This window comes from Stenotrophomonas sp. STEN014 (genome assembly GCF_056760315.1).
This window is the reverse complement of record NZ_JBRREN010000010.1, coordinates 56,182-148,596: the sequence shown is the minus strand read 5'-3', so window position 1 is coordinate 148,596 and position 92,415 is coordinate 56,182. Positions and strand designations below refer to the sequence as shown.

82 protein-coding genes, 3 tRNA genes and 2 pseudogenes (1 of these 87 only partly in view) are annotated in these 92,415 nt (G+C 65.7%); 36 read left to right on the top strand and 51 right to left on the bottom strand.

The window, feature by feature from the left end:
• The first annotated feature begins 93 nt into the window (after positions 1 to 93).
• Together ACVOMC_RS13910 and ACVOMC_RS13905 are read left to right on the top strand one after the other, a co-directional pair.
• Positions 94 to 297 carry a hypothetical protein gene (locus ACVOMC_RS13910; RefSeq protein ID WP_481524412.1) on the top strand — a complete coding sequence of 68 codons (204 nt, stop codon included), beginning with the start codon at positions 94 to 96 and terminating at the stop codon, positions 295 to 297.
• 54 nt (positions 298 to 351) lie between these two features.
• The gene (locus ACVOMC_RS13905; protein ID WP_145974275.1) at positions 352 to 786 is read left to right on the top strand and encodes a hypothetical protein; all 435 of its coding nucleotides are present in this window, start codon (positions 352 to 354) and stop codon (positions 784 to 786) included.
• Between the two features lie 15 nt (positions 787 to 801).
• Here the strand turns inward: ACVOMC_RS13905 and ACVOMC_RS13900 are convergent, their stop codons facing one another.
• From ACVOMC_RS13900 to rpsB, 15 genes are all read right to left on the bottom strand, one after another.
• Positions 802 to 1,425 (bottom strand): ribonuclease HII, encoded by a 624-nt coding sequence (locus tag ACVOMC_RS13900; RefSeq protein ID WP_481524420.1) that lies wholly within the window; start codon positions 1,423 to 1,425, stop codon positions 802 to 804.
• A gap of 32 nt (positions 1,426 to 1,457) precedes the next feature.
• A complete protein-coding gene (gene lpxB, locus ACVOMC_RS13895) occupies positions 1,458 to 2,663 on the bottom strand; it encodes a lipid-A-disaccharide synthase (protein ID WP_481524411.1) in 1,206 nt (401 codons plus the stop codon).
• On the bottom strand, positions 2,660 to 3,451 hold the full coding sequence (gene lpxA / locus ACVOMC_RS13890; protein WP_481524410.1) for an acyl-ACP--UDP-N-acetylglucosamine O-acyltransferase: 792 nt from the start codon (positions 3,449 to 3,451) through the stop codon (positions 2,660 to 2,662). The genes lpxB and lpxA overlap by 4 nt, the downstream gene beginning before the upstream one ends.
• A 16-nt stretch (positions 3,452 to 3,467) precedes the next feature.
• Complete coding sequence (gene fabZ / locus ACVOMC_RS13885; protein ID WP_054658737.1) at positions 3,468 to 3,926, bottom strand: 3-hydroxyacyl-ACP dehydratase FabZ; 459 nt, start codon at positions 3,924 to 3,926, stop codon at positions 3,468 to 3,470.
• A complete protein-coding gene (gene lpxD / locus ACVOMC_RS13880) occupies positions 3,923 to 4,939 on the bottom strand; it encodes a UDP-3-O-(3-hydroxymyristoyl)glucosamine N-acyltransferase (RefSeq protein WP_481524409.1) in 1,017 nt (338 codons plus the stop codon). The genes fabZ and lpxD overlap by 4 nt, the downstream gene beginning before the upstream one ends.
• A 104-nt stretch (positions 4,940 to 5,043) precedes the next feature.
• Positions 5,044 to 7,509: an outer membrane protein assembly factor BamA gene (gene bamA, locus ACVOMC_RS13875; RefSeq protein WP_481524408.1), complete on the bottom strand. Its 2,466-nt coding sequence runs from the start codon at positions 7,507 to 7,509 to the stop codon at positions 5,044 to 5,046.
• A gap of 71 nt (positions 7,510 to 7,580) precedes the next feature.
• Positions 7,581 to 8,939 carry an RIP metalloprotease RseP gene (rseP, locus tag ACVOMC_RS13870; RefSeq protein ID WP_481524407.1) on the bottom strand — a complete coding sequence of 453 codons (1,359 nt, stop codon included), beginning with the start codon at positions 8,937 to 8,939 and terminating at the stop codon, positions 7,581 to 7,583.
• A 26-nt stretch (positions 8,940 to 8,965) separates the two neighbouring features.
• Positions 8,966 to 10,162: a 1-deoxy-D-xylulose-5-phosphate reductoisomerase gene (locus ACVOMC_RS13865; protein WP_481524406.1), complete on the bottom strand. Its 1,197-nt coding sequence runs from the start codon at positions 10,160 to 10,162 to the stop codon at positions 8,966 to 8,968.
• Between the two features lies 1 nt (position 10,163).
• On the bottom strand, positions 10,164 to 10,985 hold the full coding sequence (locus tag ACVOMC_RS13860) for a phosphatidate cytidylyltransferase (RefSeq protein ID WP_481524405.1): 822 nt from the start codon (positions 10,983 to 10,985) through the stop codon (positions 10,164 to 10,166).
• The gene (gene uppS / locus ACVOMC_RS13855) at positions 10,982 to 11,755 is read right to left on the bottom strand and encodes a polyprenyl diphosphate synthase (RefSeq protein ID WP_481524404.1); all 774 of its coding nucleotides are present in this window, start codon (positions 11,753 to 11,755) and stop codon (positions 10,982 to 10,984) included. The genes ACVOMC_RS13860 and uppS overlap by 4 nt, the downstream gene beginning before the upstream one ends.
• Before the next feature lie 3 nt (positions 11,756 to 11,758).
• Positions 11,759 to 12,316: a ribosome recycling factor gene (gene frr / locus ACVOMC_RS13850; RefSeq protein WP_054657163.1), complete on the bottom strand. Its 558-nt coding sequence runs from the start codon at positions 12,314 to 12,316 to the stop codon at positions 11,759 to 11,761.
• 82 nt (positions 12,317 to 12,398) lie between these two features.
• Positions 12,399 to 13,127 carry a UMP kinase gene (gene pyrH / locus ACVOMC_RS13845; RefSeq protein WP_057505795.1) on the bottom strand — a complete coding sequence of 243 codons (729 nt, stop codon included), beginning with the start codon at positions 13,125 to 13,127 and terminating at the stop codon, positions 12,399 to 12,401.
• Positions 13,128 to 13,236: 109 nt separating this feature from the next.
• Positions 13,237 to 14,742 carry an HDOD domain-containing protein gene (locus ACVOMC_RS13840; RefSeq protein ID WP_481524403.1) on the bottom strand — a complete coding sequence of 502 codons (1,506 nt, stop codon included), beginning with the start codon at positions 14,740 to 14,742 and terminating at the stop codon, positions 13,237 to 13,239.
• A 175-nt stretch (positions 14,743 to 14,917) separates the two neighbouring features.
• Positions 14,918 to 15,796 carry a translation elongation factor Ts gene (tsf, locus tag ACVOMC_RS13835; protein ID WP_054657167.1) on the bottom strand — a complete coding sequence of 293 codons (879 nt, stop codon included), beginning with the start codon at positions 15,794 to 15,796 and terminating at the stop codon, positions 14,918 to 14,920.
• 133 nt (positions 15,797 to 15,929) lie between these two features.
• Positions 15,930 to 16,733, bottom strand: coding sequence for a 30S ribosomal protein S2 (gene rpsB / locus ACVOMC_RS13830; protein WP_054657169.1), 804 nt, complete (start codon positions 16,731 to 16,733; stop codon positions 15,930 to 15,932).
• A gap of 480 nt (positions 16,734 to 17,213) precedes the next feature.
• On the opposite strand from rpsB, the gene map reads away from it, so the two are divergent.
• The 5 genes from map to dapE all read left to right on the top strand — a co-directional run bounded on the left by map (position 17,214) and on the right by dapE (position 23,326).
• Entirely contained in the window at positions 17,214 to 18,005 is a 792-nt protein-coding gene (gene map / locus ACVOMC_RS13825; protein ID WP_481524402.1) for a type I methionyl aminopeptidase, read from the top strand.
• A complete protein-coding gene (locus tag ACVOMC_RS13820) occupies positions 18,002 to 20,641 on the top strand; it encodes a [protein-PII] uridylyltransferase (protein WP_481524401.1) in 2,640 nt (879 codons plus the stop codon). The genes map and ACVOMC_RS13820 overlap by 4 nt, the downstream gene beginning before the upstream one ends.
• Positions 20,641 to 21,681: a 2,3,4,5-tetrahydropyridine-2,6-dicarboxylate N-succinyltransferase gene (gene dapD, locus ACVOMC_RS13815; RefSeq protein ID WP_481524400.1), complete on the top strand. Its 1,041-nt coding sequence runs from the start codon at positions 20,641 to 20,643 to the stop codon at positions 21,679 to 21,681. Before ACVOMC_RS13820 ends, dapD begins: the two co-directional genes overlap by 1 nt.
• A gap of 72 nt (positions 21,682 to 21,753) precedes the next feature.
• Positions 21,754 to 22,110 (top strand): arsenate reductase, encoded by a 357-nt coding sequence (locus ACVOMC_RS13810; protein WP_481524399.1) that lies wholly within the window; start codon positions 21,754 to 21,756, stop codon positions 22,108 to 22,110.
• Between the two features lie 88 nt (positions 22,111 to 22,198).
• Positions 22,199 to 23,326, top strand: a complete 1,128-nt coding sequence (gene dapE / locus ACVOMC_RS13805; RefSeq protein ID WP_481524398.1) for a succinyl-diaminopimelate desuccinylase — start codon at positions 22,199 to 22,201, stop codon at positions 23,324 to 23,326.
• Here the strand turns inward: dapE and ACVOMC_RS13800 are convergent.
• Entirely contained in the window at positions 23,323 to 24,009 is a 687-nt protein-coding gene (locus ACVOMC_RS13800) for a pentapeptide repeat-containing protein (protein ID WP_481524397.1), read from the bottom strand. The genes dapE and ACVOMC_RS13800 overlap by 4 nt on opposite strands.
• A gap of 95 nt (positions 24,010 to 24,104) precedes the next feature.
• Positions 24,105 to 24,998, bottom strand: coding sequence for a tetratricopeptide repeat protein (locus tag ACVOMC_RS13795; RefSeq protein WP_481524396.1), 894 nt, complete (start codon positions 24,996 to 24,998; stop codon positions 24,105 to 24,107).
• A 357-nt stretch (positions 24,999 to 25,355) separates the two neighbouring features.
• Between ACVOMC_RS13795 and asnB the strand changes: the two genes are divergently transcribed.
• The gene (gene asnB / locus ACVOMC_RS13790; RefSeq protein ID WP_481524395.1) at positions 25,356 to 27,041 is read left to right on the top strand and encodes an asparagine synthase B; all 1,686 of its coding nucleotides are present in this window, start codon (positions 25,356 to 25,358) and stop codon (positions 27,039 to 27,041) included.
• A 101-nt stretch (positions 27,042 to 27,142) separates the two neighbouring features.
• Entirely contained in the window at positions 27,143 to 27,568 is a 426-nt protein-coding gene (locus tag ACVOMC_RS13785) for a RidA family protein (RefSeq protein WP_481524394.1), read from the top strand.
• A 43-nt stretch (positions 27,569 to 27,611) separates the two neighbouring features.
• Here ACVOMC_RS13785 and ACVOMC_RS13780 read toward each other — a convergent pair whose 3' ends face one another.
• The gene (locus tag ACVOMC_RS13780) at positions 27,612 to 29,906 is read right to left on the bottom strand and encodes a penicillin acylase family protein (protein ID WP_481524419.1); all 2,295 of its coding nucleotides are present in this window, start codon (positions 29,904 to 29,906) and stop codon (positions 27,612 to 27,614) included.
• Positions 29,907 to 30,085: 179 nt separating this feature from the next.
• Here ACVOMC_RS13780 and bfr point away from each other — a divergent pair, with 179 nt between their 5' ends.
• Positions 30,086 to 30,574, top strand: coding sequence for a bacterioferritin (gene bfr / locus ACVOMC_RS13775; protein ID WP_481524393.1), 489 nt, complete (start codon positions 30,086 to 30,088; stop codon positions 30,572 to 30,574).
• A 50-nt stretch (positions 30,575 to 30,624) separates the two neighbouring features.
• Here bfr and ACVOMC_RS13770 read toward each other — a convergent pair whose 3' ends face one another.
• The 3 genes from ACVOMC_RS13770 to parC form a co-directional block, all read right to left on the bottom strand.
• A complete protein-coding gene (locus tag ACVOMC_RS13770; protein ID WP_481524392.1) occupies positions 30,625 to 31,281 on the bottom strand; it encodes a thiopurine S-methyltransferase in 657 nt (218 codons plus the stop codon).
• 14 nt (positions 31,282 to 31,295) lie between these two features.
• Positions 31,296 to 31,547 carry a hypothetical protein gene (locus ACVOMC_RS13765; RefSeq protein ID WP_054659247.1) on the bottom strand — a complete coding sequence of 84 codons (252 nt, stop codon included), beginning with the start codon at positions 31,545 to 31,547 and terminating at the stop codon, positions 31,296 to 31,298.
• 85 nt (positions 31,548 to 31,632) lie between these two features.
• Positions 31,633 to 33,876: a DNA topoisomerase IV subunit A gene (gene parC / locus ACVOMC_RS13760; RefSeq protein ID WP_481524391.1), complete on the bottom strand. Its 2,244-nt coding sequence runs from the start codon at positions 33,874 to 33,876 to the stop codon at positions 31,633 to 31,635.
• Positions 33,877 to 34,087: 211 nt separating this feature from the next.
• On the opposite strand from parC, the gene ACVOMC_RS13755 reads away from it, so the two are divergent.
• Genes ACVOMC_RS13755 through ACVOMC_RS13740 form a run of 4 tightly spaced genes read left to right on the top strand, consistent with a single transcriptional unit; the run spans position 34,088 to position 38,781 of the window.
• The gene (locus ACVOMC_RS13755; RefSeq protein WP_481524390.1) at positions 34,088 to 34,531 is read left to right on the top strand and encodes a MarR family winged helix-turn-helix transcriptional regulator; all 444 of its coding nucleotides are present in this window, start codon (positions 34,088 to 34,090) and stop codon (positions 34,529 to 34,531) included.
• Positions 34,528 to 36,024 carry an efflux transporter outer membrane subunit gene (locus ACVOMC_RS13750; RefSeq protein ID WP_481524389.1) on the top strand — a complete coding sequence of 499 codons (1,497 nt, stop codon included), beginning with the start codon at positions 34,528 to 34,530 and terminating at the stop codon, positions 36,022 to 36,024. The genes ACVOMC_RS13755 and ACVOMC_RS13750 overlap by 4 nt, the downstream gene beginning before the upstream one ends.
• 11 nt (positions 36,025 to 36,035) lie before the next feature.
• Positions 36,036 to 37,214, top strand: a complete 1,179-nt coding sequence (locus ACVOMC_RS13745; RefSeq protein WP_481524388.1) for a multidrug transporter — start codon at positions 36,036 to 36,038, stop codon at positions 37,212 to 37,214.
• Between the two features lie 7 nt (positions 37,215 to 37,221).
• A complete protein-coding gene (locus tag ACVOMC_RS13740) occupies positions 37,222 to 38,781 on the top strand; it encodes a DHA2 family efflux MFS transporter permease subunit (protein ID WP_481524387.1) in 1,560 nt (519 codons plus the stop codon).
• Between the two features lie 136 nt (positions 38,782 to 38,917).
• On the opposite strand, the gene ACVOMC_RS13735 is transcribed toward ACVOMC_RS13740, so the two are convergent.
• From ACVOMC_RS13735 to ACVOMC_RS13725, 3 genes are all read right to left on the bottom strand, one after another.
• A tRNA-Leu gene (locus ACVOMC_RS13735) sits at positions 38,918 to 39,004 on the bottom strand.
• Between the two features lie 131 nt (positions 39,005 to 39,135).
• Positions 39,136 to 39,222, bottom strand: a tRNA-Leu gene (locus ACVOMC_RS13730).
• A gap of 164 nt (positions 39,223 to 39,386) precedes the next feature.
• Positions 39,387 to 39,473 (bottom strand) — tRNA-Leu (locus tag ACVOMC_RS13725).
• A 117-nt stretch (positions 39,474 to 39,590) separates the two neighbouring features.
• On the opposite strand from ACVOMC_RS13725, the gene rnr reads away from it, so the two are divergent.
• The 3 genes from rnr (at position 39,591) to ACVOMC_RS13710 (ending at position 46,564) form a co-directional block, all read left to right on the top strand.
• On the top strand, positions 39,591 to 42,080 hold the full coding sequence (rnr, locus tag ACVOMC_RS13720) for a ribonuclease R (RefSeq protein WP_481524386.1): 2,490 nt from the start codon (positions 39,591 to 39,593) through the stop codon (positions 42,078 to 42,080).
• A 120-nt stretch (positions 42,081 to 42,200) separates the two neighbouring features.
• On the top strand, positions 42,201 to 42,947 hold the full coding sequence (rlmB, locus tag ACVOMC_RS13715; protein WP_481524385.1) for a 23S rRNA (guanosine(2251)-2'-O)-methyltransferase RlmB: 747 nt from the start codon (positions 42,201 to 42,203) through the stop codon (positions 42,945 to 42,947).
• A 695-nt stretch (positions 42,948 to 43,642) separates the two neighbouring features.
• The gene (locus tag ACVOMC_RS13710) at positions 43,643 to 46,564 is read left to right on the top strand and encodes a diguanylate cyclase (RefSeq protein WP_481524384.1); all 2,922 of its coding nucleotides are present in this window, start codon (positions 43,643 to 43,645) and stop codon (positions 46,562 to 46,564) included.
• On the opposite strand, the gene rnt is transcribed toward ACVOMC_RS13710, so the two are convergent.
• The 11 genes from rnt to pstS (ACVOMC_RS13655) all read right to left on the bottom strand — a co-directional run bounded on the left by rnt (position 46,561) and on the right by pstS (ACVOMC_RS13655) (position 55,968).
• On the bottom strand, positions 46,561 to 47,217 hold the full coding sequence (gene rnt / locus ACVOMC_RS13705; RefSeq protein WP_481524383.1) for a ribonuclease T: 657 nt from the start codon (positions 47,215 to 47,217) through the stop codon (positions 46,561 to 46,563). The two genes, ACVOMC_RS13710 and rnt, sit on opposite strands and share 4 nt — an antisense overlap.
• A gap of 60 nt (positions 47,218 to 47,277) precedes the next feature.
• Positions 47,278 to 48,030: an HvfC family RiPP maturation protein gene (locus ACVOMC_RS13700; protein WP_481524382.1), complete on the bottom strand. Its 753-nt coding sequence runs from the start codon at positions 48,028 to 48,030 to the stop codon at positions 47,278 to 47,280.
• Positions 48,023 to 48,901, bottom strand: coding sequence for an HvfB family MNIO-type RiPP peptide maturase (locus ACVOMC_RS13695; RefSeq protein WP_481524381.1), 879 nt, complete (start codon positions 48,899 to 48,901; stop codon positions 48,023 to 48,025). Before ACVOMC_RS13695 ends, ACVOMC_RS13700 begins: the two co-directional genes overlap by 8 nt.
• Positions 48,885 to 49,235, bottom strand: a complete 351-nt coding sequence (locus ACVOMC_RS13690; RefSeq protein WP_057505788.1) for an HvfA family oxazolone/thioamide-modified RiPP metallophore — start codon at positions 49,233 to 49,235, stop codon at positions 48,885 to 48,887. The genes ACVOMC_RS13695 and ACVOMC_RS13690 overlap by 17 nt, the downstream gene beginning before the upstream one ends.
• Before the next feature lie 107 nt (positions 49,236 to 49,342).
• Positions 49,343 to 50,050, bottom strand: a complete 708-nt coding sequence (phoU, locus tag ACVOMC_RS13685) for a phosphate signaling complex protein PhoU (protein WP_057505787.1) — start codon at positions 50,048 to 50,050, stop codon at positions 49,343 to 49,345.
• 121 nt (positions 50,051 to 50,171) lie between these two features.
• Positions 50,172 to 51,002, bottom strand: a complete 831-nt coding sequence (gene pstB, locus ACVOMC_RS13680; RefSeq protein WP_481524380.1) for a phosphate ABC transporter ATP-binding protein PstB — start codon at positions 51,000 to 51,002, stop codon at positions 50,172 to 50,174.
• A gap of 16 nt (positions 51,003 to 51,018) precedes the next feature.
• Complete coding sequence (gene pstA / locus ACVOMC_RS13675; protein ID WP_481524379.1) at positions 51,019 to 51,885, bottom strand: phosphate ABC transporter permease PstA; 867 nt, start codon at positions 51,883 to 51,885, stop codon at positions 51,019 to 51,021.
• Positions 51,885 to 52,853 (bottom strand): phosphate ABC transporter permease subunit PstC, encoded by a 969-nt coding sequence (pstC, locus tag ACVOMC_RS13670; RefSeq protein WP_054657474.1) that lies wholly within the window; start codon positions 52,851 to 52,853, stop codon positions 51,885 to 51,887. The genes pstA and pstC overlap by 1 nt, the downstream gene beginning before the upstream one ends.
• 146 nt (positions 52,854 to 52,999) lie before the next feature.
• Positions 53,000 to 54,088, bottom strand: a complete 1,089-nt coding sequence (pstS, locus tag ACVOMC_RS13665) for a phosphate ABC transporter substrate-binding protein PstS (RefSeq protein ID WP_481524378.1) — start codon at positions 54,086 to 54,088, stop codon at positions 53,000 to 53,002.
• 77 nt (positions 54,089 to 54,165) lie between these two features.
• Positions 54,166 to 54,588 (bottom strand): hypothetical protein, encoded by a 423-nt coding sequence (locus ACVOMC_RS13660; RefSeq protein WP_481524377.1) that lies wholly within the window; start codon positions 54,586 to 54,588, stop codon positions 54,166 to 54,168.
• A 360-nt stretch (positions 54,589 to 54,948) separates the two neighbouring features.
• Entirely contained in the window at positions 54,949 to 55,968 is a 1,020-nt protein-coding gene (gene pstS, locus ACVOMC_RS13655; protein WP_481524376.1) for a phosphate ABC transporter substrate-binding protein PstS, read from the bottom strand.
• A 245-nt stretch (positions 55,969 to 56,213) separates the two neighbouring features.
• On the opposite strand from pstS (ACVOMC_RS13655), the gene ACVOMC_RS13650 reads away from it, so the two are divergent.
• Both ACVOMC_RS13650 and ACVOMC_RS13645 read left to right on the top strand, forming a co-directional pair.
• Entirely contained in the window at positions 56,214 to 57,524 is a 1,311-nt protein-coding gene (locus ACVOMC_RS13650) for an O-antigen ligase family protein (RefSeq protein WP_481524375.1), read from the top strand.
• The gene (locus ACVOMC_RS13645) at positions 57,502 to 58,422 is read left to right on the top strand and encodes a glycosyltransferase family 2 protein (RefSeq protein WP_481524374.1); all 921 of its coding nucleotides are present in this window, start codon (positions 57,502 to 57,504) and stop codon (positions 58,420 to 58,422) included. Before ACVOMC_RS13650 ends, ACVOMC_RS13645 begins: the two co-directional genes overlap by 23 nt.
• Before the next feature lie 234 nt (positions 58,423 to 58,656).
• Here the strand turns inward: ACVOMC_RS13645 and ACVOMC_RS13640 are convergent.
• Positions 58,657 to 58,971, bottom strand: a pseudogene (locus tag ACVOMC_RS13640) (porin); the annotation flags it as partial.
• 384 nt (positions 58,972 to 59,355) lie between these two features.
• Between ACVOMC_RS13640 and ACVOMC_RS13635 the strand changes: the two are divergent.
• A complete protein-coding gene (locus tag ACVOMC_RS13635) occupies positions 59,356 to 60,117 on the top strand; it encodes a hypothetical protein (RefSeq protein ID WP_481524373.1) in 762 nt (253 codons plus the stop codon).
• A gap of 388 nt (positions 60,118 to 60,505) precedes the next feature.
• On the opposite strand, the gene ACVOMC_RS13630 is transcribed toward ACVOMC_RS13635, so the two are convergent.
• The gene (locus tag ACVOMC_RS13630; RefSeq protein WP_481524372.1) at positions 60,506 to 61,717 is read right to left on the bottom strand and encodes an OprO/OprP family phosphate-selective porin; all 1,212 of its coding nucleotides are present in this window, start codon (positions 61,715 to 61,717) and stop codon (positions 60,506 to 60,508) included.
• 591 nt (positions 61,718 to 62,308) lie between these two features.
• Between ACVOMC_RS13630 and cls the strand changes: the two genes are divergently transcribed.
• Positions 62,309 to 63,574, top strand: a complete 1,266-nt coding sequence (gene cls / locus ACVOMC_RS13625; protein WP_481524371.1) for a cardiolipin synthase — start codon at positions 62,309 to 62,311, stop codon at positions 63,572 to 63,574.
• 501 nt (positions 63,575 to 64,075) lie between these two features.
• Positions 64,076 to 66,619 (top strand): cation-translocating P-type ATPase, encoded by a 2,544-nt coding sequence (locus tag ACVOMC_RS13620; protein ID WP_481524370.1) that lies wholly within the window; start codon positions 64,076 to 64,078, stop codon positions 66,617 to 66,619.
• Positions 66,620 to 66,807: 188 nt separating this feature from the next.
• On the opposite strand, the pseudogene ACVOMC_RS13615 reads toward ACVOMC_RS13620, so the two are convergent.
• From ACVOMC_RS13615 to ACVOMC_RS13600, 4 genes and pseudogenes are all read right to left on the bottom strand, one after another.
• Positions 66,808 to 66,909: pseudogene (locus ACVOMC_RS13615) on the bottom strand (endonuclease III); the annotation flags it as partial.
• 67 nt (positions 66,910 to 66,976) lie between these two features.
• Positions 66,977 to 67,612, bottom strand: coding sequence for an endonuclease III (nth, locus tag ACVOMC_RS13610; protein WP_481524418.1), 636 nt, complete (start codon positions 67,610 to 67,612; stop codon positions 66,977 to 66,979).
• A 113-nt stretch (positions 67,613 to 67,725) separates the two neighbouring features.
• The gene (locus ACVOMC_RS13605; protein ID WP_481524369.1) at positions 67,726 to 68,076 is read right to left on the bottom strand and encodes a hypothetical protein; all 351 of its coding nucleotides are present in this window, start codon (positions 68,074 to 68,076) and stop codon (positions 67,726 to 67,728) included.
• Positions 68,077 to 68,086: 10 nt separating this feature from the next.
• Positions 68,087 to 68,869, bottom strand: a complete 783-nt coding sequence (locus tag ACVOMC_RS13600; RefSeq protein WP_481524368.1) for an enoyl-CoA hydratase/isomerase family protein — start codon at positions 68,867 to 68,869, stop codon at positions 68,087 to 68,089.
• A 167-nt stretch (positions 68,870 to 69,036) separates the two neighbouring features.
• Between ACVOMC_RS13600 and ACVOMC_RS13595 the strand changes: the two genes are divergently transcribed.
• Complete coding sequence (locus ACVOMC_RS13595) at positions 69,037 to 69,738, top strand: FKBP-type peptidyl-prolyl cis-trans isomerase N-terminal domain-containing protein (RefSeq protein WP_054660063.1); 702 nt, start codon at positions 69,037 to 69,039, stop codon at positions 69,736 to 69,738.
• A 22-nt stretch (positions 69,739 to 69,760) separates the two neighbouring features.
• Here the strand turns inward: ACVOMC_RS13595 and ACVOMC_RS13590 are convergent, their stop codons facing one another.
• A complete protein-coding gene (locus ACVOMC_RS13590; protein ID WP_241772657.1) occupies positions 69,761 to 70,000 on the bottom strand; it encodes a hypothetical protein in 240 nt (79 codons plus the stop codon).
• On the opposite strand from ACVOMC_RS13590, the gene ACVOMC_RS13585 reads away from it, so the two are divergent.
• The 3 genes from ACVOMC_RS13585 (at position 69,896) to ACVOMC_RS13575 (ending at position 72,564) form a co-directional block, all read left to right on the top strand.
• On the top strand, positions 69,896 to 70,663 hold the full coding sequence (locus ACVOMC_RS13585; RefSeq protein ID WP_481524417.1) for a CoA pyrophosphatase: 768 nt from the start codon (positions 69,896 to 69,898) through the stop codon (positions 70,661 to 70,663). The two genes, ACVOMC_RS13590 and ACVOMC_RS13585, sit on opposite strands and share 105 nt — an antisense overlap.
• On the top strand, positions 70,660 to 71,562 hold the full coding sequence (locus ACVOMC_RS13580) for a sulfurtransferase (protein WP_481524367.1): 903 nt from the start codon (positions 70,660 to 70,662) through the stop codon (positions 71,560 to 71,562). The genes ACVOMC_RS13585 and ACVOMC_RS13580 overlap by 4 nt, the downstream gene beginning before the upstream one ends.
• Before the next feature lie 72 nt (positions 71,563 to 71,634).
• Complete coding sequence (locus ACVOMC_RS13575; protein ID WP_481524366.1) at positions 71,635 to 72,564, top strand: DUF1684 domain-containing protein; 930 nt, start codon at positions 71,635 to 71,637, stop codon at positions 72,562 to 72,564.
• Here the strand turns inward: ACVOMC_RS13575 and ACVOMC_RS13570 are convergent.
• A complete protein-coding gene (locus ACVOMC_RS13570) occupies positions 72,549 to 73,130 on the bottom strand; it encodes an N-acetylmuramoyl-L-alanine amidase (RefSeq protein WP_481524365.1) in 582 nt (193 codons plus the stop codon). The two genes, ACVOMC_RS13575 and ACVOMC_RS13570, sit on opposite strands and share 16 nt — an antisense overlap.
• Before the next feature lie 52 nt (positions 73,131 to 73,182).
• Between ACVOMC_RS13570 and ACVOMC_RS13565 the strand changes: the two genes are divergently transcribed.
• Both ACVOMC_RS13565 and rlmKL read left to right on the top strand, forming a co-directional pair.
• Positions 73,183 to 73,710 (top strand): alpha/beta hydrolase, encoded by a 528-nt coding sequence (locus tag ACVOMC_RS13565; protein ID WP_057505778.1) that lies wholly within the window; start codon positions 73,183 to 73,185, stop codon positions 73,708 to 73,710.
• A 135-nt stretch (positions 73,711 to 73,845) separates the two neighbouring features.
• Positions 73,846 to 75,990: a bifunctional 23S rRNA (guanine(2069)-N(7))-methyltransferase RlmK/23S rRNA (guanine(2445)-N(2))-methyltransferase RlmL gene (gene rlmKL, locus ACVOMC_RS13560; protein WP_481524364.1), complete on the top strand. Its 2,145-nt coding sequence runs from the start codon at positions 73,846 to 73,848 to the stop codon at positions 75,988 to 75,990.
• A 53-nt stretch (positions 75,991 to 76,043) separates the two neighbouring features.
• On the opposite strand, the gene ACVOMC_RS13555 is transcribed toward rlmKL, so the two are convergent.
• The 5 genes from ACVOMC_RS13555 to ACVOMC_RS13535 are packed head-to-tail and all read right to left on the bottom strand — an operon-like array spanning position 76,044 to position 79,804.
• The gene (locus ACVOMC_RS13555) at positions 76,044 to 76,442 is read right to left on the bottom strand and encodes a hypothetical protein (protein WP_057505777.1); all 399 of its coding nucleotides are present in this window, start codon (positions 76,440 to 76,442) and stop codon (positions 76,044 to 76,046) included.
• Between the two features lie 59 nt (positions 76,443 to 76,501).
• Positions 76,502 to 77,788 carry a DUF445 domain-containing protein gene (locus tag ACVOMC_RS13550; protein ID WP_481524363.1) on the bottom strand — a complete coding sequence of 429 codons (1,287 nt, stop codon included), beginning with the start codon at positions 77,786 to 77,788 and terminating at the stop codon, positions 76,502 to 76,504.
• A 6-nt stretch (positions 77,789 to 77,794) separates the two neighbouring features.
• Positions 77,795 to 78,220, bottom strand: coding sequence for a hypothetical protein (locus ACVOMC_RS13545; RefSeq protein ID WP_481524362.1), 426 nt, complete (start codon positions 78,218 to 78,220; stop codon positions 77,795 to 77,797).
• Positions 78,217 to 78,861: a DUF5671 domain-containing protein gene (locus ACVOMC_RS13540; protein ID WP_481524361.1), complete on the bottom strand. Its 645-nt coding sequence runs from the start codon at positions 78,859 to 78,861 to the stop codon at positions 78,217 to 78,219. The genes ACVOMC_RS13545 and ACVOMC_RS13540 overlap by 4 nt, the downstream gene beginning before the upstream one ends.
• Before the next feature lie 52 nt (positions 78,862 to 78,913).
• On the bottom strand, positions 78,914 to 79,804 hold the full coding sequence (locus ACVOMC_RS13535) for a ParB N-terminal domain-containing protein (RefSeq protein WP_481524360.1): 891 nt from the start codon (positions 79,802 to 79,804) through the stop codon (positions 78,914 to 78,916).
• A gap of 168 nt (positions 79,805 to 79,972) precedes the next feature.
• On the opposite strand from ACVOMC_RS13535, the gene ACVOMC_RS13530 reads away from it, so the two are divergent.
• From ACVOMC_RS13530 to ACVOMC_RS13520, 3 genes are all read left to right on the top strand, one after another.
• Positions 79,973 to 81,475: an aldehyde dehydrogenase gene (locus tag ACVOMC_RS13530; protein WP_481524359.1), complete on the top strand. Its 1,503-nt coding sequence runs from the start codon at positions 79,973 to 79,975 to the stop codon at positions 81,473 to 81,475.
• An 83-nt stretch (positions 81,476 to 81,558) separates the two neighbouring features.
• Positions 81,559 to 81,936, top strand: coding sequence for a YajD family HNH nuclease (locus ACVOMC_RS13525; RefSeq protein WP_481524358.1), 378 nt, complete (start codon positions 81,559 to 81,561; stop codon positions 81,934 to 81,936).
• Between the two features lie 87 nt (positions 81,937 to 82,023).
• Positions 82,024 to 83,325, top strand: a complete 1,302-nt coding sequence (locus ACVOMC_RS13520; RefSeq protein WP_481524357.1) for an MFS transporter — start codon at positions 82,024 to 82,026, stop codon at positions 83,323 to 83,325.
• A 116-nt stretch (positions 83,326 to 83,441) separates the two neighbouring features.
• Here the strand turns inward: ACVOMC_RS13520 and ACVOMC_RS13515 are convergent, their stop codons facing one another.
• From ACVOMC_RS13515 to ACVOMC_RS13505, 3 genes are all read right to left on the bottom strand, one after another.
• A complete protein-coding gene (locus ACVOMC_RS13515) occupies positions 83,442 to 83,903 on the bottom strand; it encodes a bacteriohemerythrin (RefSeq protein WP_054657113.1) in 462 nt (153 codons plus the stop codon).
• A 105-nt stretch (positions 83,904 to 84,008) separates the two neighbouring features.
• A complete protein-coding gene (locus ACVOMC_RS13510; protein WP_481524356.1) occupies positions 84,009 to 85,313 on the bottom strand; it encodes a diguanylate cyclase in 1,305 nt (434 codons plus the stop codon).
• Between the two features lie 66 nt (positions 85,314 to 85,379).
• Positions 85,380 to 86,672: an NAD(P)/FAD-dependent oxidoreductase gene (locus ACVOMC_RS13505; protein ID WP_481524355.1), complete on the bottom strand. Its 1,293-nt coding sequence runs from the start codon at positions 86,670 to 86,672 to the stop codon at positions 85,380 to 85,382.
• 181 nt (positions 86,673 to 86,853) lie between these two features.
• Here ACVOMC_RS13505 and ACVOMC_RS13500 point away from each other — a divergent pair, with 181 nt between their 5' ends.
• The 5 genes from ACVOMC_RS13500 to ACVOMC_RS13480 form a co-directional block, all read left to right on the top strand.
• Positions 86,854 to 87,624 carry a gamma-glutamyl-gamma-aminobutyrate hydrolase family protein gene (locus tag ACVOMC_RS13500; RefSeq protein WP_481524354.1) on the top strand — a complete coding sequence of 257 codons (771 nt, stop codon included), beginning with the start codon at positions 86,854 to 86,856 and terminating at the stop codon, positions 87,622 to 87,624.
• A gap of 6 nt (positions 87,625 to 87,630) precedes the next feature.
• Entirely contained in the window at positions 87,631 to 89,019 is a 1,389-nt protein-coding gene (locus tag ACVOMC_RS13495; protein ID WP_054657121.1) for a glutamine synthetase family protein, read from the top strand.
• Between the two features lie 138 nt (positions 89,020 to 89,157).
• Positions 89,158 to 90,282: a polyamine ABC transporter substrate-binding protein gene (locus ACVOMC_RS13490; RefSeq protein WP_481524353.1), complete on the top strand. Its 1,125-nt coding sequence runs from the start codon at positions 89,158 to 89,160 to the stop codon at positions 90,280 to 90,282.
• Positions 90,283 to 90,593: 311 nt separating this feature from the next.
• Complete coding sequence (locus ACVOMC_RS13485) at positions 90,594 to 91,724, top strand: ABC transporter ATP-binding protein (RefSeq protein ID WP_481524352.1); 1,131 nt, start codon at positions 90,594 to 90,596, stop codon at positions 91,722 to 91,724.
• Positions 91,721 to 92,415, top strand: partial view of an ABC transporter permease subunit gene (locus ACVOMC_RS13480; protein ID WP_481524351.1) — the 5' portion only. 232 nt of this gene lie beyond the right edge of the window; only the first 695 of its 927 coding nucleotides appear in the window; it begins with the start codon at positions 91,721 to 91,723; its stop codon lies off the right edge, out of view. Before ACVOMC_RS13485 ends, ACVOMC_RS13480 begins: the two co-directional genes overlap by 4 nt.

Below are 92,415 nucleotides of genomic sequence, written 5' to 3'. Positions count from 1 at the left end.
TTTGTCTCGGGGGGGGGGTCGTTGGGTTAGGGGGTGGCTTGTGTGTCTTGTTTTGGCGCATTTGGGGGGTTGGGGCCAGGGGGGCGGCTGCACGTGCTGGGGGCGCGCAAACTGGGCACCCAGCCGGCCGAGGTCGCGCTGTGGTGTGCGCAGACGCTGACCCTGCTCGATGATCGGCAAGGTGCCCGCAGTTGCGTCGCCAGCGCGCTGAAGGAGGGCGTTCCGCAACAGCGGATCGATGCACTGCTGTCGTTGCAGCGTTTCGCCGCGGCCGGCGGGGCCGCGCACCGGCAATAAGGGGGCTGCTTTTCCCCTGTCCGTGGCGGCGGACCCCATCCAGGAGTGGTCGTCATGCGTAGCAGAACGTGGGTGTACGGAGTGGTCATGGGCAGCGCCGCGGCCTGGGCCATGCAGCAGACATCGCCGGCGCAAACGCGCGAGCCGCCGCTGTGCACGGACCAGTTGCCGCCACGGGCGGTCAAGCTGGTCTATGTCGATGTGGCACCGGGCGTGGCCGGACCGGTCGTCACGCCGGAGCTGTGTGTGGTCCGCAGCGGCACCCAGGTGGTGTGGCGCAAATCGGCTGATGCGCAGGAGTCGTTCGAACTCACCTTCGCCGAAGCGCCAGGTGGTACCGCGGCGACGCAGTTCCTCTCCAGGCCCGTCGGCAACCGCCAGGAAGTGCTGATCACCGCCAAGCCGGTGACGAGCACCAGCGAGATCCCCTACGACGCGCGTATTGGCGTTTCCCGCATCGATCCGGGAATCAAGATCGTGCCGCGCTGAACGCTGCGGCCGGGTTCAGGCCGGCTGCAGGCAGGCGCGGACCGGGGCGAAACTGCGACGATGCTGCGGGCACGGGCCATGGGCCCGCAGTGCGGCCATGTGCGCGGGCGTGCCGTAGCCCTTGTGCTGCTCGAAGCCGTATTCGGGGAACTGCAGGTGCAGATCCCGCATGTAGCGGTCGCGGCTGACCTTGGCCAGGATCGAGGCGGCCATGATGCTGCGGTCGATGGCGTCGCCGCCGACCAGCGCCTCGGCCGGGCAGGGCAGGCCCTGGGGAATCTTGTTGCCGTCGATGCGCGCGAACTGGGCGACATGTGCCACGCCTTCCACCGCCTGGCGCATGCCCTGCATGGTGGCCTGGAAGATGTTCAGGCTGTCGATCTCGGCCACGTCGACCATGATGACGGCGTGGGCCAGGGCGCGTTCGATGATGCGATCAAACAGCTGCTCGCGGCGCAGCGCGGTCAGCGCCTTGGAATCATCCAGACCGTTGATGCGTGGCAGATCCGGATCGAACACCACCGCTGCCACGGCCACCGGTCCGGCCAGCGGACCGCGCCCGGCTTCATCCACCCCGGCGATCAGGCGCGGGGCCGGATGTGCGCCCACGGCGGCATCGTCGAACAGCGACAGTGACATCTCTGCGGCGCGGATGCGGGTGCGGCGGGCGGTCATGGCTGGGCGGCGGCCGGCTTCTGCAACAGGCCCACAACCGCATCGGCCGCGCGGGCCGAGGCGTCCTGGCGCAGTTCCTGGTGTAGGCGCAGGTAGTCGTCCTGCAGACCGCTCACGCCCTGCGGATGCTCGAACCACTGCGTCACCGCGGCAGCGAGCTTGTCCGGGGTGCAGTCGTGCTGCATCAGTTCCGGCGCCAGATCCTTGCCGGCCAGCACATTCGGCAGCGCATAACGGTTGACCTTGAGCAGCCCCAGTGCGCTGACGATGCGGTAGGTGAGCTCCGCCACGCGGTAGCCGACCACCATTGGCCGCTTGACCAGCATGGTTTCCAGCGTTGCGGTGCCCGACGCCAGCATCACCACATCGGCGGCGGTCATCGCCTCGCGGGCGCGACCATCAAGCAGATGCACACGCGCGCTGGGAAGGGCGGCGGCACGGATCTGCTCGACCAGCAGCGCCTTGCAGTGGGCGTTGGCGGCCGGCACCACGATGTGCAGGTCGCGCCTCTTCTCGCACAGCTGCCAGGCGGCCTCGAAGAACGGCGGACCGAGGCGACTGACTTCACCCAGCCGGCTGCCCGGCAGCACCGCCAGCACCGGCACCTGCGCGGGAATGGCCAGCGCCGCGCGGGCCTGCTCGCGGTCGCTTTCCAGCGGAATCTCGTCGGCCATGGGGTGGCCGACGAAGCGCGCGTCGATGCCATGGCGCGCGTAGATCGGTGGTTCCATCGGAAACAGGCACAACACCAGGTCGGCGCTGGCGCCGATCTTCTCGGCGCGTTTCTCACGCCAGGCCCAGACCGAGGGGCTGACGTAATGCACGGTAGGAATACCGCGCTGCTTGAGCCACTTTTCCACGCCCAGATTGAAATCCGGCGCATCAATGCCGATGAAGACATCCGGTTGCCAGTCGAGCACGCGCTGGCGGAACTGCCTGCGCAGCTTCAGCAGCCGCGGCAGATGGCGCAGGATCTCGGCCAGCCCCATCAGCGCCAGCTCACTGGCGTCAAACCAGGTCTGACAGCCGGCTTTGCGCATCGCATCGCCGCCGATGCCGGCAAATTCGGCATCGGGATAGCGCTGGCGCAGTTGATCGATCAAACCCGCACCGAGTCCGTCGCCGGACGCTTCACCGGCGACGAGCGCGATGCGAAGCGCGCGTCCGGCGGTGTCCGGCAAGCGATCCAGGCGTCCGGTCATCGCAGCAGCGGACGGTCGGTGTGTTCGATGAAGTCCAGCAGGTCCTTCACGTCGGCATTGTCACGGGCCTGCTCGGCCAGCTGCTGCTTGGCTTCGGCCAGCGGCAACCCCGCCACGTACAGGGTGCGGTAGGCACGCTTGATCGCGGCGATCCGCTCGGCATCGAAGCCGCGGCGCTTGAGGCCTTCGCTGTTGATGCCGCGGGGACGGCCGTGGGTGTCGGTGCCGACCATGGTGAATGGTGGTACGTCGCCGCCCACCAGGGCGCCCATGCCGAGAAACGCGTGATCGCCGATGCGGCAGAACTGGTGCGCGCCGGCGAAGCCGCTGATGATCACCCAGTTGCCGACGGTGACATGCCCGGCCAGCGTGGTGTTGTTGGAGAACACGCAGTGGTTGCCGACATGGCAGTCGTGGGCGACGTGCACATAGGCCAGCAGCCAGTTGTCGTTGCCGACGGTGGTGATGCCACCGCCGCCGCCGGTTCCGCGGTTGATGGTGACGAACTCGCGGATCACGTTGCGGTCACCGATCACCAGTTCGGTGCGTTCGCCGCCGAACTTCTTGTCCTGTGGCTCGCCGCCGATGGCGGCATGGCCGATGAAGTGGTTGTCGCGGCCGATCCGGGTCGGACCGTGGATGCTGCAATGCGGGCCCACCACCGTGCCGGCGCCGATTTCAACCTCGGCCCCGATCAGGGTGAAAGCGCCCACGCGGACATCGGCGGCAAGCACCGCCGCCGGGTCGATGACTGCGGTCGGGTGGATCAGCGGGGCGCTGTTGTTCATACGTCGGCTCCGGGAATCAGTCGCGGGTGCCGGCGCACAGCACTTCGGCATGGGCGACGACTTCGCCGTCCACCTTGGCTTCGCCGTAGTACACGGCCATGTTGCGGATCACCCGCTTGACCTGCACGTGCAGCTCCAGCACATCGCCCGGCACCACCTGCTTCATGAAGCGCACGTTGTCCACCTTGACCAGGTAGAACAGCTTGGACTGCGCATCACGGCCGAGGCTGAGCTGGGTCAGCACGCCGCCGGCCTGGGCCAGCGCCTCGATGATCAGCACGCCCGGCATGATCGGCTGGGTCGGGAAATGCCCCTGGAAGAACGGCTCGTTGATGGTGACGTTCTTGTGCGCGACGATGCGCTTGCCTTCGATATCGAGCTCGACGACTTTGTCGACCAGCAGGAATGGATAGCGGTGCGGGATCAACGTCTGGATCGTGGTGACGTCGATGGGCAGCTGCGGACTTGCGTTCATTCCTTCTCCTTGCTCACAGCCAGGATGCGCCTTGCCAGCGCATCGAGCTGCTTGAAGCGCGCGGCGTTTTTGCGCCACGTGCGGTTGTCGGTCAATGGGGTGCCGGATGAGTATTCACCCGGTTCGGTAATGGAGTTGCGCACCACCGATCGGCCGGTGATGGTGACGTGGTCGCAGATTTCCAGATGTCCGACCACGCCGACCGAGCCGCCCAGCAGGCAGTAGCGGCCGATCTTGGCGCTGCCGGCGATACCGGTGGAGCCGGCGATGGCGCTGTGCGCACCGATCTGCACGTTGTGGGCGATCTGCACCAGGTTGTCCACGCGCACGTCCTCGTCGAGCACGGTGTCTTCCAGCGCGCCACGGTCGATGCAGGTGTTGGCGCCGATCTCGCAGTCGTCGCCGATGCGCACGCCGCCCAGCTGCGGCACCTTGATCCAGTGGCCGCCGTCCATCGCCAGGCCGAAGCCTTCGGCACCGAGCACGGCACCCGGGTGGATACGCACGCGCTTGCCCAGCTTGACCCGGGCTACCAGGCTGACGCGGGCCAGCAGTTCGCAACCGGCCTCGAGCTGGCAGTCGTCACCGATCACGCTGCCGGGGCCGATGATGCAGCTTTCACCGATCACGCTGCGCGCGCCAATGTATACGTGCGGACCGATATGGGCGCTGGCCGCCACCTGGGCGCTGGGATCGATGACTGCACTGGGGTGGATGCCGGGCTCGCGCAGCGGCACGGTCTCGAACAACGCGCCGATCTTGGCGAAGGCGGTGTACGGATCTTTGGCGATCAGGGTGGTGCCGGGCGCGGCTGCGGCATCGTCGGCACGGAGCACGACGATCGAAGCCTGGCTGTCAGCCAGCTGCGGCCGGTAGCGCGGATTGGCCAGAAAGGTGAGCTGGCCGGCGCCGGCATGGGCGAGGGTGGCGACGCCGTGGATGCTGGCGGTCGCATCGCCCTGCACCTGCAGAGCAAAGCGTTCGGCAAGTTCCTGTGCGGTATAGGTAGGCATATTCACTGCGGCAGTTTAGCGCCAGAGGGGCCAGCGGTCATGACAAGGCCCGGTTGCCCGGGCCTTGTCTGATGCAGGTGGTGCATGGAATGGTCAGGCGGAAATCAGAACTGGCCACCGAAGGTGAACTGCAAACGCTCGATTTCGTCGCCTTCTTCCTTCTTCAGCGGGAACGCGTAGCTGATCGAGATCGGGCCGACCGGAGCGCGCCACAGCAGGGCGACACCGGCCGAGGCACGCAGCTCGTTGGCCTTGAAGTTGCTGGTGCCGGCATAGACGTTGCCCACGTCCAGGAACGCGGAAACGCGCGCCGACGGGCTGTCGAACAGCTTCGGGAAATAGGCTTCGATCGAGCCGACCGTCTTCACCGAGCCACCCAGCGGCTGGCCGTTGTAGTAGCCGCCAATGGGTTCCGAGCGCGGGCCCAGGGTGTTGTCCTCGAAGCCACGCACCGAGTTGGTGCCGCCCGCGTAGAAGTTCTCGAAGAACGGCAGGCCGGATGCCTTGATCTGGCGGTAGTTGGCGGTGGGGTTGGTGGCGCAGTCCACCACCTGCGAATAGCCCGGGGTACCCGGCACGGCCGGCGTGTCGCCATTGGCGGGGGTGCCGGGGACCGCCGGGATATCGTTCCAGCAGATGTCGCGGACCTTGTCGCTGCCGTAGGAATCGCCGTAGCCCAGCTCCAGACGCGTATTGATGACCAGCGACGGCATGATCGGCCAGTACTTGGAGAACTGGTAGCTGAGCTTGTAGTACTCCACGGTCGAGCCCGGCAGCGTGGCCTCCAGGCCCAGACGCTGGTAGGTGCCGCGGGTCGGCATGAAATAGTCGTTGCGGGTATCACGGGCCCAGCCCAGCTCGCTGCGCCAGGAGTGGAAGGTGCGCGTGCCGACCGCATCGATGTAGTCGATGATCACCTGCGGGGTGTAGCCCTGGTAGGTGGTGATCTGGTTGCTGTCGATGCCGAACATCAGCGAGAACGCGTCGTTCTCGGTGATCGGCACGCCGAACACCACCTGCGCGGCACCGTTGGTGCTGTTGTACTGGGCGGTGTTGAAGTCCGAATAGTCCAGCTCGCGCCAGGACAGGTTGTAGCCCAGCGAGACGCCGTCATCGGTGAAGTACGGGTTGGTGTAGGAGAAGCCGTAGCGCTGCAGGTAGCTGCTGCGCGAGGCGTCGACCGACACACGGTTGCCGCCGCCCAGGAAGTTGTTCTGCGACAGCTGGATCGAGGTGGTCATGCCATAGGACTGCGAATAGCCCAGGCCGAATACGAAGCTGCCGGAAGTGGTTTCCTTGACGTTGTAGACCACGTCCACCTGGTCGTTGCTGCCGGTGACCGGGCTGGATTCGACATCGACCGACTCGAAGTAGCCCAGACGCTGCAGACGGATCTTGGAGCGGTCGATTGCCGCCTGCGAGTACCAGCTGTTCTCGAACTGGCGCATTTCGCGGCGCAACACTTCATCGGCGGTACGCGAATTGCCCTTGAACACGATACGGCGCACGGCCACGCGCGGGCCCGGCACCACCTGCATGTTCACCGCGACGGTGCGGTCGGCACGGTTGCTGGTCGGGATCGGGTTCACCTTGGCGAAGGCGTAACCGATGTTGGACAGGCTGTTGGTGATTGCATCAGCGCTGATTTCCAGCAGGGCGCGCGAGAACGTGTCGCCGCTCTTCTGGATCACCATGCGTTCCACATCTTCCTGCGGAAGAATGGTGTCGCCGGTGACCTTGATTTCGGAAATCTTGTACTGCTCACCCTCGGTCACGCCGGCGGTGATGAACATGTCGCGCTTGTCGGGGCTGATCGAGACCTGGGTGGAATCGATGCTGAAATCGACATAGCCGCGGTCCAGATACCAGGAGTTGAGCTTCTCCAAGTCGCCGGACAGTTTTTCCTTGGAGTACTGGTCATCGCGGCGGTACCACGAGGCCCAGTTGTGCTCCTTCGATTCCCAGGTGTCGAGGATGTCCTCGGCGGGGAACTTCTCGGTGCCCACCAGGTTCACGTGCTGGATCTTGGCCGCCTTGCCTTCCTTGACGGCGATGGCGACATCGACGCGGTTGCGGTCCAGCGGGCTCACCGTCGGGGTGATCTCGACGTTGTATTTGCCACGGTCGTTGTACTGGCGGCGCAATTCCTGCGTCACCCGGTCCAGGCTCAAACGGTCAAAGGTGCCGCCTTCGCTCAGGCCGATGTCGCTCAGACCCTTGAGCAGCTGCTCGCTCTTGATGTCCTTGTTGCCGGTGACGGTCAACTTGTTGATCGCCGGGCGCTCCTTGACCGTGACCACCAGGATGTCGCCCTGGCGGTCCAGCTGCACATCCTCGAAGAAGCCGGTCTTGTACAGCGCGCGGATGGTGTCGCCGACCTTGGCGTCATCGACCGTGTCGCCACGCTCGATGGGCAGATAGGTGAATACCGTACCGGAGGAGATGCGCTGCAGGCCGTCCACGCGGATATCGCTGGCGGTGAAGGGCTCGGCCGCCAGCGCAAGCGCGGGCAGGGCCAGACCGGCAGCAAGGGCGAGGGCAAGCAGGCGGCGATTGGGAAGTCGCGTCATGTCACGTCCGGTTGGAGTCGATTTCAATGTTGCGTGGGTGCCGGCGTAAGACGACGACAGCAGGGAAAAGTTCATCGCGGGACCAGGCTGAGAATGTCGTTGTAGAACGCCAGACCCATCAGCCCGGCCAGCAGCGCCAGACCGATGTACTGGCCGGCGGCGATGGCGCGCTCGCTCAGCGGGCTGCCCTTGACCAACTCGATAAGGTAATACAGCAGGTGGCCGCCGTCCAAGATCGGGATTGGCAGCAGGTTGATGATGCACAGGCTCAGCGACAGCAGGGCCAGGAAATACAGGAACCAGTCCACGCCGCGCTCGGCCGAGGCATTGGCCACGCGGGCGATGGTGATCGGCCCGGAAATGTTCTTGACCGAGGCATGGCCGGTCAGCATCCGCCGCATCATCCCCAGCGAATCACTGGCGAGCTTGCCGGTTTCGCGCAGGGCCGCCGGGATTGCCGCCAACACGCCGTACTGCTGGCGGGCGTCGTAGGCGGGGGCCTGGCCGGTGACAAAGCCCACACCGATCAGCCAGCGCGGCTTGCCGTCCTGGCCCTGGCCCGCGATCGGCGTCAGCTCCAGGGCGAGGCGCTCGCCCGCGCGCTCGATGTCGAGCATGCCGGCGCCGCCGCGCTCGCCCAGTTGTTGCACCAGCGGGGCAACCTGGTCGGCGCTCTCCACCCGCTGGCCGTCGATGGCCAGGATCAGGTCGCCGGGTTGCAGCACGCCACTGGCAGCCGAATCGGCGACGATCGACTCCACCAGGGCCGGTTGCAGCCAGAATTGCCAGATGAAGCCTGCCTGCACCGGGACGTTGCGCTCATCGAAATCCGCCGGCAGCTGCGACAGCGGCAGTACCCGGGTGCGCTCGTTGTCCAGGGCATCGCGGACCCTGGTGCGGGCATCCTGGCGGTCCATCGCGGCGGTGGTGAAGGCCATGCTGGCTTCGGCCCAGGTGTCCACCGCGCGGCCATCCACTTCAACGATACGGTCGCCGGCGGTAAAGCCGGCCTGCTGGGCCATCCCGGTGCTGCGGCCGATGGTGGCCGAGTAGTCCTGCTTGCCGATCACGAACATCGCCCACAGCAGGGCGATGCACAGCAGCAGGTTGGCGGCCGGACCGGCAGCGACGATGGCGATGCGCTGCCACACACTCTTGTTGTTGAAGGCGACCGCGCGCTCGCCGGCAGGCACTTCGGCTTCGCGCTCGTCCAGCATCTTCACGTAGCCGCCCAGCGGGATGGCGGCGATGGCGAACTCGGTACCGTTGCGGTTGCGGCGGCTCCACAGCGGTTTGCCGAAGCCCACCGAGAAGCGCAGCACCTTCACCCCACAGCGGCGGGCTACCCAGTAATGACCGAACTCGTGGAACGTGACCAGCAGGCCCAGGCTGACGATCATCCACCACACGGAGCCGAGAAAATCACCCATGGGCAGAACTCGATTGGAAGGTGGGTTCAGACATGCGGCAGGCGGGCGATGGCGGCTTCGGTGATCTGGCGGGATTGCGCGTCCGCGGCCAGCAGGGCGTCCAGTGTATCGGCCGCCACGTATGGCAGGGTGGAGAGGGCGTGCTCCACCAGCGCGGGAATCGACAGGAAGCCTATACGGCCCTGAAGAAAGGCTGAAACCGCCACCTCGTTGGCCGCGTTCAGGATGGCCGGGGCGCTGCCGCCGGCATCCATGGCCTGCCAGGCCAGGCGCAGGCAGGGGAAGGCGTCCAGATCCGGTGCCTCGAAATCGAGCCGGCCCTGGCTGAGCAGGTCCAGCCCGGCGACGCCCGATTCGATGCGCTGCGGCCAACCCAGACCGACCGCCAGGGTGGTGCGCATATCCGGCAGTCCGAGCTGGGCAAGGGTGGAGCCGTCGATGAATTCCACCAGTGAATGCACCAGGCTTTGCGGGTGCACCAGCACATCGATGCGCGCGCCCGGGATGTTGAACAGGTGGTGCGCCTCGATAACTTCCAGGCCTTTGTTCATCAACGTCGCCGAATCGACCGAGATCTTCGGCCCCATCGACCACTTGGGATGGGCCACGGCCTGGGCCGGGGTGACGCCTTCCAGTTCGGCACGGCTGCGGCCACGGAACGGGCCACCGGAGGCGGTGAGGATGATCCGGCGCACACCGGCTTCCAGGCGTGCATCGCATGAGCGCAGGCACTGGAAGATCGCGTTGTGTTCGCTGTCGATCGGGATGATCTCGGCCCCGGCAGCGGCGGCTTCGCGGGTCAGCAGCTCGCCGGCCAGCACCAGCGACTCCTTGTTGGCCAGCAGCAGGCGCTTGCCGGCCCGGGCGGCGGCCAGGGTCGAGGACAGGCCGGCGGCGCCGACAATCGCCGCGACCACGGTGTCGCAGGTGTTGCCGGCCGCCAGTGCATCAATGGCGTCGTCGCCGGCGTGGGCCTCGGTGGTTAGGCCGGCGGCAGCCAGTCCGTCGCGCAGCCGCGCGTACAACGCCGGATCGGCGATGGCGGCGTGATCGGGGCGGTGCGTACGGCACAGCGCGATCAGGGCGTCGACATTGCTGCCGGCGGCCAGCACGCTGGCGCGTAGCTGCCTTGGATGCCGGGCGATGACGTCCAGCGCGGAGCTGCCGATCGAGCCGGTGGCGCCGAGGATCGCGATCTGGCGCGGAAAAGAGGTCGGGGACATATCAGAAACCGAAGATTTCCTTGCCCAGCGCGAACACCGGCAAGGCAGCGAGGACGCCATCGATGCGGTCCAGCACGCCGCCGTGGCCGGGGATCACGTTGCCCGAGTCCTTGGCGCCGGCATGACGCTTTAGCAGGCTTTCGAACAGATCACCCAGCACCGATGCCAGTACGGCGATGGCGGCGACGAGCATCAGTCCGCCCAGCTGCGAAGCCTGCACGCCGGCGATCCAGCCGAATACGCCGGCCACCAGCAGGCCTGCCAGCAGGCCGCCGAGCAGACCCTCGATGGTCTTGTTCGGGCTGATGCGTGGGGCGAGCTTGTGCTTGCCGAACGTGCGGCCGGCGAAATAGGCGCCGGAATCGGCGGCCCAGACGGTTGCCAGTGCGGTCAGCAGCCAGCGGTTGCCATTGGGCTCGCTGGCATGGATCAGCACCAGTGCAGTCCAGGCCGGAATGATGGCCAGCGTCGCGGCGGCCAGCTTGAGGGTGCGCGAGCCGCTTTCCTCATGCGCGCCGAAGTTGAAAAACCGCAGCCACAGCAGTGCCAGCAGCCAGAAGCCGACGCCGACCAGCGTGGCCAGCTGGAACAGGACCGTGCTGCCGGCCGAGGCCCACACCAGCAGCACCATCAGCAGCAGGTTCAGCACCAGCAGGACCGTGCGCGGCAGGCCGTCGACATGGGTGAGCTTGAGCCATTCCCACAGCCCGGTCAGAAACACCAGTGCCGCGGCAGCTGCCAGCCATTGGGTGGGAAGCAGCAGGATCGCGCAGATGGCCACCGGGGCCATGATCAGCGCGGCGATGACTCGGGTCTTGGTCATGGGATTGCGGTCTCCATTGCCGCGGCGGTGATCTGCGCGCTGGTCAGGCCAAAGCGCCGTTCACGGCGGCAATAGTCGTCCATCGCCTGCTGGAGTACGTCAGCATCGAAGTCCGGCCACAGCACGTCGGTAAACCACAGTTCGGTATAGGCCAGCTGCCAGAGCAGGAAATTGCTGATGCGGGTGTCGCCGCCCGTGCGGATGAACAGATCCGGCGGCGGCAGGTCGGCCAGTGCGACATGCCGCGAAAGCGCCTGCTCGTCGATCTGGTCCAGGGTGAGGGTGCCGGCGACAACCTGTTCGGCCAGTGCGCGTGCGGCGTGGGCGATATCCTGGCGTCCGCCATAGCTGGCGGCGATGGTCAGGGTCATCGCGGTGTTGTCGAGCGTGCGCTGTTCCGAACGCGCCATGCGTTCGAGGATGCCCTTGCCAAAGCGGGTCCGGTCCCCGATGAAGCGCACGCGGACACCGCGACGATGGAGTTCATCCACCTCGCGATCCAGTGCACCGAGGAACAGCTTCATCAGGGCATCGACCTCTTCCTTCGGCCGGCCCCAGTTCTCGCTGGAAAACGCGAACAGGGTCAGGGCGCCGATGCCGTTCTCAAGGCAGAAGTCGATGGTGCGGTTAACCGCGCGGGCGCCGGCGCGGTGACCGATCATGCGCGGTCGCCGGCGTTGCTGCGCCCAGCGCCCATTGCCATCCATGATGATGGCAATGTGCCCGGGCAGACGCGCTGCGGGTGTGCCGCTGGGCAGGACGGATGGCACGGGTCAGACCGCCATCAGTTCCTGTTCTTTGAGTTTGACCACCTCGTCGATGTCCTTGATCGCCTTGTCGGTCAGCTTCTGGATGTCTTCCTGTGCACGACGGTCGTCATCTTCGGTGATGGTCTTGTCCTTGAGCAGCTTGGCCACTTCCTGGTTGGCATCGCGGCGGATGTTGCGGATGGCGACCTTGGTCTCCTCGCCTTCCTTGCCCACCGATTTGGCCAGCTCCCGGCGGCGCTCTTCGGTGAGCGGCGGCAGGTTCAGGCGGATCACCGTGCCCATGGTGGTGGGGGTGATGCCGATGTCGGAGGCGTAGATGGCTTTCTCCACGTCCTTGATCATGTTCTTGTCGAACAGGGTGATCACCAGCGAACGGCCTTCGGACACACTGATGCTGGCCACCTGGTTCAGTGGCGTATCGGTGCCGTAGGCTTTGACCTTGATGCCTTCAAGCAGGGCCGGTGATGCGCGGCCGGTGCGGATGGTGGTGAGGGTGTGGCGCAGAGCATCGATGCTCTTGGCCATGCGCGCCTGCGCATCTTGCTTGATTTCGTTGATCATCGCCGAATCCTTGATGTTTCTTGAACCGGTCGATTATAGGCGAAACCCCGCACCCACCGGACCGGAACCGGTTGTGAGAAGGTCAGTGGGCGTCGCGGCCGTGGACCAGTGTGCCGATGTTCTCGCCGTGCAGGATCTTCAACAGTTCGCCCGGCTGGCTCATGTCGAACACCCGCATCGGCAGGTCGCTGTCGCGGGCCAGTGCGAACGCCGCCGTGTCCATCACTTCCAGGCCCTGGCTGATCACGCGGTCGTAGGTCAGGCTGTCGTAGCGCACGGCATCGGCGTGCTTGTTCGGGTCCTTGTCGTAGACGCCATCGACCTTGGTGGCTTTGAGCAGCAGGTCGGCACCGATCTCGATCGCGCGCAGTGCAGCGCCGGAGTCGGTGGTGAAGAACGGGTTGCCGGTGCCGGCGGCGAAGATCACCAGGCGGCCCTTTTCCAGGTGGCGGATCGCGCGGCGGCGGATGTAGTCCTCGCACACGTCGTTGATCTTGATCGCACTCATCACGCGCGCCTTGCCGCCGGCCTTTTCCAGCGCGTCCTGCATGGCCAGGGCGTTGATCACGGTGGCCAGCATGCCCATGTGATCGCCGGTGACGCGGTCCATGCCGCCAGCGGCAAGGCCGGCGCCGCGGAAGATGTTGCCGCCGCCGACCACCAGTGCGATCTCCGCGCCGGCCTGCTGGGCCTCGATCACCTCATGTGCCAGGCGATTGATGACCTTGGGGTCGATGCCGTAGTCCTCATCTCCCATCAGCGCCTCCCCGGAAAGTTTCAGAAGGATGCGGTGGTAGGCGAGCTTGGACATGGCGGTCTCACAGGGCTGGAAAACGCGTGAATTCTAACGGAAGCGGCGGTTCCAAGTCAGAGATGTTGTTGCAATGCGGCGTAAATTCCGGAGATGGCCCCCTGCCGGTTCAGCAGGCGGTGGGGGAGGGCGCCGGTGCCCGCGCGTTGACGCGGTTGCGGCCTTGGGTCTTGGAGCGGTACAGCACGTCGTCGGCGGCCTTGAGCAGCTCCTGCACATCGACGAACCGTTCGTAGTCGCCATGGGCGGCCACGCCGGCGGAGAAGGTGACATGCACGGGAGCACCTTCGACCTCGATCATCGGGATGTGCGCGATGTTGAGCAGCACCCGGCGGATCACTTCCACGGCCAGCTGCTCGCTGGTGCCGGGGAAGATGACCACAAACTCCTCGCCGCCGAAGCGGGCGATCGTGTCGCTGCTGCGCAGTTGTGCCTGCAGTTGTCCGGCAAACACCTGCAGGACCTGGTCGCCAATCAAATGGCCGTGCAGGTCATTGATTTTCTTGAAGTCATCCAGGTCGATGAAGGCGATGGAGAGGGGGCGGTCGAGCTGTGCGGCGCGGGCGAACTCCTGTTCCAGTACGGTTTCAAGCTGGCGCCGGTTCAGGACCCCGGTCAGCGCATCCAGGTGGACCTGTTCGCCCAGACGGCGTGCCTGCGCTTCGAAGTCGTCGGCGCGTCGGCGTGCGGAGGAGGCGTCCTGCAGCTCGCGCAGGTTGCGCAGTTCCTTCAGTTCGCTGGCATGTTCCAGCAGCTGGGTCACGCGGGCGGAAGTCGGGGGCGGGGTGTCGAACAGGGCGCTCAGGTCCGGCAGCATCTGGCTGACCTGCTGTAGTACCTGCTCGAAGCGCGGGCTGTCCATCTGCAGCTCGGCATACACCCGCTGCAGGGCATAGGTGCGCGCGGCATCGGCGTCATCACTCAGCCAGATCTCGGCGACGCATCCGGAAAGGGCGACGCAGCGTTCGAAAAGGTCGGTTGCGATGGCGGGCGGCTCGCTGTGGGCGATGGCCTCGACCAGGTAGCGTGGCAGGTGCCATTGCTCGCACAGCTGCGCGCCGATATCGGCGTGACTGCAGTCCAGTACCGCGCGCTCGCGGGCAAGTAGTTCGTCGTTGCTGCTGGCCGTGCCGAGCAGGTTGGGGTAGCTGTCGGGACGGGCCTGCAGCAGGGCAAGGATGCCGACGTCCTGCAGCAGGCCGGCCAGCATCAGTTCTTCGATCCGGCGCACGCCACAGCCCAGTCCGAGGAAGCGGGCGGCCAGGGCGCTGAGGATGCTGCGCCGCCAGGTTGCCTCCAGCAGTTGCGGTTCGCGGCTTTCCTCGCGCAATGCGCGGGACAGTGAAAAGCCCAGTGCAAGCTGCAAGGTGGCATTGAGTCCGAGCATGGTCAGTGCTTGGCCCAGATTCTCGATCCGGCGCCGGCTGGCATACAGCGGCGAGTTGGCGATGCGCATCATGCGCGCGCTCAGGGCAACGTCCAGGGCGATGACGTCTGCCGCCGTGGCGATATCGGTTTCCGGATCCTGCGCCAGCTCGATGATGCGCAGGGCAATGGCCGGCGGCGAGGGCAGGTTTCGGCAAAGAGATAGCGTGGTGGTCAGCTCGGGTGACATGTCATGAGGGCGGTCAGCAGATGCCCAAGAATACATGCGCCTCGCCAAGAAAGCAGATACATCACATTTTTGCCCGGTATTGCATGGATTTGCGGGCGTGGCGGCCGTTCGGGCCGGACAAAAAAGAAGCCGCGGAGGACCGCGGCTTCTTCTGGACATCAGGTGCGGGCCGGAATCAGACCTGCATCGCCTTGGCGACTTCGGCGGCGTAGTCTTCCACCACCTTCTCGATGCCTTCGCCGACCACCAGGCGCTGGAAGCCGATCACTTCGGCGCCAGCGGCCTTGAGCACCTGCTCGACGGACTGGTTGGTGTCCAGCACGTACGGCTGGCCGTACAGGGTCACTTCGTTGACGATCTTGTTGATCTTGCCGGAGATGATCTTTTCCAGGATGTCGGCCGGCTTGGCCTTTTCCTTGTCGGACATCTTGGCCAGCTCGATTTCCTTTTCCTTGGCAACGAACTCGGCCGGCACATCGCTAGCCTTGTTGTGCGGCGGATTCATGGCGGCCACGTGCATGGCCAGGCCACGGGCCAGCTCGTCGTTGCCGCCGGCCAGTTCGATCAGCACGCCGATGCGGCCGCCGTGGATGTAGGCGGCAACGGTGTTGCTGGTGTCGATGCGGGCCAGGCGACGGATCTGCATGTTCTCGCCGAGCTTGGCGATGGCGGCAGCGCGGGCTTCCTCGACGGTTTCGCCGGTGGCCATTTTGGCCGACTTCAGGGCTTCGGCGTCAGCAGCACCCGAGGTCAGGGCAGCCTGGGCAACGGCGTCGATGAAGGCGATGAAGTTGGCGTCCTTGGCGACGAAGTCGGTCTCGGAGTTGACTTCCACCAGCACGGCCTTGTTGCCGTCCTGTGCCGCCGCGATGCGGCCTTCGGCGGTGACGCGGTCAGCCTTCTTGTCGGCCTTGGCCAGGCCCGACTTGCGCAGCCATTCGGCGGCGGCGTCAATGTTGCCGTCGTTCTCGGTCAGAGCCTTCTTGCACTCCATCATGCCGGCGCCAGTGCGCTCGCGCAGTTCCTTGACCAGGGAGGCGGTGATTTCAGCCATGGGATTACCTCACGAATAGAAAGGGGAAGGCCGGCAATGATTGCCGGCCGTTGTTACGCGACCCTGTCAGTGCCGGGCGCAGCGGGTGCGCCGGTACAGGGAGGTGGGCGCGGCGGGCGCGCCCACGTGGGGATCAGGCCGAAGCCTCGTCGCCCTTGGTGGTCTTCTTGGCCGGAGCGCGGCGGGCCGGCTTGGCTTCTTCGGCAGCGGCGGCTTCGGCGAACTCTTCCTCGCGCACCGAGGCGGAGTTCGGAGCGGCGGCCTTGCCTTCCAGCACGGCGTCAGCGGCGGCGCGGGCGTACAGCTGCACGGCGCGGATGGCGTCGTCGTTGCCCGGGATGGCGTAATCGACCAGTTCCGGGTTGTAGTTGGTGTCAACCACGGCGATCACCGGGATGCCGAGCTTCTTGGCTTCCTTGATGGCGATGTCTTCGTGGCCGATGTCGATGACGAAGATGGCGTCGGGCAGACGGTTCATGTCCTTGATGCCGCCCAGCGAGGCTTCCAGCTTGTCGCGCTCGCGACGCAGGCCCAGCACTTCGTGCTTGACCAGCTTGTCGAAGGTGCCGTCGGTTTCGCCGGCTTCCAGTTCCTTCAGGCGGGCAACCGACTTCTTCACCGTGGCGAAGTTGGTCAGGGTGCCACCCAGCCAGCGCTGGTTCATGAACGGCATGCCGCAACGCTCGGCTTCTTCCTTGATCGAGTCGCGGGCGCTGCGCTTGGTGCCCAGGAACAGGATGGTGCCGCGCTTCTGGGCAACGGACGAGATGAAGTTCATCGCATCGTTGAACAGCGGAACGGTCTTTTCCAGGTTGATGATGTGGATCTTGCCGCGGGCGCCGAAGATGTACGGAGCCATCTTGGGGTTCCAGTAGCGGGTCTGGTGGCCGAAGTGGACGCCGGCTTCCAGCATCTGACGCATGGTGACCTGGGGCATTGCAAAACTCCTGGTAGGGAACCTGCCGCCAAGGAAAAGTGAGAAGGCGGCGCGCACTGCGCAATAGGTTCCGGGGTTGGGCTTCCCTGGCGCCTCCGTGGCCGAACCCTGACAGATCAGGGCACCCCGGCACGGATGGGGGCGACAGGTGTGGATTCACCGAATGGCGCTCGGTGTGGGCGTACTTTGCAGGCACCGGGCCTGACGCAGCTGCGGGAGTATAAGGGGCATGGCGGGCTTCCCGCAAATGACCGGGTCCGTGCCCGTGCGGTGCGCCGGGGGTTTGGGGCATTGCTGCACCGGCTGCGGTGCGGGGATGCTTTCCCCCCGTTCAGGGCGCCGGTATCGCCGTCGCGCGCCGGATTGCTGGCACGGCGGGGGTCGCGGTCAGTGTGCGACGGGGCAGCGTACCGCTGGTCCAGGCGCCGTTGCAGAAGTCAGGAATTCAGCGTTTGGCGTCAAATGGGCGATAATCGGCGGATGGCAATCCAACTGAAAACCCCCGAAGAAATCGAGAAGATGCGCATCGCCGGCCGTTTGGCGGCCGAGGTGCTGGACATCATCGGCCCCCACGTCAAGCCCGGTGTCACCACAGAGGAGCTGGACCGCATCTGCCACGAGCACATCGTGAACGTGCAGGGTGCGATTCCGGCCAATGTGGGTTACCGCGGGTTTCCCAAGACCGTGTGCACCTCGGTCAACAACGTCATCTGCCATGGCATTCCGAGCGAGGCCAAGGTCCTGAAGGACGGGGACATCATCAATATCGACGTGACCGTCATCAAGGATGGCTGGCACGGCGATACCAGCCGCATGTACTACGTCGGCACGCCGTCGGTGATGGCCAGGCGCCTGGTGGAAACCACCCGCGAAGCGATGTGGCGCGGTATCCGTGCGGTCAAGCCGGGCGCGACGCTGGGCGACGTGGGCCACGCGATCCAGGAATACGCCGAATCCGAGCGTTTCTCGGTGGTGCGCGAGTACTGCGGCCATGGCATCGGGCAGGTCTACCACGACGAGCCTCAGGTGCTGCATTACGGCCGGCCGGGCCAGGGGGTCGTGCTCAAGCCGGGCATGACCTTCACCATCGAGCCGATGATCAATGAAGGCGCGCGCCACACCAAGGTGCTGCCGGATGGCTGGACGGTGGTCACCAAGGACCGCAAGTTGTCGGCGCAGTGGGAACACACCATCGCGGTGACCGAGGACGGTGTCGAGGTGCTGACCTTGTCGCCGGCCGAGTCCGAACAAGCGCCAACCACGCAGGCATGAGCCAGCTGCCGACGGGCCCGAGTCTGGACGCGTCGGCAGAGACTGCCGGTGATGTGCAGTGGGCTGCCGATGCCCGGCAGTCGCTTGTCCACACCGATGCGCGTCTGTGCAAACGCTTCGAGCAGGCCGACAACGTCGAACGCCTGCTCGCGTTGCGCGCCCGCGCGGTTGACCAGCTGATCCGCGAGGCCTGGCTGCGCTGTGTTCCCGCCGGTGCCGGGCTGGCGCTGTTCGCGGTCGGCGGCTATGGCCGCGGCGAGCTGTTCCCGCGCTCGGATATCGATCTGCTGGTGCTGGGGGAAACCGCCGCGCAGCACGCCCACGAGGCCGATCTTGCCCGGCTGTTCGCCTTGCTGTGGGATGCCGGGCTGCCGGTCAGCCATGCGGTGCGCTCGGCTGCGCAGTGCGTGCAGGCCGCCGCTGACCAGACCGTCCTGACTGCGCTGATCGAGGCGCGGCCGCTGTGTGCCGACAGCGCGGCGCAACAGGCGCTGGCGCGGGCGATTTCGCCCAGCCTGATCTGGCCGGCACGGGAGTTCTTTCTTGCCAAGCGCGAGGAGCTGCTGCTGCGGCATCGCCGCTTTGGCGACACCGCCGACAACCTGGAGCCCGATCTCAAGGACGGCCCGGGCGGCCTGCGCGATCTCAATACGCTGGGCTGGATGGCGCTGCGCACGTTCGGTGTCAGCAATATCGATGCGCTGGTCGGGCTGGGGCATCTCGGTCTGGACGAGGCGGCCGCGCTCAAACGCGAGCGGCTGGTGCTGGCGCGGCTCCGGTTCGGCCTGCATCTGGTGGCGCAGCGTCCGGAAGAGCGCCTGCGCTTTGATTATCAGAAGACCCTGGCCGAGCGGATGGGCTATGCCGACGACGCGGAAAGCCTGGGGGTCGAGAAGATGATGCAGGGCTTCTACCGCAGCGCGGCGGTGGTACGCCGCATCAGCGACCGCCTGCTGCAGCGCTTCGAGGAGCAGTTCGATGGCGAGGCTGCGCCCGAGCCGGTCGGCGACGGCTTCTCGTTGCGCCGCGGTTATCTGTCGGCGGACGATCCGTTGTGGCCGCATGGCGATATCCGCTCCCTCTTCGCGCTGTTCGCCTGCTGGGCGCGTATCCCGGAAGTGCGGGGTCTGCATTCGATGACGGCGCGTGGGCTGGCCGAGATGCTGGATGAGATTCCGCCCTATACCCGGGTGGAGGCGGATGTCAGGGAGCGGTTCATGGCCCTGCTGCGTGGGCCGCGCGCGGTCGACACGCTTGCCAGGATGGCCCGGCTGGGTGTGCTCGGACAATGGATTCCCGCCTTTGCGCAGGTGTCCGGGCGCATGCAGTTTGACCTGTTCCACGTCTACACCGTCGATCAGCACACCTTGATGGTGCTGCGGAATATCGGTCTGTTCGCTTCGGCGCGGGCCGACGAGCGCTTTTCCATCGCCCATGAGGTGTGGCCGCGTCTGCGCAAGCCCGAGCTGCTGCTGCTGGCCGGCCTGTTCCATGACATCGCCAAGGGTCGTGGCGGTGACCATTCCGAACTGGGCGCGGCCGACGCCCGCCAGTTCTGCAGCGCGCACGGGCTGAGCAGCTCCGATACCGAACTGGTGGCCTGGCTGGTCGAACAGCACCTGCGCATGTCGGTGACAGCACAGAAACAGGACATCACCGACCCGGACGTGATCCATCGATTTGCCACTCTGGTGGGGACGCGCGACCGCCTGGATTACCTGTACCTGCTGACCTGCGCCGACATCGCCGGCACCAGCCCCAAGCTCTGGAACGCGTGGAAGGACCGGTTGCTGGCTGACCTGTACTTCGCCGCGCGCCGCGCACTGCTCGAAGGCCTCGAGCATCCGTTGCCCGAGGCCGAGCGGGTGCAGGAAGCGCGTGACAGCGTGCGTCAGCAGATGCGGCTGCTGGGGCACCCGGATACGCTGATCGACCGCCAGTTCGCGGCGATGCCCGATGAGAGTTTCGTGCGCTTCCGGCCCGAACAGCTGGTGTGGCAGGCGGCGTCGCTGATTGAAATCCGCAAGGGCGGCACGCTGGTGAAGGTGCGCCGGATCATGCCGGAAAGCGACGCGCTGGAAGTATTCGTGCATTCGCCCGATCGCGATGGTCTGTTTGCGGCGATCGTGATGACCCTGGACCGTGCCGGCTACGGTATCCACCGGGCGCGTGTGCTGGACGGCCCGGACAGCACCATTTTCGATACGTTTGAAGTGATTCCGGTCGGCAGCTTCGCCGATGGGGATACCGTGCGTCTGGAGGCGGCACTGCGCAAGGCGCTGGCCGGCAATATCCAGATCCTGCGGCCGTCACGGCGGGTGATGCCGCGACAGCTCAGACATTTCCGCTTCGCGCCGCGGATCGAGTTCCTGGAGTCGCGCGACCACAACCGCACCGTGCTGAATCTGGTGGCGCCGGATCGTCCGGGTCTGCTGGCCGATGTGGCGCATGTGCTGCGCGACCAGTGCCTGCGTGTCCAGGACGCGCGTATCGCCACTTTCGGTGAGCGCGCCGAGGACCAGTTCCAGCTCACCGATCGGCATGATCAACCTCTTACCGAATCTTCCAGACAGTCATTGCGGGATGCGTTGATGGCCTGTCTGGAGCCCGACAGAACGCCAGGAGACCCCCACTGATGGCTACCAGGAAACCCGCCGCCAAGAAGGCAGCATCCAAGCCCGCCGCCGCGGCCAGGACCGTGTCTGCCAAGCCGGCAGTCAAGAAGGCCGCGGCAAAGAAGGCGGTCAAGAAAGCCGCCGTGGCGGTGAAGAAAGTGATGCCGGCCAAACCCAAGGCGATCGAGTCGATGGGGCCGCGCAGCCTGCGCAAGCCGCCTGTACCGGGCGTGGCGGAAATGAAGTTCAGCATCGAGAGCGCTTTCGAGCGCCGCACCATGCTGACCGTCGATGAGATCGAAGGATCGACCCGTCCACTGGTCAACCGGGTGATCGACGGTCTGGAGTCGGGCGAGTTCCGCGTCGCCGAGCCCGATGGCCACGGTGGCTGGAAGGTCAACGAGTGGCTGAAGAAAGCGGTGCTGCTGTATTTCCGCGTCAATGAGATGGAAGTGATCGACGGCAGCCCGGCGCCGTTCTGGGACAAGGTGGAGTCGCGTTTCGAGGGCTATGGCGAGGCGGAGTTCCGCCAGGCCGGCGTACGTGTGGTGCCCGGCGCGATCGCCCGTCGCGGCACGTACTTCGGCAAGGACGTGGTGCTGATGCCGAGCTTCACCAACATCGGTGCGCACGTGGGCGAGGGCACCATGGTCGATACCTGGGCCACGGTGGGGTCGTGCGCGCAGATCGGCAAGCACTGCCACCTGTCCGGCGGTGCCGGCATCGGCGGCGTGCTGGAGCCGCTGCAGGCCAGCCCGACCATCATCGAGGACCACTGCTTCATCGGTGCACGTTCGGAAGTGGTGGAAGGCGTGGTGGTTGGCCATCACAGCGTGATCGGCATGGGCGTGTTCCTGAGCCAGAGCACCCGCATCTACAATCGTGCCACCGGTGAGATCAGCTACGGTTACGTCCCGCCCTACAGTGTGGTCGTGTCCGGCTCGTTGCCGAGCAAGGATGGCACCCATTCGCTGTATTGCGCGGTGATCGTCAAACAGGTCGATGCCAGGACCCGCAGCAAGACCAGCGTCAACGACCTGCTGCGCGGTCTGGCGGACTGAGACACTGCCGCCGTAGTGCCCGTACGTGGCGACGGGCGCTGTGTGCACCTGCCTGAATTTATGGAATCTGCAATGACCACGATCTACGGACTCAAGAACTGCGATACCTGCAAGAAGGCCACCAAATGGCTGGACCGCTTCGGTATCGCCTACACCTTCGTCGACTACCGCGACAACAAGCCCGCGCCGGAAACGCTGCTGGAATGGGCCGGCAAGGCCGGCGGCTTCGCGGCGTTGATCAACAAATCCTCGACCACCTGGCGGCAGCTGCCGGACAACCGCAAGTCCCCCGAGTCCGATGCCGAGTGGAAGCTGCTGCTGCGCGAGTATCCGCAGCTGATCAAGCGTCCGCTGGTCATCACCGGGGACGGCGTGCTGAGCCAGGGTTTCAGCGACAACGGCTTCAAGGCGCGCTTCAACATCGCCTGATTCCCCGTGGCCCTGGCGACGCATACCGTCGTGGCCACGGCAACCCAAACCACCGGGAAGCACCGCGCGTGCTTCCGCACGAGGTCCCATGAGCGACGTATTCGACCTGACCTGCGCGTTGATCGCGCGCCCTTCGGTAACGCCCGATGATGCCGGGTGCCAGCAACTGATCGCCGGGCGGCTGGGTGCTGCCGGTTTCACTTGCGAACACCTGCGGCTGGGCGAGGTCGACAACCTGTGGGCCATGCACGGCAGCGGCGCACCGGTGCTGGTGCTGCTGGGGCACACCGATGTGGTGCCCAGTGGCCCGGTCGAGACCTGGAGCAGCAATCCTTTCACGCCGGAAGTGCGCGACGGCGCGCTCTACGGGCGCGGTGCTGCGGACATGAAAGGCAGCGTCGCCGCCTTCGTGGTGGCGGCCGAACAGTTTGTCGCCGCATATCCGCAGCATCCGGGCACGCTGGCGGTGCTGCTGACCAGTGACGAGGAGGGGGACGCCATCGACGGCGTACGCCACGTCGCCAGGCTGTTTGTCGAACGCGGCCAGACCATCGACTGGTGCATCACCGGCGAGCCGTCCTCCACCGCGAAGCTCGGTGACCTGCTGCGTGTCGGCCGGCGCGGCAGCCTGTCGGCCAAGCTGCGTATCAAGGGCGTGCAGGGCCATGTGGCGTACCCGGACAAGGCGCGCAACCCGATCCATCTGGCTGCACCGGCGCTGGCTGAACTCACCGCGCGGCATTGGGACGATGGCTACGAAAGCTTCCCGCCGACCAGTCTGCAGCTGTCCAACATCAGTGCCGGCACGGGGGCCAGCAACGTGATTCCGGGCGAGCTGCAGGTGATGTTCAATCTGCGCTACAACCCGCACTGGAATGCCGACCGGTTGCAGGCGGAGATCACCGCGTTGCTGGATCGCCATGGGCTGGACTACGTGTTGGACTGGCATCGCAGCGGCGAGCCGTTCTATACCCCGGAAGGTACCCTGCGGCGGGCCGCGCGTGAGGTGCTGGCCGAATTCGCTGGCGCCGCGCCGGAAGAAAGCACCGGTGGTGGAACCTCGGACGCGCGCTTCATCGCACCGTTGGGCGCCCAGTGCATCGAAGTGGGGCCGGTCAATGCCAGCATCCACCAGGTGGATGAGAACGTGCAGGTGGCCGATCTGGAGGCGCTGCCGGAGCTGTATCGGCGGCTGATTGAGCGCCTGCTCGCCTAGGCGACGATCAGGCCGAACGCGGCAAGCGCCGCGGCGGCCTGACGCTGCGATATCACCGCTTTCTTGAAGTGCTTGGCGTCCATCACGTTGAGCCCGCTGATGTCGGTATCGCGCAGGTCGGCGCCTTCAAACCGGGTCAGGCGGGTCTGTGCATTGCGCAGGCTGCCGCCGCTGAACACGGCATCGCGGAAGTCGCAGCCGGACAGGTCGGCTTCGGAGAAATCCATGCCCTCCAGGCGTGCCTTGCGGAACGAAAGCCCGCGCAGATCGGCGCTCACCAGCAGGCAGTGGCGGAACTCCAATGCCCAGCCGGTCACTTCCTGCAGGTGGGCACCGGTCAACTTGCAGTCCTGGAACTGCACCGAGGACAGCGTTGCTCGCCGCCAGTGGCTGTTGTTGAGATCGCAATCGGCGAAGCGTGAATCGCTGAGCTGCGCCGAGCTGAAATCGCAGTGGCCGCCACGGCACTTCTGCCATTGGCTTTCTTCCAGCGATGCAGCCAGCCAGTGCGCACCGGCCAGCGAGCACTGGTTGAACTGGAAACCGTCCATGTCCAGTCGCGAGAAATCGCCTTCGTCCAATGTGCAGGATTCGAACACCGCTGCAAGCGGATGCGCGTGGATGATCTGCTGCATGCGCGCGCGGTCGATGGTTTCTTCACGGAAAACGGCGGTGTTCGTCATGTCCAGCTCTGCGGATGCCAGCGCGTCATTCTGCGCGATATCCGCCAGTTGATGCAGTCTTGTCGCACTGGTCCATGTGTGTACAGACCGCGGTTCTACTCGAAGATGAAGAACGGTGGAGCGATGGCTTTGCGCCAGTAGGATTCCTCGGCCAGGTAGAATTCCTGTGCATGGGCTCTGGCGAACCACACCGCCGCTGCAACTTCATCCTTCTGCAGCCCCCTGCCGCCGCGCCCCAATGCCAGCCCTGCGAAGTACTGGCCGTAGACATTGCCTTGTTCGCCGGCGCGCTGATACCAGCGCAGTGCTTCGCTCTTGTCCTCGGGCATGCCAATGCCGGCTTCGTGCAAGGTGCCCAGGTCGACCTGCGCTTCGGCATCGCCACGGGCAGCCCATCGCTTGATGCGGGCGATGGCGGCATTGGTTGATGGCTGCTTGCTGGCCAGATGTGCCGCTTCGGGTGAGGTGCGGGTTGCGTTGCGCAGTGCGTCCAGCTTGTACAGCTCGCGCATGTACACCGCGTGGCGCAGCCGCCAGCGCAATGCGCCAGCCATATCGCCGCGATCGGCATGCCAGCGCTCCAGATCGCGCATCGCGTAGGGTGAGCCGTGGTAGGCGGCGCTGCGGAACCAGTGCAATGCCTTGCGCGGGGAGGGCTTGAGCACCCTGGCTTCCGGTGTTTGCGGCGCATCGCTGCTGTCCAGACGGCCGCGTTGCAGGATCGTTCCCAGCTGCTCCTCCACCCCGGTGCTGCGGTGCGTTCGGGGCGGGATCGCCGCGGCGCGTGCGTACCAGTCCAGCGCCCGCGGGTCGTTGCGGGCCCGGTAGAGATTTGCCACACGCAGTACCGAGTCGAACTGGCCGTCGCTGGCGGCAGCCAACGCCTCGCGCTCGGTGGTGTCGACGGGACGGTGTGGTGCGGTGGCGGTGCAGGCGGCCAGTGTGAACAGGCACAGGGCGTGCAGCACGCGGAAGGCAAACGGTTTCATCCATGAAGTCCAGACAGCGGTGCGCGGATTATCCGGGAACATGGCGGCCCGAGCACTGAATCAGTTGCCGCAGCAACAGTTGCGCGCTCCGGAAAACCGGGATACGGTCTGTCCCATGTCCTTGTTCCCGGCCAACGCTGTCAATAACAACAACCGCAACAATCTGCGCGCGAATAATCGTGCGCGGCCACTGCGGGACTGCGACCAGAGCTAGGACAGGCAACACGCTCAGGCCACCAGAAAACCCGCATCGGTCGATGCGGGTTTTTTTGTGGCCGAGCGGGAACACCGAGCGGCTGCACCTCTGCCAGCCGTTGCTTCGAATGCTTGTCCCCACACAACCCCAGGAGCTTTCCCATGTGTTCCATCTTCGGCATTTTCGGCCTGCAATCCGGTGACGACCTGCAGGCGCTGCGTCGGCAGGCGCTTGAACAATCCCAGCGCCAACGCCATCGCGGCCCGGACTGGAGCGGCGTCTACGTGGACGAAGGCGCCATCCTGGTGCACGAGCGCCTGGCCATCGTCGACCCGGCCGGCGGCTCGCAGCCGTTGCTGTCCGACGACGGGGACCTGGCGCTGGCCGTCAACGGCGAGATCTACAACCACCAGGAGCTGAAGAAGGAGCTCACCCAGCCGTATGCGTTCCAGACCGGTTCGGACTGCGAGGTGATCAACGCGCTGTATCGGGATGATGAGCCGGCTTCGTATCTGAACCGACTCAACGGGATCTTCGCCTTCGCGCTGTGGGACAAGGCCAAGGGCCGTGTGATCATCGCCCGCGATCCGATCGGCGTGGTGCCGCTGTACTGGGGGCACGACAAGCAGGGCCGGCTGTGCGTGGCCTCGGAAATGAAGTCGCTGTCCGACACCTGCGCCGATGTCGCGCAGTTTCCACCCGGGCACTGGTATGACAGCAGTACCGATACCCTGAGCAAATACTATGAACGCCCGTGGCGCGATTATGACGCGGTGGCGGGCGTGGACGTCTCCCTGGCCGAGCTGCGTGAAGCCTTCGAGCGCGCCGTGCACCGCCAGCTGATGACCGATGTGCCCTACGGCGTGCTGTTGTCCGGAGGGCTGGATTCGTCGCTGGTGGCCGCGGTCGCCGCGCGTTATGCGCGTCATCGCATCGAGGATGGCGACCAGAGCGAGGCGTGGTGGCCGCGCCTGCACAGTTTCGCCATCGGCCTGAAGGGCTCGCCGGATCTGGCTGCCGCCGAGGTGGCAGCCCAGGCGCTGGGCACCGTGCACCACGGTTTCGAGTACACCTTCGAGGAAGGTCTGGATGCGCTGCCGGAAGTCATCCGGCATATCGAAACCTACGATGTCACCACCATCCGCGCCTCCACGCCGATGTTCCTGCTGGCACGGCGGATCAAGGCGATGGGGGTGAAGATGGTGCTGTCCGGCGAGGGCAGCGACGAGATCTTCGGTGGCTACCTGTACTTCCACAAGGCGCCCAACGCGCGCGAGTTCCATGAGGAGCTGGTGCGCAAGCTCGACGCATTGAACAACTACGATTGCCTGCGTGCCAACAAGTCGATGATGGCCTGGGGCGTGGAACCGCGCGTGCCGTTCCTGGACCGCGAGTTTCTGGACGTGGCGATGAAGATGGATGCCCGCCACAAGATGATCGACAAGGCCAGCGGCCGCATCGAAAAGGCGGTGCTGCGCGAGGCGTTCGAGGGCTACCTGCCGAAGGAAATCCTGTGGCGGCAGAAGGAGCAGTTCAGCGATGGTGTCGGCTACGGCTGGATCGACGGTTTGAAGGCGCACGCCGAGGCACAGGTCAGCGACCGCGTGCTGGCCGCGGCCGACAAGCGCTTCCCGTACAACCCGCCGCAGACCAAGGAGGCGTACTACTACCGTTATCTGTTCGAGCAGTTCTACCCGAGCCGCGCGGCGTCGGAGACCGTGCCCGGCGGCAAGTCGATCGCCTGTTCCTCGCCGGCGGCGATTGCCTGGGATGCCAGCTTCGCCACCATGGCCGATCCTTCCGGGCGTGCCGTCGCCGGTGTGCATGACCAAGCACTGGCTGGCTGAGTGTCGATGCCTGGCCCGCAGCGATGCGGGCCATTCTTTTTCCGGTTGTCGCGGGCAATTGTCCGTGACCGCTTCCGCGTCCAGTCAATCAAGGAAAACCAATGCGCGTGCTTCCCATGATGGTGTTCGGCTTGCTGTGCAGTCCGCTGCTCCATGCGGCGGAGGGGCCGCTGGAGCGGCACGTGCTGGGGAGCTGGGAAACCGATATCGGCTATACCGGCGTGATCCGCGACGGCGACATGCTGTATGTGTCGGGCGTGCCCTGCAAAGGTGAAACCATGCAGGCTGCGGTGCAGAGCTGCTACAGCCAGTTGACCGGAATCCTGCAGCGTTTTGGCGCCAACAGCAGCCAGGTGGTCAAGGAAACCGTCTACACCACGGATATGGAGGGGCTGATCACGGCCATTCCCGAGCGCAAGACCTTCTTCGTCGATGGCAAGTATCCGGCCGCCAGCTGGGTGCAGGTCAGCCGGCTGTTCGACGTCGAGGCCCGGCTCGAGGTGGAGTGGACGGTTCGCCTGAAGTGACGCCGCTATGCAGGGGTTGCCAGGGCAGGCGCCGCGCGGTCGCTCAGCGCGGACTCAAACGCAGGCTGTGCGCGGTGCGACCCGGCAGGAACGGGGATGAGCGGCCTTCCACCCAGTCGTCGTGACCGGCGCCCCAGAAAGGTGACAGTGGATGGCCGCTCTGGCCGCCGGGCATGTGTACGATGCCCTCGGCCTCATGGCCGGGTGATACCACCATCCGCTGCGAAGCGCCGAACTTCGGGCCAGCCACGCGCGGCATGTCGCCGTCCCCTGCCAAGGGCTCGGCCGGCATGCACAGCCAGGAGTTGAGAAGGCGTGGCAACGCTGCCGAGACCGGATGGCAGATGGCGGCGGTGTTGCGTTCGCCCCAATTGCGTTGCGCCAGATCGGGACCCTGTTGGGCCAGATCCTTTTCCAGTTGGCGGGCGCTGGTGGCCAGCAGCGCCTCCCAGCTTTCATAGGGCGGTGGCAGCAGATGCGGCGGGCGCTGGTCGAGCAAGGGCCACAGCACGCCCTCGAACTGGGCAAGTCTAGGGGCGAGGTAACGATCGCCCAGCTGCTCTTTGGCCGGAGCCAGCAGCGCGCCCTGGAGGTTGTCCATCAAGATGCTGCGGAAACCGCGTGCCATCCGATAGCTGACCGAGTCCGTGGAGGCTCGACCCTGCCATTGGCGGCTGGCCGCTTCCAGTCGCTGCAGCGCAGGGTCATCACTGTGCCCGACGGTCTGCCGCAGCAGCTTCCACCAGCGCTCCATCAGCACGGCACGGTCATCGAGCTGGATGGCCAGCAGGTCCTGTTCGGTGAAGTGCTCGCGGGCGAACAGGCCGTCGCGGATCTGCTTGGCACGCGCGCCGAGGTCATAGCCGCCGTCACCGGCGTCGGCCAGCGCGACGCCATCAAGCACCCGGCCGTTGGCGGTCCACAGGCGGTGATCGGGCGGATCGACAAGTGCCGGCGCCTGGTCGCTGCGGATGGGCCACGGCGGGCAGCTGGCCTGCGCAGTCGCCGTGGCATGACAGGCCGGATCACGCGCGGGGCGTGCACCGATCAGGCGCCAGGCGATACGGCCGCTGCGGTCGGCGACCAGCAGATTCTGTGCCGGAATGCCGGAGCGATTGGCGGTTGCGAACGCGGCGTCCAGATCCGCGGCTTTGGCCATGTCGGCGAATGCCAGCCGGACCGCGCCGGGCTGATGACCGACCCAGCGCAGGGCCAGAAGGTGTCCATCCGGTTCCTCATGCAGGATCGGTCCCCAATCGCTCTCGCGCACCCGCAGTACTTCGGTTTTGGCGTCGGCGACAGCAATGGCCTCGTCATGGATGCGCAGCGGTGCATTGGCGGACACGGCGGTGTAGTCGGCGGTGTCGACATAGCTGTTGGTGAAGCCCCACGCAATGCGGGTATTGCTGCCGACGATCACCGCCGGCAGGCCGGGCAGGGTGAAGCCGGTGACATCGACCTTGCGGTCTGGCGCGGTCGGATCGGCGTAACGCAGGCGTGCGCGGAACCAGATGTTGGGTGCCCGCAGGCCCAGGTGCATGTCGTCGGCGAGGATGGCGCGACCGTCGGCGGTCAGGGCGCCGGACACGGCGAAGTTGTTGCTGCCCAGGACCTCGGACGCCGCCGCGACCGGCGCAGGCGGCACGATGCTGGCTGGACGGCGCAGGTCCAGGGTTGCCGCATCCGGCAACCGCGCGTCCCCCCGGGCGGCGCCGAACAGCGGGGCGTCCCAGCTGCTGCCATCGTGCGTGAGCAGCGTATACAGGGCCGGCGGCACCACCTTCTTGAGCCGCGCCAGCGCCAGTTCGCGGGTGTTGGCCGGGTCCTGCAGGTCGGCATACATCGCCAGCCCGGCCAGTACCGAATCTTCCAGTTGCCAGGGACGTGGTGGTTGGCGCAGCAGCAGATAGGGCCATGGTCGCACCGGCAACGCAGCCAGTCCGGCGTTGACGCCGTCGCGATAGGCTTCAAGCACGGCACGTTTTCCGTCCAGCGCGACGGCGAGGTTGTCATGGGTGCGGGCGCGCAGGCGATGCACGCGCATCTTGCGGTCCAGGGGCAGGGCGTCGGTGCCGAACAGCTCGGCCAGCTCGCCTGCGGCCGAGCGCCGCATCAGGTCCATCTCGAAGAAACGCTCCTGTGCATGCACATAACCGAGCGCACGGGCCATATCGACCTCATTGGCCGCATTGACCGTCACCACGCCCAGCGCATCGCGCTCGATGCTGACCGCAGCGCTCAGGCCGGGCAAGGCCCGCTGGCCATCCAGCGTTGGCAGGCTGCCGCGCAACAGCAGCCAGAGAATCAGCAGCAACAGCACCAGCAAGCCCAACAGCATCCCCAGCGAACGCAGCAGCCAACGCAGCACAGGCCTATCCCCGGTAGCGGTTCTGCCGCGATTGTAGACAGCTTGTGCAGCCGGCGCGGGGCGAAGCGCAACTGAAAGTGATTCCGATTAGATCATCGCCGCGCCAGATGGGGCAGGCTATGCCCATTGCGAACCATCAGGAGCACCCCATGAAGGGCAACCCCGACGTCATCGAATGCCTGAAAGAGCTGCTGCGCGGCGAACTGGCGGCGCGTGACCAGTATTTCATCCATTCCCGCCGTTACGAGGATCAGGGCCTGATGGCGCTGTACGAGCGTATCGGCCACGAGATGCAAGAGGAAACCGAACACGCCGACGCGCTGCTGCGCCGCATCCTGTTCCTCGGTGGCGATCCGGACATGCGTCCGCACGGCTTCGAGCCGGGCGTGACCGTGATGGAAATGCTGGAGAAGGACCTGCAGGTCGAATACCAGGTGCGCGCCAACCTCGCTGCAGGCGTAAAACTGTGCGAAACCCACGGCGACTACGTCAGCCGCGACATCCTGATCGCACAGCTGCGCGACACCGAAGAAGACCACGCCTGGTGGCTGGAGCAGCAGCTGGGTCTGATCAAGCGCATCGGCCTGGAGCTGTATCAGACCAGCAAGATGGACGCCAAGGGCGCTCCGGCCCATTGAGGCCGGCCGGGTTTTGATGAAACAGGGCGGCGCAGGCCGCCCTGCGTGTTTCAACGGTACTGCAGCCGGTATGCCGCGGTGGAGAGGACGGCGACGCCCTGGTCCCGGAAGCCGGGTTGCTGCTCAAGGATGTCCTGCCGTTCCAGCAGCGCGGTCTGCCATGGCGCGCTGAACAGCTGCTCCACTTCAGACTGCGGCACGCTGAACGGCGGGCCCTGTTTCTGCTCCTGGGGATACTCCAGCGTGATCAGCAGCCCGCGGCAGCCGTCGGGCAAGTGCGCGTACAGCGTGTCGCGATAGTGGCGGCGCAGCTCCGGCGGCAGCGCGATCAGCGCGGCGCGGTCGTAGACGCCAGCGATATCGGCCAGCAGTGTGCTGTCCAGCGCGAAGGCGTCGCCGCAGATAATCTCGATCGGCCCGGCGCGATAGTGTTCACCGTACTTGCTTTGATGGCGCGCCGGCGTCAGGCCCGCTTCGGCGAAGAACTGCTCTACCGCCAGCGACGACAGCTCGACGCCCAGCACGCGATGTCCCTGGGCGGCCAGCCAGTGCATGTCCAGGCTCTTGCCGCACAGTGGCACCAGTACGCGGCTGCCGGGCGGCAGCTCCAGTGTGGGCCAGTGCCGCGTCAGCAGCGGCATGACATCCGTGCGATGGAAACCGATCTGGCCGTTGTGCCAGCGCTGCAGCCAGAAATCCGGTTGCATGGAGTCGCTCCTCTTCAGCGGGTTTTCCGCCAGCCGTTGTCTGGCGTGATCCGGGCGAGCGTTTCGCGGGTCGCATAGAAACGAATCAGGCCGCAGTCGCGACAGACGATGGTCTGCATCTTGGCGCTGCTGAAGACGCCACTGGTACCGGGCAGCAGGTCGGGGCCGTAGCCGCCACGGGCGTTGATGCCGCCATGGGCGTAGAGATTATCGCCCTGACATTCCGGACAGATCGTCTGTGGGGGTGTGTCTTCAGCCGATGTCATGGGCGGTTCCTTGAGGACAGGTTTGCCGTCGCTGTTTCAGTCGGCGCGCAGCATGGTGTGGCATGCCGCGCGCCAGCAAAGTGAATTACTGGACATCCAGCCCTTCGACCTTCTGCCAGCCCCTGGGCAACAGATGCCCACGCGTGGCCCGCGTGCCCATATAGGTCTCCAACTCCTTGAAGGACAGGCTCATGGTGCGCTGGCCGCTGCGGACCTGCAGGGTGTTGCCCGGTCCGACTGCGACCACCGCGACCACCCGTTCGGTGGAGAGCTTGGCCTTGGGGATCTCGATGATCTTGTTGCCCTTGCCCTTGTCCAGTTCGGGCAGGTCGCTGGCCGGAATGGCCAGCATGTTGCCGGCGCTGGTGACGGCAACAATACGGTCGGTTTCCGGGTTGGCGACCACCGCCGGCTGCAACACGCTGGATCCGGTGGACAGGTTGAGCATCGCCTTGCCGGCCTTGTTGCGGCCGGTGAGATTCTCGAAACGGGTGACGAAGCCGTAGCCGTGGGTGGAGGCCAGCACGAAGCGGGTGTTGTTCTCGCCGCTGGCCAGGGTCACGAACGCGCTGCCCGGTGCCGGCGAGAAGCGGCCGGTCAGCGGCTCGCCGTTGCCGCGCGCCGAGGGCAGGGTGTGTACCGGCGTGGAATAGGCCCGGCCCTCGCTGTCGATGAAGGCCACCTGCTGCGTGCTGCGGCTGCGGACGATGCCCAGCAGGCCGTCGCCTTCGCGGTAGGACAGGCTGCTGCCGTCGATGTCGTGGCCCTTGGCTGCGCGTACCCAGCCCTTTTCCGCCAGCACCACGGTCATCGGCTCGCTGGCGACCAGTTCGGTCTCGTCGATGGCCTGGGCAGCGCCCCGCTGCACCAGCGGCGAGCGGCGTTCGTCGCCGAACTTCTTGGCGTCGGCAATCAGCTCGTCCTTGACCAGCTTGCGCAGCTTGGCGGTGCTTTCCAGGATCGACTGGATGTAATCGCGCTCCTTGGCCAGCTCATCCTGCTCGCCGCGGATCTTCATTTCTTCCAGGCGCGCCAGCTGCTTGAGCTTGGTCTCCAGGATGTAGTCGGCCTGGTCCTCGCTCAGTTCGAAGCGGGCGATCAGTGCGGCCTTGGCCTCATCCTCGGTACGGATGATGTGGATCACCTCATCCAGGTTGAGGAACGCCACCAGCAGGCCGTCCAACAGGTGCAGGCGGCGCTCGACCTTCTGCAGGCGATGGTTGAGGCGACGGGTGACCGTGTCATAGCGGAACCGCAGCCATTCGGACAGCAGCATCTTCAGGTTCTTGACCTGCGGCCGCCCGTCCAGGCCGATCACGTTGAGGTTGACGCGGTAGCTGCGTTCCAGGTCGGTCGTGGCGAACAGGTGGCCCATCAGCTGTTCAGCATCGACGCGGTTGGAGCGCGGGATCAGCACCACCCGTACCGGGTTGGCGTGGTCGGATTCGTCGCGGATGTCCTCCAGCCACGGCAGCTTCTTGGCCCGCATCTGCGCGGCGATCTGCTCGATCACCTTGGACGGCGAGACTTGGTGTGGCAGCGCGGTGACGACGATGTTGCTGCCTTCCTTGAGGAAGGTGGCGCGGGCGCGCACGCTGCCGTTGCCGGTTTCATAGAGGTTCCGCAGATCCGCCGCCGGAGTGATGATCTCGGCGGTGGTCGGGTAGTCCGGGCCGCGCACGTGTTCGCACAGGTCGGCGACGGTGGCGTTGGGATCATCGATCAGGCGGATCACCGCACTGACGATCTCGTTGAGATTGTGCGGCGGCACGTCGGTGGCCATGCCCACGGCGATACCGGTGGTGCCGTTGAGCAGTAGGTGCGGCAGGCGTGCCGGCATCCACGAGGGCTCTTCCAGGGTGCCGTCGAAATTGGGCGTCCAGTCGGTGGTGCCTTGGGCCAGTTCGCCAAGCAGCACTTCGGCGATCGGGGTCAGCTTGGATTCGGTGTAGCGCATGGCCGCGAACGACTTGGGATCGTCGGTGGAGCCGAAGTTGCCCTGGCCCTCGATCAGCGGATAACGGTAGGAGAACGGCTGCGCCATCAGCACCAGCGCCTCGTAGCACGCGCTGTCGCCATGCGGGTGGTATTTGCCGATCACATCGCCCACGGTGCGCGCGGACTTCTTCGGCTTGGCCGAGGCGTTGAGCCCCAGTTCGCTCATCGAATAGATGATGCGCCGCTGCACCGGCTTGAGGCCGTCGCCGATGAACGGCAGGGCGCGGTCCAGCACCACGTACATGGAATAGTCGAGATAGGCGCGTTCGGCATATTCGCGCAGCGGCTGCTGTTCGTAGCCGTGGAAAACGGTGCGGGCAAGATCGGTCATTGCGGGTGGGAGCTACCTGTTGTGAGAAGCGCGGCGGGACCGCCGGTTTCCTGATCGGTCGATTATCCGGATGACGGCCGGGATGCCAAGCCGGTTGTCACGCCCGTGCCGCGGCGGGTGGCCGCGTCGGGGCCGCTGTGACGGTGTTCCATCCGGTTCCTGATGGAAATGTTCTAGACAGAATAATTCCATATGGAATAAAATTGCCGGCATGAACGATGACACCTCCCAACCGCCCAGCTTCGGATTGTTGCTGCGGCAGGTCTTTGACGAGCTTGTGCGCCGGCTGGATGCGTCGATGGCCGAAGAGAACCTCGGTATCGGGTTCACCCATTACTTGGGGCTGAAAAAGCTCTCGGTGATGGCGCCGTGCACCGCGGTGGAACTGGCCAACGCCATCGACCAGGTGCCCAGTGCGGTGACCCGGCTGCTGGACCGGCTTGAGGCGCTGGGCTGCGTGCGTCGCGAGCCCCATGCCCTGGACCGCCGTGCGCTGCAGATCGTCATGACCGACGAAGGCCATGCGCTGTGGCAGCGGCTCAAGCTGCGTGGCGATCAGACCATCGATATGGCCATGCGCGATCTGGATGCGGCCGAACGCGCCCAGCTGCTTTCCCTGTTGATCCGCGTACGCGACTCCCTCTGCCTGCCATGAACACATCCCGACTTTTCTCCCCTGGCCTGCACCGCTGTGCCCGGCCGGCGTTGTTGACCGGCTTGGCGCTGGCGCTGGCCGCCTGTGCCAGCAGTGGCGGGCTCAGTCCGCAAGGGCGGCTGCTGGATGCCGACAGCCTGCAAGCCGGCAGGACGCTGGCCGGCCACGAGTTGAGCGCCCCGGGGTTCCCGGCCGCGGACTGGTGGCGGGCACTGGGTGATCCCCAGCTGGATGCGCTCATTGCCGAAGGCCTGCGCAACAGTCCGACGCTGGAGGTGGCCGATGCCCGCCTGCGGCAGGCGCAGGCGCAGAGCGCCAGCACCAGCGCCGAACGCAAGCCAAGCCTGTCGCTGTCGCCGGGCTACACCGGCATCACCCTGCCCGAGTCGATGGTGGGCAATGAGCTGGGTGGCCATTACATGGGCAGCGTGCAGGCCGTGGCCAATTTCAGCTATGGCGTGGATCTGTGGGGCGGCAAACGCGCGGCGTGGGAGGCGGCGGTGGACCGCGCGCATGCGGCGACGGTGGATGCGCAGGCCGCGCGGCTGGACCTGTCGGCGGCCATCGTGCAGGCCTATGTCCAGCTGGATCATGCCTGGCAGCTACAGCAGGTGGCCGACGAGGAGCTGGCGCGTGCCGAAAAGATGCTGGCACTGACCCGGCAGCGACGCGGCGCCGGTATCGACAACGAGCTGCAGGTGCGCCAGGCGCAGGCACGCGTGCCGCTGGCACAGCAACAGCAGCAGGCGGCGCAGCAGCAGATCGATCTTGCCCGCAACGCGCTGGCCGCGCTGCTGGGCAGGGGCCCGGACCGCGGGCGTGAGATCGGCAGGCCCGCTGCTCTGAACCGGTTGGCGTTGCAATTGCCCGGGGTACTCCCCAGTGATCTGCTGGGGCGGCGCCCGGATGTGGTGGCCGCGCGCTGGCGGGTGGAGGCCTCCGGCCAGCAGATCCATGCGGCCAAGGCGCGCTTCTATCCGAGCTTGAATCTGACCGCGCTCGGCGGGGTGGTTTCCAGCGATCTGGGCACGCTGCTGCAAAGCGGCTCGGGTTTCGGCTTGCTCGCACCGGCGCTGAGTCTGCCGGTTTTCGATGGCGGCCGTCTGCGCGCCCAGCTGGCCAAAGCCGATGCCGACTACGATCTGGCGGTGGCCCACTACAACCAGACGCTGGTGGCGGCGCTGCGCGAGGTGACCGACCAGGTCAACGCGGTGCGTTCGCTGGCCGTGCAGGTGGAATCGCAGCAGCAGGCGGTGGATACGGCCGAGGCCGCATTCGCGCTGGCCGGGCAGCGCTACCGCGCCGGTATCGGCAATTACCTCGACGTGCTGGGCGCGCAGGACCTGCTGCTGCAGTCGCGGCTGCGGCTGAGCAGCCTGCAGTCGCAGCAGCTGGCGTCCTCCATCGGCCTGAGCGCGGCGCTGGGCGGCGGTTTTGCGCCCGCCGGTGCGGACCTGCCGGCGACCGCTGCGTCCAACAATTCGAATTCCTGAGAAACCTTTCTATGAGCCAGACTTCTTCCGACGCGGCTGCGGCCGCTCCCGGCCGTCGCCGCAAACTGCTGCGCGGCCTGCTGTTGATCGTGGTGCTGCTGATTGCGGCCTTTGCGCTGTGGTATTTCCTGTTCGGCCGTTGGGCCGAGGAGACCGATGACGCCTATGTGGTGGGCAACCAGGTGCAGATCACGCCGCTGGTCGGTGGTACGGTGGTCGCCATCGCCGCCGATGACGGCATGAAGGTGGAGCAGGGCCAGTTGCTGGTGCAGCTGGACCCGGCCGATACCGACGTGGCGATGCAGCAGGCGCAGGCCAATCTGGCGCGCACGGTGCGCCAGGTGCGCGGGCTGTACCGCAGCGTGGAAGGCGCGCAGGCCGAGCTCAATGCCCGCCAGATCAGCGTCAAGCGTGCCCGCGAGGACTTCGCGCGGCGCAAGGATCTGGCCGCCAGCGGTGCGATTTCCCATGAGGAACTGGCCCACGCCCGTGACGAACTCGCTGCCGCCGAGGCGGCCGTGGCCGGGTCACGCGAGACCGTGGAGCGCAGTCGCGCGCTGGTCGATGACACCGTCATCGCCACCCAGCCCGATGTGCAGGCCGCCGCGGCGCAGTTGCGCCAGGCGTATCTGAACCATGCCCGTGCCGGTATCGTCGCGCCGGTGACTGGCTATGTTGCCCGTCGCTCGGTGCAGGTTGGCCAGCGCGTGCAGCCCGGCGCGGTGCTGATGGCGGTGGTGCCGACCGAGCAGATGTGGGTCGAAGCCAATTTCAAGGAAACCCAGCTGCGCCACATGCGGCTAGGACAGCAGGTGGAGCTGCGCTCGGATCTGTACGGCGGCGATGTGCGCTATGCCGGCCGCATCACCAGCCTGGGCATGGGCACCGGCTCGGCCTTCTCGCTGCTGCCGGCGCAGAATGCCAGCGGCAACTGGATCAAGATCGTGCAGCGCGTGCCGGTGCGTATCGCCATCGATGAAAAGCAGCTGGCCGAACATCCGCTGCGGATCGGGCTGTCGATGAAAGCCGAGGTCAACCTGCACGACCAGCAGGGCGGTGTGCTGCCGGCCCAGGCCGCCACGGGCACGGTGTATGGCACGCAGGTCTACGGCCAGCAGCTGCAGGCGGCAGATGCGCTGATCCACCGCATCATCCAGGACAACCTGCCGCCGTCCGCGCGCGCCAGCTGAGGTCGCCATGTCCGCTCAAGCTCCCGCGGCGCCGGCCGCCCACGCAGGTGCGGGGCCGGCCAACCTGGCGCTGTGCACCGCCGGACTGGCGCTTGCATCGTTCATGCAGGTGCTCGATACGACGATCGCCAATGTCTCGCTGCCGACCATCGCCGGCAACCTGGGCGCCAGCTCGCAGCAGGCCACCTGGGTCATCACCTCCTTCGCGGTCAGCACCGCCATCGCATTGCCGCTGACCGGCTGGGCCAGCCGCCGCTTTGGCGAGGTCAAGCTGTTTGTATGGGCAACGGTGGCCTTCTCCCTGGCCTCGCTGTTGTGCGGTATCGCGCAGAGCATGGGCATGCTGGTGGCGTCGCGTGCGCTGCAAGGCTTTGTCGCCGGGCCGATGTACCCGATCACCCAGTCGCTGCTGGTCTCGATCTACCCGCGTGAGAAACGCGGGCAAGCGCTGGCGCTGCTGGCGATGATCACGGTGGTGGCGCCCGTCGCCGGACCGATCCTCGGTGGCTGGATCACCGACAACTACAGCTGGGAATGGATCTTCCTGATCAACGTGCCGCTGGGGGTGATCGCCGCGGTGATCGTCGGTGGCCAGTTGCGGCACCGGGTCGAGCAGATCGAGAAGCCGAAGATGGACTATGTCGGTCTGGTCACGCTGGTGATTGGCGTGGGCTGCCTGCAGCTGCTGCTGGATCTGGGCAACGAGGAGGACTGGTTCGCCTCGACCAAGATCGTGGTGCTGGCCTGTGTCGCGGTGGTGGCGCTGGCGGTGTTCCTGATCTGGGAGCTGACCGACAAGGATCCCATCGTCGATCTGCGCCTGCTGCGGCATCGCAATTTCCGCGCCGGCACGCTGGCGATGGTCGTCGGTTACGCCGCGTTCTTCAGCGTCGCGCTGATGATCCCGCTGTGGCTGCAGCGCGATCTGGGTTACACCTCAATCTGGGCCGGGCTGGCCACCGCGCCGTTGGGCATCCTGCCGATCATGCTGGCCCCGCTGCTGGGCAAGTACGGTGGCAAGCTCGATATGCGCATGCTCGCCTCCATGGCGTTTCTGGTGCTGTCGATCACCTGTTTCCTGCGCTCGGGCTTCAACCTGCAGGTGAACTTCGCGCACGTGGCCGGCATCCAGTTGCTGATGGGGGCAGGCGTGGCGCTGTTTTTCATGCCGGTGCTGCAGATCCTGCTGTCGGATCTGGACGGGCGTGAAGTGGCGGCCGGCTCAGGGCTGGCGACGTTCCTGCGCACGCTGGGCGGCAGCTTCGCCGCCTCGCTGACCACCTGGCTGTGGTCGCGGCGCACCCAGCAGCACCATGCCGATCTGACCGCGCACATTTCGGTCTACGAGCCCGGCATGCACGAGCGGATCACCGCGATGGGGCAGGGCGATCTGCAGCATGGCGCCGCGCTGCTGGACAACATGATCGGCCACCAGGCGTCGCAGATGGGCTTCAACGACATCTTCCTGCTGCTGGGCTGGGTGTTCCTGGCGATCATCGTGTTCGTGTGGCTGGCCAAGCCCCCCTTCGGTGCGGGGGCGGGAGCCGCTTCGGCCGGGGGCCATTGAGCGCGGCGGCATGCAGGAATTTGGGGCCATAAAAAAAGCGCGCGCTGGCGCGCTTTTTTTTGCGGATTGCCGGGGAAAGAATTTCAAACGGCAGAAACGAAAAAACCCGCTTTCGCGGGTTGTTTCATTTGAGTCATGGTGCCCAGGAGAGGACTCGAACCTCCACGGAGTTGCCCCCGCTAGCACCTGAAGCTAGTGCGTCTACCAATTCCGCCACCTGGGCGACTCAGGACCGGAATTGTGCCGGCCGCGACGCAGGCTGTCAACAAAAATGATGAAGATGTGACGCTGGAAGAACGGTCCGATCAGCGGACACAAAAAAACCCGCTTTCGCGGGTTGTTTCGTTTGAGTCATGGTGCCCAGGAGAGGACTCGAACCTCCACGGAGTTGCCCCCGCTAGCACCTGAAGCTAGTGCGTCTACCAATTCCGCCACCTGGGCGACTCAGGAGCGAGATTATGCAGGCCGTTTTTCAAGGCGTCAACAACTTTGCAGTGCGATTCGATGATCTCGTCCCTCGCGGTTCGTCGTGGCAATCTGCGCAACAGCATGATGGCAATCGCACATACGAAAAGACCCGCTTGCGCGGGTCTGATCGTTGAACGTGGTGCCCAGGAGAGGACTCGAACCTCCACGGAGTTGCCCCCGCTAGCACCTGAAGCTAGTGCGTCTACCAATTCCGCCACCTGGGCACTTCAGGCCGGCGATTTTGAATAGGGCGCAGGTGTTTGTCAACGCTTTATTTCGTAACGACGGCGTGTGGCACGGTCTGCACTGCATACAGCAATCAGCGGGTACCATGGAGGCCAATGAAAAACAAAAAGACCACTGGGACCGACAAGGTCCACAAGTCCGCCCCCGGCAGCAAGCCGGGCAAAGCACCGGGTAAAGCGCCGGGCAAATCCTCCAAATCAGGCAAGCTGCCGCCCTGGATGCCAGACAGCCTGGCCGCGCCGGCCAAGCCCGGTCGCAGCAAATCCAAAGACAACGGTGCACCGCAGAGTTTTGTGCGTGGCCGTCGCAAGCCGGCGCCGGTATCCACGATCGATGACCCCTATGCATCGCGCGAGGCCGAGCGTTACGAGCAGCCCATCGCCAGTCGCGAGGCGATCTTGCAGGTGCTCGAGCGCTGTGGCGGGCCGCAGAACGCCGAGGAGCTCGGGCGGCACCTGGGATTGACCGAGCCTGACCGGGCCGAGGCGCTGGGCAAACGCCTGGGCGCGATGGTGCGTGATGGCCAGCTGGTCCAGAACCGTCGCGGCGGCTTCGCCCCGGTGCAGCAGTTGAGCTTGATTCCGGGCGTGGTGATCGCCAACCCGGAAGGCTTCGGTTTCCTGCGCCCGGACGAGGGCGGCGATGACCTGTTCCTGCCGCCGTACGAGATGCGCAAGGTCATGCACGGTGATCGCGCGCTGGCCAATGTCACTGGCATCGATCGCCGAGGCCGCCGTGAAGGCACCATCGCGCGCGTGCTGGAGCGAGGCGTCAACCGTCTGATCGGGCGCTTTACCGTGGAAATGGGCATCAGCTATCTGGTGCCCGATGACAAGCGGATCCAGCGCAACGTGCAGATTCCGGCCGATGCCACCGGCGGCGCCAAAGACGGGCAGCTGGTGGTGTGCGAGCTGACGCAGGCGCCGGACACCCGGCGTCCGCCGATCGGTCGCATCATCGCCGTGCTGGGCGACAAGCTGACACCGTCGCTGGTGGTGGAGGCGACGATCCACGGCCATGAGCTGCCGCACGAATTCCCGCAGCAAGTGCTGGATGAAGCCGCCGCGGTGCCGCTGGTAGTGGAGCAGAAAATGATCGGCGGTCGTGTCGACCTCCGTGACATGCCGCTGGTCACCATCGACGGTGCTGACGCCAAGGATTTCGATGACGCGGTGTATTGCGAAAGCAATCGCCAGGGTTTCCGCATCCGCAACCGTCAGGGCTACCGCCTGGTGGTGGCGATCGCCGACGTGTCCAATTATGTGCGGCCCGGCACCCCGCTTGACGACGAGGCGCAGAAGCGCGCCACGTCGGTGTACTTCCCGGGCTTTGTTGTGCCGATGCTGCCGGAGACTCTCTCCAACGGCATCTGCTCGCTGAACCCCAATGTCGACCGCCTGTGTTTCGTCTGCGATATGCAGGTGGACAGTGACGGCGAGGTCACCCAGTCCAAGTTCTACGAGGCGGTGATGCGCTCGCATGCGCGTCTGACCTACGACCAGGTGTGGAAGGCCGTTGGCGAGAATGACGCCGATGCACGCGCTTCAATCGGTCCCCAGCTGGGGCACATCGAACATCTCTACAACTTGTACAAGCTGCTGGAAAAAGCGCGCGAGAAGCGCGGCGCGATCGAGTTTGAAACCTCGGAAGTCCGCTTCGAGCTGGACAATCGCGGCGAGGTCACCCAGGCCGGCATGCTGGTGCGCAATGCAGCGCACAAGCTGATCGAGGAGTGCATGATCGCGGCCAATGTGCAGGCGGCCAAGTTCCTGCTGGCGTCGCATGTGCCCGCGCCGTACCGGGTGCACGAGCGGCCACCGGAATCCAAATATGCGGACCTGCTTGAATTCCTCAAGGAGTTCAAACTGAGTCTGCCGCCGTGGAGCAAAGTACAGCCGGGCGATTACACCAAGCTGCTGAAGAAGGTGCGCGAGCGGCCGGATGCGGCGTTGCTGGAGTCGGTCTTGCTGCGCAGCCAGTCGCTGGCGGTGTATTCACCCGACAACAACGGTCACTTCGGTCTGGCGCTGGAGGCGTACGCGCATTTCACCTCGCCGATCCGCCGCTACGCGGATCTTCTGGTGCATCGGGCGATCAAGCATGCGCTGACTGGCGCCCGCCCGGAAAAATACCTTTACACCCCGCATCAGATGAGCGCGTTGTCGCTGCAGTGCTCCGAGCGTGCGCGTCGCGCCGACGAGGCCGAGCGTGAGGTGGATGAGCGTTATCGCGCCGCGTGGATGGAAAAACATGTCGGTGGCGAGTTTGAAGGCGTCATCAGTGGTGTCACCAGCTTCGGACTGTTCGTTGAACTGGACGACTCCAAGGTCAACGGTCTGGTCCACGTCACCCAGCTGCCGCACGACTATTACAAGTTCGATCCGATCCGCAAGATGCTCAGCGGCGAGCGCAACGGCAGCGAGTTCCGGCTCGGTGACCGGGTCCGCATTCTGGTGCTCAAGGCCAGCATGGAGGAGCGCAAGATCGACTTCCGCCTGGTCGAGCGCAAGGGCGGCCAGGCGGCGGACGTGCCGTCACTGCCTGAGCGTGGCAAACCTGCCAAACGCAGCAAAAAGAAGTACTGATGTCGATGGCGGCTGCCGGCAGGCGGCCGCCCGTTGCGCAGTCCGCAGGCCGGTGGCAGCTGCGGGCCGGACCGAATGGGCCTACCATTGCCACCCCCCGTTTTTCCCCATGTGACGCCCATGAGCAAGCAGAACCAGTGGATCGTCGGCGTCAATGCCGTGGCTTCCTCGATTGAAAAAGACCCGGAGAATGTCCGCGAAGTGCTGATCGAGGCCGGCGCCAAGAATCCGCGTCTGGTGGAAATCGAGGAAGAAGCCCTGCGGAAAGGCATCGACGTGCGCAAGGTCAACGCCCAGGCACTGGGTGGCGTGGCCGGACAGGTCCGCCATCAGGGCGTGGTCGCCCGTTACGCCGCGCCCAAGCTGTGGGCCGAGAACGAGCTGGAAGGCCTGATCGAGGCCGCTGGCGGCAAGGCGCTGGTGCTGGTGCTGGACGAGGTGCAGGACCCGCACAACCTCGGCGCCTGCCTGCGCAGCGCGGCCGCTGCCGGCGTCACCGCGGTGGTGATTCCCAAGGACAAGAGCGCGCCGGTCAACGCCACCGTGCGCAAGACCAGCGCCGGTGCCGCCGACCGTATCCCGGTGGTGGCGGTGACCAATCTGGTGCGCTGTATCAAGGACATGCAGAAGCTGGGCGTGTGGGTGTACGGCTTGGCCGGTGAAGTGGACCAGACCATCCATCAGCTCGACCTGCGTGGCAATGTGGCGCTGGTGATGGGCGGCGAGGGTGATGGCCTGCGCCGGTTGACCCGCGAGACCTGCGATGGGCTGGTGCGCATCCCGATGCCGGGTGATATCGAAAGCCTCAACGTGTCGGTGGCCACCGGCGTGGTGCTGTTCGAGGCGGTGCGCCAGCGCCTGGCCTGAACCGCTACGTTGCTACCCAAAGCCCCGCCATCAGCGGGGCTTTTTTATGGCTGCGACCGCGGTGCGCCGGTGCGAAGCCGCCACGGGCGCATGCCGCGTCAGCCCGCCAGTGCACCCCCGGTGCGGGTTTCTGCCGATACGCGAAGGGGGGCGGGACGGGCGATCCGCATGATCGCCTGGACAGGCGGCCTGCGCGATCACCGCCTGGGCTCTTACGTTTGCCGGGTACCATCTGCCAGGCCGGCATGGGGCTGCCGGCGGGTGGCCAGCCGCCGCGCCCGGATGGACGTGCCGCGATGGATGCGGTGCCAGCCGGCAGAGTCGGGCGACGGGGCATTCGCCATGTCCGACCGCATTTTGATCTCTTCCCGAGCCGCTGTTCGCCGCTGCTGTCACGGTGGCGGGATGTCCCGTGGCCCGCGCGGCAAATGGGAATGGTTGCCGCCGGTCGCGGGCAAGTGGTGTAGGTTGGAAGCTGTCGGAGGATGGCGGCGTTGTCGTTGCAGGCGCGCCGTGGCTTCCCCGGGACCCGGTATTCAGGGGCGCGCCAGGCCGGGGGCGCATGCAAGAGCAGATCGTCCACGATGGAATGGGAAACCGGTCATAAGGCATACCTGGCAGACAGCGCAGGTCGTATGCGCTTGCCCGCCGGGCTGCGGGTAAGCGGCGCGTTGTCGTTGTTTCTGCTGTTGTTGATGGCCGCTTGGCCCGCCTGGAGCCAGTCCAGCCGCACCGCACTGAACGATTACAGCCGCGACCTGTGGACCAGCCGCAACGGCCTGCCGCACAACACGTTGCGGGATATCGCGCAGACCCCTGACGGCCATCTATGGTTCGCCACCTGGGAAGGGCTGGCCCGCTACAACGGGCTGGATTTCACCGTGTTCGATCGCAACAGCCGTCCTCCCGTGCCTGACAACGGCATCGGCACCCTGTACGTGGACCGGGAGCGCGCGTTGTGGATGGGGGATTCGCGCGGCAATGTCACCCGTTTCGACCAGAAGGGCCGTTGGCAGCAGTGGCGGCCGCCCCACGGCGATGCGCCGGCGGTCATGATCGAGGCCATGCACAAGGACAGCCGCGACCGGCTGTGGCTGCTGTATGAAGGCACAGGACTTGGCCGGCTGGATCCGGATGGCCGCTTCCATCATTTCCTGCCGCCGGCGGCGCTGCGTGATGCGGTCAATTTCACCCATATGGCGGTGGACGGGCGTGACCGGGTCTGGATAGGAACCTTCGACGGCCTGCTGTATCTGGATGTCGACGGCGTGATCAAGCGCGCGCCTGCCGCGTTCGATCTTCCGCCCGGTCTGGCCTGGCCCTATCTGGCGCCGGATCACTCGCTGTGGGTGGTGGCGGCCGACCATCTCTACCGGATGGAAGGCGAGCATCTGGTACTCAAACACCGGCTTCCCGGGGTGGGCCAGCTCACCGAGATGCTGCTGGACCGCCACGGGGAGGTCTGGGTGGGGACCGAAAACAACGGGCTGTGGCGGTTGGGCGAAAAGGGCGCCGAGCATCTGCGCTCGACCGGGGCGTTGCTCGACTCGCGGGTCATCAGCCTGCTGGAGGACCAGGAAGGCAGCATCTGGGTCGGCTTGAATGGCGGTCTGTTGCGCCTGCGCGAGGCCCTGTTCAACAGCTACACCCATAGCGATGGACTCAGTGGCGATTTCATCCGCACGCTCACCGAAGATGCCAACGGGGCGCTGTGGATAGGCAGCAGCAGTGGCCTGGACCGGATGCTGCCCGATGGGCGGATCGAGCCGGTCGCCCTGCGGCCCGGCGAACGCCAGCCCTCGATACTGGCGCTGGCTACCGGGACCCGGGATGACGTCTGGATCGGCACCCGTGGCGAAGGCGTCTTCCATATCGACGACCGTGGCCGTGTGCAGCGGTACCGGCCCGGGGAGGAGGTGCCGCGTGGCAATTACCGGGCGATCGCGCTCGCGCCCGACGGCCGGGTGTGGCTGGGCTCGGCCCACGGGGTGCTGCAGCTGGAAAACGGGCGCGCCGTGCCGGTGGTGCTTCCGGGCATGCCGCGCACGGTGGTGCTGGCGTTGAGCTGGCTGGAAGACACCCTGTGGATCGGTACCACCGAAGGCGTGTGGCGCATGCAGGGCGGACGCGCCCAGAAGATCGATATCGCCAAACTTGGCGATGCGCGGGCGGTATACGGCTTCCGCCAGATTGACGATGCGGTGTGGATCACCAGCGACCGTGGTCTCTACCGCTACACCGGCAACGGCCTGGCGCACGTGGGGCTGCAACACGGGCTGCCGGTGGATACGGTGTTCGAGCTGGTGCCCGACGCGCTGGGCAATGTCTGGCTGAGCAGCAATCGCGGCATCTGGCGCACGGACGCGCAGCAGCTGCAGGCGGTGGCCGATGGCACGCGGTCCCGGCTGGAGGGGGTGATGTACCGCGAGATCGACGGGGTCGCCAGCGCGCAGGCCAATGGCAGCTCGGGGCCGGCGGCCGTCCGCCGGCGCGATGGCAGTATCTGGGTGGCTACCGCCGGTGGCGTCACCACGGTGCAACCGGCGGCATTGCAGCGCTTCCAGTCACGTCCGCCGCCGACGGCGGTGATCGAAAACGTGCGGCTGGATGGCGAACCGCTGAACTGGCGCAGCGGCGAGGCGAAGATGATTCCCGGCGGGCTGCGGGTGGCGGTGAACTATGTCGGGCTCAGTTACCTGATGTCCGACCGGATCCGTTACCGCACCCGGCTGGAAGGACTGGAGCGGGACTGGGTCGAGCGCGGCAACCAGCGCGGCGTGGAGTATGTGGGCCTGCCGCCGGGCAACTACGCCCTGCACGTGTCGGCGGCGCATCCGGATGGCCGCTGGAGCGAGGGGGCGGCCCTGTGGCAGTTCACCGTCCAGCCGCTGTGGTGGCAGCGGCTGGATGTCCATTTCGCGGCGCTGCTGCTGGTGTTGTTGGCCTTGTATGCGCTGTTCCGCTACGTGATCCATCGTTACGAGGCCAACAACGCCCGTCTGGCGCGGCTGGTGGAGGAGCGCACCCACGATCTGAAATTGCAGGCCGACCACCTGCTGGCCGCCAACGAGGAAAAGAGCACGCTGGCCGAGCGTCTGCGCGAGCAGGCCGAGGCTTTCGAGCGGCAGGCGCGGGAGGATGCGCTGACCGGGCTGGCCAATCGCCGCGCGTTCGACCAGACCCTGGCGCGCGAGATGACCCGGTCCTCGCGCAATGGCCAGCCGCTGTCGCTGGTGGTGCTGGATATCGACCACTTCAAGAACGTCAATGACACCTGGTCCCACGGCGTCGGCGATGAAGTGTTGCGCAAGGTTGGCCGCCTGCTCCGCAGCGGCTGTCGCGAATCGGACCTGGCGGCGCGGCTGGGCGGCGAAGAATTCGCACTGATCCTCAGCGACACGCCGCTGGCGGAGGCCCTGCGCATCAGCGAGCGGCTGCGCGAGCTGTTCCACGCGCAGCAGGACTGGGCCGATATCGCCGGGCTGCACCTGACCTTCAGTGCCGGCGTGGTGCAGCTGGGCGCGGCCGATCTGGCCCCGGAACAGCTGTACGCACGCGCGGATCTGGCCCTCTACCGGGCCAAGAGTGAAGGCCGCGACCGCATCTGCGAGGGTTAACGGGAGAGGGCGCCCAGGGGCGACGACGGCCACGCATTGACGATCTTGCAGAACAGGCGCGCGGTCTGCTCGGTGTCGTAGACCGCGCTGTGGGCCTCGTTGGCGTCCCAGTCGAAGCCGGCGGCCTGCACCGACCGGGCCAATACCGTCTGGCCGTAGGCCACGCCGGCCAGGGTCACCGTATCGAACACGCTGAACGGATGGAACGGGTTGCGCTTGTGGCCGCTGCGGGCGACGGTGGCATTGACGAAATTCAGATCGAAGTGGGCGTTGTGGCCGACCAGGATCGCGCGTTGGCAGTGGTACTTCTTCATTGCCGCGCGCACGGGTGCGAACACATGTTCCAGCGCCTCGCGTTCGGGCTTGGCCAGGCGGAACGGGTGATCGAGCACGATGCCGGTCACTTCCAGCGATTTGGGATCGATCTCGGTTCCTTCAGCCGGAATCACGTGCGCGCTGGCGGTCTGGCCGGGATAGAGCAGGCCGTTTTCGTCCATTTCCACCGGGACCGCGGCAATTTCCAGCAAGGCGTGCCGGGTGCAGTCGAAGCCGCCGGTTTCCACGTCCACCACGACGGGCAGGAAACCGCGGAAGCGCTGCGCCATCGGCGTGAAAGCGGGTCGGGGGGCCGAGGGCTCAACGTGTTCATTCATCGCAATAGGGTAGCAGAGCACTTTGCCTGGCCGTGCGCGGGTGGCTGAAGCGCGCGCGGCTCAGGCCGGCGTGGTGGTGCCGACAATGCAGCCGCTGGCGGACAGTTGCCGCAGCATCGCCGCGGCATTGTCCAGGAACGTCGCGTCCGCGTGGACCCCAGCCTCTGCCGCCAGCTCCTGCAGGTGCTGGCGGCCACACTGTCGCGGCAGCTGCTCCAGCCGTTCCAGCAGCCGGTGCAGCAAGGGCGACAGCTGCGAAAAGACAATCGCGCCGTCGGGCTGGCGGCGTGCCAGCAGCAGCGTGGGCTGCGCCGGCGCTTGCAGCGGCTGGTAGCCCGGGGCGATGCGGTGCACCGGCCAGGTGTAGGCCAGCGCCCGGCACCACGGTGAAAGCACCGGCGCCTGCGCCAAAAGATCACCGGCCGGGTCATGCGCGGGCAGCGGCGCATCGCTGATCTTCAGCGCCAGCTCGATCCATTCGTAGTGGGCCAGCTCCAGCAGCCACGGCGCATCGGCGCGGACGGGCTGCTGGTCGAGGAAGTGGATGAACTCCTGGCCGATCTCGGGGAACAGCGGGGTGTGGGCACGATGCTCGCGGCAGAACGCACGCACCAGCGGCAGCCAGCGTTCCTCACCCAGCGTGCTGGCGATGACCGGGAAATTGGCCGCCAGCAGGCTCTGGATGTTGTTGAAATACAGCTCGCGATAGACCTGCAGGCGGCGCGGATCGATCTGCGCCGGGGGCGGTTGCCGCTGCGGGTCACGCAGGTGCGCGGCAAAGCGGAACTGCAGCTCGCGCAGGGACTCAGCCATGGGCGTAAACCGCACCCGCATCGGCCGCCTGTTGCAGCTGGCGGATCTGGTCCACTTCGGCCAGCAGCACGGCCAGCGGCGGAAAGTTGAAATCCCGCTCCAGCAGGGTCGGGCGCACCCCATGCAGCGCATAGGCGTGGCCCAGCAGCGCCCACACCTCGTCCTTCACCGGCATGCCGTGGGTGTCGATCTTCAGATCCTGCGCCTCATCGTGATGGCCGGCCACGTGATAACTGGCAATGCGTGCCGAGGGCAGCGTGGCCAGGAACGCATGCGCGTCATAGCCATGGTTGATGGCGTTGACGTAGACGTTGTTCACATCCAGCAGCAGCTCGCAGTCGGCCTCGTCCAGCACCGCGTTGATGAAGCCGGCTTCATCCATCCCGGCGCCCGGCACGGCGTAGTAGGAGGCGTTCTCCACCGCGATGCGGCGGCCGAGGATGTCCTGGGTCTGGCGGATGCGCGCGGCCGCGTGCTGTACCGCTTCCTCAGTGAACGGCAGCGGCAGCAGTTCGTACAGATGGCCGTCATCGCTGCACCAGCTCAGGTGCTCGCTGTACAGGGTCACGCGGTGGCGGTCGAGAAACTTGCGGGTACGGGCGAGAAAATCCACATCCAGCGGGGCCGGGCCCCCCAGCGACAGCGACAGGCCATGACAGCTCAGGGGATGTCGTTGCGACAGCTCGGCCAGCGCCTCGCCCAGCCGGCCGCCAACACCGATCCAGTTGTCCGGTGCGCATTCGAGGAAATCAAAAGAACCTGCCGGCGCACTCAGCAGCGCATCCAGCAACGCGCGCCGCAGGCCCAGTCCCGCACCGGCCGGCACCGGCCAGTGCGGGTGGGATGCGGATGACTCAGTGGCTGCCGCCACACTTGCCCTCGCCGCACTTGCCTTCGGCATGCGCCTTGGCGGCGCCGGCGGCCTTGTCCGCGGCCTTGGCGTCGGCGTCGGTGTTCTTGTCTTTGCTGGCGCCGCACTTGCCCTCACCACACTTGCCTTCGGCGGTGTGCTTGGCCTTTGCATCTTCGGTCTTGGCGGTTTCGGCGGTGGCCTGCTGCCCGGCGGTCGGCGGGGTCTGCGCGGTGGCGCCCAGCGCGTAGCCCTGGGCCAGGTCGGTCATGGCGAAGGCGGGCGCGGCCCCCAGGCTGCCGAGCAGCGCGGCACCGAGGGCGAGTGAGGTGGACTTGCGGATGTCGATGGCCATGGTCGGGGTGTCTCCGGTATCGGCTTGGGCCGGGGGAGGTCGGAGCTTAGCAAGCGCCTGCCGAAAAAAGCGTTAGCTTTCCACGACGACAGGCGCATGACCGCCGATCAGACGTGGTCGACAGTGCTGGTCTCATCGCGCTTCTCGCGCGGGGGCAGCGGCTGCTCGCCCTTGACCAGGAACCACACGTTCTCGGCGATGTTGGTGGCATGGTCGCCGATGCGCTCCAGGTTCTTGGCCATGAACAGCAGGTGCGTGCACGGGGTGATGTTGCGCGGGTCTTCCATCATGTAGGTGAGCAGCTCGCGGAACAGCGCGGTGTACTGGGCGTCCAGGCGGGCGTCATCCTCGCGCAGCTTCAGCGCGGCCTCGGCGTCGTTGTCGCGGTAGGCGTCCATGGCGCGCCGTACCTGCTGCGCGGCCAGCCGACCCAACGCGCGCAGGCCCTGGATCTGCGGCAGCGGCGGCACCGCGACCAGCGCGATGGAACGCTTGGCGACGTTGGCGGCGTAATCGCCGATGCGCTCGATGTCGGCCGGAATACGCAGGCCGGCCAGGATCTCGCGCAGGTCGCGCGCCATCGGCCCGCGCAGCGCCAGCCGCATCACGTCATGGCTGATCTGCTGCTCGAGCTGGTCGATGGCCTCGTCATTGGCGACCAGGTGCAGGGCGGCCTTCTCGTCGCGGCGTTCGATCACATCCAGCGCGGCTTCGAGCTGGGCCACGGACATTTCGCCCATGCGCAGGATTTCGGCCACCAGACGCTGCTGTTCCTCGTCGTAGCTCTTGACGATGTGGTCGTTGGGAAGATTCATGGAATGCTCGCTGGTTGCAGGTGCCGGGAGTGGCAGGGGCTGGGCGTTCGAGGTGCGGATGTCGCCGTTCACGGACGGGCGTCGGGCAGGCCGCGCGGCAGTGCCGCGCCGGTGGCCGGCCTCAGCCGAAGCGACCGGTGATGTAGTCCTCGGTCTGCTGCTTGGAGGGGTTGGAGAAGATCACTTCGGTGCGGTCGTGTTCGATCAGGTCGCCCAGGTACATGAAGGCGGTGTAGTCGGACACACGCGCGGCCTGCTGCATGTTGTGGGTGACGATGGCGATGGTGTAATCGTTCTTCAGTTCCTCGACCAGCTGCTCGATGCGGCTGGTGGAGATCGGGTCCAGCGCCGAGGTCGGCTCGTCCAGCAGCAGCACGTCCGGGCGCAGCGCCACCGCGCGGGCGATACACAGGCGCTGCTGCTGACCGCCGGACAGGCCCAGCGCGCTCTGGCCCAGCTTGTCCTTCACTTCGTCCCACAGCGCGCCCTGGCGCAGCGCCTGTTCCACGCGCACGGCCATCTCGGCCTTGGACAGCTTCTCGTGGTGGCGGATGCCGTAGGCCACGTTCTCGAAGATGGTCATCGGGAACGGCACCGGCTTCTGGAACACCATGCCCACCTTGGAGCGCAGGCGGTTCATCGGGTACTTGGGCGAGAGGATGTTCTCGCCGTCCAGCAGCACTTCCCCGCGCGCTTCGAGCTTGGGATACAGCGCGTAGATGCGGTTGAAGATGCGCAGCAGGGTGGACTTGCCGCAGCCGGAGGGACCGATCAGCGCGGTGACGCGCTTTTCGGGAATCTCCAGGTGGATGTTCTTCAGCGCATGGAACTTGTCGTAGTAGAAGTCCAGGCCGCGCGCGGCGAGCTTGACCGGCGCCGGGGTGTGCAGCGACTGGTGGGCGGCGGGCACGGCGATGCGCTGCATCGGCACGGCGTTGGTGAGGTCGTTCATGGGAAGGTCCATGGGATCAGTCGTTTGAAATGCGGTTGCGCAGCAGCAGGCCGCGCGCGGAGAGGCTGACCAGCAGCACGAACACGGTCAGCACCAGGGCACCGGCCCAGGCCAGCACCTGCCAGGATTCATACGGGCTGCCGGCGAACTGGTTCATCACCACCGGCACCGAGGCCATCGGCTGGAACACGTTGGAATTCCAGTACTGGTTGCCGAAGGCGGTGAACAGCAGCGGCGCGGTCTCGCCGGAGATGCGGGCCAGGGCCAGCAGGATGCCGGTGACGATGCCGGCCATCGCGCTGCGGTAGAGCACCTGCATGATCACCTTCCACTGCGGCACGCCCAGCGCCAGCGCGGCCTCGCGCATCTGCACCGGCACCAGCCGCAGCATCTCGTCGGTGGTGCGGATCACCACCGGCAGCACGATGAAGGCCAGCGACAGCGCGCCGGCAAAGGCCGAGAACTGGCCGCCGGTCTGCATCACGTACAGCGTGTAGACGAACAGGCCCAGCACGATCGACGGTGCCGACAGCAGGATGTCATTGACGAAACGCACCACCGTGCCGGCCTTGCGCGCATTGCCGTACTCGGCCAGCCACGTGCCGGCGGCCACGCCCAGGGGGGTGCCGATGGCGATGGCCAGGGCGCACATCACCGCACTGCCGAAGAAGGCGTTGAGCAGGCCGCCTTCCTGCATCGGCGGCGGTGTCATCTGGGTGAAAAGATTGAGGTTGATGCCGGGCAGGCCCTTGGACAGCAGCGTCCACAGGATCCAGCCCAGGAAGAACAGGCCGAACACCGCGGTGGCACAGCCCAGGAACAGGGCCACGCCGTTGGTGATGCGGCGGCGCAGGTACAGCGAATCGGACGAGGCGGTGGACATCAGTTGCCCTCCTTGCGGGACAGGCGCATCAGCATCAGGCGGGCGATGGCCAGCACCACGAAGGTGACGATGAACAGCACGAAGCCGAGCAGCAGCAGTGCCGAGCGGTAGGTTTCGGTGGCTTCACCGAAGTCGTTGGCGATCAGCGCGGCGATGGTGGTGCCCGGCTCCAGCAGCGAAGGGGTCAGGCGCACGCTGTTGCCGATCACGAAGGCCACCGCCATCGTCTCGCCCAGGGCGCGGCCCAGGCCGAGGAACACGCCGCCGATCACCGCCGAGCGGGTGTAGGGCAGGACGATGTCCCAGCTCACTTCCCACTTGGTCGAGCCCAGCGCGTAGGCCGATTCCTTCAGCCGCGTGGGCACGGTGAGGAACACCTCACGCATCACCGAGGAGATGAAGGGGATGACCATGATCGCCAGCACGAAGCCGGCGGTGAGCATGCCGATGCCCAGCGGCGGGCCCTGGAACAGCGGACCGATCAGCGGCAGGGTGCCGAGGTGGTCGTTGAGGAACGGGGTCACGTACTCGGTCATCACCGGCACCAGCACGAACAGGCCCCACATGCCGTAGATGATCGAGGGAATACCGGCCAGCAGTTCGATGGCGGTGCCGACCGGGCCGCGCAGCCAGCGCGGCGCCACTTCGGTCAGGAAGAAGGCGATGCCGAAGCTCACCGGCACCGCGATCAGCATCGCGATCAAGGCCGTGACGATGGTGCCGTAGATCGGCGCCAGCGCACCGAATTTGTTCTCGACCGGGTTCCAGTCGGCCGAATAGAAAAAGCTCAGGCCCTGCTCCTGCAGGGCATGACGGCCGCCCCACAGCATCGACAGCGCGGCGCTGGCCAGGGCGACCAGCACCAGGATCACCGTGGCGATCAGGAACCAGCGGAACAGCCGGTCGTTGCGGGCATCACGCAGATCGCGCGAGCTGGGCGGAACTAGGGTCGGTGCGATGGCATTCATGGCAGCGGCGGGGGCCCAAGAGGATGCGGTGGTGTTTCTGTCCCCGGGGGCGGGGAGTACATATCGTTGAGGTCGTTGTCCCCGTCTGCGCGGGGACGACGCAATGACAAAGGCGGACGCACCGGTGGTGCGTCCGCGTCATTGCGTCACTTGAACTCGCTGGCCCAGTAACTTTCGATCTGCGTCACCAGCTCGGCCGGCAGCGGCACGTAGTGCAGTTCGTTGGCCTGGGCCTGGCCGCTCTCGAAGGCCCACTTGAAGAACGCGCGGGTATCGGCGCTGCGCTTGGCATCCTTGGGCTGCTTGTGCATCAGCATGAAGTTGGTGGCGGTGATCGGCCACGCATTGGCGCCCGGGGCGTTGGTGATGACCAGGTTGAAATCCTTGGCGTTGGCCCAGTCGGCGCTGGCCGCGGCGGCGGCAAAGGTGTCGGCGGTCGGCTGCACCCAGTTGCCGGCGGCGTTCTGCATCGAGGCGTACGGCATGTTGTTCTGCAGCGCGTAGGCCAGCTCGACGTAGCCGACCGAACCCTTGATCTGCTTCACGTACGAGGCCACACCTTCATTGCCCTTGCCGCCGACGCCATCCGGCCACTGCACCGAGGTGCCTTCGCCGACGCTATCCTTCCACTGGCCACTGACCTTGGACAGGTAGTTGGAGAAGTTGAAGGTGGTGCCCGAACCGTCGGAGCGGTGCACCAGGGTGATCTTGGTATCGGGCAGCGGCACGCCCGGATTGGCTTCGGCGATGGCCTTGTCGTTCCAGGTCTTGATCTTGCCCAGGAAGATGTCCGCCAGCAGCGGGCCGGTCAGGCGCAGCTGGCCCGGCTGCAGGCCTTCCAGATTGACCACCGGCACCACGCCGCCGATCGCCGACGGGAACTGGCCCAGGCCAGCCTGCGCCAGCTCTTCGGTGGAAAGCGGCTTGTCGGAGGAGCCGAAGTCCACGGTGCCGGCCTTGATCTGGGCGATGCCGCCGCCCGAGCCGATGGACTGGTAGTTGATCTTGGCGCCGGTGGCGGCGTTGTAGTCGGCCGACCACTTGGAAATTAGCGGGAAGATGAAGGAGGCGCCGGCGCCGGAGATTTCGACGGACACCTTGTCACCGGCGGCGGCAGCGCCGGTGGCGGCGTTGTCCGGGGTGGAAGCGGCCTGGTTGCCAGCGCCACCGCAGGCCGACAGGCCCAGGGCGATAGCCAGCGAGAGGGCGGCGACAGCGGTCGTGTGCAGCTTCATGGGGGACTCCATAGCGGGCGAAGTGCTGGCACTGCCAGCGGATGAGGCTATGAAATGATGTTTTTGTTACAGCCTGATTACAGCACTGCAACTATCTGGAATGACCGGTGTTGGCGGCGTGTTGTTGCCGGCGGCGGCGAGGGCGGTGATGCCCGGAATCGCGCGTTGATCGCGGTGCCGGCCGGGGCTGGGGCGTCGCCCGGGAGCGGCGGCGGAGGCACCGGCAATGATCCGGCATCACGGCGCTCCGATGCCGTTTGGGACGGCAGCGTTGCACCAAAATGGGGCAACGATGGCACTTGAAACGGCATCGATGCCGCTTTTTTCGCCATCGATGCCACTTTGACCGGCAACGTTGCCCCTTTTTGGGGCATCACTGCCGCTTTTTTCGGCACGCTTGCCCCTTTTTGGGGCATCGATGCCACTTTTTCAGGCAACGTTGCCCCTTTTTGGGGCAACGATGGCACTTGAAGTGGCAACGATGCCGCTTTTTTCGGCATCGATGAGACTTCTGTCTCAAAACAAGGCGCTTTTCGGCCCTTCAGCAGGGACCGCAACGCGACGCGGACAGCGCCGGTGCCACGAAAAAACCGCCGGGAGCGGTTTTTGACATCGCCGGTCGATGGCCCGAAGGGTTGCCGCCATGGAGGGCGGCAACCAGAACCACCCGTAGCAATTCCTGACATCCCCCAGCGCTGCCCCGAAGGGCGCCGCTGCGGGCGGCGGAAACCAGAACCGCCCCGAAGGGCGGCCTGGTGGTGGATGCGGCGTCCGTGCTGACCCGCCGGGGAAGGGAGAGGGCTTCCCCGGCGGGGCCGGTGGCGCAGGCGGCGAGGGAGAGGGTCTCGCCGCCGCAACACTCAGTAGCGGACGTTCTGCTGCCAGTAGCTTTCGATCTGGCGCACCAGCGAGTCCGGCAGCGGCACGTAGTCCAGCTGGCGGGCCTGCGCATCGCCGTTGGCATAGATCCAGCGGAAGTACTCCACGGCCGCCTTGGCACCCTCGGCGCTCTTGGGCTGCTTGCGCATCAGGATGAAGTTGGTGGCGGTGATCGGCCAGGACTGCTCGCCCGGGGCGTTGGTCATCACCAGGTAGAAGTCGCGGGCGTTGGCCCAGTCGGCGCTGGCGGCCGCGGCGGAGAACGTCTCGTCACGCGGCTGCACGAAGTTGCCGGCGGCATTCTTCATGCGCGAGAAGGTCAGGCGGTTCTGCAGTGCGTAGGAGAACTCGACATAGCCGATCGAACCCTTGATCTGCTTGACGTAGGCGGCCACGCCCTCGTTGCCCTTGCCACCGATGCCGACCGGCCACTGCACCGAGGTGCCTTCGCCCACGGTGGTCTTCCAGTCGCCGTTGACCTTGGACAGGTAGTTGACGAAGTTGAAGGTGGTGCCTGAACCGTCGGAGCGGTGCACGACGGTGATCTTGGTATCTGGCAGGGTCAGGCCGCCGTTGAGGGCGACGATGGCCGGATCGTTCCACTTGGTGATCTTGCCCAGGAAGATGTTGGCCAGGGTCGGGCCGTCGAGTTTCATCGCGCCGGCATCCACGCCCGGCACGTTCAGCACCGGCACCACGCCGCCGATCACCGAGGGGAACTGCACCAGGCCCGAGGCCGCCAGGTCTTCGGGCTTGAGCGGCGCATCGGAGGAACCAAAGTCCACGGTGTTGGCCTTGATCTGGGCGATACCGCCGCCCGAGCCGATGGACTGGTAGTTCACGCGCTTGCCGGTAGCGGCGCTGTAGTCGGCCGACCACTTGGACATGACCGGATAGATGAAGGAGGCGCCGGCACCGGTGATATCGGCAGCGTTGGCGGCGAACACGGAGGACGCGGCGAGGATGACGACAGCGGCGCGCGATTTGATGGCGTGGATCACGAAAGGCTCCTGGGAGGGTGAGGTGCGGTAGGTCCGCCCGGCGCCTATTCCATAACCATTGGATGACAACACCGCGACTGTCATATGACGCGCTGGTGACAGCGATTCATTGCGTCAGAGCGTGTCATGCTAAAATTACCCAAACAACGTGATTTACAAGGTAAGTCTGCCTGAAAGGTGGTCACCGCTGAGAATCGCAGCCCCTTTTTTGGAGCATCTAATGCTCCGCCTTGTGATCCAATTTTTTGAACGAGCTTTTCCTATCCGCCTCCTCCAAGAAACCCTCCGGGCGGTTTCGTTGCTGGCTGCTGGTTGCTGGTCAATGGTGTGCCGTACTGAGCCTGTTCGCCGCCCCCATCAACAAGCCAGCCACGGCTGCACTGGTAATCCTGAGCCTGATTTTTTCTCTCTCAGGGACAGATGTGCGTCACCGATGGAAAACCGCTCTTCGTGAGCCGGTGGTAATCGGCTTTTTCATCTGGTTTGCGGTGTTGTTTGCCAGCGCCATGCACTCAACCATGATGTACGGAATACCGGCCTATCGCGAGTCGGCGCTGTGGAGCTGCATCTATCCGGCCTTGATTGCCAGCCTGCTATCCAGTTCGCGCTGGCGCTGGCGAGCCCTGTTGGCGTTTTCTGTCGCCGCGGGATTGATCGTATTGATTTCGTACCTTATGCAGTTTGGCCTTGTTCCTCAGCGCTCGATAGCCGAAGTAATGCCATCGATGCGCAACACCGTGTTCAAAGAATATACCCAACAGGGCCTGGTCAGCCTGATTCTGATGTCGATTTTGATGGCAGCGGCGCTGAAAACTATTTCTAATGGTAAGCGTGCCGGTCTATTTGTCCTGGCTGCGGCAGTGTTGATCAACGTGGTCCTGTTGGTCCAGAGCCGTACTGCCTATATCGTACTGATTCCGCTTCTTGCGTACTGGCTCTATCGGTTGATCGCACGTCGCCTGACAGGTTGGCGGCCTATCCTATTCAGTGCGGTGCTAGCGCTGTTGTCTGCCTCTGTGCTCTGGTCAACTCCAAATATCCGTGAGCGGATGGTCAGCGCGGTCAGCGAAGAAGTCCATAACTATTTCGCTGCCCAAACGGCGACTTCCAGCGGCATCCGTATATGGCTATGGCAGCATACGCTGACAATCATTGCCGATGCTCCTGTAGTCGGGCATGGACTGAACCGGTGGGGGGTTGTTTACCGGGAGCGGATGCATTCTATTCCCGATTCGGCGCCATTTATCAGCGCACATCCACATCAAGAGTTTTTGCTGATTCTCGCTGAGGAAGGTATGGGCGGATTGGCGGTTTTCGTCGTACTTCTGCTCTGTATTTTTCGATACGCGTCAAAGCTCCCAGATCCGCAGCGAGGAATCCTGACCAGTATCTTGATTATCTATTCCACTGCCGGCTTGGCTAACGGGTTGTGGAGCGACTTCACCCATCGGAATGTATTCATCCTGCTGGTGGCGTGCATGCCGGCAGGGGCATCCGCTGCAGGCTGTATTTTTAAGATCAGGGATCCGCATAATGAATGCAATACCTTCTCTTGATGATGTAACTGTTGTATGTGTCACTTACAACAGCTGCGCCATCCTTCCAGCAATGGCAGACACGCTGAAGCATTTTCACAATGTTGTGATCATTGACAATGGCAGCAGTGACGGTACAGCTGCCCGTGCTTCCGCGCTGATCCGTCACGCCCGAGTCATTATCCGACATTCCAACGCCGGATTTGGTGCAGCCAACAACCAGGCAATGGAGAGCGTTACAACTCCATTCGCGCTGCTGTTGAACCCGGACTGTGCGATTGCCCCTGCTGACGTCCAGCGCCTCCTGGATTGCATGTCGCAATATCCAGACGCAGGTGTGGTGGGGCCTCAGACTTGGCGAAGCGAAGGGCTTCCGCAGATATCACATCGCAATGCGTTCTTCAAACCAAAGGCAAGCAACGCTGATCACGTGCCGGGCCAGGTAATCAATGCCGAATGGATCCATGGCTGTTGTCAATTGATCCGATCGAGTGCCTTCCAACAGATCGGTGGTTTCGACGAGGCCTTTTTCCTCTATTACGAGGATGACGATCTCTGCTTGCGCATAGCGCAGGCAGGCTATCAATGCCTGTTTCAACCCGCAGCCAATGCCTTGCATAAAGGGGGGGCGTCCTCTAGCCCCAGCTTTCGTGTTGATTTCATTAAGCGCTTCCATTATGCACGTTCACGTCAGATTGCTATCCGTCGTTATGTGGGAAGCACGGCCGGTCATTTGCATTCAGCCAGGCTGATACTCGCGACGCTACCGGTGATTCTGATCTACAGCATGCTGCTGCGTCGTCGGGACGTAATTAAATGGGCAGCGTGGGGATCGGCAGCGCTATGCGGGCTGCTGGGGCTGAACCTGCTTCCCGGCAGCGGAAACTCCGCGACAGCATCGACAAGATGCCTGAACTAACGGTTCCAGGTTCACTGCTTCCTTGGTCCGATGCCTCCGCACGAGCCGCTAGGAGACAGTAGGTAACGAGCGTCCGGACAGTTGCTGTTGCCGTCGTTGTTGTGGTTGCGGGCACGGTTGTTGGGATTGGCCGTCACCGGGGACCAAGGAGGGGCGGCACTTCCTCGGAAGTCACCGGCCGGAAACAACGAACGCCCCTTGCGGGGCGTTCGTGTCATCAACTGTGGACCGGGCTTACCAGAAGAACTGCAGGCGGGCTTCCAGGATGTTGGGCTTGTCGCTGACGAAGCTGCGCGCGCTGGCGCTGTACTTCTTGCTGTCGACCATCACGTAGTTCAGCGAGGCCTTGAAGTTGGAGCGCCAGTACCAGTTGGCGCCGACGGTCCAGATGTCCATCTTGCCGCCGAGCACGCCGTCCACCAGCGGTGCACCGCCGGTCACGGCCAGGGCCTTCAAGCCGCCATCGTTCAGATCGATGTGGTCGAAGCGGGCGCCCAGCTGCCACATGCCGCGGCCCGGCTCATCCGGCAGGGCCGTAGGCTGGGTTGGCCGTACCAACCCAGCGCCTTTGCGTATTTCGCGATGCTGGGTTGATGAAGCCAACCCAGCCTACGGAACTGCGAGCAGGTATGGTGTTTCTGCAGACAGACCTGCACGTGCTGCTCGAAACCACGGGACCGGCGCTACAGGTGCTCAATGCGGATGTTCCCGCCCTGTAGTTGAGCGATCGGAAGCACCTCTTCACGCCATCTTGGTGACCAGAAATAGATGCTCCGCGCGTGACCCTCTCACGCCTCGCTCCGCAGTTCACCGCGCATGAGGGGGGAGCCGCAGCAGGCGCGGCAGTCTCCCCCCAGATAGATATATCCACTGCACATCCGTTCGTTGGTGCACTGCGTACACCCCTCGTCGAAACCCACCAGGAGAATCAACATGCGTCTTGGCCGCCATGGTTCCGCCAGCCTCATCACACTATTCGCCGCATCCTTCGTCGCGTCTGCGCAGACGCCCCCCGATGTCGAAGATCTAGTCGGTGCGCGCGGCGCCGGTGGAGAGACCCAGCTGCAGTCGCGCGGTTACGAGCAGCGCGATTCCAATACCGTGCGCGACCAGCGCTTCACCTTTTGGTGGAATGCCAAACGGAGCCAATGCATCTCCGTCTCCACCATGGATGGCCGCTACGCCTCGATCCAGTCCGTGCCGGCCGCCAACTGCGGTGCGTCGGGGAGTGGATCAGGCGTCGCATTGTCGCGTCCGAATCCGTCCAGTGAGCGCGATCCCAATTCGCTCGTGCTGGTCTGCTACGGCGCCGGCACGCGTCCGACGGTAACCAGCGAGCCGAACTACAGCTGGGACGACAAGCGCAACAAGTGGCACGAGGCCGATACCGTGCGCGCCACCACCGAAGGCTTCAATAGCGACGTGCAGATCGAACTGTACGGCGACCACGGCCGCATTCACTTGGGCGCGCCGCTGATTCCGCTGATCAACTCGCATGGCGATCACGGCTGGTGGGACCTGGACAACCTGCAGGTCGGTGCCGACCGTATCACCGCGAGCTATCGCCTTAACGGCATGAACAAACCACGCCTCACTGTCGATCGTCGCTCCGGGCGCATCAACATCGAGGGTGGCACCACCTTCTCGGGCCAGTGCGATATCGGGAACTACGGCGGCGGGCAGCGCCGCTTCTAAGCGGAAGGAACCGGCGCCGCACTATCTTGGTGCGGCGCTCTATTATCGTCCCCGGCAATGTCCGCTCCTGACCGAAAGCGGTCACTAGGCGCCCGTGCTTCTTTCGAGGCGGCGGAGGTTCCGGCGGACAATTTCTGGTTGAAACTCTCGGCGCAGCTTGTGCCTTCAGGAACAGTGATTCTGGAGGTGCAGGGGGCAGTTGCGGCTCCCCCCCAATCGGTACGCGCATCCATGCGGTTGCCGGCGGAGCATTCTTGGTTGCTGGTACGGTGGCTGCGATTGACTGTCACCGAGGACTAAAGGACGAGCGCCACTCCCGCCGAAGCCATCGGCCGCAAACAACGAACGCCCCTTGCGGGGCGTTCGGGGCACTACCTGCGGGCTGGGCTTACCAGAAGAACTGCAGGCGGGCTTCCAGGATGTTCGGCTTGTCGCTGACAAAGCCGCGCGCGCTGGAGCTGTACTTCTTGCTGTCGACCATCACGTAGTTCATCGACGCCTTGAAGTTGGAGCGCCAGTACCAGTTGGCGCCCACGGTCCAGACATCCATCTTGCCGCCGAGTACGCCGTCCACCAGCGGTGCGCCACCGGTCACGGCCGGGGCGCGCAGGCCGCCGTCGTTCAGATCGATGTGATCGAAGCGGGCGCCGAGCTGCCACATGCCACGGCCCGGCTCATTGGGCAGGCCCAGACCCGGGGTGCCGCCCTTGTAGCTCCAGGTTTCGCCGGTTACGTTCCACACGCCGCTGACGTAGAAGCCGTCGCTGGTGTAGTTGTCGTGGTCATAGCGCTTGACCTTGGCGTTGAAATACTCGGCCTGCGCCTTGAACGGGCCCTGCACGTACATGGCTTCGGCGCCGAGGGTGCTGATGCGGTCGCTGTCCTTCATGTCGCCGGTGTCGACCAGACGCACGGTGGCCAGGTCGGCATTGGGACGGGCACGCAGGCGCAGGGTGTCGGCGTCGGTGTCGTAGTCGGCGTAGCTCAGGCCCAGGTGCAGGATGTTGCCCTTCTCGTTGATCGGGGCGAAGGTGCCGCGCAGGCCGTAGCCGCTGCCGTGGGCCAGATCGCGGGTCAGCTCGCGGCCGAAGGCCGAGGCGTTGACCGACCAGTTGCTGTCACCGATGCCATAGCCCACACCCAGGCGGCGGGCGACGGCGAAGGTGTTGGTGACGGTGGCCTTGGAGATGAAATCGTTGTTCTTGGTGCTGGACAGTTCTTCCAGGCTGTTAGGCTGCTTGTACTGGCCCACCTGCAGGTAGTGGCTGCTGTTGCCGCCGAGCTTGTACTTGGCGTTGGTGTCCAGGAACTTGTCGGCCTTGGCGTCGTAGCCGACCACCCACTCGATGTTGCCCGGGCCCTTGCCCTTGAGCACCAGTTCGGCACGGCGCAGCTCGAACTCGCTGTCCTTGCCGTTCTTGCCGGTGTTGCCGTTGAGGTCGGCGCGGTCGTTGTCGAACCAGTTGCCGTCGGCCTGCACCAGACCTTCGAAGGTGATTTCGGAGCCGCCGATGACGTCGATGGCGACTTCCGCGTGAGCGACCGGTGCAAACAGCGCCGCAGCAACGGCTGCAGTGAGGAGCTGGCGATGCAGTTTCATGAGTGGAGGGCCTTGCAGGCGGGTTGAGGATGCAGCGAAGGCTAGGGCGTAAAGATTGCGTAAATGTGACAGTTCGGCAACGCCGCGCGTCCCCGCCGGACAGGCGCCACGGTATTGGGACGCGTCGCTGTTACCGCGCCGTGTCGCGCAGATGGCAGTGATACCTGCGCATTCAGCGGGAGCAATGCGGGCATTGCGCGGGGAGCGGGCGCCGCCCGGCGCGCCCGGACACGGCACGCGAGCAGAGGGCTACAGGTGCGCGGCGCGCGGAAACGTCGGAAGGCGAGGCGGGACCCGTCCCATCCGGTCGACAGCGGGCCGGGGGGATACCGTCCGGGCGGCCGCCGGGAACGCTATGCCCCCCGTTGGGTGGCTCCGCCAGCGACGCTCCTGGCTGTTGCAGCCCTGCCATCCGGGCGGACCAGACGGCATCCCCCGACAGCGGGGACGGAGCTCTCCCTGGCGTGCAAACAACCGCCGGGTTTCGGTTCGGCACCGGGCGGCTTCACGCACAGCTGATCCGGCCTGCAGTTAGTTTGTCGGCTTCACACGTGGGACTGCCCCATGGCCAAACGCTGGAGCCGAAAACGCATGGTCTGGACGATCGTGACCACCGCCCTGATTACGCTGCTGTTGGCGGTGGTGGCGATGAACTTCAAAACCTCGGAGAAGAAGCTCGAGCGCAGGATCGAGCATCTGTACGCGGCCGACAGCCCGCAATTCCGCAGGGAAATGGGTGTGTTGCTCGGGCCCGGGCTGATACCGGGCAACCGGGTCACCGATCTGGAAAACGGTGACGAGATTTTCCCGGCGATGCTGGAGGCGATCCGCTCGGCGCAGAAGACGATCACTTTCGAAACCTATATCTATTGGTCCGGGCAGATAGGCCAGGAGTTTGCAGATGCCCTGGCCGAGCGCGCCCGCGCAGGCGTGCAGGTCAAGGTGATGGTGGACTGGGTGGGCAGCCTGAAGATGGACACCCGTCTGCTGGATCAGATCCGCGACGCCGGCGCCGAGGTGCACCAGTACCGTCCGCTCAAGTGGTACAACCTGGGCCGTCTCAACAACCGCACCCATCGCAAGCTGCTGGTGATCGACGGCAAGCTGGGTTTCACCGGCGGGGTGGGCATTGCCGACCAGTGGAGCGGGCATGCCCAGGACGGCGAGCACTGGCGCGATATGCACTTCAGGATAGAAGGCCCGGCGGTCGCGCAGATCCAGGCCGCCTTCAACGACAACTGGATCAAGACCACCGGCCAGGTGCTCAACGGAGCGGACTATTTTCCGCCGCTTGTGCCTGCCGGGGAGATGGACGCCCACATGTTCGTGGCATCGCCTGCCGGCGGCAGCGAGAGCATGCATCTGATGTACCTGATGGCCATTGCGGCGGCCGAGCGCACCATCGACCTGCAGGCGGCATATTTCGTGCCCGATGAGTTGATCATCAAGGCGTTGATCACCGCCCGCCACCGGGGGGTACGGGTGCGCGTGACCTTGCCCGGCAAGCACATCGACTCCGAGACCGTCCGCCTGGCCTCGAAGGCGCATTGGGGCGAGCTGTTGCTGGCCGGCGTGGAGATCTACGAATACCAGCCCACGATGATGCACAACAAGTTGCTGATCGTGGATGGGGTGATGAGTTCGGTGGGGTCCACGAACTTCGATGTACGCAGTTTCCGGCTCAACGACGAAGCCAGCCTCAACGTGTACGACGCCGCCTTCGCCGCACGGATGACCGACGTGTTTGATGCCGACCTGGAGCACACGGTGCGATACACCTACGCCATGTGGGAGCAGCGGCCCTTGAAGGAGAAGTTCATGGAGAAGTTCATCCTGCCGATCAAATCGCAGCTGTGATCCGGCGGCCGCTGTTGCGGCGCCGGTAGGCACTGGCGGGTCCCTGGGGCGCTTTGCCTGGGGCGCCCGGGGGGGATGTGCCGGTGGCTTCGTCTGGAGGAGCTGCTGTCCGGCTGGGGATGAGGGGGCCGGGATGATCGGTAGGAGAGCGGCGCAGAGGGGGAGGCCGCGCCCGACCCACCGCAGACCTCCGGAACCCCCGGATTCTTGATCCGGCCCGTCCTCGGGAAAGGCCGGTGGTGGGTTCGCGTGGGAAGGCGGTAAGGCGCTCAGCTTGTGCTGCGCGGATGAGGGGGATTCAGGCAGATACCCGCTCGTTGCTCGCGAGCGGTCGGCTCACACCGTTGGATCGTGCGGCGGAGTGGATACCCTCCCGCCATGGCATTGGCCTTTACGGCACAATGGATTTGCCTGTGTGCCTGTTCACCTGCGACATGACCTGCAAGGCGGGTCGTAGAGTGATGGGGACGACGCAATCAAGCTTGCCGGGGAATTCAGCGGATGAACGCAACGCGCCCACCCTCGAACCGGGATCTGCAAGGCCTCAGTGGCGAAGAGGCCGCGCGCCGGCTCGCCATGGACGGGCCCAATATGCTGCCCGGCACCCGCCCCAAGACGTTCATCGGCATTGTCCTGGGGATACTGCTCGAACCGATGTTCCTGATGCTGCTCGTCGCCGGCGTCCTCTATCTGCTGCTGGGGGATACCGCCGAAGCGATCTTCCTGTTGAGCTCTGTATTTGTCGTGATTGGCATTACCGTGATCCAGGAGCGCAAGACCCAGCGTGCGCTTGAATCCTTGCGCGATCTGTCGGCGCCACGCGCCCTGGTCCTGCGTGATGGCCAGGAATTGCGCATCCCCGGCCGGGAGGTCGTCGTCGGTGATCTGCTCATCCTGCATGAAGGCGACCGCATTTCTGCAGATGCGTTGTTGATCGATGGCCAGCTGGATGCCAACGAGTCGCTGATATCCGGTGAGGCGGTGCCCGTGGCCAAGTTGCCCGGGACCGCCAGCAACCAGTTGTTTGCCAGCACCCTGGTAACGCGTGGCGTGGGCCTGGCCGAGGTCACCGCGACGGCGGCGGCGACGGCGGTCGGGCGCATTGGTGAGGCGCTGGCGGCGACCGAGGAACCACGCTCCGGCCTGCAACTGGCTTCGCGCCGGCTGGTGCGCAATCTGGCTGTGGGGGGGCTGATCCTGGCAACGGTGTACTTCCTCGTGAACTGGCTGTGGGATGCGCACGGACTGGTGGAAAGCCTGCTCGCCAGCACCGCCCTGATAATGGCCATCCTGCCCGAGGAGATTCCGGTCATCCTGACCGTGTTCCTTGCGCTGGGCGCGTGGCGGATCTCGCAACGCAAGGTGCTGACCCGGCGGGTCCCGGCCGTCGAGGCGCTCGGTGCCATCTCGGTGCTGGCGGTGGACAAGACCGGCACGCTGACCGAAAACCGCATGCAGGTTGCCGAACTGCGGCGGGAAGATGCGACGTTTGTCAGCGCCGGGGCCGAGGCGCTCGCCGAGCCGTTCCACGAACTGGTGGAATTCGCGATGCTGGCGACCCCGGTCGATCCCTTCGATCCGATGGAAAAGGCGATCCAGCAGTTCGGCATGCATTGGCTCAATGGCAGCGCGCATGTGCATGCGGAGTGGTCACCCGATTTCGAGTATGGGTTGTCGCCCGAGATTCTCGCGATGACGCGTGTCTTCCCGGTCGGAGGCGCCGCCGCGCAACACATGCTGGCGACCAAGGGCGCGCCCGAGGCGGTCGTGGATCTGTGCCATCTGGATACCGCCGGCGCGAAGAGGATACTGGTCCAGGCCGAAGCTATGGCCGCGCGCGGCCTGCGCGTGCTGGGCGTTGCACGTGGACGCTGGCAGGGCGGGACGCCGCCGCACAGCCAGCATGATTTCGATTTCCAGTTCCTTGGCCTGCTCGGCTTTGTGGATCCACCGCGTCCCGAGGTGCCGGCGGCGATCGCCGAGTGCCGTGCGGCCGGCATCCGCATCATCATGCTGACCGGCGACCATCCGGCCACCGCCATGGCGATCGCTCGTGAAGTGGGTCTTAGTGAGCGTGCGGACGTCATCACCGGTGCCCAGATCGATACGCTGGATGATCCGGCGTTGCTGGCGCGCTTGCGCCATGTCGATGTGTGCGCGCGGCTGAAGCCGGTGCAGAAGCTGCGGCTGGTCCGTCTGCTGCGCGAGGATGGGGAGGTGGTTGCCATGACCGGCGACGGCGTCAACGATGCGCCGGCGCTGAAAGCGGCCGATGTCGGCATCGCCATGGGCAAACGCGGCACCGATGTCGCGCGCGAATCGGCATCGCTGGTCCTGCTGGATGACAGTTTCGCCAGTATCGTCGAGGCGATCCGCCAGGGACGACGCATCTACGACAACATCACCAAGGCGACCCGCTTCGTGTTTGCGGTGCATATGCCGATCATTGCGCTGACGCTGGTGCCCTCGCTGCTGCACTGGCCGGTGATGCTGATGCCGGTGCACATCGTCCTGCTGGAACTGCTGATCGATCCCTCGTGTTCGATAGTGTTCGAAGCCGAGCCGGAAGCCGAGGATGTCATGCAGCGTCCGCCGCGTGCCTTGGCCGAATCACCGTTTGCCGCGGGAAATATTGCCGTTGCCATCGTGCAGGGCATCGGCGCTGCCATGGTCCTGCTGGCCGGCTATGGCAGCATGCTCAGCGCGGGTATCGATGTGACGCACGGCCGCACGGCAGTCTTCATCGCGCTCATCTTTGGCCTGTTCGCTCTGGTCCTTGCCAACCGTCATCCGGATCATTCCCTGGTTGCGCGCGGCCACATGCGCAACCGCTGGCTCAGGCCGATGTTCCTCGGCGTCCTGCTGCTGCTGACATTGGCGATCAGCGTGCCGTATCTGCGCCACATCATGGGTCTTTCGATGCCGACCCCGGTGATTGTGGCCGGCGCGGCGATCATGCTCGCACTGACCTTCATCTGGCTGGAAGGATTGCGCCTGGCGCTGCGACTGTCAGCCCGTCTCAAGGCAACTCCCCTTGCACGATAGATCCGGGGATCGTGCGCGTCGGCGGCACGCCGCTGTCCTTGAATGGACACAGCTCATGGGTCACTTACGCGCCGTAGCCCGGTTCTCGTGCCTTGCACACGTAGCGGTCATGCAGGATCAACCGGCCCTCGGTGACCGACGGGTGCCATGACGAAGGGGCCGCGCCTGCGGCCGGCGGGGTCACCGCGTCAGGCGGCGGTTTTGTCCTTGAACTGGCACAGATTATGGATCACGCACTGGACGCAGTCCGGTTTGCGTGCCTTGCAGACGTAGCGGCCATGCAGGATCAACCGGCCCGCGGTGACCGACGGGCGCCATGACGAGGGGGCCGCGCCTGCGGCCGGCGGGGTCACCGCGTCAGGTGGCGGTCTTGTCCTTGAACTGGCACAGATCACGGATCACGCACTGGGCGCAGTCCGGCTTGCGTGCCTTGCAGACGTAGCGGCCATGCAGGATCAACCAGTGATGGGCGTCCAGAAGAAACTCATCGGGAATGACCTTCATCAGCCCATCCTCCACTGCACGCACGTCCTTGCCGGGCGCCAGCCCGGTGCGGTTGGACACACGGAAGATATGCGTGTCCACCGCCATCGTCGGCTGGCCGAAGGCGGTGTTGAGCACCACGTTGGCGGTCTTGCGGCCGACGCCGGGCAGGGCTTCCAGTGCGGCGCGATCGGCCGGCACCTCGCCGTCATATTTCTCCACCAGCAGGGCGCAGGCGGCGATCACGTTCTTGGCCTTGGCGTTGAACAGGCCGATGGTGGCGATGTAACGCTTGAGCCCATCCTCGCCCAGCGCGAGGATGGCCTGGGCGGTGTTGGCGACCGGGAACAGCTTGCGCGTGGCTTTGTTCACGCCCATGTCGGTGGCCTGCGCGGACAGCGTGACCGCGACCAGCAGCTCGAACGGCGAGCTGTACTCCAATTCGGTCTTTGGATGCGGATTGAGTTCGCGCAGACGCGTGAACATCTCGCGCACCTGCTCGCGGCTCATGCGCTTGCTGGCGCGGGGTGCAACAGGCGTCTTCGCCGTGGCCGTGGATTTTTTCGCCCCAGCCTTGCTCACCGCGATTTTCTTCGCCGAGGCTTTCTTGATGACCGCTGTGCTCATGCCGACGGGCTCCCGCCGGCACGGGCCTTGGCGCGGGCGAGGATGGCGGCGGCGGCCGAGGGCAGCGCCGGTTTGCTGTCGGGGGCCGGTAGCGGCGCACGCCGGGCCTCGCGTTCGGCGGCGCGTCGAGCCAGACGTGCCGTGCGGGCGCGATAGCGTTCACGGGCGGCCCAGGCGCGTTGCAGGCGCTGTTGCGCTTCGATAAGTACCTGCGACTGTGCGGACGTGAGCGCGGCCTTGCCGGGTTCCGGAACGTAGTCCATCAAACCGGCACGTACAGCGGCGTCCAGATCATCGGCCAGCACCAGATCCAGCAAGTGTTGCGGTGAAACGGGGGATGCGGACATCGAGGGCGGCTCAGCGGTTCTGGAATTCCGGCTTGCGGCGTTCGAGGAAGGCGCGGGTGCCTTCGCGCATGTCCTCGGTGGAGAACACCAGACCGAACTGGGCGCTCTCGTACTCCAGCCCTTCGCCGATCGCGCATTCGCCACCGACATTGATCGTATCGAGAATGCCGCGCAGGGCCAGCGGCGCGGCATGGGCCAGCTGGGTGGCGATCTTCAGGGTTTCCGCTTCCAGTTCCGCGGCCGGTACCACGCGGGTGAGCAGACCCAGCTGCTGCGCGCGGGTCGCATCAATCGGCGCGCCCAGCAGGCACAGTTCCAGTGCGGCCGCGCGACCGGCCAGACGCAGCAGACGCTGGGTGCCGCCAAAGCCCGGGACCAGGCCGAGGTTGATTTCCGGCTGGCCGACCTTGGCGCTGTCAGCGGCGATCCGCAGATGGCAGGCCATCGCCAGCTCCATCCCGCCGCCCAGTGCGAAGCCGTTCACCATCGCGATGACCGGCTTGTTCAGACGCTCGATGCGGCGCATCAGCTGCTGCCCGACCAGCGAGAAGTCGCGGCCCTGCACCGGAGTGAGTCCATTCATCTCCGCGATGTCGGCACCGGCGACGAACGCTTTGGGGCCGGCACCGGTGAGGATGACCACGCGTACCTCGTCCGCTGCCGCGGCCTCGGCGAAGGCGGCGTCCAGTGCTTCCAGGGTCTGCCGGTTCAATGCGTTGAGCTTTTCCGGGCGCTGCACGGTGATCGTGCGGATCAGGCCCTGGGTGTGGATCGAAACCGGCGCCTCGGACATCGGCTAACTCCTGAGAAAAGTTAAAAAAATGTGATTGCGGAACTCTTTTTACCGCCGACTGTCTGAGCAACTGTGATCGGTGGCGGTCCGCGTTTGTGACCGCTATCCTAACCCGTCGCCTCAGGCGGCATGGTTGCCCTGAGACATCCTTCCTGGAGAACTGTTTGATGAAGTTGCGTTCTATCGCGGTGGCCGTGGCCGCCCTGGCCCTGACCGGCACTGCAATCGCCCAGGACGTTTCGTCCGAGAAGGGCAAGCTGAGCTATTACTTCGGCTACGACTACGGCAACAACCTGGCTGAGCTGACCGGCCGCGGTGAGCAGCTGGACATCGCTTCGGTGGTGAAGGGCCTGCAGGATGCCTACGCCAAGAAGCAGCCGGCCATCACCGCCGACCAGCTCAAGCCGGCCGTCGAAGCCTTCCAGAAGCGCGAGCAGGCCCGTGCCCAGGCCGCCAAGGCCGAGTACGAAAAGGCCGCCGCGGAAAACAAGACCCGCAGCGACCAGTTCATGGCCGCCAACAAGGCCAAGGCCGGCGTGCAGAGCCTGGCCAGTGGCGTGCAGTACCGTGTGATCGAAGCCGGCAACGGCGCCAAGCCGACCCAGGCCAGCACCGTGGCGCTGGAAGTGGCCGGTCCGTTCCCGTACGGCCAGCGTCCGACCGAAGCCCGCCCGGCGCAGTCGATCCCGTCGATCAAGGTCAGCGAAGTTGAAATGGCCGCCATGCGCGAAACCCTGCTGCAGATGCCGGCCGGCGCCAAGTGGGAAGTGACCCTGCCGCCAGAAAAGGCCTACGGTGCCGATCCGCGTACCCCGTTCCCGCCGAACGTGGCCGTGCAGTTTGAAATCAAACTGGTCAGCGTGAAGTAAGCGCACCGCCAGTGGAGCAACGTCAATTGCGCCGGTGCGAAAACACCGGCGCAATTTTTTTTGCGGAATCGGTAGCATCGGCCGGTCCCCAACCGCGATAGGCTTGGATGGTGCGTTTGTGATGGATGCTGTACGTCGTGTCGTACCCAGTCCCTGCATTGGAATCTGCGTTCTCGATGCCCACGGTCACTGCCGCGGATGCGCCCGCCGTGGCGATGAGATCGGGGCCTGGCTGCAGATGGATGACGCCATGCGCGAGCATCTGATGGAAGCCGTATTGCCGGGGCGGATGATTGCGCCCGGATCGCTCGCGGCGCGGCTTTCCGATCCGGTGCGGTTGTTGCGCGCACTCGAACCGCTGAGCGCGGCACCCGCCGGGCAAGGCTGGAATCACAGTGAACTGGCCGACATCCTGCCGCCCACGCCGCCGGTGGAAGCGGCCGTGCTGGTCGGGCTGATGCCGCGGCCGCAGGGGGTGCAGCTGCTGTTGACGCGGCGGACCGAACATCTGCGCCACCACGGCGGCCAGGTGGGACTTCCCGGTGGCCGGATCGAGCCGACCGATCGCAATCCGGTCATGGCCGCGATCCGCGAATGTGAGGAGGAGATCGCTCTGGCGCGCCGACAGGTGCAAGTGCTGGGCTATCTGGACCCGTTCCTCACCATTACCGGTTTCCGGGTAAGTCCGGTGGTGGCCGTGATCGATCCGGCGTTCGTGGCGGTGGCCGACCCCTCCGAGGTGGCCGAGGTGTTCGAAGTGCCGTTTGACTTCCTGATGGACCCGGCCAACCTGCGCCAGGTCCCGATGGAGTACAGCGGCCGCATGCGCCACGTGCTGGAATACACTTGGCCGGGGCAGCGTATCTGGGGGGCGACGGCCGCCATCCTCTACAACCTGCGTTGTCGACTGGAGCAAGTGCCATGAAGTTGAGCGATCCCCCCTGGACCACGCTGGTGGATGTCGATTCGCTGGCGGCGCGGCTGCGCGCTGACGGACTGCAGCTGGTTGACGCGCGGGCCACCGCAAGCACCGCGCTGCGTCTGGTGGATGCGCGCTTTTCGCTGGCCGATGCGCACGCAGGCGCTGCCAGCTATGCGGCCGGGCATCTTCCCGGAGCGGTGTACGCCGATCTCAACCGTGATCTTTCCGATCTGGAAAAAAAAGGCCATGGCCGGCATCCCTTGCCGGACAGCGCGGTGTTTGCCGCGACCCTGGGCCGCTGGGGCATCGGACCGCAGACGCAGGTGGTGGTCTACGACGCGGCTGACGGCAGCATGGCCGCGGCCCGGTTCTGGTGGCTGTTGCGCCTGATCGGCCACCGCCATGTGGCGGTGCTCGATGGCGGTGTTGCGGCCTGGCAGGCTGCCGGTCTTGGACTGGAACGTGAGGTGCCCGAGGTTGCGCCGCTGGGGCCGTATCCGGGGCAGTTCGACAGCGCGCAGATCGTCAGCGCCGAGGAGGTGGCCGCGCGGCTGGCGCAGACGCCGGGCTGGCTGATCGACGCGCGTGCGGGCGAGCGCTATCGCGGCGAGGTGGAGCCGCTGGATCGCGCCGCCGGGCATGTGCCCGGGGCGGTCAATCGTCCGTTCGGGATGAACGTGGGCGATGGCCGGTTCCGGCCGGCGGCAGAATTGCGCGCCGAGCTCGAACCGCTGCTGGCCGGTCATACGCCGGCCGAGCGGGTGGCGATGTGTGGTTCCGGGGTCACCGCCTGTCATCTCGTGCTGGCGTTCGAGATCGCCGGTCTGAGCGGCATGCGGGTGTTCAGCGATTCGTGGAGTGGCTGGTCCAGCGACGTGTCGCGACCGGTGGCGACCGGCTGAGCCAGCGCGCAGGAGGGCCGGTCCGCGGGGAGGTGGGCCGGCATGGCAAGGGGCAGGGGGCAGGGGAGTGGGATGCGTTTGCGGATGAGCACAGCGCTGGTGGTGTTGGCACTGGCATGCAGCGGCTGCATGCGCGGTGGCTCGGCTGCGGCCGATGGCGACTCCCAGCGCTACGCGCGCGAAATCGAACAATGGCGGACGCAGCGGCTGGAAGCGTTGCGCGCGCCCGACGGCTGGCTCAGCTATGCCGGTTCCGGGCGGCTGCGACCGGGGCGTTATCGCATCGGCAGTGCGCCCGGCAGCGAGGTGCGGCTGCCGGCCGGGCCTTCCGTCCTGGGAACGTTGACGCTGGGCAGTGATGACACGGCCCATATCCAGGCCGGCGCTGGCAGCACGGCGACGCTGGACGGAAAGCCCCTGCAGCACGCGGAACTGATCCCGGCGGTGGTGGGCGGGGCTGCGGCCAGCCGTATCCGCCTGGGAGAGACGGAGTTCTATCTGGTGCGCACCGGCAATGTCTGGGGCTGGCGCTATCGCGACCCCGGCTCGCCGTATCGACGCAACTTCGGGGGAATAGAGCACTTCCCCGTGGCGCCGCAGTGGCGCGTGCGCGCGCGCTGGCACCCGTACAAGACGCCGGAGGATGTGGTGCTGCTGACCTCCATCGGCACGCCGTTGCCGGCCCAGGTGCCGGGCGAGGCCCGTTTTGAAATCGACGGCCGCAGCTATCGCCTGCGCCCGGTGCTGCAATTGCAGGAAGCCGACGACAAGCGCCTGTTCTTCCTGTTCTCCGACCGCACCAGCGGCCGTGAAACCTATGGCGGCGCGCGCTATCTGTCCGCGGCGAGCCCGCACGATGGCACCGTGGTGCTGGATTTCAATCGCGCCGAGAACCCGCCCTGCGCGTTTACCCCGCATGTGGTGTGCCCGGTGGCGCCGCCCGCAAACCGGCTGGATCTGGCCGTCACCGCGGGCGAAAAGGTCTATCAGGCGCGGGACTGAGCGGGCAAGGGATGCAGCGCGACGGCCTGCAGCACCTGCGGCCAGGGAAACCGCGGGCCAGGATCGCGCTTGCGGGCCACGCTCAGCGTGGCATCGTCGCTGGCCTCCACCTGTGCGGTATCCAGCTCCTCATGCCCGGCAATCCAGCGCAGCGAAGGCAGCGCCGTGGACAGCCAGTGCAGCAGTGCGATCAGGGCCTGGATCTGTGCCGGCGTATACGGCTCCTCCATGGCCTGGTGGCGCGAGTCGAACCAGTGCGGGTACCGCCCGGTATTGACCAGCTCGATGCCGACCGAGCGCGGGTTCATGCCACGCACGTGGTGCGCCACCCGTTCCAGCGCCACGTATTGCACGATGCTGCCGTCGCGATCGATATAGAAGTGGCCGCTGTTGCCGCTGCCGTTCTCATACAGTGCCCGCTCGCCGTATTCGCGGGCCATCACCAGATCGGGCAGCTCGGTGCAGTGGATCACCACCAGGTCGACGTCGGACAGCGCCCGTCGCGCGAGGACGGACTCATACGGCAGTGGCGCGGAAACAATGACGGGAGCAGGGGGCGCGGACATCGGTGGATGCTAGCATTTGCACCATGACTTACCCCGTATCCGGCAGGGCGCCATGAGCCGCGGCCACTGCATTCTTTCCCACGGTTTCGAGAGCGGCCCGGACGCGACCAAGGTCACCGCGCTGGCCGAGGTGGCCGAACGACTGGGCTTCAGTCATGAGCGCCCGGACTACACCGATCTGGATGGCCGCCAGGACATCAGCCGTGTCGGCGATGTGCCCGCGCGCCTGCAACGGCTGGTCCAGCTGGCCGGTGACGCGGCCACCCGCGGGCCGGTGGTGCTGGCCGGCTCCAGCCTGGGCGCCTATATCTCGGCGATCGCCTCGCTGCAGGTACCCACGCGCGCGCTGTTCCTGATGGTTCCCCCCACCACGATGGGGCCGATGCCCGCCCTGGACGCGGCCAAGGTGCCGATCAGCGTGGTCCACGCCTGGCATGACGAGCTGATCCCGGCCGCACAGGTCATCGCCTGGGCGCAGCAGCGTTCGGCGCGGTTGCTGATGGTCGATGACGGCCACCGTCTGGCCCGCCATGTGCAGGCTTCGGCACAGGCCTTCGAGAGCCTGCTGCGCGGGCTTTGATGCCTGCCGCCACGGCCCGTGAGGGCGGCGGCGGCGACAGTTGCCTACAATGGCGGCCTTGGATTCCGGTTTCCGGGTGCGCAGATGGCGTGCCCGCTAGGTGTCCCTCCCTTTTCCGACAGTCGATCCGATCCCGTGAAATTCTTTGTTTCCTGCGCCAAGGGCCTGGAGTACCTCCTTGCCGACGAACTGCTGGCGTTGGGCCTGCCCGTCGCCACCGCCACCATCGCCGGCGTCAATGCCGAAGGCCAATTGCGCGATGCGCAGCGCGTGGTCCTCTGGTCACGACTGGCCAGCCGTGTGCTGTGGCCGCTGGCCGAGTTCGAATGTCCGGACGAGGGCTCGCTCTATCAGGGCGTGGTGGTGATGCCGTGGGAGGAGCACCTGCATTCGGATCTGACTCTGTCTGTGGACGCGCACGTCTCCGGTACCGCGATCACCCATGCGCGCTTTGCCGCGCAGCGGATCAAGGATGCGGTGGTGGACCGTCTGCGCGGGCAGGGCCAGGAGCGCCCCTCGGTGAATACGGAATTCCCGGACGTGCGCATCAACCTGTCCCTGCGCAAGGGCCGGGCGACGATCTCGATCGATCTGAGCGGCGGTCCGATGCACCGGCGAGGCTGGCGCAACGCGCAGAACGAAGCGCCGCTGAAGGAGAACCTGGCCGCGGCGGTGCTGCTGCGTGCCAACTGGCCGAAGATCCACGCCGAAGGGGGCGGCCTGCTCGATCCGATGTGCGGCAGTGGCACCTTGCTGATCGAAGGCGCGCTGATGGCCGCCGATGTGGCGCCGGGCCTGCAACGGCACGGCAGCCTGCCGCCGAGCCGCTGGCGGGGGTTCGATCAGGCGCAGTGGAAGGAATTGATGGCCGAGGCGCGTGAGCGTGAGCGCATCGGGCGCGCGGCACTGAAGCAGGTCATCCACGGCAGCGACAACGATCCGCACGCGATCCGCGCAGCCAAGGAGAACGCGGAAGTGGCCGGGGTCGCCGAGGCGATCTGGTTCGGTGTGCGTGATGTGGTCGATCTGCAGGTACCGCCGCAGGCGACCGGCTGCGTGGTCTGCAATCCCCCGTATGACGAGCGCCTGGCCGCGGACAACGCGCTGTACCGCCAGCTGGGTGATGCGCTCAAGCGCGCGGTGCCGCAGTGGCGGGCGAGCCTGCTGTGCGGCAGCACCGATCTGGCTTTCGCCACGGGCCTGCGCGCGCGCAAGACCTACCAGCTGTTCAACGGCGCGATCGAGTGCGCGCTGATTGTCTGCGATCCGATCGCGGTGCCCAGGCGCGAGAGCGACGGCCAGCCGCGCGAACTGAGCGAGGGCGCGCAGATGGTGGCCAACCGTCTGCGCAAGAACGTCAAAAAGTTCAAGAACTGGCTCAGCCGCGAGCAGATCAGCTGCTATCGCGTCTATGACGCGGACCTGCCCGAGTACGCGGCGGCGATCGACGTCTATCAGGAAGATGGCGGCCAGCGCCGCACGTTTCTGCATGTGCAGGAATACGCCGCGCCGGCGGAGATTCCCGATGTCGACGTGCGCCGCCGTCGCAACGAGCTGCTGGCGGCCGCGCGCGAGGTGTTCCAGGTGCCGGCCGACCAGGTCGCACTGAAGTCGCGCGAGCGTGGCAAGGGCGGCAGCAAGTACGGCCGTTTCGAGCAGCGCGGCGAGTTCGTGCTGGTGCGTGAGAACGATGCGCTGTTGCGGGTGAACTTGTTCGACTATCTGGACACCGGCCTGTTCCTGGACCATCGCCCGCTGCGCTGGCACATGGCCCAGGAAGCCACCAACAAACGCTTCCTCAACCTGTTCTGCTACACCGGCGCAGCCACGGTGCAGGCGGCGGTGGCCGGTGCGGCTACGACCACCAGTGTTGACCTGTCCGGTACCTACCTGCAGTGGTGTGCCGACAACCTGGCCTTGAACGGCAAGGGCGGCAGCCAGCACCAGTTGATCCAGGCCGACGCCTTGGCCTGGCTGGAAGCCGAGCGGCACCGCTTCGATGTGATCTTCTGCGATCCGCCGACCTTCTCCAATTCCGCCCGCGCCGAGGACTTCGACGTGCAGCGCGAGCATGTGCGCCTGCTGCGTGCGGCGGTGGCGCGTCTGAGCCCGGACGGCGTGCTGTATTTCTCCAACAACTTCCGTCGCTTCAAGCTCGATGAGGACGCGATCAGGGAATTTGCCGCGTGCACGGAGATTTCAGCCCAGACCATCGGGTTGGACTTCGAACGCAACGCGCGCATCCACCGGGCGTGGGAGCTGCGACGTCACGGCGCCTGAGCGGCCGCCCGTCCGGCAACCGCTGCCATCCACCCCAGACGCCGGCGCGGCGATCAGCGCCGGCAGGCTTCTTCGATGGATTTTCCAAGCGCGTCGGCGTCGGCGCGGCCAAAGGTCTTGGCCAGCTCGTGACGCCACTTGGCGTTCTCGCAGCGTTCCGGATCGGCCGCCGCATCGATGACGGTGCCGCGCACGCTGGCCGGCTGGCCACGGCCGGCGTCGGCCTGCATGCGCGCCCGGGCGCGGCGCAGCATTTCCTCGTTGCGGTAGCGTTCCTCGTACGTCAGGCGCGGATCGCCCACCACCTTGCGGCTGACGCCGGTGTCCTGCTCGATCGGGCAGGGCAGTGACTGGTAGATGGTTTCGCTGCCCTTGAGGCACTTGTAGACACGTTGTGCGCAGGCGTCGCCAGCCAGTGCGCAGATGGACAATGCCAGCAGTTTACGTTTCATCGATCCCCCCGGAGTGGGCGGAGCTTACTGCATGCCGGCAGATGCCGCAGCAGCCGGTCTCAGAAACGCAGCCAGCCGGTCAAGGCATGCAGCAGCAGGCCGATCAGGCCGCCGACCAGAGTGCCATTGAAGCGGATGTACTGCAGGTCGCGCCCGACGCTCAGTTCCAGCTGTTCGACCAGTTTTTCCTCATCCCAGCCTTTCACTGTCTGCGCGATATGGGTGGTGACGCCGGCACGCAGGCGGTTGGTGAGTTTCCCGGCGCCGGCCAGCATGTGCTGGTTGAGCGCATCGCGCAGCGCCGGATCGCGACTGATGGCGGCGCCGAGCTGGCCGAGGCTGCGCTCCAGATGGCCGGCCAGCGCCGAATCCTCGCGCGCCAGATCCTCGCGCAGGAAGCCGTGCACGCGCTGCCACAGGCCCTGCACATAGTCCTGCAGCGCCGGGTGGTCGAGCATCTGCTGCTTGAGCGCGTCGACCCTGTTGGCCAGCGCGGGATCTTCGCGCAGCCGGCGCATGTAATCGCCCAGCCAGCGCGCATAGTCCTGCCGCAGCGGATGCTCCGGCTGCGACAGCACCGCCTGCAGTTCTTCCAGCGCCGCGCAGGCCAGGCGGTCGGCCAGCGAGTCGCCGATCTCGTCGACCGGTTTGACCCAGTCCACGGTGTTGGCCAGCTTGGGCCACTCCTTGCGGATGTAACGCACGATCAGCGCCGAGGCCTGCTGGCGGACACTGTCGTTGTCCAGCCAGCCGGCAACACGCCTGAGGCCTTCGTCGAGCACGCGCTGGTGGAGGTTGTCGGCGGTGAGCAGGCCCAGCAGATCGCCGGCGGTGGCCGCCGCGTTCCACTGCCGCAACTGCTGGACCACAAAGCCCTGGATGGAGCGACGCACGGCGGCCTCGTCCAGCAGATCCAGCGCCTGTACCGCCCAGCCGCGCGCCATCCCGGCCAGCATCCTGGCCTGCGCCGGTTGCGACAGCCACTCGCCCAGACGGGTGGCAGGATCGAATACTTTCAGCTTGGCCAGCAGTGCCTGCGGCTCAAGGAAATGGTCGCGCACGAATACCGCCAGGCTGTCGGCGATGCGCTCCTTGTTGCGTGGAATGATCGCCGTGTGCGGGATCGGCAGGTTCAACGGCCGCCGGAACAGCGCCACCACCGCGAACCAGTCGGCCAGTGCGCCGACCGTGGCCGCTTCGCAGAACGCCCCGACCCACGCCCAGATGCCACGCTCGTCATTGAGATGACTGACGATGAAGCCGGCCAGCATCGCCAGCAGCATCGCCAGCGCATAGCCCTTCAGGCGCCGCAGCTGCGCGCGGCGCGGATCGCACGGCGTGTTCACCGCCGCTCAGTCCTCATCCTGGAGCGAACGCCGGTAGCAGTGCTCACCGGACGGGTGGTTCCATGCATTGAAGGCGGTGCCACGGCGCAGGCCGACATTGCTGGCGGTGGCGAAGCGGGCACACAGTTCGAAGTGGCTCTCATCCAGACGGCGGTAGCGGTAGTCCGGCCCGCCCTGCGGGTCGGACAGGTTCAGCGCCATACCCGGCTGTGCGGCAAGCGCCGCCACGTCCGATGGCAGCTGGTCGTGGCTTTGCCGGTAGCTGCGGATGGCGCTGTCGAGATTGCGCAGATCCTGCACGCGACTGTCATCTAGGCGTTGCAGGCGCTGTTGCGCGGGGGAGTCGATGATCCACACGCCGGCGGCCACGGCCAGCGCGGTGACGATGCCGGCGGCCCACAGCAGGCGGCTGCCCCAGTTGCCATGGCTCATGGTGTGGCCTCCTCGCGCCGCAGGTCCCACAGGTACCAGCCGAACACGGTACCGGCCAGCACGCCGACCACCAGCACCTTCAGGCCGAAGCGCAGGCTCAGCTCGCCGCCGAGCACGTTGTAGACCAGCGTAGTGAGGTCACCGATCAATACGGTGGCGGCGATAAACAGGGTCAGGTAGGTCAGCCAGCGGCGGACCGGTGACAGCCGCTTGATCGGATGCCGGGTCACGTCACGGCTGATCCGCTGCGACAGAAAGGCAAATACCGGAAAGCTGATCACCAGCGCCGAGACCGACCAGCGGATCGCTGGGCCCAGTCGCAGCACTTGCCATTGGGCATCGGCCGGGTCGGGCAGGGCGTGTTCGATCAGCTTGAACAGCAGGCTGCCCAGGTTCCATGCGAAGAAATACAGCGTGCTGAACAGCAACAGATAGACGAAAGCCTCCCGTGCCGACAGCGAGGCACGGGGGCGCGGCACCGGCAGGGGAAAGTCCACCTCGGCCCAGCTGTCCAGTGCGCCACGGGCCTGTTCGCTGCTCCAGCCGGCCGCCAGCAGCGCCTGGCTGACCTGCTGGCGGGTATGCCCGCGGATCAGGGCGTCGCGGACGAACGATTCAAGTTCAGGGGAAGCCGATGCCATCGCGAGCTCCTTGCAGGGCGTGGCCGCAGCGTAGGGCGCGCGGGCGGGGTGATCAAGCGTCGGCGTCTTCGGCCGCTGCATCGCTACGCTGGGCTGCAACGCGGGCGCGCAGTGCGTCCAGCTCCATGCGCAGCGCCTGGTTCTCGGCGGTCAGCGAGGCCACCCGCTGACGCAGCGCCTGCACTTCCGCGCTATCGAAGGTGTCATCTTGGCCATCAGCCTCGGCGACGCCCGGCGATGGGGCGTTGTCCTCGTCGCGCGCGGCCTTGGGTTTGCGCTTGGCTTCGCGCACGCGCTTGACCGCCTGCTTCAGCTCTTCCTTGCCGCCCTTGGCCGCCGCGCGCTGTTCCTCGGCCGGCAGGCTGGCCACGGTGGCAGCGGCACTGAGCGAGATCGCACCCACGCGCATGGCTTCGATCACTTCCGGTGTGGCGTGATCGTGGATCTTCTCGATCATCGTCACCTGGCTGGGGCTGAGCTTGGCTTCGCGCGCCAGATCGGCCTTGGACAGCTTCGGCGCCGGTTCCCACGGAGGGGTATCGGTATCGCCCTCGTTGGCCGCGCTGGCCGTGGCTTCGCCTTCACTCTCGCGGCGCAGCTGTTCCTGTTCGGCGCGGCGTCGGGCTTCGATGATGTCGCGCTTGCGCAGCGCCAGCACACCGCGCTGGTAGTCCGACACGCTGCGCCGGCCCAGGTGCTGCTCGATCATCCACAGGTGCACGTCGTCCATCGACTTGAACCGGGTGTTCTGCACCGTGTTGAACGGGATGTTGTGGCGGGTGCAGATGCCGTAGCGGTTGTGGCCGTCGATCAGCACGTTGCCCCACAGCACCAGCGCGTCGCGACAGCCCTCGGCCAGCAGGCTGCGCTCCAGCGCGTCGTGCTCGTCCTGCGTGAGCGGGTCGATATAGGCCTTGAGTTCTTCGTTGACGATGATGTCCATGTGCACTGCCGGTAAAACATTGGGGGCGGCATTGTAGTGATCGCGGCGCGCGGGCGGCCAATCCGGTCCGGTTCAGGCCACGCGCGATTCATGCCGGGTGTGCACGGGCGCCGGCGTAACATGCAGGCGTGCGGCGCTGTGCCGCGTCCTGTACGTCCGGAAACCGTCATGACCATTCCGCACCTGCGTGAACAGTGGCAAATGCTGGCCGATGGCCTGGCCTTGCGCACGCGCGCGTTCATCGATGGCCGCTATGTGGATGCGGCCTCCGGGGCCACGTTCACCTGCATCAGCCCGATCGACGGCCGGGTGCTGGGGCAGGTGGCCGATGGCGGGCAGGTGGATATCGACCGTGCGGTGGCCGCGGCGCGGCGCAGTTTCACTGCCGGGCACTGGTCCGGACTCAAGCCGGTCAAGCGCAAGCAGGGGTTGCTGCGGCTGGCGGCGCTGGTCGAGCAGCACGCCGATGAGCTGGCGTTGCTGGAAGCCCTGGACATGGGCAAGCCGGTGGCCGAGGCGCGCCGGGTCGATATCGGCGGGGTGATCCGCTGCCTGCAGTGGACCGCCGAGGCGGTGGACAAGCTCTATGGCGAGATTGCGCCGACCGGCACTGACGAGCTGGGCCTGATCACCCGCGAGCCACTGGGGGTGATCGGCGCGATCGTGCCGTGGAATTTCCCGCTGCTGATGGCGGCGTGGAAGATCGCCCCGGCGTTGGCGGCCGGCAACTCGGTGGTGCTCAAGCCTTCGGAGAAATCGCCACTGAGCGCGCTGCGCTTTGCCGAACTGGTGGCCGAAGCGGGCCTTCCCGAGGGCGTGTTCAATGTGGTGCCGGGCAGTGGCAAGGGCGCCGGCGAACCGCTGGCCCTGCATATGGACGTGGACGGACTGGTGTTCACCGGTTCCACCGCGGTGGGCAAGCGCCTGCTGCAGTGTGCGGGGCTGTCGAACATGAAACGCGCCTACATGGAGTGCGGCGGCAAGAGTCCGAACATCGTGTTTGCCGATGCCCATGATCTGGACAAGGCGGCCGAGGCGGCGGCCCGCGGCATCTTCTACAACCAGGGCGAGGTCTGTACCGCCGCCTCACGGCTGCTGGTGGAGCGCCCGATCAAGGATGAGTTCGTTGCCCGGGTGGTCGAACATGGCCGGAAAATGCAGCCTAGGCATCCGTTCGAGCCGGATGCGGCGATAGGCGCGATGGTGGACGAGGCGCAGACCGCGCGGGTGCTGGGCTATGTGGAAGAGGGCATCGCCGAGGGCGGGCGTCTGCTGCTGGGCGGCAAACGTGCCCAGGTGGTGGCCGGCGGCTGTTACATCGAACCAACCGTGTTCGACGAGGTGGCGCCCTCCAGCCGGATCGCCCGCGAGGAGATCTTCGGCCCGGTGTTGTCGGTCATCGCTTTCGATGGCGAGCCGCAGGCCCTGCAACTGGCCAATGACAGCGACTATGGCCTGGCGGCCGGCGTGTGGACGCGGGACATCTCGCGTGCCCACCGCGTCGCCCGCGGCCTGCGGGCGGGCAGCGTGTGGGTCAACTGCTGGGATGGCGGCGACATGACCGCGCCGTTCGGCGGCTACAAGCAGTCCGGCAACGGCCGCGACAAATCGCTGCATGCCTTCGACAAGTACACCGAAATGAAGGCGACCTGGATCAATCTGCGCAGCTGACCGCTACGCGGCGCGTTGGCGCTGGTGGCGGCTGCGCGCCGGCGCTACAGTCGCGTCCATCTGTCCTACTTCCGGCAATTTCCATGTCCTCCAAGTCTTCAGGTCCTGACCATGCCGCGCTGGATCGCATCGTGGCGCAGGCCCGGCGCGATGCCGAACAGCGCGAGAAGGGCTACCGCGAACGTGCATTGAAGATGTACCCCTGGGTCTGCGGCCGCTGCGCCCGCGAATTCACCCGCGCCAACCTGACCGAACTGACGGTGCATCACCGCAACCACGACCACGATTTCAATCCGCCCGACGGCAGCAACTGGGAGCTGCTGTGCGTGTACTGCCATGACAATGAGCATTCGCGCTATGCCGATTACACCGGCGTGGCGGCCAACCAGGCCGAAGAACGCACCGCGGCGGCCACTGCCAACCCGTTCGCCAACCTGAAGGCATTGCTCAAGCGCGAATAGCACCGGCCATCGGTGGCGCTTGCAACCGTTGCTTGCCGGCCGCGGCGGCCGTGGCAGAATCCTGCGGAAATTTCCGGTGATCCTCCGATGACGTCTTCTTTGCTGACCGCGCCTGCCGCCAATTCTCCGCGCCGGGTGCTGGCGGCCAGCCTGGTCGGCACCACCATTGAATTTTTCGATTTCTACATCTACGCCACCGCCGCGGTGCTGGTGTTTCCGCAACTGTTCTTCCCGGAAAGCAGCCCCCAGGCGGCGCTGCTGCAATCACTGGCGACCTTTGCGGTGGCCTTCATCGCGCGCCCGGTCGGCTCGGCGGTGTTCGGCCACTATGGCGACCGCATCGGCCGCAAAGCCACCCTGGTGGCGGCGCTGCTGACGATGGGCCTGTCGACCGTGGCCATCGGCCTGCTGCCCACCTATGAGCGCATCGGCCTGATTGCGCCGTTGCTGCTGGCGCTGTGCCGTTTCGGCCAGGGGCTGGGACTGGGGGGCGAATGGGGGGGCGCGGTATTGCTGGCGACCGAGAACGCGCCGCCGGGCAAGCGGGCGTGGTACGGAATGTTTCCGCAGCTGGGTGCGCCGCTGGGGTTTCTGCTCTCGGCCGGCACGTTCCTGCTGCTGGGCAAGGTGATGGACGATGCCGCGTTCCTGGCTTGGGGCTGGCGGGTGCCGTTCGTGGCCAGTGCATTGCTGGTGATCGTCGGCCTGTGGGTGCGCCTGAACATCCACGAGACCCCGGATTTCCGCAAAGCACTGGAAAACGGCCAGCGGGTGCGCCTTCCGTTGCGTGACGTGCTGGCCGGGCATGGCTTTGCGGTTGTCGCCGGCACCCTGGCGGCCTTTGCCACCTTCGTGCTGTTTTATCTGATGACGGTGTTCACCCTGGGCCATGGCACCTCGGCGCTGGGGTACGCGCGCGAGGAATTCCTGCTGCTACAGATGGTGGGCATCCTGTTCTTCGCCGCGGGCATCCCGCTGGCCGCGCTGTATGGCGACCGGCGCGGCACCTTGAAGGCGATGTTATGGGCGACGGGGGCGATCTTCGTCTTCGGTCTGCTGTTCCAACCGCTGTTCCAGGCCGGGCATCCATGGCAGGTACTGCTGTTCCTGTCGCTGGGTCTGTTCCTGATGGGGCTGACCTACGGCCCCTGCGGCACCATGCTGGCCAGCCTGTATCCGGTGCAGCTGCGCTATACCGGCGCGTCACTGTCGTTCAACCTGGCCGGGATTCTTGGTGCGGCGCCGGCACCGTATGCGGCGACCTGGCTGGCCGGCCGCTTCGGGATTGCCGCTGTCGGTGGCTATCTGTGTGTGACCGCGCTGGTCACCGGGGCGGCGCTGTGGGTGCTGATCCGGCGCCGGCGCCAGCGCGCAGCGGTACCCGCGTAGGCACTTTGCGGGCCGCGGCTGGGTTGTGGCGGTTCAGCCCAGCTGGCGGATCACCCTCACCAGCCAGCGCAGGCCGGTGAACGGTTCGCGGTGCAGGGCGTCGGCGCGGCCCATGCTCAGTGGAACAGGCGCTTGAGCGTGCGTCCCAGCCAGCCACCCTGCTGGTGCTCGCGGGTGAACTGGTTGAGGTGGCGCTTGACCTGTTCGGCATAGGCCTTGTCGTCACCGCGGATATGGTTGAACAGCCAGCGCGAGAGCATGTTGCGCAGCTCGTCGGTCACATCTTCGCCGGCCTGGAAGCGCAGGCGGTATTCGGACACGCGCTTGCCGAACACCTCATGGACCCGCTTGTGGGCGGCACAGAACGGATAGCCGGCTTCTTCCATCAGCTCTTCCTCGAAGGCGAAGTGCGACATGGTGTAGTCCACCAGTTCGTCGATCACTTCGGCCACCGCCACGCGCTCCAGGCTCTTCTGCGCGACGTGCAGGTGGTTGAGCATCTCCACGATACGCATGTGCTGGTGGTCGATGACTTCCACGCCCGTATTGAGATCGTCCTGCCATACCAGTAGTGCCACTGCGCGTTCTTCCTGTGAGAGCTGTGGGCGGCACTCTAGGCAGTGGCGGCCCGGCGCGCGTTGATCTGGATCAAGGCCCGCCGGCGACGCCAGTGGCGCTGGCCATCACGGCAGCTGCTGGCTGCAGACGCGGTTGCGCCCGCCGGCTTTGGCCAGATACAGCTGGCGGTCGGCCTCGGTGATCAGCTGGTGCAGGCTGCCGTGGTGGGCGGGCATGTGGCAAAGGCCGATGCTGACGGTCATGCGCAACGTGCTTTCGCCAAATTGCAGCTGCAACGCCGCCACGGCCTGGCGCAGCTGCTCGAAGTACTCGATGCTGCGTGGCTCGTCCAGGTCGTTGACCAGCATGCAGAATTCCTCGCCGCCAAAACGCGCGCTGAGGTCGTGCGGCCGGGTGTGGGCCTGCAGCACCGCGGCGACCGCACGCAGCGCCTGGTCGCCGGCTTCGTGGCCGAGGCTGTCATTGATGTGCTTGAAGTGGTCGATGTCCAGCATCGCCACGGTGATGGCGCCGGTTCGGTTCTGGCCCAGTTGCCGCTGACTCTGCTCCAGGAAACTGCGCCGGTTGGGCAGGCCGGTAAGGAAATCGCGCGTGGCCAGATCCTGCAGGGTGCCGATCAGCTCCAGCTGGTCCACATTCTGCGAGATGCGGCAGAAAAACTCCTCGCGCGAGAACGGCTTGCGCAGGAAATCGTTGGCGCCGTTCTTCAGAAAACGCGGGATCAGGGACGGATCGGCGTTGCCGGAAATGCCGATCACCGCCACCTTGTCGCGCGCGCGCAGCGCACGCAGCCGGCGGGTCAGTTCCACGCCATCCATGCCCGGCATTTCCTGGTCGACAATGACCAGGCGGATCGCCGGATCGGTTTCTATCACCTGCAGCGCGCTGGCGCCGTCGGCCGCCTCGCTGACGTGATAGCCGTACATGCCCAGCAGCGAGGCCGCATACGCGCGCGCCGAGGGCGAGTCGTCCACCACCAGGGCCGAGATGCGCCGATTGCGTTCCAGGCGCTGCACCAGCCACACCAGGTAGTCGATGCTGCCGGGGGTGTTCTTCAGCACGTAGTCGATGATCTGCTGCTGCAGCACGCGTTTGCGCAGGCCCTCGTCGTAGACGCCGCTGACCACGATGGTGGGCAGGCCGCGATCGACGAAATAGTCGACCACGCGGTCGCGGTGCCCGTCGGCCAGTACCAGCCCGGTCAACACCAGGAACCAGCCGCCTTCGCTGTCCAGCAGTTCGCCGGCCTCCTCCAGGGTGGAGGCGACGCTGACCGGCAGCTCCAGGCGCTGCTCGATGGCTGCGCGCAGCATGGAGGTGAACGTGCGCGAGTTCTCCACCAGCAGGATCCGCTGGGGCAGCGGCGTGATCGGGCGGCTGTCGAAAGTGGCCTGCGGCAGGGCAGGCATGGGGGCAAGGTGCTGGGGCATCACAACCGGTAGCGGCGGCTGCCGTAAGAACTTGAACCGGTTGGCCTAGCCGAGCAGATCGCGCAGCTTGTACCAGGACATGGCCGCCACCAGCAGTGGCATGCGCAGTGCTTTGCCACCGGGGAACACGCCGTGTGGGATGCGCTCGAATACGTCCAGACGTTCGGCCTGGCCGGCAATGGCGGCGGCGATCACCTCGCCGGCCAGACCGGTGCTGGCCACGCCATGCCCGGAAAAACCCTGGGCGAAATAGATGTTTGGCGTCAGCCGCCCCCAGTGCGGGGCGCGGTTGCGGGTGATATCGATATAGCCGCCCCACAGGTACTCCAGCTCCACATCGGCCAGCTGCGGAAACACCCGGCGCATGCGCCGGGTCATGCTGGCGCGCAGGCCCGGCGGCGGCAGCGCCGAATAGTTGGCTTGGCCGCCGAACAGCAGGCGGTGGTCGCGGCTCAGGCGGAAGTAGTCCAGCGCCCAGTTCACGTCGGCCACGGCCATGTCGTTGCGGATCAGTGCCCTGGCGCGCTTGGCGCCCAGCGGTTGGGTGGCGCCGATATAGGTGCCGACCGGCATCATCCTGGTTTCCAGTTCCGGCGCGATGCCCTGCAGCCAGGCGTTGCCGGCCAGCACCACAAAATCGGCGCTGAGCTGGCCCTGCGCGGTATGCAGCACCGCCCGTGGGCCGCGCTGCAGCCGCACCACCGGCGAATGCTCGTGGAGCGTGACTCCGGCGGCTTCGGCCGCACGCGCCAGTCCCTGCGCGTACGCCAAGGGATGCAGGTGGCCGCTGGCCGGGTCATACAGCGCACCGAGGTAACGCTCGCTGGCCAGTTCCTGGCGCAGGCGCGCGCGATCCCACCATTCCAGCGGGTAGTCGTAGCGGGCGGCCATGCGCTCGATGTCCGCCCGCAGGGCGCGTTCCTGGCGCGGCTGGATCGGCACGCTGGCATGGCCGTCGCGCCAGTCGCAATCGATGTTGTGGCGGGCGATGCGGTGTTTCAGCATCGCCATGCCGTCGCGCGAGAAATCGAACAGCCGCCGCGCGTCGGCCTCGCCGACCAGTGCTTCCAGGGTGTCCGGCGCGCAGCCGTAGCCGACGATGGCCTGGCCACCGTTGCGTCCGGAGGCACCCCAGCCGACCCGCTCGGCTTCCAGCACGCTGACGCGGTAGCCCTTTTCGGCCAGGGCCAGTGCGGCGGTCAACCCGGTATAGCCGGCGCCCAGGACGGCCACGTCGGTCTGGGCCGGACCGCGCAAGGGCGGGCGGGCAGGCACTTCCGCCTGGCTGGCGGCATACCAGCTGGGGGGATAGCCGGACTGGGGGGTGTCCACGGACATCAGGCGGATTGATCGGTCAGGTCGGGGGCGGGGAGTGTAAAGCGCGCGGTGTGCAGGGCGCGCACCTGCCATGCCCGCAGGTGACCGGTGTGCCGGGCACGGGTTGAACGGGGCCGGGTGTGTGGTTGCCTAATCGCAGGGGGGGCGGTAGCGTGCTCCGCATCTTTCCAGAGCATGACGCATGGCCAGCCTGCCGCTGGTCGGCTTGCCCACCGACCGCAAGCCGATCGGCTCGCATCCCTTTCTCGTGGTCGGTGAGAAGTACGTGCGCGCCGTGGCCGAGGCTGCGCAGGCGATGCCGGTCGTGCTTCCCCTGTTGCAGCCACCGCTGCCGGCCGATGCCTGGCTGGCACGGCTTGATGGCCTGTTGCTGACCGGGGCAACCAGCAATATCGAGCCGCACCATTACGCCGGCGGTTCGAGCTGGCCCGGCAATCCGCACGACTCGGCACGCGATACCAATGTGCTGGGCCTGATCCCGCAAGCCATGGCGATGGGCCTGCCGATCCTGGCGATCTGCCGCGGCTTCCAGGAGGTCAATGTGGCCTGTGGCGGCAGCCTGCATCCGCAGGTGCACAACGTGCCGGGCCTGGCCGATCACCGTGAAGATCCGGATTCACCGCTGGATGTGCAATATGGGCCGGCCCACCGGCTGACGTTGACCTCGGCGGGCCTGTTGGCCGGCATTGCCGGTACGGGCGAAGTGCAGGTCAACTCCGTGCACGGCCAGGGCGTGTCCCGGCTGGGCGAGGGCCTGCAGGTCGAGGCACGTGCGCCCGATGGGCTGATCGAGGCCTTCCGTGGCCCCGGCCGTGGCCCCGGCTCATCGTTCCTGCTGGGCGTGCAGTTCCATCCGGAATGGCGTTTCAGCGAGAACCCGTTCTATTGCGGTATTTTCAAAGCCTTCGGCGAGGCCTGTCGCCGCTACCAGTCGCAGAAACAGAAAAGTTGATCCGTCATGACCTCGCGCCCCCGAACCCGCAAGACCGCTGCCAGCGTGCAGGAAGAAAGTTCCCTGCTGCGCTGGCTCAAGGAACGGCACATCACCGAGGTCGAATGCCTGGTGCCGGACATCACCGGCAACGCGCGCGGCAAGATCATCCCGGCGGACAAGTTCTCCCACGACTACGGCACGCGTCTGCCCGAAGGCATCTTCGCCACCACCGTCACCGGTGATTTTCCCGATGACTATTACGAACTGACCTCGCCGGCCGATGCGGACATGATCCTGCGCCCGGATCCGGACACGGTGCGCATGGTGCCCTGGGCCACCGACCCGACCGCACAGATCATCCATGACTGCTACACCAAGACCGGTGAACCGCACGAGCTGGCGCCACGCAACGTGTTGCGGCGGGTGCTGGCCGCCTACGAGGAGCTGGGCCTGAAACCGGTGGTCGCGCCGGAGGTGGAGTTCTTTCTGGTGCAGAAGAACACCGATCCGGATTTCCCGCTGCTGCCGCCGGCGGGCCGTTCCGGACGTCCGGAAACCGCACGGCAGTCCTACTCGATCGACGCGGTCAACGAGTTCGACCCGATCCTCGATCTGATGTACGACTACTGCGACGCGATGAAACTGGACGTGGACACGCTGATCCATGAATCCGGCGCCGCGCAGCTGGAGGTGAATTTCACCCACGCCGATGCGATGTCACTGGCCGACCAGGTGTTCCTGTTCAAGCGCACCATGCGCGAGTCGGCCTTGCGCCACGGGGTGTATGCGACCTTCCTGGCCAAACCGATGGAAACCGAGCCGGGTAGCGCGATGCATATCCACCAGAGCCTGGTGCGCATCAGTGACGGCCGCAACGTGTTCGCCGGCAAGAAGGAGGGCGAGTACAGCGCGCTGTTCGAGAGCTATCTGGCCGGCCTGCAGAAATATGTGCCGATGGCGATGGGGTTTTTCGCGCCGAACGTGAACTCCTACCGGCGTCTGGTGTTCGGCGAGGTTTCGCCCAGCAACGTGGAGTGGGGCTTCGACAACCGTACCTGCGGCCTGCGCGTGCCGATGGACACCCAGGAAAATGCGCGGGTGGAAAGCCGCTTTGCCGGCTCTGACGCCAATCCGTATCTGGCGATGGCCGGCACCCTGGCCTGCGGCCTGCTCGGAATCCGCGAGAACCTCAAACCGACCGCGCCGGTCACCGGCAATGCCAAGGGGCTGGGGTACGAGCTGCCGCGCTCGCTGGGTGAATCGCTGGACGGACTGGAAGGCTGCGATGCGCTGCAGGAATTGCTGGGACGCCGTTTCTGTCGCGCCTACATCTCGGTCAAACGCAAGGAATACGAGACCTTCTTCCGCGTGATCAGCTCCTGGGAACGTGAATTCCTGCTGCTAAATGTATGATTTCGCGGAAATTCACAGCGATGGATGGGTGCAAGTGCTGCGTGGCGAGGGTTCGCTAAGCGGCCCTCAGGTGGGACAATAAGCCACCACCGGTCCAACCGGTTCCCCCATTGCTCCCGGATCACCACTGGAGAATCCATGAAGCTGCGCATTTTGACCGCGGGTGTCGCCCTTTCCCTGCTTGCCGCCTGCGGTGGCAAGGACGAAGGCGCCAAGGCGCCCGAAGGCGGCGAGGCCAAGGTCCTCAACGTTTACAACTACTCGGACTACATCGCCGAGGACACCATCCCGAATTTCGAGAAGGCGACCGGCATCAAGGTCACCTATGACGTGTTCGACAGCGATGAGATGGTCGAGACCAAGCTGCTGACCGGTGACAGCGGCTATGACATCGTGGTGCCGACGCTGAACTTCTTCGGCCGCCAGATCCAGGCCGGCGTGTTCCTGCCGCTGGACAAGAGCAAGATCCCGAACCTGGCCAATCTCGACCCGGCGGTGATGGCGCGCATCGCCGGCCAGGACCCGGACAACAAGTACGGTGTGCCGTACATGATCGGCACCACCGGCATCGGCTACAACGTGGCCAAGCTCAAGGAACGTTTTGGTGGCAGCACCGAGATCGCCAACAGCTGGGACCTGGTGTTCAAGCCGGAAAACATCGCCAAGATGAAAGATTGCGGCGTGACCATCCTGGACACCCCGGCCGACATGATTCCGATCGCGCTGCACTATCTGGGCGAAGATCCGCACAGTGCCGATCCGGTGGCGATCGAGAAGGCGGCCGGGCTGCTCAAGTCGATCCGCCCGTATGTGCAGAATTTCCACTCCAGTCAGTACGTGGGTTCGCTGGCCAATGGCAGCACCTGCCTGGTGGTGGGCTGGTCCGGTGACATCATCCAGGCCCGCGACCGTGCCGAGGAAGCCGGCAATGGCGTGGAAGTGGCGTACTCGATTCCGAAGGAAGGTGCGCCGCAGTGGTTCGACATGCTGGCGATCCCCAAGGATGCCAAGCATCCGGAAAACGCCTATGCATTCATCAACTACCTGCTGGAACCGCAGGTGGCCGCCAACAACACCAACGTGACCCAGTACGCCAACCCGGTCACGGCGGCCACGCCGATGGTGGACGAGGCGATCCGCAACGATGCCACCGTCTATCCGCCGGCCGATGTGGCGGCCAAGATGTTCACCTATGGGATCAACACCCCGGAGACGGACAAGCTGTACACCCGTCTGTGGACCCAGATCAAAACCGGGCGCTGATCGCCAGCGCGGGGTCTGTCCCGGCCTGACCGGTCGTTGAACCCGCTGACCGGCAGGGGGACTGTGACGGCTCCCGTACTGCCCCAGGCAGCCTCCGTGCACCGCATGGAGGCTGTTTTGCTTTCTGCCCGGCCTGCCGGCAAGCGGATTCCCCCAGCTCCGGGGCCGGTAACCGGCCCGGCGCAGCCCTGTCCCCTGACCGTGAACGGCTCTGGCTGGAGGGCCATCCGCCAGATATAGCGGTGTCCCCTGCAAAACGCGGGGGCTAAACTACGTCCGTTTGTCCATCTGCCCGTGCCTGGAGCCTGAGCATGCCCGTTGAAGCCACGCCGGCGACCGTTGTCCTGAACAACGAGCCCGGCTACCTGTCCATCCGTGATCTGCGCAAGGAGTTTGACGGCTTTGTCGCCGTTGAAGACGTCAATCTTGACGTGCGCAAAGGGGAGATCTTCGCGCTGCTGGGCGGGTCGGGCAGTGGCAAATCCACGTTGCTGCGCTGTCTGGCCGGGTTCGAGACCCCGACCAAGGGCAAGATCCTGCTCGACGGCCAGCCGATCACCGCGCTACCGCCCTACGAGCGGCCGATCAACATGATGTTCCAGTCCTATGCGCTGTTTCCGCACATGACCGTGGAGCAGAACATCGCCTTCGGCCTGAAACAGGACGGACTGGCCAAGGACGCGGTCGCGCGCCGTGTGGGTGAGATGCTGGAGCTGGTGCAACTGGGCAAGCTCGCCAAGCGCAAGCCGCACCAGCTCTCCGGTGGCCAGCAGCAGCGCGTGGCGTTGGCGCGGTCGCTGGCCAAAGGGCCGAAACTGCTGCTGCTGGATGAGCCGATGGGCGCGCTGGACAAGAAGCTGCGCTCGAAGATGCAGCTGGAGCTGGTCAACATCATCGAGCAGCTGGGCGTGACCTGCGTGATGGTCACCCATGACCAGGAAGAGGCCATGACCATGGCCACCCGCATCGCCGTGATGGACCAGGGCTGGATCCAGCAGATCGGCAAGCCCGATGACATCTACGAGCAGCCGGCCAACCGCTTCGTGGCCGGTTTCATCGGTTCTGTCAACCTGATCGAGGGCGTGATCGATGAAGACCTGCCCGAATACGTCACCGTGCGTACCGCCGATTTCCCGGCGCCCATCTACGTCGGCCACGGCATCACCGGCTATGAAGGCCAGCCGGTGGCGTTCGCGCTGCGGCCGGAGAAGGTGCACATCGGCAAGGACGAGCCGGAAGGGGAGACCAACAAGGCGCGCGGCGTGGTCGAGGACATCGCCTATTTCGGCAGTCATTCGGTCTACCACGTGCGGCTGCCCAGTGGCGCCAAGATCCTGTCCAACTTCGCCAACATGAAGCGTTGGGACAGCGATGGCATCACCTGGAACGACGAGGTCTGGGTGTCCTGGGACGACAACGACGGCGTGGTGCTGACCTCATGAGCGCGATCCGTTCCCAGCGAAACGGCTGGCGGCGCTGGCTGCCCGACATCCGGGCTGCGGTGATCGGAGTGCCGTACCTGTGGCTGCTGCTGTTCTTCGCGATCCCGTTCCTGATCGTGCTGAAGATCTCCTTCGCCAAGATGGCGGTGGCGATGCCGCCGTACACCTCGATCGTGGAGTACGTGGACAGTGCTTTCACCATCAATCTCAATCTGGGCAACTACACGCAGCTGTTCACCGACAGCCAGTACGTCGTGGCCTACCTGAGCTCGATCAAGATCGCGCTGATCTCCACTCTGCTGACGCTGCTGATCGGTTACCCGATGGCGTATGTGATCGCGCGCATGTCGCCGTCGGCACGCAACATCGCGATGATGCTGGTGGTGCTGCCGTCGTGGACCTCGTTCCTGATCCGTGTCTATGCGTGGATCGGCATCCTCGACAGCAATGGCCTGATCAACCGGACCCTGATGGGAATGGGGCTGATCGATGAACCGTTGCGCATCCTCTACACCCCGGTGGCAGCCTACATCGGCATCGTCTACTGCTACCTGCCGTTCATGGTGCTGCCGTTGTACGCCAACCTGGTCAAGCTTGACCATCGCCTGCTGGAGGCGGCCTACGACCTGGGCGCGCGGCCGTGGAAGGCGTTCTTGAAGATCACCCTGCCGCTGTCGCGCAACGGCATCAT

What these genes read in the sequence shown, in the direction of transcription:
- ACVOMC_RS13905 (WP_145974275.1), top strand. Translation starts at nt 352, where the DNA reads ATGCGTAGCAGAACGTGGGTGTACGGAGTGGTCATGGGCAGCGCCGCG.
- ACVOMC_RS13900 (WP_481524420.1), bottom strand. Translation starts at nt 1,425, where the DNA reads ATGTCACTGTCGCTGTTCGACGATGCCGCCGTGGGCGCACATCCGGCC.
- lpxB (WP_481524411.1), bottom strand. Translation starts at nt 2,663, where the DNA reads ATGACCGGACGCCTGGATCGCTTGCCGGACACCGCCGGACGCGCGCTT.
- lpxA (WP_481524410.1), bottom strand. Translation starts at nt 3,451, where the DNA reads ATGAACAACAGCGCCCCGCTGATCCACCCGACCGCAGTCATCGACCCG.
- fabZ (WP_054658737.1), bottom strand. Translation starts at nt 3,926, where the DNA reads ATGAACGCAAGTCCGCAGCTGCCCATCGACGTCACCACGATCCAGACG.
- lpxD (WP_481524409.1), bottom strand. Translation starts at nt 4,939, where the DNA reads ATGCCTACCTATACCGCACAGGAACTTGCCGAACGCTTTGCTCTGCAG.
- bamA (WP_481524408.1), bottom strand. Translation starts at nt 7,509, where the DNA reads ATGACGCGACTTCCCAATCGCCGCCTGCTTGCCCTCGCCCTTGCTGCC.
- rseP (WP_481524407.1), bottom strand. Translation starts at nt 8,939, where the DNA reads ATGGGTGATTTTCTCGGCTCCGTGTGGTGGATGATCGTCAGCCTGGGC.
- ACVOMC_RS13865 (WP_481524406.1), bottom strand. Translation starts at nt 10,162, where the DNA reads ATGTCCCCGACCTCTTTTCCGCGCCAGATCGCGATCCTCGGCGCCACC.
- ACVOMC_RS13860 (WP_481524405.1), bottom strand. Translation starts at nt 10,985, where the DNA reads ATGACCAAGACCCGAGTCATCGCCGCGCTGATCATGGCCCCGGTGGCC.
- frr (WP_054657163.1), bottom strand. Translation starts at nt 12,316, where the DNA reads ATGATCAACGAAATCAAGCAAGATGCGCAGGCGCGCATGGCCAAGAGC.
- pyrH (WP_057505795.1), bottom strand. Translation starts at nt 13,127, where the DNA reads ATGTCCAAGCTCGCCTACCACCGCATCCTTCTGAAACTTTCCGGGGAG.
- ACVOMC_RS13840 (WP_481524403.1), bottom strand. Translation starts at nt 14,742, where the DNA reads ATGTCACCCGAGCTGACCACCACGCTATCTCTTTGCCGAAACCTGCCC.
- tsf (WP_054657167.1), bottom strand. Translation starts at nt 15,796, where the DNA reads ATGGCTGAAATCACCGCCTCCCTGGTCAAGGAACTGCGCGAGCGCACT.
- rpsB (WP_054657169.1), bottom strand. Translation starts at nt 16,733, where the DNA reads ATGCCCCAGGTCACCATGCGTCAGATGCTGGAAGCCGGCGTCCACTTC.
- map (WP_481524402.1), top strand. Translation starts at nt 17,214, where the DNA reads ATGGCAATCCAACTGAAAACCCCCGAAGAAATCGAGAAGATGCGCATC.
- ACVOMC_RS13820 (WP_481524401.1), top strand. Translation starts at nt 18,002, where the DNA reads ATGAGCCAGCTGCCGACGGGCCCGAGTCTGGACGCGTCGGCAGAGACT.
- dapD (WP_481524400.1), top strand. Translation starts at nt 20,641, where the DNA reads ATGGCTACCAGGAAACCCGCCGCCAAGAAGGCAGCATCCAAGCCCGCC.
- ACVOMC_RS13810 (WP_481524399.1), top strand. Translation starts at nt 21,754, where the DNA reads ATGACCACGATCTACGGACTCAAGAACTGCGATACCTGCAAGAAGGCC.
- dapE (WP_481524398.1), top strand. Translation starts at nt 22,199, where the DNA reads ATGAGCGACGTATTCGACCTGACCTGCGCGTTGATCGCGCGCCCTTCG.
- ACVOMC_RS13800 (WP_481524397.1), bottom strand. Translation starts at nt 24,009, where the DNA reads ATGACGAACACCGCCGTTTTCCGTGAAGAAACCATCGACCGCGCGCGC.
- ACVOMC_RS13795 (WP_481524396.1), bottom strand. Translation starts at nt 24,998, where the DNA reads ATGAAACCGTTTGCCTTCCGCGTGCTGCACGCCCTGTGCCTGTTCACA.
- asnB (WP_481524395.1), top strand. Translation starts at nt 25,356, where the DNA reads ATGTGTTCCATCTTCGGCATTTTCGGCCTGCAATCCGGTGACGACCTG.
- ACVOMC_RS13785 (WP_481524394.1), top strand. Translation starts at nt 27,143, where the DNA reads ATGCGCGTGCTTCCCATGATGGTGTTCGGCTTGCTGTGCAGTCCGCTG.
- ACVOMC_RS13780 (WP_481524419.1), bottom strand. Translation starts at nt 29,906, where the DNA reads ATGCTGTTGGGCTTGCTGGTGCTGTTGCTGCTGATTCTCTGGCTGCTG.
- bfr (WP_481524393.1), top strand. Translation starts at nt 30,086, where the DNA reads ATGAAGGGCAACCCCGACGTCATCGAATGCCTGAAAGAGCTGCTGCGC.
- ACVOMC_RS13770 (WP_481524392.1), bottom strand. Translation starts at nt 31,281, where the DNA reads ATGCAACCGGATTTCTGGCTGCAGCGCTGGCACAACGGCCAGATCGGT.
- ACVOMC_RS13765 (WP_054659247.1), bottom strand. Translation starts at nt 31,547, where the DNA reads ATGACATCGGCTGAAGACACACCCCCACAGACGATCTGTCCGGAATGT.
- parC (WP_481524391.1), bottom strand. Translation starts at nt 33,876, where the DNA reads ATGACCGATCTTGCCCGCACCGTTTTCCACGGCTACGAACAGCAGCCG.
- ACVOMC_RS13755 (WP_481524390.1), top strand. Translation starts at nt 34,088, where the DNA reads ATGAACGATGACACCTCCCAACCGCCCAGCTTCGGATTGTTGCTGCGG.
- ACVOMC_RS13750 (WP_481524389.1), top strand. Translation starts at nt 34,528, where the DNA reads ATGAACACATCCCGACTTTTCTCCCCTGGCCTGCACCGCTGTGCCCGG.
- ACVOMC_RS13745 (WP_481524388.1), top strand. Translation starts at nt 36,036, where the DNA reads ATGAGCCAGACTTCTTCCGACGCGGCTGCGGCCGCTCCCGGCCGTCGC.
- ACVOMC_RS13740 (WP_481524387.1), top strand. Translation starts at nt 37,222, where the DNA reads ATGTCCGCTCAAGCTCCCGCGGCGCCGGCCGCCCACGCAGGTGCGGGG.
- rnr (WP_481524386.1), top strand. Translation starts at nt 39,591, where the DNA reads ATGAAAAACAAAAAGACCACTGGGACCGACAAGGTCCACAAGTCCGCC.
- rlmB (WP_481524385.1), top strand. Translation starts at nt 42,201, where the DNA reads ATGAGCAAGCAGAACCAGTGGATCGTCGGCGTCAATGCCGTGGCTTCC.
- ACVOMC_RS13710 (WP_481524384.1), top strand. Translation starts at nt 43,643, where the DNA reads ATGGCCGCTTGGCCCGCCTGGAGCCAGTCCAGCCGCACCGCACTGAAC.
- rnt (WP_481524383.1), bottom strand. Translation starts at nt 47,217, where the DNA reads ATGAATGAACACGTTGAGCCCTCGGCCCCCCGACCCGCTTTCACGCCG.
- ACVOMC_RS13700 (WP_481524382.1), bottom strand. Translation starts at nt 48,030, where the DNA reads ATGGCTGAGTCCCTGCGCGAGCTGCAGTTCCGCTTTGCCGCGCACCTG.
- ACVOMC_RS13690 (WP_057505788.1), bottom strand. Translation starts at nt 49,235, where the DNA reads ATGGCCATCGACATCCGCAAGTCCACCTCACTCGCCCTCGGTGCCGCG.
- phoU (WP_057505787.1), bottom strand. Translation starts at nt 50,050, where the DNA reads ATGAATCTTCCCAACGACCACATCGTCAAGAGCTACGACGAGGAACAG.
- pstB (WP_481524380.1), bottom strand. Translation starts at nt 51,002, where the DNA reads ATGAACGACCTCACCAACGCCGTGCCGATGCAGCGCATCGCCGTGCCC.
- pstA (WP_481524379.1), bottom strand. Translation starts at nt 51,885, where the DNA reads ATGTCCACCGCCTCGTCCGATTCGCTGTACCTGCGCCGCCGCATCACC.
- pstC (WP_054657474.1), bottom strand. Translation starts at nt 52,853, where the DNA reads ATGAATGCCATCGCACCGACCCTAGTTCCGCCCAGCTCGCGCGATCTG.
- pstS (WP_481524378.1), bottom strand. Translation starts at nt 54,088, where the DNA reads ATGAAGCTGCACACGACCGCTGTCGCCGCCCTCTCGCTGGCTATCGCC.
- ACVOMC_RS13660 (WP_481524377.1), bottom strand. Translation starts at nt 54,588, where the DNA reads ATGCCGAAAAAAGCGGCATCGTTGCCACTTCAAGTGCCATCGTTGCCC.
- ACVOMC_RS13645 (WP_481524374.1), top strand. Translation starts at nt 57,502, where the DNA reads ATGAATGCAATACCTTCTCTTGATGATGTAACTGTTGTATGTGTCACT.
- ACVOMC_RS13635 (WP_481524373.1), top strand. Translation starts at nt 59,356, where the DNA reads ATGCGTCTTGGCCGCCATGGTTCCGCCAGCCTCATCACACTATTCGCC.
- ACVOMC_RS13630 (WP_481524372.1), bottom strand. Translation starts at nt 61,717, where the DNA reads ATGAAACTGCATCGCCAGCTCCTCACTGCAGCCGTTGCTGCGGCGCTG.
- cls (WP_481524371.1), top strand. Translation starts at nt 62,309, where the DNA reads ATGGTCTGGACGATCGTGACCACCGCCCTGATTACGCTGCTGTTGGCG.
- ACVOMC_RS13620 (WP_481524370.1), top strand. Translation starts at nt 64,076, where the DNA reads ATGAACGCAACGCGCCCACCCTCGAACCGGGATCTGCAAGGCCTCAGT.
- nth (WP_481524418.1), bottom strand. Translation starts at nt 67,612, where the DNA reads ATGAGCCGCGAGCAGGTGCGCGAGATGTTCACGCGTCTGCGCGAACTC.
- ACVOMC_RS13605 (WP_481524369.1), bottom strand. Translation starts at nt 68,076, where the DNA reads ATGTCCGCATCCCCCGTTTCACCGCAACACTTGCTGGATCTGGTGCTG.
- ACVOMC_RS13600 (WP_481524368.1), bottom strand. Translation starts at nt 68,869, where the DNA reads ATGTCCGAGGCGCCGGTTTCGATCCACACCCAGGGCCTGATCCGCACG.
- ACVOMC_RS13595 (WP_054660063.1), top strand. Translation starts at nt 69,037, where the DNA reads ATGAAGTTGCGTTCTATCGCGGTGGCCGTGGCCGCCCTGGCCCTGACC.
- ACVOMC_RS13590 (WP_241772657.1), bottom strand. Translation starts at nt 70,000, where the DNA reads ATGCTCGCGCATGGCGTCATCCATCTGCAGCCAGGCCCCGATCTCATC.
- ACVOMC_RS13580 (WP_481524367.1), top strand. Translation starts at nt 70,660, where the DNA reads ATGAAGTTGAGCGATCCCCCCTGGACCACGCTGGTGGATGTCGATTCG.
- ACVOMC_RS13575 (WP_481524366.1), top strand. Translation starts at nt 71,635, where the DNA reads ATGCGTTTGCGGATGAGCACAGCGCTGGTGGTGTTGGCACTGGCATGC.
- ACVOMC_RS13570 (WP_481524365.1), bottom strand. Translation starts at nt 73,130, where the DNA reads ATGTCCGCGCCCCCTGCTCCCGTCATTGTTTCCGCGCCACTGCCGTAT.
- ACVOMC_RS13565 (WP_057505778.1), top strand. Translation starts at nt 73,183, where the DNA reads ATGAGCCGCGGCCACTGCATTCTTTCCCACGGTTTCGAGAGCGGCCCG.
- ACVOMC_RS13555 (WP_057505777.1), bottom strand. Translation starts at nt 76,442, where the DNA reads ATGAAACGTAAACTGCTGGCATTGTCCATCTGCGCACTGGCTGGCGAC.
- ACVOMC_RS13545 (WP_481524362.1), bottom strand. Translation starts at nt 78,220, where the DNA reads ATGAGCCATGGCAACTGGGGCAGCCGCCTGCTGTGGGCCGCCGGCATC.
- ACVOMC_RS13540 (WP_481524361.1), bottom strand. Translation starts at nt 78,861, where the DNA reads ATGGCATCGGCTTCCCCTGAACTTGAATCGTTCGTCCGCGACGCCCTG.
- ACVOMC_RS13535 (WP_481524360.1), bottom strand. Translation starts at nt 79,804, where the DNA reads ATGGACATCATCGTCAACGAAGAACTCAAGGCCTATATCGACCCGCTC.
- ACVOMC_RS13530 (WP_481524359.1), top strand. Translation starts at nt 79,973, where the DNA reads ATGACCATTCCGCACCTGCGTGAACAGTGGCAAATGCTGGCCGATGGC.
- ACVOMC_RS13525 (WP_481524358.1), top strand. Translation starts at nt 81,559, where the DNA reads ATGTCCTCCAAGTCTTCAGGTCCTGACCATGCCGCGCTGGATCGCATC.
- ACVOMC_RS13520 (WP_481524357.1), top strand. Translation starts at nt 82,024, where the DNA reads ATGACGTCTTCTTTGCTGACCGCGCCTGCCGCCAATTCTCCGCGCCGG.
- ACVOMC_RS13510 (WP_481524356.1), bottom strand. Translation starts at nt 85,313, where the DNA reads ATGCCTGCCCTGCCGCAGGCCACTTTCGACAGCCGCCCGATCACGCCG.
- ACVOMC_RS13505 (WP_481524355.1), bottom strand. Translation starts at nt 86,672, where the DNA reads ATGTCCGTGGACACCCCCCAGTCCGGCTATCCCCCCAGCTGGTATGCC.
- ACVOMC_RS13500 (WP_481524354.1), top strand. Translation starts at nt 86,854, where the DNA reads ATGGCCAGCCTGCCGCTGGTCGGCTTGCCCACCGACCGCAAGCCGATC.
- ACVOMC_RS13495 (WP_054657121.1), top strand. Translation starts at nt 87,631, where the DNA reads ATGACCTCGCGCCCCCGAACCCGCAAGACCGCTGCCAGCGTGCAGGAA.
- ACVOMC_RS13490 (WP_481524353.1), top strand. Translation starts at nt 89,158, where the DNA reads ATGAAGCTGCGCATTTTGACCGCGGGTGTCGCCCTTTCCCTGCTTGCC.
- ACVOMC_RS13485 (WP_481524352.1), top strand. Translation starts at nt 90,594, where the DNA reads ATGCCCGTTGAAGCCACGCCGGCGACCGTTGTCCTGAACAACGAGCCC.